Annotated in this window: 98 protein-coding genes and 2 pseudogenes (2 of these 100 only partly in view); 69 read left to right on the top strand and 31 right to left on the bottom strand. The window is 74.7% G+C overall.

Annotated features, from left to right (window positions below; translation table 11 throughout):
- Positions 1-902, bottom strand: the 5' portion of a protein-coding gene (locus tag ABZ783_RS07725; RefSeq protein WP_357435132.1) for a helix-turn-helix transcriptional regulator. 586 nt of this gene lie to the left of the window's left edge; 902 of the gene's 1,488 nt are visible here — the first part of the coding sequence; the start codon lies at positions 900-902; its stop codon lies off the left edge, out of view.
- 224 nt (positions 903-1,126) lie between these two features.
- Between ABZ783_RS07725 and metF the strand changes: the two genes are divergently transcribed.
- Both metF and ABZ783_RS07735 read left to right on the top strand, forming a co-directional pair.
- Positions 1,127-2,044, top strand: coding sequence for a methylenetetrahydrofolate reductase [NAD(P)H] (metF, locus tag ABZ783_RS07730; RefSeq protein WP_357435134.1), 918 nt, complete (start codon positions 1,127-1,129; stop codon positions 2,042-2,044).
- 45 nt (positions 2,045-2,089) lie between these two features.
- On the top strand, positions 2,090-2,815 hold the full coding sequence (locus ABZ783_RS07735; RefSeq protein ID WP_357435135.1) for a CDP-alcohol phosphatidyltransferase family protein: 726 nt from the start codon (positions 2,090-2,092) through the stop codon (positions 2,813-2,815).
- A 9-nt stretch (positions 2,816-2,824) separates the two neighbouring features.
- Here ABZ783_RS07735 and crtI read toward each other — a convergent pair whose 3' ends face one another.
- The 9 genes and pseudogenes from crtI to ABZ783_RS07780 all read right to left on the bottom strand — a co-directional run.
- Positions 2,825-4,315 (bottom strand): phytoene desaturase family protein, encoded by a 1,491-nt coding sequence (gene crtI, locus ABZ783_RS07740; RefSeq protein WP_357435137.1) that lies wholly within the window; start codon positions 4,313-4,315, stop codon positions 2,825-2,827.
- An 11-nt stretch (positions 4,316-4,326) separates the two neighbouring features.
- Positions 4,327-5,454: a glycosyltransferase family A protein gene (locus tag ABZ783_RS07745; RefSeq protein WP_357435139.1), complete on the bottom strand. Its 1,128-nt coding sequence runs from the start codon at positions 5,452-5,454 to the stop codon at positions 4,327-4,329.
- 70 nt (positions 5,455-5,524) lie between these two features.
- The gene (locus tag ABZ783_RS07750; protein WP_357435141.1) at positions 5,525-6,370 is read right to left on the bottom strand and encodes a carotenoid biosynthesis protein; all 846 of its coding nucleotides are present in this window, start codon (positions 6,368-6,370) and stop codon (positions 5,525-5,527) included.
- Entirely contained in the window at positions 6,367-6,945 is a 579-nt protein-coding gene (locus ABZ783_RS07755; RefSeq protein ID WP_357435143.1) for a GNAT family N-acetyltransferase, read from the bottom strand. The genes ABZ783_RS07750 and ABZ783_RS07755 overlap by 4 nt, the downstream gene beginning before the upstream one ends.
- On the bottom strand, positions 6,942-7,673 hold the full coding sequence (locus tag ABZ783_RS07760; protein WP_357435144.1) for a monooxygenase: 732 nt from the start codon (positions 7,671-7,673) through the stop codon (positions 6,942-6,944). Before ABZ783_RS07760 ends, ABZ783_RS07755 begins: the two co-directional genes overlap by 4 nt.
- A 67-nt stretch (positions 7,674-7,740) precedes the next feature.
- The gene (locus ABZ783_RS07765; RefSeq protein ID WP_357435145.1) at positions 7,741-8,229 is read right to left on the bottom strand and encodes a YbaK/EbsC family protein; all 489 of its coding nucleotides are present in this window, start codon (positions 8,227-8,229) and stop codon (positions 7,741-7,743) included.
- A 110-nt stretch (positions 8,230-8,339) separates the two neighbouring features.
- Positions 8,340-9,086, bottom strand: a complete 747-nt coding sequence (locus tag ABZ783_RS07770; protein WP_357435321.1) for a TetR/AcrR family transcriptional regulator — start codon at positions 9,084-9,086, stop codon at positions 8,340-8,342.
- Between the two features lie 104 nt (positions 9,087-9,190).
- On the bottom strand, positions 9,191-10,003 hold the full coding sequence (locus ABZ783_RS07775) for an FAD:protein FMN transferase (protein ID WP_357435147.1): 813 nt from the start codon (positions 10,001-10,003) through the stop codon (positions 9,191-9,193).
- A gap of 28 nt (positions 10,004-10,031) precedes the next feature.
- Positions 10,032-10,586: pseudogene (locus tag ABZ783_RS07780) on the bottom strand (ferric reductase-like transmembrane domain-containing protein); the annotation flags it as partial.
- Positions 10,587-10,961: 375 nt separating this feature from the next.
- On the opposite strand from ABZ783_RS07780, the gene ABZ783_RS07785 reads away from it, so the two are divergent.
- The 9 genes from ABZ783_RS07785 (at position 10,962) to ABZ783_RS07825 (ending at position 21,771) form a co-directional block, all read left to right on the top strand.
- Complete coding sequence (locus ABZ783_RS07785) at positions 10,962-11,459, top strand: SAV_6107 family HEPN domain-containing protein (protein WP_357435149.1); 498 nt, start codon at positions 10,962-10,964, stop codon at positions 11,457-11,459.
- A 143-nt stretch (positions 11,460-11,602) separates the two neighbouring features.
- Positions 11,603-12,367 (top strand): hypothetical protein, encoded by a 765-nt coding sequence (locus tag ABZ783_RS07790; RefSeq protein WP_357435151.1) that lies wholly within the window; start codon positions 11,603-11,605, stop codon positions 12,365-12,367.
- A gap of 76 nt (positions 12,368-12,443) precedes the next feature.
- The gene (locus tag ABZ783_RS07795; RefSeq protein WP_357435153.1) at positions 12,444-14,165 is read left to right on the top strand and encodes a DNA polymerase Y family protein; all 1,722 of its coding nucleotides are present in this window, start codon (positions 12,444-12,446) and stop codon (positions 14,163-14,165) included.
- 24 nt (positions 14,166-14,189) lie between these two features.
- Positions 14,190-17,570: an error-prone DNA polymerase gene (locus ABZ783_RS07800; protein WP_357435154.1), complete on the top strand. Its 3,381-nt coding sequence runs from the start codon at positions 14,190-14,192 to the stop codon at positions 17,568-17,570.
- 202 nt (positions 17,571-17,772) lie between these two features.
- Positions 17,773-17,949 carry a hypothetical protein gene (locus tag ABZ783_RS07805; protein ID WP_198940230.1) on the top strand — a complete coding sequence of 59 codons (177 nt, stop codon included), beginning with the start codon at positions 17,773-17,775 and terminating at the stop codon, positions 17,947-17,949.
- Between the two features lie 14 nt (positions 17,950-17,963).
- Positions 17,964-18,713: a methyltransferase domain-containing protein gene (locus tag ABZ783_RS07810; RefSeq protein ID WP_198940229.1), complete on the top strand. Its 750-nt coding sequence runs from the start codon at positions 17,964-17,966 to the stop codon at positions 18,711-18,713.
- Positions 18,710-19,873, top strand: a complete 1,164-nt coding sequence (locus ABZ783_RS07815) for a nucleotide pyrophosphatase/phosphodiesterase family protein (protein ID WP_357435155.1) — start codon at positions 18,710-18,712, stop codon at positions 19,871-19,873. The genes ABZ783_RS07810 and ABZ783_RS07815 overlap by 4 nt, the downstream gene beginning before the upstream one ends.
- Positions 19,874-20,003: 130 nt before the next feature.
- Entirely contained in the window at positions 20,004-21,263 is a 1,260-nt protein-coding gene (locus ABZ783_RS07820; RefSeq protein WP_357435156.1) for a DNA polymerase IV, read from the top strand.
- Positions 21,264-21,378: 115 nt separating this feature from the next.
- Positions 21,379-21,771 carry a DUF3040 domain-containing protein gene (locus tag ABZ783_RS07825; protein ID WP_357435159.1) on the top strand — a complete coding sequence of 131 codons (393 nt, stop codon included), beginning with the start codon at positions 21,379-21,381 and terminating at the stop codon, positions 21,769-21,771.
- A gap of 158 nt (positions 21,772-21,929) precedes the next feature.
- Here ABZ783_RS07825 and ABZ783_RS07830 read toward each other — a convergent pair whose 3' ends face one another.
- The 3 genes from ABZ783_RS07830 to ABZ783_RS07840 form a co-directional block, all read right to left on the bottom strand.
- A complete protein-coding gene (locus ABZ783_RS07830) occupies positions 21,930-24,392 on the bottom strand; it encodes a DUF3488 and transglutaminase-like domain-containing protein (protein ID WP_357435160.1) in 2,463 nt (820 codons plus the stop codon).
- 96 nt (positions 24,393-24,488) lie between these two features.
- Positions 24,489-25,787, bottom strand: coding sequence for a DUF58 domain-containing protein (locus ABZ783_RS07835; RefSeq protein ID WP_357435162.1), 1,299 nt, complete (start codon positions 25,785-25,787; stop codon positions 24,489-24,491).
- Between the two features lies 1 nt (position 25,788).
- Positions 25,789-26,838, bottom strand: coding sequence for a MoxR family ATPase (locus ABZ783_RS07840; RefSeq protein ID WP_073833913.1), 1,050 nt, complete (start codon positions 26,836-26,838; stop codon positions 25,789-25,791).
- Positions 26,839-27,232: 394 nt separating this feature from the next.
- Here ABZ783_RS07840 and leuS point away from each other — a divergent pair, with 394 nt between their 5' ends.
- On the top strand, positions 27,233-30,073 hold the full coding sequence (leuS, locus tag ABZ783_RS07845) for a leucine--tRNA ligase (protein ID WP_357435164.1): 2,841 nt from the start codon (positions 27,233-27,235) through the stop codon (positions 30,071-30,073).
- A 407-nt stretch (positions 30,074-30,480) separates the two neighbouring features.
- On the opposite strand, the gene ABZ783_RS07850 is transcribed toward leuS, so the two are convergent.
- Genes ABZ783_RS07850 through ABZ783_RS07865 form a run of 4 tightly spaced genes read right to left on the bottom strand, consistent with a single transcriptional unit; the run spans position 30,481 to position 33,917 of the window.
- Positions 30,481-31,242, bottom strand: a complete 762-nt coding sequence (locus ABZ783_RS07850) for a phosphotransferase (protein WP_357435166.1) — start codon at positions 31,240-31,242, stop codon at positions 30,481-30,483.
- On the bottom strand, positions 31,239-31,910 hold the full coding sequence (locus ABZ783_RS07855; RefSeq protein WP_357435168.1) for a VTT domain-containing protein: 672 nt from the start codon (positions 31,908-31,910) through the stop codon (positions 31,239-31,241). Before ABZ783_RS07855 ends, ABZ783_RS07850 begins: the two co-directional genes overlap by 4 nt.
- Positions 31,911-31,960: 50 nt before the next feature.
- Positions 31,961-32,680 carry a glutamine amidotransferase gene (locus ABZ783_RS07860; protein WP_357435170.1) on the bottom strand — a complete coding sequence of 240 codons (720 nt, stop codon included), beginning with the start codon at positions 32,678-32,680 and terminating at the stop codon, positions 31,961-31,963.
- The gene (locus ABZ783_RS07865; protein WP_357435322.1) at positions 32,670-33,917 is read right to left on the bottom strand and encodes a MurT ligase domain-containing protein; all 1,248 of its coding nucleotides are present in this window, start codon (positions 33,915-33,917) and stop codon (positions 32,670-32,672) included. Before ABZ783_RS07865 ends, ABZ783_RS07860 begins: the two co-directional genes overlap by 11 nt.
- Positions 33,918-34,272: 355 nt before the next feature.
- Here ABZ783_RS07865 and mraZ point away from each other — a divergent pair, with 355 nt between their 5' ends.
- The 25 genes from mraZ to ABZ783_RS07990 all read left to right on the top strand — a co-directional run bounded on the left by mraZ (position 34,273) and on the right by ABZ783_RS07990 (position 60,763).
- Positions 34,273-34,704: a division/cell wall cluster transcriptional repressor MraZ gene (gene mraZ, locus ABZ783_RS07870; RefSeq protein WP_357435173.1), complete on the top strand. Its 432-nt coding sequence runs from the start codon at positions 34,273-34,275 to the stop codon at positions 34,702-34,704.
- A 203-nt stretch (positions 34,705-34,907) separates the two neighbouring features.
- A complete protein-coding gene (gene rsmH, locus ABZ783_RS07875) occupies positions 34,908-36,014 on the top strand; it encodes a 16S rRNA (cytosine(1402)-N(4))-methyltransferase RsmH (RefSeq protein ID WP_357435324.1) in 1,107 nt (368 codons plus the stop codon).
- Positions 36,011-36,604 carry a hypothetical protein gene (locus tag ABZ783_RS07880; protein WP_073833907.1) on the top strand — a complete coding sequence of 198 codons (594 nt, stop codon included), beginning with the start codon at positions 36,011-36,013 and terminating at the stop codon, positions 36,602-36,604. The genes rsmH and ABZ783_RS07880 overlap by 4 nt, the downstream gene beginning before the upstream one ends.
- A gap of 3 nt (positions 36,605-36,607) precedes the next feature.
- Positions 36,608-38,830, top strand: coding sequence for a penicillin-binding protein 2 (locus ABZ783_RS07885; protein WP_357435175.1), 2,223 nt, complete (start codon positions 36,608-36,610; stop codon positions 38,828-38,830).
- A 52-nt stretch (positions 38,831-38,882) separates the two neighbouring features.
- Positions 38,883-40,496, top strand: coding sequence for a UDP-N-acetylmuramoyl-L-alanyl-D-glutamate--2,6-diaminopimelate ligase (locus tag ABZ783_RS07890; protein ID WP_357435177.1), 1,614 nt, complete (start codon positions 38,883-38,885; stop codon positions 40,494-40,496).
- Complete coding sequence (gene murF / locus ABZ783_RS07895; RefSeq protein WP_357435178.1) at positions 40,493-41,890, top strand: UDP-N-acetylmuramoyl-tripeptide--D-alanyl-D-alanine ligase; 1,398 nt, start codon at positions 40,493-40,495, stop codon at positions 41,888-41,890. Before ABZ783_RS07890 ends, murF begins: the two co-directional genes overlap by 4 nt.
- On the top strand, positions 41,887-43,011 hold the full coding sequence (gene mraY / locus ABZ783_RS07900) for a phospho-N-acetylmuramoyl-pentapeptide-transferase (RefSeq protein WP_357435180.1): 1,125 nt from the start codon (positions 41,887-41,889) through the stop codon (positions 43,009-43,011). Before murF ends, mraY begins: the two co-directional genes overlap by 4 nt.
- 275 nt (positions 43,012-43,286) lie before the next feature.
- On the top strand, positions 43,287-44,702 hold the full coding sequence (locus tag ABZ783_RS07905; protein WP_357435326.1) for a putative peptidoglycan glycosyltransferase FtsW: 1,416 nt from the start codon (positions 43,287-43,289) through the stop codon (positions 44,700-44,702).
- Positions 44,702-45,808 (top strand): undecaprenyldiphospho-muramoylpentapeptide beta-N-acetylglucosaminyltransferase, encoded by a 1,107-nt coding sequence (murG, locus tag ABZ783_RS07910; protein ID WP_357435181.1) that lies wholly within the window; start codon positions 44,702-44,704, stop codon positions 45,806-45,808. The genes ABZ783_RS07905 and murG overlap by 1 nt, the downstream gene beginning before the upstream one ends.
- Before the next feature lie 85 nt (positions 45,809-45,893).
- Entirely contained in the window at positions 45,894-47,384 is a 1,491-nt protein-coding gene (gene murC / locus ABZ783_RS07915; RefSeq protein WP_357435183.1) for a UDP-N-acetylmuramate--L-alanine ligase, read from the top strand.
- Positions 47,381-48,199: an FtsQ-type POTRA domain-containing protein gene (locus tag ABZ783_RS07920; protein ID WP_357435185.1), complete on the top strand. Its 819-nt coding sequence runs from the start codon at positions 47,381-47,383 to the stop codon at positions 48,197-48,199. The genes murC and ABZ783_RS07920 overlap by 4 nt, the downstream gene beginning before the upstream one ends.
- 272 nt (positions 48,200-48,471) lie before the next feature.
- Entirely contained in the window at positions 48,472-49,587 is a 1,116-nt protein-coding gene (gene ftsZ / locus ABZ783_RS07925; protein ID WP_357435187.1) for a cell division protein FtsZ, read from the top strand.
- A 9-nt stretch (positions 49,588-49,596) separates the two neighbouring features.
- Positions 49,597-50,343, top strand: coding sequence for a YggS family pyridoxal phosphate-dependent enzyme (locus ABZ783_RS07930; RefSeq protein ID WP_357435189.1), 747 nt, complete (start codon positions 49,597-49,599; stop codon positions 50,341-50,343).
- A gap of 197 nt (positions 50,344-50,540) precedes the next feature.
- Positions 50,541-51,236 carry a cell division protein SepF gene (gene sepF, locus ABZ783_RS07935; RefSeq protein ID WP_357435190.1) on the top strand — a complete coding sequence of 232 codons (696 nt, stop codon included), beginning with the start codon at positions 50,541-50,543 and terminating at the stop codon, positions 51,234-51,236.
- Positions 51,237-51,260: 24 nt separating this feature from the next.
- Entirely contained in the window at positions 51,261-51,566 is a 306-nt protein-coding gene (locus ABZ783_RS07940) for a YggT family protein (protein WP_357435191.1), read from the top strand.
- Between the two features lie 41 nt (positions 51,567-51,607).
- Positions 51,608-52,411 carry a DivIVA domain-containing protein gene (locus ABZ783_RS07945; protein ID WP_357435193.1) on the top strand — a complete coding sequence of 268 codons (804 nt, stop codon included), beginning with the start codon at positions 51,608-51,610 and terminating at the stop codon, positions 52,409-52,411.
- 72 nt (positions 52,412-52,483) lie between these two features.
- On the top strand, positions 52,484-53,176 hold the full coding sequence (locus ABZ783_RS07950; RefSeq protein ID WP_357435195.1) for a hypothetical protein: 693 nt from the start codon (positions 52,484-52,486) through the stop codon (positions 53,174-53,176).
- A complete protein-coding gene (locus ABZ783_RS07955) occupies positions 53,173-53,478 on the top strand; it encodes a DUF167 domain-containing protein (protein ID WP_357435197.1) in 306 nt (101 codons plus the stop codon). Before ABZ783_RS07950 ends, ABZ783_RS07955 begins: the two co-directional genes overlap by 4 nt.
- A gap of 22 nt (positions 53,479-53,500) precedes the next feature.
- Positions 53,501-55,003, top strand: coding sequence for a potassium/proton antiporter (locus ABZ783_RS07960; RefSeq protein ID WP_357435199.1), 1,503 nt, complete (start codon positions 53,501-53,503; stop codon positions 55,001-55,003).
- A gap of 224 nt (positions 55,004-55,227) precedes the next feature.
- Complete coding sequence (locus ABZ783_RS07965) at positions 55,228-55,647, top strand: TraR/DksA C4-type zinc finger protein (protein ID WP_018785248.1); 420 nt, start codon at positions 55,228-55,230, stop codon at positions 55,645-55,647.
- A gap of 63 nt (positions 55,648-55,710) precedes the next feature.
- On the top strand, positions 55,711-56,331 hold the full coding sequence (gene lspA, locus ABZ783_RS07970) for a signal peptidase II (RefSeq protein ID WP_357435200.1): 621 nt from the start codon (positions 55,711-55,713) through the stop codon (positions 56,329-56,331).
- Entirely contained in the window at positions 56,328-57,272 is a 945-nt protein-coding gene (locus ABZ783_RS07975) for an RluA family pseudouridine synthase (protein ID WP_357435201.1), read from the top strand. Before lspA ends, ABZ783_RS07975 begins: the two co-directional genes overlap by 4 nt.
- 9 nt (positions 57,273-57,281) lie before the next feature.
- The gene (locus ABZ783_RS07980) at positions 57,282-58,196 is read left to right on the top strand and encodes a hypothetical protein (protein WP_357435202.1); all 915 of its coding nucleotides are present in this window, start codon (positions 57,282-57,284) and stop codon (positions 58,194-58,196) included.
- 138 nt (positions 58,197-58,334) lie between these two features.
- Positions 58,335-59,858: an AAA family ATPase gene (locus tag ABZ783_RS07985; RefSeq protein WP_357435204.1), complete on the top strand. Its 1,524-nt coding sequence runs from the start codon at positions 58,335-58,337 to the stop codon at positions 59,856-59,858.
- A gap of 47 nt (positions 59,859-59,905) precedes the next feature.
- On the top strand, positions 59,906-60,763 hold the full coding sequence (locus ABZ783_RS07990) for a DUF2567 domain-containing protein (RefSeq protein WP_357435205.1): 858 nt from the start codon (positions 59,906-59,908) through the stop codon (positions 60,761-60,763).
- Here the strand turns inward: ABZ783_RS07990 and ABZ783_RS07995 are convergent.
- Positions 60,729-61,430 (bottom strand): LON peptidase substrate-binding domain-containing protein, encoded by a 702-nt coding sequence (locus tag ABZ783_RS07995; RefSeq protein ID WP_357435207.1) that lies wholly within the window; start codon positions 61,428-61,430, stop codon positions 60,729-60,731. The two genes, ABZ783_RS07990 and ABZ783_RS07995, sit on opposite strands and share 35 nt — an antisense overlap.
- 107 nt (positions 61,431-61,537) lie before the next feature.
- On the opposite strand from ABZ783_RS07995, the gene hisD reads away from it, so the two are divergent.
- From hisD to hisF, 11 genes are all read left to right on the top strand, one after another.
- Complete coding sequence (gene hisD, locus ABZ783_RS08000; protein ID WP_357435208.1) at positions 61,538-62,860, top strand: histidinol dehydrogenase; 1,323 nt, start codon at positions 61,538-61,540, stop codon at positions 62,858-62,860.
- A gap of 64 nt (positions 62,861-62,924) precedes the next feature.
- Positions 62,925-63,998, top strand: a complete 1,074-nt coding sequence (locus ABZ783_RS08005; protein WP_357435209.1) for a histidinol-phosphate transaminase — start codon at positions 62,925-62,927, stop codon at positions 63,996-63,998.
- A gap of 53 nt (positions 63,999-64,051) precedes the next feature.
- Complete coding sequence (gene hisB, locus ABZ783_RS08010; protein WP_357435210.1) at positions 64,052-64,663, top strand: imidazoleglycerol-phosphate dehydratase HisB; 612 nt, start codon at positions 64,052-64,054, stop codon at positions 64,661-64,663.
- Positions 64,663-64,836, top strand: coding sequence for a hypothetical protein (locus ABZ783_RS08015; protein ID WP_198940227.1), 174 nt, complete (start codon positions 64,663-64,665; stop codon positions 64,834-64,836). The genes hisB and ABZ783_RS08015 overlap by 1 nt, the downstream gene beginning before the upstream one ends.
- Positions 64,833-65,471, top strand: coding sequence for an imidazole glycerol phosphate synthase subunit HisH (gene hisH / locus ABZ783_RS08020; protein WP_357435212.1), 639 nt, complete (start codon positions 64,833-64,835; stop codon positions 65,469-65,471). Before ABZ783_RS08015 ends, hisH begins: the two co-directional genes overlap by 4 nt.
- A 55-nt stretch (positions 65,472-65,526) precedes the next feature.
- A complete protein-coding gene (locus tag ABZ783_RS08025; RefSeq protein WP_357435214.1) occupies positions 65,527-65,850 on the top strand; it encodes a hypothetical protein in 324 nt (107 codons plus the stop codon).
- Positions 65,851-65,866: 16 nt separating this feature from the next.
- Entirely contained in the window at positions 65,867-66,595 is a 729-nt protein-coding gene (gene priA, locus ABZ783_RS08030; RefSeq protein ID WP_357435216.1) for a bifunctional 1-(5-phosphoribosyl)-5-((5-phosphoribosylamino)methylideneamino)imidazole-4-carboxamide isomerase/phosphoribosylanthranilate isomerase PriA, read from the top strand.
- Positions 66,592-66,987, top strand: a complete 396-nt coding sequence (locus tag ABZ783_RS08035; RefSeq protein WP_357435218.1) for a RidA family protein — start codon at positions 66,592-66,594, stop codon at positions 66,985-66,987. Before priA ends, ABZ783_RS08035 begins: the two co-directional genes overlap by 4 nt.
- Complete coding sequence (locus ABZ783_RS08040) at positions 66,984-67,982, top strand: NADP-dependent oxidoreductase (RefSeq protein ID WP_357435219.1); 999 nt, start codon at positions 66,984-66,986, stop codon at positions 67,980-67,982. Before ABZ783_RS08035 ends, ABZ783_RS08040 begins: the two co-directional genes overlap by 4 nt.
- Positions 67,983-68,232: 250 nt before the next feature.
- Entirely contained in the window at positions 68,233-70,206 is a 1,974-nt protein-coding gene (locus tag ABZ783_RS08045) for a zinc ribbon domain-containing protein (protein ID WP_357435220.1), read from the top strand.
- Positions 70,207-70,254: 48 nt separating this feature from the next.
- Positions 70,255-71,022: an imidazole glycerol phosphate synthase subunit HisF gene (hisF, locus tag ABZ783_RS08050; protein ID WP_357435222.1), complete on the top strand. Its 768-nt coding sequence runs from the start codon at positions 70,255-70,257 to the stop codon at positions 71,020-71,022.
- A gap of 195 nt (positions 71,023-71,217) precedes the next feature.
- Here the strand turns inward: hisF and ABZ783_RS08055 are convergent, their stop codons facing one another.
- Complete coding sequence (locus tag ABZ783_RS08055; protein ID WP_357435224.1) at positions 71,218-71,679, bottom strand: hypothetical protein; 462 nt, start codon at positions 71,677-71,679, stop codon at positions 71,218-71,220.
- 140 nt (positions 71,680-71,819) lie between these two features.
- On the bottom strand, positions 71,820-72,497 hold the full coding sequence (locus ABZ783_RS08060) for a hypothetical protein (RefSeq protein WP_357435225.1): 678 nt from the start codon (positions 72,495-72,497) through the stop codon (positions 71,820-71,822).
- A gap of 58 nt (positions 72,498-72,555) precedes the next feature.
- Here ABZ783_RS08060 and ABZ783_RS08065 point away from each other — a divergent pair, with 58 nt between their 5' ends.
- The 3 genes from ABZ783_RS08065 to ABZ783_RS08075 all read left to right on the top strand — a co-directional run bounded on the left by ABZ783_RS08065 (position 72,556) and on the right by ABZ783_RS08075 (position 77,959).
- Positions 72,556-74,013 (top strand): PLP-dependent aminotransferase family protein, encoded by a 1,458-nt coding sequence (locus tag ABZ783_RS08065; RefSeq protein ID WP_357435226.1) that lies wholly within the window; start codon positions 72,556-72,558, stop codon positions 74,011-74,013.
- Between the two features lie 58 nt (positions 74,014-74,071).
- A complete protein-coding gene (locus ABZ783_RS08070) occupies positions 74,072-76,528 on the top strand; it encodes a low temperature requirement protein A (protein ID WP_357435227.1) in 2,457 nt (818 codons plus the stop codon).
- A 117-nt stretch (positions 76,529-76,645) separates the two neighbouring features.
- A complete protein-coding gene (locus tag ABZ783_RS08075; protein ID WP_357435228.1) occupies positions 76,646-77,959 on the top strand; it encodes a low temperature requirement protein A in 1,314 nt (437 codons plus the stop codon).
- 82 nt (positions 77,960-78,041) lie between these two features.
- Here ABZ783_RS08075 and ABZ783_RS08080 read toward each other — a convergent pair whose 3' ends face one another.
- The 3 genes from ABZ783_RS08080 to ABZ783_RS08090 all read right to left on the bottom strand — a co-directional run bounded on the left by ABZ783_RS08080 (position 78,042) and on the right by ABZ783_RS08090 (position 81,715).
- Complete coding sequence (locus ABZ783_RS08080; protein ID WP_357435230.1) at positions 78,042-79,868, bottom strand: long-chain fatty acid--CoA ligase; 1,827 nt, start codon at positions 79,866-79,868, stop codon at positions 78,042-78,044.
- A 140-nt stretch (positions 79,869-80,008) separates the two neighbouring features.
- Positions 80,009-80,959, bottom strand: a complete 951-nt coding sequence (locus ABZ783_RS08085) for a terpene synthase (protein ID WP_357435232.1) — start codon at positions 80,957-80,959, stop codon at positions 80,009-80,011.
- A gap of 126 nt (positions 80,960-81,085) precedes the next feature.
- Positions 81,086-81,715: a TIGR03085 family metal-binding protein gene (locus ABZ783_RS08090; protein WP_357435233.1), complete on the bottom strand. Its 630-nt coding sequence runs from the start codon at positions 81,713-81,715 to the stop codon at positions 81,086-81,088.
- Positions 81,716-81,930: 215 nt separating this feature from the next.
- Between ABZ783_RS08090 and ABZ783_RS08095 the strand changes: the two genes are divergently transcribed.
- Positions 81,931-83,805: an ABC transporter ATP-binding protein gene (locus ABZ783_RS08095; protein ID WP_357435235.1), complete on the top strand. Its 1,875-nt coding sequence runs from the start codon at positions 81,931-81,933 to the stop codon at positions 83,803-83,805.
- On the top strand, positions 83,802-85,586 hold the full coding sequence (locus ABZ783_RS08100) for an ABC transporter ATP-binding protein (RefSeq protein ID WP_357435236.1): 1,785 nt from the start codon (positions 83,802-83,804) through the stop codon (positions 85,584-85,586). The genes ABZ783_RS08095 and ABZ783_RS08100 overlap by 4 nt, the downstream gene beginning before the upstream one ends.
- Positions 85,587-85,668: 82 nt before the next feature.
- Here the strand turns inward: ABZ783_RS08100 and ABZ783_RS08105 are convergent, their stop codons facing one another.
- From ABZ783_RS08105 to ABZ783_RS08115, 3 genes are all read right to left on the bottom strand, one after another.
- The gene (locus tag ABZ783_RS08105) at positions 85,669-86,280 is read right to left on the bottom strand and encodes a TetR family transcriptional regulator (RefSeq protein ID WP_357435238.1); all 612 of its coding nucleotides are present in this window, start codon (positions 86,278-86,280) and stop codon (positions 85,669-85,671) included.
- Positions 86,281-86,351: 71 nt separating this feature from the next.
- Positions 86,352-87,107, bottom strand: a complete 756-nt coding sequence (locus tag ABZ783_RS08110; RefSeq protein WP_357435239.1) for an ABC transporter permease — start codon at positions 87,105-87,107, stop codon at positions 86,352-86,354.
- 58 nt (positions 87,108-87,165) lie between these two features.
- Positions 87,166-87,885 (bottom strand): ABC transporter ATP-binding protein, encoded by a 720-nt coding sequence (locus ABZ783_RS08115; RefSeq protein WP_357435240.1) that lies wholly within the window; start codon positions 87,883-87,885, stop codon positions 87,166-87,168.
- 105 nt (positions 87,886-87,990) lie between these two features.
- Between ABZ783_RS08115 and ABZ783_RS08120 the strand changes: the two genes are divergently transcribed.
- The 6 genes and pseudogenes from ABZ783_RS08120 (at position 87,991) to ABZ783_RS08145 (ending at position 92,935) form a co-directional block, all read left to right on the top strand.
- The gene (locus tag ABZ783_RS08120; RefSeq protein WP_357435242.1) at positions 87,991-88,380 is read left to right on the top strand and encodes a MerR family transcriptional regulator; all 390 of its coding nucleotides are present in this window, start codon (positions 87,991-87,993) and stop codon (positions 88,378-88,380) included.
- Entirely contained in the window at positions 88,377-89,381 is a 1,005-nt protein-coding gene (locus ABZ783_RS08125) for an aldo/keto reductase (RefSeq protein ID WP_357435244.1), read from the top strand. Before ABZ783_RS08120 ends, ABZ783_RS08125 begins: the two co-directional genes overlap by 4 nt.
- Positions 89,382-89,541: 160 nt before the next feature.
- Positions 89,542-90,192 (top strand): annotated as a pseudogene (locus ABZ783_RS08130) (phosphoribosyl-AMP cyclohydrolase); the annotation flags it as partial.
- A 180-nt stretch (positions 90,193-90,372) separates the two neighbouring features.
- Positions 90,373-90,807 (top strand): phosphoribosyl-AMP cyclohydrolase, encoded by a 435-nt coding sequence (gene hisI, locus ABZ783_RS08135; protein WP_073833941.1) that lies wholly within the window; start codon positions 90,373-90,375, stop codon positions 90,805-90,807.
- Positions 90,804-92,357 carry an anthranilate synthase component I gene (locus ABZ783_RS08140; RefSeq protein ID WP_357435246.1) on the top strand — a complete coding sequence of 518 codons (1,554 nt, stop codon included), beginning with the start codon at positions 90,804-90,806 and terminating at the stop codon, positions 92,355-92,357. The genes hisI and ABZ783_RS08140 overlap by 4 nt, the downstream gene beginning before the upstream one ends.
- The gene (locus ABZ783_RS08145; RefSeq protein ID WP_357435247.1) at positions 92,354-92,935 is read left to right on the top strand and encodes a Trp biosynthesis-associated membrane protein; all 582 of its coding nucleotides are present in this window, start codon (positions 92,354-92,356) and stop codon (positions 92,933-92,935) included. The genes ABZ783_RS08140 and ABZ783_RS08145 overlap by 4 nt, the downstream gene beginning before the upstream one ends.
- Here ABZ783_RS08145 and ABZ783_RS08150 read toward each other — a convergent pair.
- Positions 92,928-93,203 carry a hypothetical protein gene (locus tag ABZ783_RS08150; protein WP_357435249.1) on the bottom strand — a complete coding sequence of 92 codons (276 nt, stop codon included), beginning with the start codon at positions 93,201-93,203 and terminating at the stop codon, positions 92,928-92,930. The two genes, ABZ783_RS08145 and ABZ783_RS08150, sit on opposite strands and share 8 nt — an antisense overlap.
- Before the next feature lie 385 nt (positions 93,204-93,588).
- Here ABZ783_RS08150 and trpC point away from each other — a divergent pair, with 385 nt between their 5' ends.
- The 3 genes from trpC to trpA all read left to right on the top strand — a co-directional run bounded on the left by trpC (position 93,589) and on the right by trpA (position 96,549).
- Positions 93,589-94,392, top strand: coding sequence for an indole-3-glycerol phosphate synthase TrpC (trpC, locus tag ABZ783_RS08155; protein WP_357435327.1), 804 nt, complete (start codon positions 93,589-93,591; stop codon positions 94,390-94,392).
- 38 nt (positions 94,393-94,430) lie between these two features.
- A complete protein-coding gene (gene trpB / locus ABZ783_RS08160) occupies positions 94,431-95,669 on the top strand; it encodes a tryptophan synthase subunit beta (protein WP_357435251.1) in 1,239 nt (412 codons plus the stop codon).
- 76 nt (positions 95,670-95,745) lie between these two features.
- Positions 95,746-96,549: a tryptophan synthase subunit alpha gene (trpA, locus tag ABZ783_RS08165; protein WP_357435254.1), complete on the top strand. Its 804-nt coding sequence runs from the start codon at positions 95,746-95,748 to the stop codon at positions 96,547-96,549.
- 198 nt (positions 96,550-96,747) lie between these two features.
- Here the strand turns inward: trpA and ABZ783_RS08170 are convergent, their stop codons facing one another.
- Positions 96,748-97,272: an NUDIX domain-containing protein gene (locus ABZ783_RS08170; RefSeq protein ID WP_357435255.1), complete on the bottom strand. Its 525-nt coding sequence runs from the start codon at positions 97,270-97,272 to the stop codon at positions 96,748-96,750.
- A gap of 102 nt (positions 97,273-97,374) precedes the next feature.
- Between ABZ783_RS08170 and lgt the strand changes: the two genes are divergently transcribed.
- A complete protein-coding gene (gene lgt, locus ABZ783_RS08175) occupies positions 97,375-98,568 on the top strand; it encodes a prolipoprotein diacylglyceryl transferase (RefSeq protein WP_357435256.1) in 1,194 nt (397 codons plus the stop codon).
- 11 nt (positions 98,569-98,579) lie between these two features.
- Positions 98,580-99,767 (top strand): NAD(P)/FAD-dependent oxidoreductase, encoded by a 1,188-nt coding sequence (locus tag ABZ783_RS08180; protein ID WP_357435257.1) that lies wholly within the window; start codon positions 98,580-98,582, stop codon positions 99,765-99,767.
- A gap of 70 nt (positions 99,768-99,837) precedes the next feature.
- Here ABZ783_RS08180 and ABZ783_RS08185 read toward each other — a convergent pair whose 3' ends face one another.
- Complete coding sequence (locus ABZ783_RS08185; RefSeq protein WP_357435258.1) at positions 99,838-100,683, bottom strand: GNAT family N-acetyltransferase; 846 nt, start codon at positions 100,681-100,683, stop codon at positions 99,838-99,840.
- 148 nt (positions 100,684-100,831) lie between these two features.
- Between ABZ783_RS08185 and gltB the strand changes: the two genes are divergently transcribed.
- The 3 genes from gltB to ABZ783_RS08200 all read left to right on the top strand — a co-directional run bounded on the left by gltB (position 100,832) and on the right by ABZ783_RS08200 (position 108,883).
- Positions 100,832-105,559 carry a glutamate synthase large subunit gene (gltB, locus tag ABZ783_RS08190; RefSeq protein WP_357435259.1) on the top strand — a complete coding sequence of 1,576 codons (4,728 nt, stop codon included), beginning with the start codon at positions 100,832-100,834 and terminating at the stop codon, positions 105,557-105,559.
- Complete coding sequence (locus ABZ783_RS08195) at positions 105,552-107,060, top strand: glutamate synthase subunit beta (RefSeq protein ID WP_357435261.1); 1,509 nt, start codon at positions 105,552-105,554, stop codon at positions 107,058-107,060. The genes gltB and ABZ783_RS08195 overlap by 8 nt, the downstream gene beginning before the upstream one ends.
- Before the next feature lie 200 nt (positions 107,061-107,260).
- On the top strand, positions 107,261-108,883 hold the full coding sequence (locus tag ABZ783_RS08200) for an MFS transporter (protein WP_357435262.1): 1,623 nt from the start codon (positions 107,261-107,263) through the stop codon (positions 108,881-108,883).
- A 213-nt stretch (positions 108,884-109,096) separates the two neighbouring features.
- Here ABZ783_RS08200 and ABZ783_RS08205 read toward each other — a convergent pair whose 3' ends face one another.
- Positions 109,097-110,560 (bottom strand): MFS transporter, encoded by a 1,464-nt coding sequence (locus tag ABZ783_RS08205; RefSeq protein ID WP_357435264.1) that lies wholly within the window; start codon positions 110,558-110,560, stop codon positions 109,097-109,099.
- Positions 110,561-110,907: 347 nt separating this feature from the next.
- Between ABZ783_RS08205 and ABZ783_RS08210 the strand changes: the two genes are divergently transcribed.
- Positions 110,908-111,501 (top strand): helix-turn-helix domain-containing protein, encoded by a 594-nt coding sequence (locus ABZ783_RS08210; protein WP_357435266.1) that lies wholly within the window; start codon positions 110,908-110,910, stop codon positions 111,499-111,501.
- Between the two features lie 169 nt (positions 111,502-111,670).
- On the opposite strand, the gene ABZ783_RS08215 is transcribed toward ABZ783_RS08210, so the two are convergent.
- Positions 111,671-113,098 carry an alkaline phosphatase PhoX gene (locus ABZ783_RS08215; protein ID WP_357435268.1) on the bottom strand — a complete coding sequence of 476 codons (1,428 nt, stop codon included), beginning with the start codon at positions 113,096-113,098 and terminating at the stop codon, positions 111,671-111,673.
- Positions 113,099-113,290: 192 nt separating this feature from the next.
- Here ABZ783_RS08215 and ABZ783_RS08220 point away from each other — a divergent pair, with 192 nt between their 5' ends.
- Positions 113,291-115,343 carry the 5' portion of an FtsK/SpoIIIE domain-containing protein gene (locus ABZ783_RS08220; RefSeq protein WP_357435269.1) on the top strand. It continues 581 nt past the right edge of the window, so 2,053 of the gene's 2,634 nt are visible here — the first part of the coding sequence; it begins with the start codon at positions 113,291-113,293; its stop codon lies beyond the right edge, outside the window.

Consider the following 115,343-nt stretch of genomic DNA (forward strand, 5'->3'; position numbering starts at 1 on the left):
GCGGCGTCGCGGGCGCCGGCGTAGCCGATCCGGGCCAGGGTCAGCGCGCCCACCGGGTCCCCGGCGCCGGCCAGCAGGTGGCTGGCCGACCCGAGGACGTGCCCGGCGAACGCGGGGTCGCCGGCCGCCACCGCCGCCCGCAGCGCCAGCCGGTAGCCGTCCAGGCCGCCGGTCAGGTCCCCGGCGTCGGCCGCGAGCCAGCCCGCGAGCTGGGCCGACTCGGCCAGCCCGGGCAGCAGCCGGCGGCGGCCGGCGGGCCCGGCGACGGTGAACGCGCGGGCCGTGCGGCGCAGCCGCTGGGCGCCGTGGCCGGCCAGGTCCGCCCCGCCCAGCAGGTCGTCCCAGCGTCGCAGCTCGGCCAGGTCGCCGCCGGCGGGCGCCGCCGGCCGGCCCGGCACCGGGCCGGCCGGCCCGCCCGTCACCCCGGCCAGGGGCGGCTCGCCCGCCACCAGGTCCGGAGCAGCTCCGGCGGGCTCCCGGTCGGGGTGCGACCCCCCGCCGGCCGGCCCGGTCAGGGCGTGGCCGGCGAGCGGACCGCTCAGCGCCGCCCCGGTCGGGTCGGCCGCCCAGCGGTGCGCCAGGGTGAGCAGAGCCAACCGCGCCCGGGAACCGGCCCGGTCGACCGCCGCCGGCACGGCGCCGAGCCGTCGGCTGTGCGCAGCGGCCTCGGCGAGCAGCTCGCCCGGCACCCCGAGGACCACGGCGAGCCAGCCCAGCCAGAAGTCGCCGGGCAGCCGGCGCTGCCGTTCCCACCGGGAGACCTCGTGTCTCGTCAGGGTCGGCACGCCGGACGCGGCGCAGAGCTCGGCGGCGACCCGCTGCTGGCTCCAGCCGCGTGCTGACCGCAGCTCGGCCAGGAGCGGCCCGAACAGGCGCGGGCCGGGTGGCGGGACGGGGATCATCGGTCCTCCGAGGGCATCGGCGCGGTGCGACGCGGACGCCCGGCAGTGCCGGCCCGGCGCGCCGCCGGTCGTGCTGACCCCCGCGCGGGCCCCGGGGGACCGGCTACCGGCCGGCTCCCTCCGCGCTGCCCCTTTTTACTCCCAGGGTGCGACGCTTTGCCCGGCTCCGCTCGCGGGCTGGGAAGACCCTGGGTACGACGGGACGGGCCGGTTACAGTCGGGACGTGGCGCTCGGTCTTCCCTCGGTCCTCCCGAACCCTCAGCCGGCCATCGGGGAGCTGATCCGCGACGGCCAGCCGACCTTCTCGTTCGAGTTCTTCCCGCCCAAGACCCCGCAGGGGGAGCGCCTGCTCTGGCAGGCCATCCGTGAGCTGGAGTCGCTGCGCCCCTCGTTCGTCTCGATCACCTACGGCGCGGGCGGCTCGACCCGGGACACCACGGTCGCGGTGACCGAGCGGATCGCCACCGACACCACCCTGCTGCCGATGGCGCACCTGACCGCGGTGAACCACTCGGTCGCCGAGCTGCGGCACGTCATCGGCCGGCTGGCCTCCGTCGGCGTACGCAACGTGCTGGCCGTGCGGGGCGACCCGCCGGGCAACCCGGGCGGCGAGTGGGTCCGGCACCCGGAGGGCGTGCGGTACGCCGAGGAGCTGGTCCGGCTGGTCCGCGACGCCGGTGACTTCAGCGTCGGGGTGGCCGCCTTCCCGTACAAGCACCCGCGCTCACCCGACGTGGCCAGCGACACGAGGTACTTCGTCCGCAAGTGCCAGGCGGGGGCCGAGTTCGCCATCACCCAGATGTTCTTCGACGCCGACGACTACCTGCGGCTGCGGGACCGGGTGGCGGCCGCCGGCTGCGACACCCCGATCCTGGCGGGCGTGATGCCGGTGACCCAGCTGGGCACCATCGAGCGGTCCGTCCAGCTCTCCGGCGCGCCGTTCCCGCCGGCCCTGGCGGAGCGGTTCGCGCGGGTGGCCGACGACCCGGAGGCGGTCCGCCGGCTCGGCATCGAGCAGGCCAGCGAGATGTGCGCGAGGCTGCTGGACGAGGGCGTGCCGGGGATCCACTTCATCACCCTCAACCGGTCCACCGCCACCCGCGAGGTCTGGCAGCATCTCCAGACCGCCGCGCGGGTGTGACCAGCGGGCCCACGCCACCCGCACCGCCCTTCTACGGTTGATTCCGTGGTGGGCACACAGCTGAACTGGGACCAGTACGCGGCCGCGTGGGCGCGGCTGCACGGCGGGTTCGACCCCCGCGCCGCCGCGCCGGTGGTCCGCGCCTGGCTGCGGTTCTCCTACCACGTGGGTTACATCCTGGGCCGGCTGCGGGTCGGCCCGACCCCGGTGACCGTGGTCGGGGTGCTGCTCTGCGTCGGCGTGCCGCTGCTGGTCGGGCGGCCGGGCGACGGGCCGTTCCTCGGCGCACTGCTCGTGCTGCTCGCCGCGGTGGCGGACAGCGTCGACGGCGCGGTCGCGGTGGTCACCAACCGCAACACCCGGCTCGGCTACGTCTACGACTCGGTCGCCGACCGGCTCGGTGAGGCCGCCTGGCTGACCGCGTTCTGGCTGCTCGGTGCGCCGGGCGCGCTGGTCGCCGCGGCCGGCGGCCTGTCCTGGCTGCACGAGTACGTCCGGGCCCGGGCGATCGCCGCCGGGATGCGGGAGGTCGGCGTGGTGACCGTGGGGGAGCGCCCCACCCGGGTGTGCGTGGCCCTGGTCGGGCTGGTGGTCGCCGGGCTCACCGGGTTGCTCGACACCGACGTGACCGCCGGCACCAGCACCATGGTCACCACGGTCTGGGTGCTGCTGGCCGGCTACGGCCTCGGGCAGCTCCTCGCCGCCGTCCGTCGCGCGCTGATCGACGCCGACCGACCCGCCGAGCAGCCCACCCGAACCCCGGGCCGTTGACCGGGGTCCTCACGCCCAGGCCGGGCCGATCTCGTCGGCGACGATCTGGGCCGACAGGGTGACCATCGGGAGCCCGCCCCCGGGGTGGCTGGAGCCGCCGACCAGCCAGAGCCCGTGCGCCGGGCCCCGGTTGGCCGGGCGCAGCAGGCCACCCGCCGTGCCGTAGATCGCCCCGCCCGGTGCGCCGGTGGCCGCGTCCAGGTCGGCCGGCGTACGGATCTCGCGGAACACCAGCCGGTCCCGGACGTCCACGCCCCGCTCGGCGAGCACGTCGAGGATCCGGTCGGCGTACGCCTCGGCCAGCCCCGGTCGCCGCCAGTCGACCGCGCCCGCGGCGGTGCCGTGGCGCGCGGCGTTGACCAGCACGAACCACGCCTCGTGCCCGGCCGGGCGGACGGTGGGATCGTCGGCCACGGTGACGAAGACCGTCGGGTCGAGGGCCGGCCGGGCCCGCACCCCCCGCCCCGGGGCGCCGAAGACCGCGTCGAACTCGGCGTCAGTGTCGCGGGGGAAGAAGACGGTGTGGTGCGCCAGCCCGGAGTCGCCGCGGACGCCGAGCAGCAGGACGAAGCCGGCCAGGCTGCGGTCGGTGAGCCCGGCCAGCCGGCGCGGGGTGGGCAGCAGGTCCCGGTAGAGGGTGAGCGCGTCCACGTTGGCCACCACCACGTCGGCGGGGACTCCGGCGGTGCCGCCGGCGAGGCGTACCCCGTGCACCCGGCCACCGGCCGCGTCGATCCGGGTGACCGCGGTCCCGGTCCGCACCACCACCCCGAGGTCCAGGCAGCGCGACAGCAGCGCGTCGGCGAGGCTGCCCAGCCCACCGCGCAGGTACCAGCCGCCGTACGCCAGCTCGGCGTAGGGGACGGCGACCAGCGCGGCCGGGGCGCGGCGCGGGTCGGCGCCGGTGTAGGTGGCGTAGCGGTCGAGCAGCATCCGCAGCCGCGGGTCGGACAGGTGGCGGCGGCCGACGCCGCGCAGGGAGCGGCCGGGGCCGATCGCGGCCAGGTCGCCGAGCCGCCAGGCCAGCGCGGCCAGGTCCCGGGGGGAGTCGACGGTGCGGCGCAGGACGTCCCGGTGCGACGCCGTCCAGACCCGGGTGGCCCGCCGCCAGAGCCGCTGCCAGTCCGCGGCGGCCCGGTCCCCGAACGCCGCGCCGATCCGAGCGGCGAACTCGGCCGGGTCGGCGCACGAGTCCAGCGTGGGACCGCCGCCGGGGAAGACGTGCCGGACGATCGGGTCCAGCGGCACCAGGTCCAGGTACTCGTCGAGCTTCGCGCCGGTCGCCTCGAACAGGTCGTGGAAGACCTGCGGCAGGGTGACCAGGCTCGGCCCGGTGTCGAAGCGGTACGACCCCTCCGGGGCGTCGTGGACGTACCGGCCGAGCTTGCCGCCGACCGTGTCGGCGCGCTCGAAGACGGTGACCTCGTGCCCGGTGACCGCCAGCCGAGCGGCGGCGGCCAGCCCGCCGACCCCGGCGCCGATGACCACGATCCGCGCCATGCCGCGCCCCCCTAGCCGACCGGGCGACCCCGCCAGGTGAGCCGGCGTCGCTTCCGCAGATGGTACGACCGCAGGGTCAGCCAACCGAGGACCACGACCGACACGGGGTGTGTCAGCGCGTCGGGCCAGGCCCGCCCGCCGGTGGCCCGCGCCGTGACCACCCGCCCGGCGACGCCCAGCAGGTAGGCCAGGAACGCGAGCCCGGCGACCGCCGGCGCGCCGGCCGCCAGCGTGCCCACCGCGATCAGCGGGGGCGCGGTCCAGAGCAGGAGCAGCAGCGCCACCACCAGCACGGCGGCACCGGGGTGCCCGAAGGAGGCCCAGAGCGACTTGGTGTAGCCGTCGCGCAACTGCGGCCAGTTCTCGTACATCCGGCAGGCTGCCAGCCGGGAGCCGTCGGCCAGGGCGATCCGCCCGCCCGCTCGCTTCACCGCCCGGGCCAGCTCGATGTCCTCCAGGACCCGGTCGGCGACCGCCGCGTGCCCGCCGGCCCGCAGGTAGCCGGCCCGGTCCACCACCAGGAACTGGCCGCCCGCCGCGGCCAGCGACGGCCGCGGCGAGCGTTCCATCGCGCGCAGCGGCAGGAAGGTCAGCCACAACCACTGCAGCAGCGGCTGCACCAGCCGGTCGGCCGCCGTCCGCACCACGATCCGGGGGTACGCCGACAGCAGCGTCGCGCCCGCCTCGCGCAGCTCGGTCACCGCCGCCGCGACCGCGTACGGGGTGAGCACCACGTCGGCGTCGACGAAGGCCAGCACCGCCGGGGCCGGGCCGGCCCGGGTGGCGAGCTGCCAGCAGGCGTGCGGCTTGCCCAGCCAGCCCGGCGGCGGGGCGGCCCCGCTGAGCAGGGTGAGCCGCGGGTCGTCGCCGGCCACCGCGCGGACCACGTCGGCGGTGCCGTCGTCTGAGTTGTCGTCGAGCACCACGATGCGCAGGTCGGGCACCCCGCGCTGGGCGAGCAGCGCGCGCAGGCACGGCGCCACCCGGTCGGCCTCGTCGCGCAGCGGCAGCAGCACCGCCACCGCCTCGGTCACCTCGACCGGGCCGGCGGCGGGGCGGCGCAGCCAGCGGGTGGCGTTGACCCAGGTGTGCGCGGTGAGCGCGGCGACCGCGACGGCCAGGGCGACGACGACGCTCATGTCGTCCCCTCCCTACGGTCGGCGACGCCAGGACACACGCCGAGCTGACCGATTCGCTCCCTTCGCTCGCTCATGCCGGCGCGTCGACGCCGGGGCGGGCCGCCACGTCCACCTCCCGGCGCTCGGGGACGCGACGGCGGGCCCGCAGCAGCGCCACCGCCAGCGGTACGGCGGCCACTCCCATGCCGGCCGCGCCCCACACCGCCGAGGCCGGCAGGCGGAGGAAGACCGCGTGCGCCAGCACGCTGGCGGCGTACGTCCACAGGTAGAGCGCGAACATCGGCGCGTCCCGCCCGTCGGTGCGGTCGACGGCCGGCCCGGCGAGCGGCCGCAGCGCCGCCGCCAGCAGCAGCGCGAAGAGCAGCCAGCCGAGGTAGTTGCTGGCCGGGACGCCGGGCAGGCCGGGCAGGGCGGCGCCGACCTCCCGCCAGACCCAGTAGCCCTCGGCCACCATCTGCGGGTCGAGGAAGAGGTCCCAGGCGGCCAGCCCGACCGAGGCCAGCGCGATCCGGCCGGCGCGGCGGAAACGCGCCCCGCCCGCGGTGGCCGGCCGGGTCAGCCGGACCGCGGTGAGCCAGGCCGGCCAGGCCATCCAGGTCCAGGCCAGCGGGATGATCAGCGGCACTCCGGCCAGCTTCGGGCCCAGCTCGCCGGAGTAGTCGTAGCTGCCGAACGGGAAGCCGGTGGCCACCCCGAGCGCCTCCACGGCGAACCCGCCGCCGGTGGCCACCGCGACCAGCGCGACCGCGGTACGCGTACCGCGGGTGAGCAGCGCGTGCCCGACGGAGAGCAGGTATCCGAGCACGACGGTGGCCACGGTCAGCCCGGCCCGGGTGGCGCCGGCGGTGAGCGGGTAGCCGATCTGGGCGAGGACCAGGCCGGCCAGCAGCGCCCAGGGCAGCCGGCCCCGGATCACGGCCCGGCCGGGGCGGGGGCGCCGCCGGGGCCGGGCGGGGGCAGCGGCAGGTCCCGGCCGAGCACGCCGAACGGTCGCTCGTCCCCCGGGAAGTGGAAGTTGCGCAGGATGTCGACGAAGCCGAACCGCCGGTACAGCCGCCAGGCCCGGGACTTCTGCTCGTCGGCCTCCGGCGTGGACAGCAGGGTGGTCGTCCCCTCCGCCATGGTGAGCAGGGCGCGCAGCTGGCCGGCGCCGAGGCCGTGCCCCTGCGCGGGCGGGCGGACGTGCAGCTCGACCACCTCGAAGCAGTGGGGCAGCCAGCGCTGCCGCGCCTCGGTGTCCAGCGCCCGGTGCACCTGGTCGTGCCACCACTGGCCGGCGGCGCCGAGGTAGCCGTACCCGAAGCCGGCCAGGTGCCCCTCGCTGGTAAGGCTGGCGACGGCGCGGAAGCCGGGGCGGCGGACGTGGGTGGCGATGTAGCCGCGCCGGGCCTCCAGCAGGTCGGCGCGGTAGCCCATCGCCTCGCCGTAGACGGCCACCACGTCGTCCAGCCGCCGGACCAGATCGTCCGGCGTCCAGCGCACCAACCTCATGCGTGTCCTCTCGCCGTTTCCGGGTCGCCCTCGGCGACCCACCCCAGCACCGCGCGGTCGCCGACCACGTCGTCGACGGCGAATCGGGCGAACAGCTCCTCCGCGTACCAGCCCTCGGCAGGAGTACGCGTGATCGCGGCGCGATGCTCGGGCTGACGGTACGCGAACGCGACGAGGTCCGCCGGGGCGCGCCACACACTCACGGTGCCCTGCCAGCCCAGCGGGGCCTCGCCGACGCCGAACCGGGCGAGCAGCCCGGGCGCGGCGTGCAGGGCGGCGGCCACCGGCGGGACCGCCCGCCAGAAGGTGACCGCGCGGCGGGCCCGCAGCCGGGCCCGGGTCAGCGCCAGCACCGGCCCGGTGACCGGGCCGCCGGACGGCTCGCCGAACGGCCGGCGGCCGGACCACGCGCCCCGGCTGGTCAACGGGCGCAGCTCCAGGCGGGCCGAGGAGCGGGCGATCCGGGCCCAGGACCGGCCCACCGGGGAGGCGTCGAAGCCGGCCGCGGCGGCCGGGGAGTCCCAGGTCACCAGCGCGGCCCACCGGGTCGGGTCGGCGTCGCCGGGGCCGAAGCCGGTGCCGGTCCCGGTGCCGAGCAGCTTGGCGAACCGGACGCCGGGGGCCCGGCGCAGTCGCGGCGGGTGGACGGCCATCCGGAGCAGCGCACCGGGCACCGCGGCCGGGTGGATCCGCCACACGTGCAGCGTGACGAGTCCCGGCGGGCTCACGCCACCGCCCCGCTTCGCCCCGCGGCGGCGCGAACCGCCTCGCTGCTGAGCTTGATGGTTCGCTCGCTCACGCCACTTCGGCGGGGGCGCCGGAGGTGATCCGCAGCAGCTCCGCGTACGTGGTGGGGAAGACCGCCTGCGGCACGCCGCCGGCCGCCCACACCTCGTCGTACGCCCGCAGGGCGGTGTCGACCACGGTGCGCAGCGGCCGGGGGTGGCCGACCGGGGCGACCCCGCCGATCACCTGACCGGTGTGCCGCTTGACGAACTCCGGGCTGGCCCGGCGCAGCCGGGTTACCCCGAGGGACGCGGCCAGCCCGGCGGTGTCCACCCGGTGCGCGCCCGAGGTGAGCACCAGCAGCGGCGCGTCGTCCGCGTCGAAGACGAGCGAGTTGGCGATGGCGCCGACGCCGACGCCGAGCGCCTCGGCGGCCGCCGCGGCGGTGTGCACCGCTGCGGGCAGCAGGCGGACCCGGCTCGGCCCGCCGGAGCCGTCGCGGGCGTCCGCGTCGTCGAGCGTCCGCTGCACCGCCTGCACGTTCGGGTGTGGCTGCATGCCGTTCATTCTCCCGGTTCGGTTGCCGCCCGGTTCACCCGGCCACGCCACGTCCGTGACCGGCGCCGGTGATCACGGAGGTCGCCGTCCCGACGAACCGGACGGCCGGGTCATGACCGCGGTGGGATCCGTCCGGCGGCGCGGGCGGTGATCAGCGCCTCGATGCCGTCGAGGATGCGGGCGAGCCCGAAGTCGAGGGCCTGGTCGCCGTCGGCCTGGTGGGCGGCGGAGCGCACGGCGGCGTCGAGCGACGGGAAGCGGTCCGCACGGCCGCGCAGCAGCGCGACGAGTCCGGCCTCGCTGTGCTGGCTTGGCGTGTCGACGGTGGTCGACGCGTGCTGGGCCAGGTTGGCGGCGTACCCGGCCAGGAGCACCACGACGTCGAGCTGCTCGTCGCCGGTCAGCCCGGTGCCGGTGAGGGCGGCGACGGCGCGTTCCAGCCAGGCCAGCTCGTTCGGGCCGTGCAGCCGGGGGCCGCAGGTGGCCGCAGGGGCCCACGGGTGGCGGCGGAACCGGCAGAGCATCTGCCGGGTCCAGTCGTCGAGCCGGCCGCGCCAGTCGGCGCCCTCGGGCGGCAGGGGTGGCTCACCCACCGCCGCCTCCAGCATCAGGGCGACCAGCTCGGCCTTGCCGGGCACGTACCGGTAGAGCGCCATCTTGGTGACGCCCAACGCCTCGGCCACCCGATGCATGGTGAGTCCGTCCAACCCCTCGGCATCGGCGATGGCGATGCCGGCCTGGGCGATCACGGCGAGGGTGAGGGTGGGGCGGGGGCCGCGGCGCGGCGGGGTCCGCGGGCCCCACAGCAGTTCGTAGAGCTTTCGGTTGTCGACGGCCCCGCTGTTCATCCGGTCCATGATCCTCCTCCGGGCCGGTCTTGTCGCGGACCCAAAACTGTGTCTAGGGTACGCTGTGTCCGACGGATGCAGTTCAGCCGGGAGGGGGAGGCCGGCCTGCCCGACTACCCGGCGCGGGCCGGAGCCGCCGGTCGAGAGCCGGGCCAGTTCGGGGTGGCCCGGACCCGACCGGCGGCCTCCACCAGCAGGGCCTCGTAGCCGTCCAGGGTGGCCAGCCAGTCGAGTGCGTCCGTGCCCCGGGCGGCGGCCGCGGTGGCGTACACGTCGGCCCAGAGCAGCTCGGGACCGACCACGGTGACCGACCGGACGGTCGCGGCGGGCCGGCCGGCGCGCGGGTCCAGGATGTGCGCGCCGCGCCGCGCGGTGCCCGAAGTGGCGACGGCGCCGCCCGCCCGCTCGATCACGTCGAGCATCCGCTCGGGGTGGTCGGGGTCCTCCACCCCGACCCGCCAGGCCGGCCGGCCCGGCGCGGTACGCAGCAGCACGTCCCCGCCGGCGTTGAGGCAGAGGTCGTGCTCGGGCAGGTCGGCGAGGTGCCGGGCGGCGCGCTCCACTGCCCATCCCTTGACCAGCCCGGACGGGTCGAAGCCGGTGCCGCCGCCGGGCAGCGACAGGCGCCGGGCGTCGAACCAGCCGCCGGTGCGGGCGCGGGCCAGCTCGCAGAGCTCCACCACCTCGCGCACCACCGGCTCGGCGGTGGCCGGGTCGGGCAGCGCGCCGCCGAGCCGGCCCAGCACGCTCTCCGGCCGGTACGTGCTGAACACCGCGTCCACCTCGCCCAGCTCGGCGAAGACCCGCTCCACCCGCGCCGCCACCGCGTCGGTGTGCACCTCCGGCCCGCGCAGGTGCACGCTCACCGGCAGCCCCATCACCTGCACCACCCAGGCCCGCCGGTCCAGTTCCATCGTCAGGTTCATCGCGGTCCCAGGTCTCGGCCAGCACGCCCTGCCGGGCGGTGCCGGCGTACCCGATGATGGTCAGCGCCACGTGGGCGAGCAGCAGGTGGAACGAGGTGAAGCCGGCGAGCCGGTGCCAGCGGGCGATCCGGTCCTGGCCGAAGCGCCGCTCGATCAGCGGCACCCGGGCCATCAGCACCACCTGGACGAGCATCAGGTCGGCGCTGACCAGACCGGCGAGCCGGCCGAGCGAGGTGAGGCCGGTGGCGAGGCCCCCCAGCAGCTCCTGCACCCCGCGGTCGGCGGTCCAGAGGGCGGTGACGACCAGCAGGCTGAGCACCGCGGCCGTGCCGGCGACGTCGGCCCACCAGGCGGGGACCGCCGGCAGGGTACGCCGCCCGGTCCGCCGGTCGGCGACGGCGGCGGTCACCGGCGGGTTTCTTCGGTTCGGCTCACGTTCATGAAGCCCACTCTGGGCCGGGGAACTCGACGCGCCCTTTGCCGAAGCTGTGGGCCGGCTGAGAATCCGGCTCGCCTCTCGCGTGTCCCGGGCGACGCGCCGGGTCCGGGTGATCGGCACGCCCGGGCGCGTCACACGTTGCATTTTCGTCGGAGGGGAGGTGTACTGTCAGGGCAGTTAGAACGAGTGTTCGATTCGGTCGTACGCTCGTTCCAACGCCCGGGAGGGGTGTTTCGCGGCGCCGGCTCCCGGGGAGGTGCGGTTCCGCGGACCGCACCGGGCTCCGGACAGTCGCGAGTCCGGACCCGTCAGGCAGGATCGTCGCCCGCCGCCCACGACCCCCGGGCGGCGGGCGACGGACCCGCCGGTACGCCGGCCGGGTGTGGTGTGGGGAAGCGTCCACACCCGGCCGGCCCCCACCTGGTGCGTCTTCCTCCGCACCGCCCGCTCCGGGCGTCCCGCCGGCGGATCCGATCCGTCCCGCGGCCGCCCCGCCCCGGCCCACGCGGAGGAGAGACCATGCCGACCAGTCCGGCCCAGGCCCCGACGGTGCCCGCGCACGTGCTGCCGCACCGCACCCCCGCCCAGTTGCTCGCGGTGGCCCGCCACGGGCTGGCCGAGGCCGCCCGGACCCGCCCCGACGGCCTCCGGTACGCCGCCGCCCACCTCGCGGCGCTGCGCGCCGCCGCCGCGCTGCTCGCCGCCCGCGCCCGCCCCGCGCCCGGCCGGCGCAACCGGATCACCAGCGTCTGGGTCCTGCTCTCCACCGTCGCCCCCGAGCTCGACGAGTGGGCCGGCTACTTCGCCGCCGGGGCGAGCAAGCGGGCCGCCGCCGAGGCCGGCATCCCCCGGGTGGTCAGCGCCCGGGAGGCCGACGACCTGCTCCGCGCCGCCGAGGAGTTCGTGGCCGTGGTGGAGGCCGCGCTCGGCCGGCAACCGGCGCTCGACGGTCTGCACCGGCCGCTCCGGCTCGGCGGGGCCGACGCCACGCCGCGACCCGGAGCAGCCGCCGCCTGACCCGGCGACGTCCGGCCACCCGGCGGGGAGGCGGGTGGCCGGACGTCGTCGTACCCGGTCCGGCGACGTCCGCCGCACATGGAGATCCAGCAGCACCACCACGGGGCGTACCCGTGGGCGACACACGGCAGGGGGTAGGTCCGATGGCGGGCCGCATGGTGGTCGGTTCCGCCGCGCTGGCCGAGTTGGTGCGCCCGGCGAGCGCGCCCGACCCGGCGAGCGGCCACCGGGTGCTGCCCGTCCGGCCCGAGCTGACCGGGCTGCTGCCCAACCGCGGGCTGCGGCGCGGCAGCACCATCGCGGTCGGCGTCGGGCAGCCCCGGCGTAGCGGCGGGACGTCGCTGATCCTCGCCCTGCTCGCCGAGGCGTCCCGGGCCGGCTCCTGGTGCGCCGTGGTCGGCGTGCCCACCTTCGGGGCCGGCGCGGCGGCCGAGGCCGGGATCGCCCTGGACCGGCTCGCCCTGGTGCCGCACCCCGGGCCCGAGTGGCCCACCGTGGTCGCCGCGCTCATCGACGGGGTCGACGTGGTGGTCACCGCCGTGCCGGCCACGGTCTCCGCCTCCGTCGCCAACCGGCTGGCCGCCCGGGCCCGGCAACGCGGCAGCGTGCTCGTCCCCTACGGCCGGTGGGACGGCGCGGACGTCACGCTCCAGGTGGTCCGCGGGGTCTGGGAGGGGCTCGGCCCGGGCCGGGGGCGGCTGCGCCGCCGGGAGGTGACCGTCTCGGCCCGGGGGCGGGGCGCGGCCGCCCGCCCCAAGGAGATCAAGGTCTGGCTGCCCGGCGACGAGCTGACCCGGGTCATCCCCCGGGCGGCCGGTGCCGCCGCCCGCACCACCTCGCCCCGGCTCCGGGTGGTGGCGTCGCCCGCCCCGGCCGCCCGGCCCCGCACCGCGGTCGGGTCGGCATGAGCGAGCGCAGCGAGCGAATCATCAGGCACAGCCCAGTGGAGCCTCATGCGGCCGCCGAGCGGAGCGAGGTGGCCGCATGACCGGGGCGCCGGTGCGGACCCTGCTGCTCTGGTGCCCGGACTGGCCGGTCCTCGCCGCCGAGATCGTCGACGGGGTGCCCGCCACCGACCCGGTCGCGGTGCTGCACGCCAACCGGGTGGTCGCCTGCTCCGAGCGGGCCCGCGCCGAGGGCGTACGCCGGGGGCTGCGCAAGCGGGAGGCGCAGGGGCGCTGCCCGCAGCTCACCGTCGTCGACCACGATCCCGGCCGGGACGCCCGGGCGTTCGAGCCGGTGGTGGCCGCCGTCGAGGAGGTGGCCGCCGGGGTCGAGGTGATCCGCCCCGGCGCCTGCGCGCTGGCCGCCCGGGGGCCGAGCCGCTACCTCGGCGGGGAGGAGGCGGCGGCCGAGCGGATCGTCGAGCACGTCGCCCAGACCTGTGCGGTGGAGAGCCAGGTGGGTGTCGCCGACGGGGTCTTCGCCGCCGGGCTGGCCGCCCGGGACGGGCGCATCGTGCCGCCCGGCGGGACCGCGGAGTTCCTGGCCGCCCTGCCCGTCGAGGCGCTCGGCCGGCCGGCCCTGACCGACCTGCTGCGCCGGCTGGGGGTGCGTACCCTCGGGGACTTCGCCGCGCTGCCCGCCGGTGACGTGCTGGCCCGGTTCGGCTTCGACGGGGCGCTGGCCCACCGGCTCGCCGCCGGCCGGGACCACCGGCCGCTCGCGGTCCGGCAGCCGCCGGCCGACCTGACCGTCACCGCCGAGTACGACGAGCCGATCGACCGGGTCGACGCCGCGGCGTTCGCCGCCCGGACGCTGGCCGAGCAGCTGCACGAGCGGCTCGCCGCGTACGGGCTGGCCTGCACCCGGCTCGGCATCGAGGCGGTCACCGCGCACGGCCAGGAGCTGCACCGGGTCTGGCGGCACGACGGCCTGCTCACCGCCGCGGCCATCGCCGACCGGGTGCGCTGGCAGTTGGACGGCTGGCTCTCCGGCAGCAACGGCCGGGGCGGGGCCCGCCCGGCCCGCCCCACCGCCGGCATCATCCGGCTGCGGCTGGTGCCGGACGGGGTGCTCGCCCAGGCCGGCCTGCAACCCGGGCTGTGGGGGGAGACCGGCGAGGAGCGGGAGCGGGCGCACCGCGCGCTGAGCCGGGTGCAGGGCATCCTCGGCCCCGAGGCGGTGGTCACCCCGGTGCTCGGCGGCGGACGCTCCCCGGCCGACCAGGTACGCCTGGTCCCGTGGGGCGACGAACGACTGCCCGCCCGCCCCGGCGAGCCGCCCCTGCCGGCCGTACCGGCGAGCGAGCCGGCGTTTCCGGGCGGGCCGGGGCTTCCGGACGGGTCGGGGCTTCCTGGCGAGCCGACCCGCGCAGCGCGATCAGGTGGCGCGGCGCGAGCCGGTGGTGTCGCGCGGTCGGGTGGGAAGGCACCTGTCCCGCCGTGGCCGGGGCGGCTGCCGCCACCCGCGCCGGCCGTGGTGCTGCCGGCTCCGCTGCTGGCCACCGTGCACGACGCCGCCGGTGAGCCGGTCGTGGTCAGCGCCCGGCTGGCGGTGAGCGCCGCGCCCGCGCGGCTGGCCGTCGGCACCGGCCGCCCGGCCGAGATCGTCGGCTGGGCCGGCCCCTGGCCGGTGGACGAGCGCTGGTGGGCACCGGCCGAGGCCCGGCGCCGGGCCCGGTTCCAGGTCTGCCTGGCCGACGGCGCCGCCCTGCTGCTCGCGGTCGAGGGCGGCCAGTGGCTGGTGGAGGCGATCTATGACTGAGCGTCGAGCGGCCGGGGCGGGGCGGTGAGCTTCCACAACCCGAATCTGTCCTGGTCGGAGCTGGAACAGGTGCTCTCCGGCCGGCCCCGCGGTGGGCGGTCCGGCAAGGGGCGGTCCCGGGACGAGCGGCACCTGCACGTGGTGGACCCGCTCGCGGTCGACGCCGACGGCGGCGACTCCCCGGCGTGGAGCCGCAAGCGGCAGCAGTACGAGCCGCCCGAGCTGCCCCGCCCGGACGACCCGGTGCCCTACGCGGAGCTGCACGCGCACACCAACTTCAGCTTCCTCGACGGCGCGAGCCACCCCGAGGAGCTGGCCGAGGAGGCCGCCCGGCTGGGGCTCACCGCGCTCGCCGTCACCGACCACGACGGCTTCTACGGCGTGGTGCGGTTCGCCGAGGCGGCCCGCGCGCTGCACCTGCCGACGGTCTTCGGCGCGGAGCTCTCCCTCGGGCTGCCCGGCCCGCAGAACGGCGAGCCCGACCCGCACGGGTCGCACCTGCTGGTGCTCGCCCACGGCCACGAGGGGTACGCCCGGCTGGCCGCCACCATCTCCCGCGCCCAGCTCCGCGGCGGCGAGAAGGGCCGCCCGGTCTACGGCGAGCTGGAGGAGGTCGCGGCGGAGCTGCACGACCACGTGCTGGTGCTCACCGGCTGCCGCAAGGGGCACGTGCCCGGCGCCCTGCTCACCGAGGGCGTAGACGCCGCCGCCCGGGAGCTGGACCGGCTCACCGCGCTCTTCGGCGCCGAGACGGTGGCGGTGGAGCTGACCGACCACGGCCACCCGATCGACGCCGACCGCAACGACGCCCTGGTCGAGCTGGCCGACGCGGCGGGGCTGCCCACGGTCGCCACGAACAACGTGCACTACGCCACCCCGGGCCGGCGTCGACTGGCCACCACCGTGGCGGCGGTGCGCGCCCGGCGCAGCCTGGACGAGATCGACGGCTGGCTGCCCGCCGCCGGCACCGCCCACCTGCGCAGCGGCGCGGAGATGGCGGCGCGGTTCGCCGCGTACCCGGGCGCGGTGGCCCGGGCCGCCGAGTTCGGCGCGGAACTCGCCTTCGACCTGCAACTGGTCGCGCCGAAGCTGCCGGCGTACCCGGTGCCGCCCGGGCACACCGAGATGAGCTGGCTGCGCCGGCTGACCATGGACGGCGCCCGGGAACGCTACGGCCCGCCCGAGGCGCACCCGGAGGCGTACGCGCAGCTGGAGCACGAGCTGCGGATGATCTCCGACCTCGGCTTCCCCGGCTACTTCCTGGTGGTCTACGACATCGTCACGTTCTGCCGCGAGCAGGACATCTACTGCCAGGGCCGGGGCTCGGCGGCCAACTCGGCGGTCTGCTACGCGCTGCGGATCACCAACGTGGACGCGGTGCGGCACCGGCTGCTCTTCGAGCGTTTCCTCGCCCCGGAACGCGACGGCCCGCCCGACATCGACGTGGACATCGAGTCCGACCGCCGGGAGGAGGTGATCCAGCACGTCTACGCCCGGTACGGCCGGGAGTACACCGCTCAGGTCGCCAACGTCATCTCGTACCGGCCCCGGTCGGCGGTGCGGGACGTGGCCAAGGCGTTCGGCTTCTCGCCCGGGCAGCAGGACGCCTGGAGCAAGCAGATCGACCGGTGGGGCTCGGTGGCGACGGTGGACGTGGCGGACATCCCCGAGCAGGTGGTGGCGTACGCCAACGAGCTGCAGAGGTTCCCCCGGCACCTGGGCATCCACTCCGGCGGCATGGTGATCTGCGACCGGCCGGTGATCGAGGTCTGCCCGGTCGAGTGGGGGCGGATGCCCGGCCGCAGCGTCCTGCAGTGGGACAAGGACGACTGCGCCGCCGTCGGGCTGGTCAAGTTCGACCTGCTCGGCCTCGGCATGCTCTCCGCGCTGCACTACGGCTACGACATGATCGGGATGAGCCTGGACCTGGGCGACATGACCCTGGACGACCCCGAGGTCTACGACATGCTCTGCCGGGCCGACTCGGTCGGGGTGTTCCAGGTGGAGAGCCGCGCCCAGATGGCCACCCTGCCCCGGCTCAGGCCCCGCGTCTTCTACGACCTGGTGGTGGAGGTGGCGCTGATCCGGCCCGGCCCGATCCAGGGCGGCTCGGTGCACCCGTACATCCGGCGCAAGAACGGCCAGGAGCCGGTGACGTTCCCGCACCCGCTGATGCGCAACGCGCTGGAGAAGACCCTCGGCGTGCCACTGTTCCAGGAGCAGCTCATGCAGCTCGCCATCGACCTGGCCGGCTTCGACGCGGCCGGGGCCGACCAGCTGCGCCGGGCGATGGGGGCGAAGCGCTCGGTGGAGCGGATGGCGCAGATCGCCGACCGGCTCTACGCCGGGATGGCCGAGCGGGGCATCACCGGCGAACTGGCCGACGACGTCTACCGCAAGCTCACCGCCTTCGCCAGCTACGGCTTCCCGGAGAGCCACGCGATGAGCTTCGCCTACCTGGTGTACGCCAGTTCCTGGCTCAAGCGCTACCACCCGGGCCCGTTCCTGGCCGCCCTGCTCAACGCCCAGCCGATGGGCTTCTACTCGCCGCAGACCCTGGTCGACGACGCCCGCCGGCACGGCGTCGAGGTACGCCGGCCGGACATCAACGCCAGCGGCGCCAAGGCGGTGCTGGAGTCCACGCCGGAGACCCGGTGGGGGAGCCAGCCGGGGGAGCCGCCGCACGCCTGGGGGCTGGGCGGCCCGGCGGTCCGGCTCGGGTTGAGCAGCGTACGCACCCTCGGCGACGACGTGGCCGAGCGGATCGAGGCGGAGCGGACGGCCCACGGGCCGTACCGGGACATGCCGGACCTGGCCCGGCGGGTCGGGCTCACCGCCGCCCAGCTGGAGGCGCTGGCCACCGCGGACGCCTTCGCCTGTTTCGGGCTGACCCGGCGGCAGGCCCTCTGGGCCGCCGGCGCGGCGGCCCAGGACCGGCCGGGCCGGCTGCCCGGCACGGTGACCGGCGCGACGCCGCCCACCCTGCCCGGGATGGAGGCGGTGGACCGGCTGGTCGCCGACGTCTGGGCCACCGGCCTGTCCCCGGAGAGCCACCCGGCCCGGTTCATCCGGGACCGGCTGGACGCCCTGGGCGCGGTGCCGATCGCCCGGCTCGGCCGGGTGGAGCCCGGCCAGCGGATCCGGGTCGGCGGGATCGTCACCCACCGGCAGCGGCCGGCGACCGCGGGCGGGGTCACCTTCCTCAACCTCGAGGACGAGACCGGGATGCTCAACGTCACCTGCTCGCCGGGGCTCTGGCAGCGCTACCGGCGGGTCGCCCGCACCAGCGGGGCGCTGGTGGTGCGGGGCCGGTTGCAGCGGCACGAGGGCGTCACCAGCCTCACCGCGGACCGGCTGGACGCGATCGACCCGCCGGTCACGCCGGCCTCCCGCGACTTCCGCTGACCTCGCCTCAGCCGGCCGGCGGGGCGAGCCCGGTGCCGGCGTCGACGGCGGGCCGGCACCAGGCCCACGTCGTGGAGACCTTCGCCACACCGGCCCGGCAGCGGGCATGTCGTGGGCCACATTTCCGTTTCCTGGATCGGCGGGCCGGAGATACGGTCCGCCGGCGTGGGCAGAGCGGCCCACGCGGGAAAGGTGGAAAACGATGACGGGGAGCAACACCCACCGCGGCGTCGCCAACGCCCGACGGACCCGGCTCGGTGCGGACTGGGTCCCGGCGCACGACACCGAGGTGCACGAATACCCGGTGACGGACGGGCCGGTCGCCAACGCCCACCGCTCCCGCGCCGAGGAGGACCCGGCCGGCGGCGGCGAGTCCTGACCCCGCTGGCGCGGGTGACTAGGCTCGGCGGGGTGGAGCAGACCCGAACCCTGACCCCCCGTACCGCCGTGATCTGGGCGGTGCTCCGGGCCGAGCTGCAGCGCCGCGTGGGCGAGCGGCTCACGGTGCTCGACGTCGGCGGCGGGACCGGCGGCTTCGCCGTCCCGCTCGCCGAGGCGGGCCACCACGTCACCGTGGTCGATGCCAGTCCCGACGCGCTCGCCGCGCTGACCCGCCGCGCCGCCGAGGCCGGGGTCGCCGACCGGGTACGCGCGGTGCAGGGCGACGGTGACGCGCTCGCGGGGCTGGTCGAGCCGGCCAGCATGGACCTGGTGCTCTGCCACGCCGTCCTGGAGGTCGTCGACGACCCCGCGTCGGTGGTCTCGGCCCTGGTCGGCGCGCTGCGCCACGGGGGCGCGGCCAGCGTCCTGGTCGCCGGGCGGGCCGCCGCCGTACTCACCCGCGCGATGAACGGCCACCTCGACGTGGCCGCCGCGCTCGCCGCCGACCCGGACGGCAGCGCCGGCCCGCGGGACACCCTGCGCCGGCGGTACGACGCCGAGGGCGCCGCCGCCCTGCTCAGCGCCGCCGGGCTCACCGTCGAGGAGATCCACGGCGTACGCGTCCTGGCCGACCTGCTGCCCGCCGCCGTGGCGGACGGTCAGCCGGCCGCCCTGGTCGAGCTGGAACGGGCCCTGGCGGCCCGGCCGCCGTACCGGGACATCGCCGCCCAACTGCACCTGTTCGCCCGCCGCCCGGTATGACCGGCCCGGCGGTGGATCCGCTCGCCCCGGTCGCGCCCCGCTACGGTGGCGGCAGCCTCGCCGACGTCCTGCCCAGCGCGCTCGCGGTGCTCGGCGTGCCCGGCACGGCCGACCTGCTCGGTCTGGCGCCCCGGTTGGCCGGGGTACGCCGGATCGCGGTCCTGCTGGTTGACGGGCTCGGCTGGTACCAGATCCCCGCCGCCACCCCGTACGCCCCGACCCTGGCCGGGCTGGCCGCCACCGTCGGCACCCCGCTCACCTCCGGATTTCCCTCCACCACCCCGACCAGCCTGGTCACCCTCGGCACCGGCGTGGCCGCCGGCGCGCACGGGGTGCTCGGCTTCAAGGTCCGGGTCCCGGACACCGACCGGGTGCTCAGCCACATCGAGTGGGCCGGCGACCCGGAGCCGCTGCGCTGGCAGCCCGTCCCCACCCAGTACGAGCGGGCCCGCGCCGCCGGGGTCGCGGTGACCGTGGTCAGCCGCCCCGAGTACGGCGGCAGCGGCCTGACCCTGGCCGCGAACCGGGGCGGCGACTACCGGGGGGCGTCCGGGGTCGACGCGCTCGCCGGGCAGATGCTCGCCGCCCTCGCGGCCGGCACCGGGCCGACCCTGGTCTCCGGGTACCACCCGGACCTGGACCGGCACGGACACCTGAGCGGCGTCGACTCCGTGCCGTGGCGGCTGGCCGCCGCCGAGGTGGACCGGCTGCTCGTCCGGCTGGTCGACGGGCTGCCGCCGGACGCCGCGCTGCTGGTCACCGCCGACCACGGGCAGCTCAACGTGCCGGCGGGCCACCGGATCGACCTGGACACCGATCCCCGGCTGCGGGCCGGGGTCCGGGTGGTCGCCGGCGAGCCCCGGGTCCGCTACCTGCACGTCGAGCCGGGCGCCACCGCGGACGTGGTGGCCGCCTGGTCGGCGGTGCTGGACGGCGCCGCGTGGGTGACGACCCGGGACGAGGCGGTGGCCACCGGCTGGTTCGGGCCGGTGGCCGAGGAGCACCTGCAGCGGATCGGCGACGTGGTGGTGGTCTGCCGGGACACGTACGCCGTGGTCGCCACCCGCTCGGAGAAGCCGATGGAGTCGCGGCTGGTGGCGTACCACGGCGCCGACACCGCCGCCGAGATGACCATCCCACTGCTCACCATCCGCGGCTGACCCGCCCGCCCCTGCGCCCGCAAGATCCGCGCAGCTGCACGGTCGGCCGGGGCCTGGCGTCGCCGCCGGGGCGGCTCGTCTCGGGCGGGGCGGCGGGCGGGTTGTCGGACCGGGCGGTTAGCGTGCGGGAATGGGCCGCAGCCAGTCGTTGCCCCGGGGCGGTGATCCGCGCTTCGGGCCGGACGCCGACGACACCGGCTGCACCGTCCTGCACGTCGACATGGACGCGTTCTTCGCCTCCGTCGAGGTGCGCCGCCGGCCCGAGCTGCGCGGCCGGCCGGTCGTGGTGGGCGGGATTGGGCCGCGCGGGGTGGTCAGCTCGGCCAGCTACGAGGCCCGACGGTACGGCGTCCGCAGCGCCATGCCGACCGCGCGGGCCCGGGCGCTCTGCCCGGACGCGGTCTACCTGCCGCCCGACTTCACGCAATACTCGCCGGCCTCCCGGTCGGTTATGCAGATCTTCCGGGACGTCACCCCGCTGGTCGAGCCGCTCTCCCTGGACGAGGCGTTCCTCGACGTGGCCGGCGCCCGCCGGCTCTTCGGCTCCCCGGCCGGGATCGCCCAGCTGATCCGCCGCCGGGTCGCCGAGGAGCAGGGGCTGACCTGCTCGGTCGGGGTGGCGCCGAGCAAGTTCGTGGCGAAGCTGGGCTCCACCCGGGCCAAGCCGGACGGGATGCTCGTGGTGCCCGCCGCCCGGGTGCTCGACTTCCTGCACCCGCTGCCGGTGGGGGCGCTGTGGGGAGTGGGGGAACGGTCCGCCGAGACGCTGCGCCGGCTCGGCCTGAACACCGTGGGCGATCTGGCCGAGGCGCCGCTCGGCCTGCTCCGGCGGGCGGTCGGTGAGGCGGCCGCGACCCACCTGCACGAGCTGGCCTGGGGTCGGGACCCGCGCCGGGTCTCCCCGGAGCAGGTGGAGAAGTCGATCGGCGCGGAGGTCACCTTCGACGTCGACGTCACCGACCCGGTGGAGATCCGCCGCGCCCTGCTGGCCCTCGCCGAGAAGGTCGGGGCCCGGCTGCGCGCCGCCGGCCAGGTGGGTCGGACGGTGTCGCTCAAGGTCCGGCTGGCCGACTTCCGCACGGTCACCCGGTCCCGCACCCTCACCGTGCCCACCGACACCGCCCGGGAGATGTTCGACACGGCCTGGGCCCTCTGGACCGCCCTGGCCGCCGGCGAGCCGGTCCGCCTGGTCGGCGTACGCATGGAGGGGCTCGCCACCGCGGCGGAGACCCCGCGGCAGCTCACCCTTGGCGCGCCGGAGCGCGGCTGGCGGGAGGCGGAGGTGGCCGCCGACGCGGCGGCTGCCCGATTCGGGCGGTCCGTCATAGGTCCGGCCAGTCTTCTCGGGACGCGTGATCCGCGACGAGTCGAAAAACCGACCCGGCCGTAGGTCGTCCCGCTTTCCGACGCGCGAGCCCCCTCGTAGACTTGCGGGTAAGCAGCCGGTTGGCTGCCACGGTCTGTTGGCCCGACCGGGCCGACCAACGTGACCGGGGAGGAGTGCCGTGCCGCTCTCGGAGCACGAGCAGCGGCTGTTCGAGCAGATCGAGCGGTCGCTTGCCGAGGACCCCAAGTTCGCCTCGGCCGTGCGCGCCAGCGACCCGCGTTTCCACGCGCGGCGTCGCCTGCTCGTCGCTGCCGGCGTGGTAATCGCTGGTCTGGCCCTGTTGATCTACGGTGCCGTGATCAAGACGCCCCCGCTGGCCGTGGCGGGCTTCGTCGTCATGCTGGCCTCACTGGGCTACGCGGTGCAGTCGCACCGGCGCTCCCAGTCGCCCGACCTGCACGTGGTGGGCGGCACGACGAGCCGGCGTACCCGTGGCCGGACCGGCCGGCGGGGTTCGTTCCTCGACCGGATGGAGGACCGCTGGCGGCAGCGCCCGGAGGGGCACCGCTGACCGGCTCGGGCCGCTGACGGCGGGCCCACCGCGACGGCGTGTCGCCGTGGGCCCGTACACCGGCGAGCATCTCACGCTGCATCGCGGAAGTGGTGGCATCCGGTGGATCCGGACACCACCACTTCCAGGACGCAGCGCGGTCGTGCCGCCGTGCCGGTTCACCGGGCCGGACGGCCCGCCAGCAGCCGGCGCGGGCTCCACCGGAGCAGCCGCTGCCGCACCTCCCCGCCGGCGGTGACCAGCCGGGCGGACCGCTCCGACACCGTGGTCCGCCAGCGCAGCAGCACCGACGGCGGCAGCAGGGCCGCCATGATCCGGGTACGCCGGCCGGCCCGGGCGGCCAGTGCCCCGCGTACCGACCGCAGGGCCGGGTGCAGCTCCTCGCCGGTCAGCGGGTCGCGGGCGTAGCGGGCCCGCTCCTCGGCCCGGCCGAGCAGTCGCACCCCGGTCACCGCTCCGGCGTCCTCGGTGAGGGTCTCCTGGACCAGCCGCTCGGCGGTGGCCCGGGGAGTCTCCGTCCGGTCGACCCGGACCTGGAAGTCCACCAGGGTGTCGAGCAGTTCGTCCCAGGCGGCGTGGGCGTCCGCGCGGGCCCGGTCGGCGTCCACCCCGACCACGATGTCGCGTACCTCGCCGCGCTGGCCGGGGATGGTGGCGAGCGTGGTGGCCGCCGGCGCCGCAGCCCGGGCCCGCCGGCGCCGACGCAGCGCGGAGCGGCGCAGCGCCGGCAACGCGAGCAGCGCCAGCAGGGCGAGCGCCCCGGCGACCCACCACGGCCAGACCGGCGACTGCTGGGTGGGGCCGCCGTCGCCGACCGAGAGGCCCTGGTCGGCGTCCTTGTCAAGCCGGTCGGGACTGTTCGGGCCGGCCGAGGCGTCGACCCCGTCCGGGGCGGCGGCGCCCCCGGTCGACGGGGTGGCCTCCTCGGGTGCCTCGATGTTCGGGGCCCAGGCCGACCGGACCGACCCGGCGACGCTCGCCGCCGGGGTGGCGTCGAACGGCACCCAGCCGATACCGGCGAAGAAGACCTCGGTCCAGGCGTGCAGGTTCTGGTTGGTCAGCACGTACGTGCCGCCGCTGGACCTGGTGCCGTTGGTGAAGCCGAACGCCACCCGGGCCGGGATGCCGGCGGCCCGGACCAGCCACGCCATCGCGCCGGCGTACTGCTGGCAGAAGCCCGCCTTGGTGGACAGGAAGTCGGTGATGTCCTCCCCGCTGGTGCCGTCCCGGGTGGAGAGCGAGTAGGTGAACCCGTTCTCCACCGAGAAGTAGTCGTAGATCGCCCGGACCTTGTCGTAGTCGTTCTGCTTGCCCTTGACGAGCTGCCTGACCAACTGGTCGACCGCGGGCGCCCCCGGCGTGGTGGTCTGCTGGCGCCGCAACGGGTCGTCGGTCGACAGGGAGCGCGCCGCGCGCAGCGCCGACGGGCTGTAGGTCGAGCGGACGTAGTCGAACGAGTACTGCTTGCCCCGCGAGTTCTCCCGGTCGGAGAAGATGACCTGGAGGTTCGGGTCGTAGCGCCAGCCGCGGCCGAGGTCCTCGGTCTTGACCGGCTCGGCGTAGACCGGCAGCAGCGGCATGTTGAGGGTCTTCGACACCTCGACCGTGGCCCGGTAGCGCTGCCGCTCGACGCCGGCCCGCTCCGCCGGGTCGGTCAGGCCCTGGTTCACCCCCCGGCCGGTGGGAGTGCGATCCCGGAAGCCGTTCGGACGCAGGTCGTCGGCCACGCCGAAGCGCAGGTAGAACGGGGTGGGCTCGTTGGTGGTGACCTTGACCAGCTCGGTCACCTTGCTCTGTTTGAGCTGACCGCTGAGCGCGGCGAACAGGTCGATGCGGCCGGAGTTGCCGCCCTGGCCCGGGCGCCCGTTGCCGTCGCCCGTGCCGCTGCCGGCGGCGTTCAGCAGGCCGCTGGTCATCCCGGGCACGGCCAACGGCAGCGCCACCGCCAGGGCGACCCCGACCACGGCCAGCCGGCGACCCGCCGCGGCCAGCGGCGAGGCCTCCCAGACGTCGACGTCCCGGCCCTCCCCGGTGAACCGGCGGCCGAACCGGCGTACCCGGTCGACGTTGTCGGTGACCAGCAGCCACAGGAAGCCACAGGCACCCACCACGAACGGGGTGGCGGGCACGTCGTCCACGTAGACCGCCACCGGCACCGAGTAGATGGCCAGCATCGGCAGCCCGGCCAGCGCCGGCCGGCGCAGCCCCACGGAGAGCACGTCCACCAGCACTGCGACGCCGCCGACGCCGAGCACGGCGAGGAAGAGCAGCGAGTCGACGTCGTCGACCTGCACGCTGTAGGTGCGCATGTCCTGCATCGACGCGCCGAGCAGGTCGCCGAAGTGGGCGAAGGTGCCCGGGGTGGGCAGGAACGCCAGCAGCTCGGTGCCGCCCGGGAAGACCCAGGTCAGGCCCAGCGTGAGGCCGGCGAGCATGGCGATGAGCTGACCCCACAGGGGTGCCCGGGCCAGCCGGCTCAGCGCGGCCGCGCCGGCCACCACGGCGACCACGATGGCCGCCTCGATCAGCCACGTCCAGCGCAGGAAGATCGTCGACAGCGGGGCGGCCGCCAGCAGCGTCGCCGCGGCGGCGACGAAGCCCAGGTTGCGGTGCGCGGTCACGCCACCGCCTCGCTCCGCTCGCCGGCGGCGCGACGCGCCCCGGTGCTGAGCCAAATGGTTCGCTCGCTCCGCTCCCTCACGGGACCACCCTTCCGGTCATCGCACGCCTCCGGCCACCGTCTCGGCCAGCGCCGCCCGCAGCGCGAAGCCCTGCGAGCCGCGGGCCGCCTGCGGCCAGAGCACGGGCAGCCGGTTGCCGTGCTCCACGCCGATCACCCGCCACCCGCTCTGCAACAGGGCGAGCGCGGCGGTGCCGTGCGCGTGCTCCGCCTCGCTGCGGGCCTTCGCCGGCAGGTTGAGCCAGGTGGTGCTGTCTAGCAGGAAGCCGACGCAGGTCGCGCCGTTGCCGCGCAGCCCGGCCAGCAGCTCCGCCTCGGCGGTGCTCAGGGTGCCGAACAGTGCGATGATCAGGCCACCGTCGGCCCGCTGCCGGACCTGCTGCACCAGCGTGGTGAGCTCACCGCGCCTGTCGAGGCGTACCTCGGCGAGGTGGTCGAGGAGCAGGCCGTCGCCGGCCGCCTCGGTGGCGCCCACGTCCGCACCGGAGCCGGTGACCAGGCGCAGCTTGTAGCCGGCCTGGCGCAGGTGTACGGCGATGCTGGCGGCGGCGGAGACCGTCCACTCGAAGCTCGCCGTCGGGCCGTCGCCCCGGTGGCCGGCGGCACGGGTGTCCAGGACCACCGTGGCCCGGCTCTCCCAGGGCTGCTCCTCCCGGCGCACCATCAGCTCGCCGGTGCGCGCGGTGGACTTCCAGTGCACCCGGCGCAGGTCGTCGCCCACCCGGTACTCCCGGGTGGCCGCGTCGTCCTCGCCGTGCACCGCGACCGACCGGGCCCGGCTGTCGCCGCTGCCGGCGTACTCGCCGGGGAGGCGGACCGCGGGCAGCGGAGTGACCTGCGGGATCACGGTGAGGTGGTCGATGCTGGGGAAGGCCCGGCTGAGCTCGCAGAGCCCGAACGGGTCGGTCAGCCGGACCACCAGCGGGCCCACCTCGTACCGGCCGCGCACGTCGGCCCGGACGGTGTACGCCACCGAGCTGGCCTGGTGCGCGCCGAGCCGCTCCAGCACCACCCGGGGCCGGCTGCCCAGCGCGTACGGCAGCCGATCCTCCAGCAGCAGGGTGCCGGTCGGCAGGCGGGACAGGTTCTGCAGCCGCAGCACCACGCGGGAGCTGGCCCCGACCGGCACCCGGTGCGGTTCGAGGGACCGGCTGCAGGCGAGCTTGTACCGGCTGCGCCCCACGTACGCCGCCGCGAGCAGCGGCAGGACGGCGAGCAGGACGGCCACCCGGAGCAGGTCCTTCTCGCCCAGGATGCCGGCGGAGATCGCGGCGGCGACCGCGGCTGCCAGGAACGAGCGGCCGCGGGTGGTCAGTCCTCGCAGCCCGTCGCGCACCTCACGGCCTCCGTGGCTCGTACGGCCCGCGACCGGTGCCGCCGGGCCGGGTGTCGTACGGGGAGCGCTTGCGGTCGTTCGGCAGCGGCAGCCGGTGCACCAGCTCGGCGACGATCGCGTCGGTGGTGCGCCGGGCGAGCTGCGCGTCCGCGGTCGGGATGATCCGGTGCGCCAGCACCGGCACCGCGAGGGCCTGCAGGTCGTCGGGGAGGACGTAGTCCCGGCCCTCCAGGGCGGCCACCGCGCGGGCGGTGCGCAGCAGCTGCAGGGTGGCCCGCGGGGACGCGCCGAGCCGCAGGTCGGGCGCCTCGCGGGTGGCGGTGACCAGGTCGATCGCGTACTGCTTGACCGCGTCGGCGACGTGCACCTGCCGGACGTGGCCGATCAGCTGGCGGACGGTCGCCGCGTCGGAGACCGGGCGCAGCTCGGTCAGCGGGTCGGTGGCCCCGTGGCCGTCCAGCATGGCCAGTTCGGCGCCGGCGTCCGGGTAGCCCATCGCGATCCGGGCGGTGAACCGGTCGCGCTGCGCCTCCGGCAGCGGGTACGTGCCCTCCATCTCGATCGGGTTCTGCGTCGCGATCACCATGAACGGGGTCTGCAGCTGATAGGTGACCCCGTCGACGGTGACCTGCCGCTCCTCCATGCACTCCAGCAGAGCGGACTGGGTCTTCGGCGAGGCCCGGTTGATCTCGTCGCCGACGACCAGGTTGGCGAAGACCGCGCCCGGCCGGAACTCGAAGTCGTGCGTCTCCTGGTTGTAGACGCTGACCCCGGTGACGTCGCTGGGCAGCAGGTCGGGGGTGAACTGGATCCGCCGCACCGAGCAGTCGATCGAGCGGGCCAGGGCCTTGGCGAGCTTGGTCTTGCCGACGCCGGGCACGTCCTCGATCAGCAGGTGACCCTCGGCGAGCAGCACGGCCAGGGCGAGCCGGACCGTGGCGGTCTTGCCCTCGATCACCTGCTCGATGTTGGCCACGATGGCCTCGCTGGCGGCGCGGAACTCGTCGTGCGGCAGCAGACCGCCCACCTCGTCCCAGGTCTGTTGTGTCACGGGCCTCCTCCTCGTCGCCTGAACGGCAGCGCTGAATAGAGCACCTGGACCCGCCGTTTGGTTCGCGACGTCGAGCCACGTCTGCCGCAGAAATCTCACTGGCCTCTCAGGCTAACCATGTTTGTCGTTGTCGCCGACCCCCGCAGCCGGTCGGTCGGTTACGCCCGAAATATTCGCCGGACCGGGGGACGAGTCCCGCCCCGTGGATCGGGCGAGATAGTCGCTGGGCAGGCGGGGTACACTGCCGGACATGGCCGGAGTCTTCCTGCTTCTTACCCAGCCGTGCTGATGCGCTGAACGCGCGACAGCACGGCGGCCCCTCCTGCGCGAGGGGCTTTTTTGTGCCCGCAGGAGACCTCCCACTACCCGACTTGACCCGCGCCGAGGAGACGCCATGAGTGAGGCAGCCGCACCGGCGACCGACATCCCCCCGTTCCGCTACACCGCGGCCCTGGCCGACGAGATCGAGCACCGCTGGCAGGACACCTGGGAGCGGGACGGCACCTTCCACGCGCCGAACCCGACCGGCCCGCTGGCCGACCCCGGCCACCCGCGGGCGGGTGCGGAGAAGCTGTACGTGCTGGACATGTTCCCGTACCCGTCGGGCGCCGGCCTGCACGTCGGCCACCCGCTGGGCTACATCGGCACCGACTGCTTCGCCCGCTACCAGCGGATGGCCGGGCGCAACGTGCTGCACGCCATGGGCTTCGACGCGTTCGGCCTGCCCGCCGAGCAGTACGCGGTGCAGACCGGCACCCACCCGCGGACCACCACCGAGGCGAACATCGAGCGGTACAAGGCGCAGCTGCGCCGGCTGGGGCTGGCCCACGACGAGCGACGCTCGGTGGCCACCATCGACACCGACTTCTACCGCTGGACCCAGTGGATCTTCCTGCAGATCTTCAACTCCTGGTACGACCACCAGGCGCGGAAGGCCCGCCCGATCGCCGAGCTGATCGCCGAGTACGAGGGGGGCAACCGGCCCACTCCGGACGGCCGGCCGTGGGCCGAGCTGACCGTGGCCGAGCGGCGCAAGGCCGTCGACGACCACCGGCTGGCGTACGTCTCGGAGGCGCCGGTGAACTGGTGCCCGGGGCTGGGCACCGTGCTGGCCAACGAGGAGGTCACCGCCGACGGCCGTTCCGAGCGGGGCAACTTCCCCGTCTTCAAGCGGAACCTGAAGCAGTGGATGATGCGGATCACCGCGTACGGCGACCGGCTGCTGGACGACCTGGACAAGCTGGACTGGCCGGAGCCGATCAAGCTGATGCAGCGCAACTGGATCGGCCGCTCGCAGGGCGCGCACATCGACTTCCCCGCCGACCGGGAGTCCATCCGGGTGTTCACGACCCGGCCGGACACCGTCTTCGGGGCCACCTACCTGGTGCTGGCCCCCGAGCACGGGCTGGTCGACGGGCTGGTGCCGGCGGCCTGGCCGGAGGGGACGAAGGAGTCCTGGACCGGTGGGCACGCCAGCCCCCGGGCGGCCGTCGAGGCGTACCGGAAGGCCGCCGCGGCCAAGACGGACGTGGAGCGGCAGGCGGAGACCCGGGAGAAGACCGGCGTCTTCGTCGGCGGGTACGCGACCAACCCGGTGACCGGCGGGCGCATCCCGATCTTCATCGCCGACTACGTGCTGGCCGGCTACGGCACCGGCGCGATCATGGCGGTGCCCGCCCAGGACGAGCGGGACTGGGACTTCGCCGAGGTGTTCGACCTGCCGATCGTGCGTACCGTGCAGCCGCCGGAGGGCTTCGCCGGCAAGGCGTACACCGGGGACGGCCCGGCGATCAACAGCGCCGCGCCCGACCGCGGCGTGGACCTGAACGGCCTGGGGGTGGCCGACGCCAAGGCCCGGATCATCGACTGGCTGGAGGCGAACGGGCACGGCACCGGCGCGGTGACCTGGCGGCTGCGGGACTGGCTGTTCAGCCGGCAGCGCTACTGGGGCGAGCCGTTCCCGATCGTGTACGACTCCAGCGGCGCGCCGATCGCGCTGCCCGAGTCGATGCTGCCGGTCGAACTGCCCGAGGTGGATGACTTCTCGCCGAAGACGTTCGACCCGGACGACGCCGACTCGAACCCGGAGACGCCGCTGTCCCGTCGCCGCGACTGGGTGGAGGTGGAGCTGGACCTGGGTGACGGGCCGAAGCGCTACACCCGGGAGACCAACGTGATGCCGCAGTGGGCCGGCTCCTGCTGGTACGAGCTGCGCTACCTGGACCCGACGAACGGCGAGCGGTTCGTCGACGCGGAGAACGAGCGGTACTGGATGGGGCCGCGCGGCGCCGGCGACTGCGGCGGCACCGACCTGTACGTGGGCGGCGCCGAGCACGCCGTGCTGCACCTGCTGTACGCCCGGTTCTGGCACAAGGTCCTGTACGACCTGGGCCACGTCTCCAGCTTCGAGCCGTTCCGGAAGCTGTTCAACCAGGGCTACATCCAGGCGTACGCCTACACCGACGCCCGCGGCGCCTACGTGTCCGCCGCCGACGTGGTGGAGAGCGACGGCGGCTTCTTCCTGGGCGACGTCCAGGTCAACCGCGAGTACGGCAAGATGGGCAAGTCGCTGAGGAACGTGGTCACTCCGGACGAGATGTGTGCCGCGTACGGCGCGGACACCTTCCGGGTCTACGAGATGTCGATGGGCCCGCTGGAGGTGTCCCGGCCCTGGGAGACCCGGGCGGTGGTCGGCTCGTACCGGTTCCTGCAGCGGGTCTGGCGGGCGATCGTCGACGAGCAGACCGGCGCGGCGCGGGTCGTCGACGCACCGGCCGACGAGGAGACCCGCCGGCTGCTGCACCGGATCGTCGACGGCGTCCGCGGCGACATGGAGGGGATGCGGTTCAACACCGCGATCGCCAAGCTGATCGAGCTGACCAACGGGCTGACCCGGCTGTCCGCCACGCCGCGCGAGGTGGCCGAGCCGCTGGTGCTGATGCTGGCGCCGTTCGCCCCGCACGTCGCCGAGGAGCTGTGGCAGCGGCTGGGCCACGACACCTCCCTGGCGTACGCGGACTTCCCGACCGCCGACCCGGCGCTGCTGGTCGCCGCGACGGTGACCTACCCGGTGCAGGTCAACGGCAAGGTGCGGGGCCGGATCGAGGTCCCCGCCGACGCGTCGGAGGAGTCGGTCCGGGCGGCCGCGCTGGAGGCGGTGGCCGGCACGCTGGCCGGCAAGGAACCCCGCAAGGTCATCGTGGTCCAGGGCCGCATGGTCTCCGTCGTCGCCTGACCCGCCGCTGATCCGCCGCGCGCCTCGCGCGCTCGTCCGATGCGTCGCGCAGTTGCACGGAAAGAGTGGCCATTCCGCGGAGAATGACCACTCTTTCCGTGAACGAGGGCGATTGGGCTCGGGCACCGAGGCGGGGTGTCGGGGTTATCAGGGTTCGCGGTGGTGGACCGCGATCACCGCGACGAGGGCGGCGACGACCGGCCAAGCGGCGAGGACCCGTCCGGCTGAGTTCGGGTCGGGCCGTGCTCCTCGGACCCGGGGCACTGCTCTTCCGCGCCTTTCGAGCTGATGTCGTGAACGAATCACCCCTATCCGGTGATCGCGCGTGAGGGGTGAATCGTTTACGACGTCAGGTCCAAAGGTGTCCGCAGTACGTGCGCTCGGCCCGGGCCGCGGGGACGCGGGCGTCAGCGGACGCCGAACGCCACCTCGACCGCTGGACGGTGCCGAAGGAGCCACTGCTGCCAGTCGCGTATCGCCTCGACCGCGCCGGCCGCGCGGAGCCGCCGCATGCCGGGCTCGTCCCGGTCGGCCCCGGCATCGATCCCGCGCCAGGTGCCCTCGATCTGGTCGAGCATGCGATCGACCAGCTCGTGACGGGGGAGCGGCGGCCCCGGGGCGCCCGCCTCGTAGGCGTCGCAGAGCAGCCGGCAGCGGCGGCCCAGCTCCGCCGGGTCCGCGCCGTCGCCCAACTCGGCCCAGTGCCAGCCGGCGAAGGCGACGTCCTCGATCCGGCGGCCCGGCCCGGCCAGGTCCCAGTCCAGCAGGGCCACCGGCAGCAACCCGGCCGGGGTGTCCCGGTAGACGGTGTTCTTCGGCGACAGGTCCCGGTGGCAGACGGTCTCCGCGCCACCGGCCAGCTCCGTGCCGGCGCAGGCGTCGTGCAGGGTACGGATCAGCCCGCCGAGGCGGGTCAGCACAACGTCGGAGAAGAAGGCCGGATCCTCGCGTTCCCGCCAGGGCACCCGCCCGTCGAGGTGGGTCAGCACCTGCCGCCCGCGCTCGTCCAGGCCGAGATGCCGGGGCGCCAGTCCCGGGGCGGCGGTGGCCAGGTGCCCCAGCAGGGTCGCCACGTAGTCGAGGTTCGTCGGGGCGGTGCGGCGTACGGTGTCGCCGACCCGGCTCACCTCGGCGATGAAGCCGCCCGGCAGCCGCTCGTCGGTGGTCACGCCGGCTCAGCTCGGGACGCGCGGCGCCGCCGCTCGGCGCGCCACCAGCGGTGCACGATGACCACGCTGGCGATCAGGCCGAGGCTGGCCGGGGCGGCGGCGTACCAGTTGATCTCGCCGGGGGAGCTGACCGCCGCACCGATCGCCGCGTACCCGACGGCGGTGGGGACCGCGGCGATCACGCTGCCGGCCAGGAACGGCAGCACCCGCGCGCCGGTGGTGCCGTAGCCGTAGCTGACCAGCCCGAAGCCGGCGATCGGCAGTAGCCGGACGGTGACCACCCCGAGCACGCTCTGCCGGGCGAACCAGCCGTCCAGCCGGGCCAGCCGCCCCCGGACCCGCTCGGCCACGAACTCCCGGCCGAGCAGGCGGCCGACCGCGAAGCCGAGCGCCGCCGCGAGCAGCGCCGCGCCGAGGGCGTACGCGGCACCCGCCACCGGGCCGAAGATCGCGCCCGCGGCGAGCGTGACGAAGGTACGCGGAACCAGTGCCACCAGCAGCAGCGCGCCGCCGAGGACCGCCGCCACCGGGGCGTACCCGCCGAGGGAGTGGGCGAGCCGGGGCAGCTCGGCCGGGGCCGGCCGGGGCAGCACCAGCAGCGCCACGGCGAAACCGCCGAGCAGCAGGAGCAGCAGCCCGAACCGGCGGGCTGACGGCTGCCGGAGCATCCGCGCGAGCCGTGCGGATGACCGCCGGAGCAGCTCCCGGGCGGCCGGGATCATGCCCGGGCGGCGGCCACCGCGGCGCGGCGCTCGGACCGGAGCCGCTCGGCCCAGGTGTCGTCGAGCGCAGGCAGCTGGTGGGCGCCGGTGGCCCAGCGCAGCAGCAGGTCGGCCAGGGCCGGGTTGCGGGCCAGGGCCGGGCCGTGCGAGTAGGTGCCGAGCAGCTTGCCCCGCCAGGCGCCCTCGGTCGCCCCGTCGTTGCCGACGCCGGCGGTCACCCGGGCCACCGGCGACACCCCCGGACCCAGGTGGGTACGCCCGCCGTGGTTCTCGAAGCCGGTCAGGTACGGGATGCCCAGCCGCGCGTCGACCTCGCCGGCCAGCTCGCCGACCGCCCGGGTGGGACCCCGGTCGGAGGCGATGTCCAACAGCTCCAGCCCGGCGTACTTGGCGCCCTTGGCGAAGAAGGAGGTGCCGAGGAGTTGGTAGCCGGCGCAGACGCCGAACACCACCGAGCCCTGCGCCACCGCCCGGTGCAGGCCACCGTCGGCGATCAGCCGCTGCGCGCCCAGCGCCTGCGGGCCGTCCTCGCCGCCGCCGATCAGGTAGATGTCGGCGGTGGCGGGCAGCCGCTGGTCGGAGCGGACCTCCAGCACCTCGACCGGCATGCCGCGCAGCTGGGCCCGCCGGGCCAGGATCAGCGCGTTGCCCCGGTCCCCGTAGGTGGAGAGCAGGTCGGGGTAGATCCAGACGATGCGCAGGCTCTCAGTTGACACGGTCCAGCTCCGCTCGGATGTCCTGGAAGGCGGTGTAGTTGGCGATGACCTCCAGGCGGCCCGGCGGCACCGCCCGGACCGCCTCGTCGAAGCTGCGCACGTGCTGGAACGGCACGCCGTTGACGTCGAGCCGGACGGCGAGGTCGTACGCCCGGTCGCCGGTGATCAGCACCTGCCGGCCGCGCAGCGGGGCGAAGTCGACGTCGAAGAGCCAGGAGGTGTCCAGCCCGTCGGGGTCGCGCGCGTTGATGGAGAGCAGGGTCGGCGCCTCGTCGGCCATGTCGAACGCCTCCAGCCAGCTCGCCGGGTTCTTCGCCAGGAGCAGCCGGATGTTGCGCCCGTCCCGGTCGACCTGGGCGTAGCGGCCGGCGACCGAGGTGACCGTGCCGAGTCGGGAGACCGCGTCCACCGGCCGTACGCCGAACTCGGCGGCGACCGCCAGGGCGGTGGCCGCGTTGCCCAGGTTGACCCGGCCGGGGAGCTGGAGCTGGATCTTGTGCCAGGCGCCGGTGGGGTCGAGCACACCGTCGTCCTCGACGGTCCACTGCGGTGCGGGCCGGCGCAGCGGGCAGCCGGTGCACCACCACTGGTCACCTGTGCGCTGGATGGTGGCGCCGCACTCGGGGCAGACCCACGAGTCGTCGTGCCAGCGCTGGCCGGCGCTGAACCAGGTGACCTTGGGCGGGATGTGACCCTGGGCCGGGTCGGCCGGCGGCGTGGCGGCCCAGACCACCATCGGGTCGTCGGCGTTGGCGACCACCCGGACGTCGGGGTGCCGGACCAGCGCGGCGCGCCAGAGCTGCGCCATCATGGCGACCTCCTTGGCCCGGTCGAGCTGGTCGCGGGAGAGGTTCAGCAGCGCCACCACGTGCGGCTCGGTGGCCTCCAGCACCTGGGCGAGGTAGTGCTCGTCGACCTCGAGCACCGCGTACGGGGTGCTGCCGGCCTTGGCCAGTGCCGAGGTGTGGCCGGTGGGCATGTTGGCGCCGAAGGAGTTGGTGGCGACGCGGCCGAGCACGCCGACGGCGGCGGCGGTGAGCCGGGTGGTGGTGGTCTTGCCGTTGGTGCCGGACACCAGCGCGATGGCGCGACCCGCCGACAGGTGCGCGAGCAGGTCAGGGTCGATCTTGAGGCCGATCCAGCCGCCGATCACCGAGCCGTCGCCACGACCAGCGGCCCGCGACAGCGCCGCTGCGGTCCGCGACACCGAGCTGGCCACCTTCGCCCGTAGGGGCATCTTCGCGTCCGTCACCCGAGCGAGGTTACCGGACCCCGGGGCCCGCCAGATCGCCGCCGACGGCGATCCGTTCGGCCGGGGACACCCGGCGGACGGCCATCGGGCGTTCGGCCGGATGGAGTCGATCTATGTCGGGTAGCGGACCCGCCTCGCGAGCCGTCGCCGCCCTCCACTCCGCCCCACCCCATTTGACGTGCTCTTTTACGCGCGAGCGCGACGCGCCACGCGGGCGTTTCTGGTTGCAGGTGGAGGGAAGTGGAGTAGAGTGGGGCGCGATGGTGAGGCCGGGAGGGCCACACCGGCCCGGGGGGTCAGCGGCGCCGCGAACGCCGCTCAGGGCGAGGGGGTTGGGCCGATGTTCCTCGGCACCCACACCCCGCGCCTGGACGACAAAGGCCGGTTGATCCTGCCGGCGAAGTTCCGGGACGAACTGGCGGGGGGTGTCGTGATCACAAAAGGGCAGGAGCGCTGCCTCTACGTCTTCCCGATGCCCGAGTTCCAACGAATCGCCGACCAGTTGCGCGCGCAGCCGATGACGAGCAAGACGGCCCGGGCCTACAGCCGGGTCTTCTTCGCCAGCGCGCACGACGAGGTGCCGGACAAGCAGGGGCGGGTCACCATCCCCGCACACCTGAGGTCCTACGCCGCCCTCGACCGGGATCTGGTCGTGATCGGCGCGAGCACCCGGGTGGAGATCTGGGACAAGGCGGCCTGGGAGGCCTACCTCACGGAGAGCGAAGACGACTTCGCTGACATCGAGGAGGGGGTGCTGCCCGGCGGTCTGTAGGGCGTGACGACGCCCGACGTACTGCGAGATCTCCAGCCGCTTTCGAGTTCCTGGCACCCCTTCCCCGGTGCCAGGCGCACGATCCAACCGGAGGGCCGCGGCCTCCGGCGGGCGGGAGCGGATGGGGATCTGGCGGTATGACGAGGCGTCGTGGGGTCAACGGACGCGATAGGGACGGAAGGTTTCAACCAGTGGGGGTCGACATGGGGGAGCTACGCGGCACGCACGTGCCGGTGCTGCTCGAGCGGTGTCTCGAGCTGCTCGCCCCGGCGCTGGGCCGGAAGGGCCGGACCGTGCACGTCGACGCCACGCTGGGGCTGGCCGGGCACGCCGAGGCGGTGCTGGCGGCGCACCCGAACACGGTGCTGATCGGCCTGGACCGGGACACCGAGGCCCTCGCCCACGCGCGGGTCCGACTGGCCCGGTTCGCCGACCGGATCCACCTGGAGCACGCCGTCTACGACGAGCTGCCCGAGGTGCTCGACCGGCTCGGGTACCCGGCGATCGACGGGGTCCTGTTCGATCTCGGCGTCTCGTCCCTGCAACTCGACGCGCCCGACCGCGGGTTCGCGTACGCGCAGGACGCGCCGCTGGACATGCGGATGGACCAGACCCGGGGGGTGACCGCCGAGGAGGTGGTCAACACCTACTCGCACCCCGAGCTGGCCCGGCTGCTGCGGGTGTACGGCGAGGAGAAGTTCGCCGGCAAGATCGCCTCGGCGATCATCCGGGAGCGCGAGCGCGCCCGGATCACCTCGTCGGCCCGGTTGGCCGAGCTGGTCCGGGAGAGCATCCCGGCACCAGCCCGACGAACCGGCGGACACCCGGCAAAGAGAACGTTTCAGGCTTTACGGATCGAGGTAAACCGGGAACTGGCAGCGCTGGAAGCGGCGCTGCCGGCCGCGCTCGACAAGCTCACCGTGGGCGGCCGCATGGTGGTCCTGTCCTACCACTCGCTGGAGGACCGGCTCACCAAGCAGGCGCTCGCCGATCGGGTCCGCAGCAAGGGTCCGATCGACCTCCCGGTCGAACTGCCCGGGTCGGGCCCGACGTTCCGGCTGCTCAGCCGGGGCGCCGAGCTTCCCGGGGAGGCGGAGGTCGCCGCGAACCCGCGCGCCGCGTCGGTGCGGCTGCGGGCAGCGGAACGGCTCGACCCGGAGGCGGCCCGGCAGGGGCGTACCGACCGCGAACGGTACCGCCGCCGGGTGAAGGCGATGCACCAACCGGGGACGGGGTCACCGGGGTCCGTACCGGACCCGTCGGCCCCGGGGGACGGGAACGGGACGGACGACGAGGGGGAGGGGACATGAACGTCAACACGCGCGACGGCCGGGACGCCGTCGGGCAGCGTGCACCGCGGTCGGGGGGCCGGACCGCGGCGCAGCGCACCACGCGAACCGCGACGGCGGGGGCCGACCGACGCGACCGCCGGGAGGAGACTCGCGCCCGGGGGGCGCGCGAGTTCGCCACCGAGGGCACTGCCGCGCTGCGGCCGGCCGAGCGGACCCGGAACACCGGTGCGGCGTCGCCGCGGCTGCGGGTCGCCCCGCCACCGCCGGTGTCCGTGCCGCGGGCGCCGTTCGTCGGGCTGATCCTGGTGCTGGTGGTCGGTGGGGTGCTGGGCATCCTGGCGATCAACACGAAGATCAACGAGAACGCGTTCAAGCTGGAGAAGCTTCAGCAGGAGCAGGCCAAGCTCGACGTGGACCAGCAGCGGCTGAAGCAGGAGATCGCGGAGCAGGAGGCACCGGGCAACCTGACCGCCAACGCCCGCAAGCTCGGCCTGGTGGAGTCCGGCGATCCGGCGTACATCCGGCTGCCGGACGGGCAGATGATCGGCGTGCCGCACCCGGCGCAGGGTGCGCCCGCCGTCACCAGCCAGCAGGGCAACGGAGGCTGAGCCGTGCCGCCGAGATCGGAGGAACCGCGCCGGGACGCCACAGGCTCCCGGCGCGGTTCGTCCCATGGCCGGGGCGCCGACCCGCGCTCCGGGGAACCGGGCGTCGGCGGGATCTCCGACGCCCGGGCGTACACGCCCCGGGGGCGGACCATCCGGGAGGGCGGCGGTGCCGCCCGGACCGGCGGGGGTGCCGAGCAACGGCGTACCCCGCGCAGCAGCCGCTCCGGTGACCCGTTCCGGCCGGCGCTGCAGGTGCTCGACGGCGGCCGGGCCGGGGCGACCCGCGCCGGCCGCCGGGACACCGCGGGCGGCCGGAGCGGCGTGGTGCGGACCGTGTCGGCGCGTCCGGCCCGGGAGCCCTTCGACGACGACGAGGCGCCGGCCCCGCGCCGCCGCCCGGCCCCGCGCCGCCCGGCCCGGCCGGCCGCCGCCGCCCGCCGGCCGTCTCGCAAACCGCGCCGGCCGCCGAAGCTGGCCGACCCGCGCCGCCGGCTGCGGCTCGGCACGCTGCTCGCCCTCGCGCTCTTCGCGGCCATCGGCATCCGGCTGGTCTTCCTGCAGACCGTGGACACCCCGGCGTACGCCGACGGCGGGCTCGCGAGCCGGCTCACCGTGGTCGAGCTGCCGGCCCCGCGCGGGGCCATCTACGACTGGAAGGGCGAGCCGCTGGCGCACAGCGTCGAGGCGCGCTACGTCTTCGTGGACCCGACCAAGGTCAAGGACCCGTTGGCCACCGCGAAGCTGCTCTCCCCGCTGCTCGGGATGCGGGTCACCGAACTGGCCGACAAGATGAAGGAGCGCACCCTCCCCGGCACCACCATCAAGTCCCAGTTCGAGTACCTGGCCCGCGGGGTCGACATCGACAAGGCCAACCAGATCATGGCACTCGACCTGGCCGGCATCGGCACGCACCGGGACGAGAAGCGCGAGGTGCCCGGCGGCGATCTGGCCGCCAACCTGATCGGCTTCACCAGCCAGGACATGAACGGCCTGGAGGGACTGGAGGCGAAGTACGACGACCTGCTGCGGGGACAGCCCGGCCGGAAACGGTACGAGGCGGGGCAGGGTGCCCTGGCCGCGCCGATCCCCGGCGGCTACAGCGAGACCACGCCGGCGAAGCCCGGCAGCTCGCTGGGGACCACGATCGACCGTGACCTGCAGTTCCAGGCCCAGCGGATCCTGTCCACCCGGATGGCCCAGACCCGGGACAGCGTGGGCGCGGCGGTGATCATCGAGGTGCCCTCCGGCGAGGTGCGGGCCCAGGTGAGCTACCCCGGCTACAGCGCGACCGAGCCGACGAAGGTCAACTCGCCGAGCGACCGGGCGGACGCGGCCACCAGCTTCGTGGTCGACCCGGGCTCGATCCACAAGGCGATCACCTACGGCGCCGCCCTCCAGGAGGGCGTGATCACCAAGGACACGGTCTTTCCCGTCGCGAACACGATCACCAGGGGCGGGGTGAAATTCGAGGACACCCACCCGGCGAACGGGCGGCGAATGAGCATTCCCGGCATGCTGGCGTTCTCGTCCAACGTCGGGACCATCGAGATCGCCGAGAAGCTGGGCCGGGACCGGCTCATCGACTACCAGAAGCGGTTCGGGCTGGGGCAGCCCACCGGCGAGGGGATGCCCGGGGAGGCCTCCGGGCGGTTGCTCCCCGCCGACCAGTGGAGCGGTTCGGCGTACGGGTCGGTGCCGATCGGGCACAGCGTGGACGCCACGCCGTTGCAGATGGCCGCCGCGTACGCCGCCATCGCCAACGACGGGACGTACGTCCAGCCGCACCTGATCAAGGACGTGATCGGCCCGGACGGGAAGCGGACGCCGGGGCCCGCCCCGGAGACCCGCTCGGTGCTCAGCCCGCAGAACGCCGCCGCGCTGCGCACCATGCTGGAGGCGGTCACCACGGTCGACGAGGGCCCGGGCGAGCGGGCCACCGGCCTGGCCGCCGCGGTCCCCGGCTATCGGGTGGCCGGCAAGACCGGCACCGGCCTGCGGTACGTCGACGGAAAACGGCAGCCGGGCGAGGTCCACTCGTTCATCGGGATGGCCCCCGCGGAGAAGCCGCGGTACGTGGTGGCGGTCTTCGTCTGGAGCCCGGGCGGGGAGGTCGGCGGGGTGGCCGCACCGGCCTTCCGGGACATGATGGGCTTCACTCTCGCGCACTACCGGGTGCCGGCCTCGCCGACCAACAAGTCCCCCAAGTTCGAGGTCTTTCCGCGCTGAGCGGGCACCGGGAGACATCATCGGTGAGTGGCGACGAACCACCGGGGCGGCTGTGCGCTCGGGACCGGACGACCGGGTAGGGTCTGACGCCGTGCCCGGCAATCCACGTCCCCGTACCGTGCATCCCGTCCGGCTCGGCGACCTCGCCGCCCGGTTGCAGGCGAGCGCGCGGAGCGAGCTCGCGAGCCCCGCAGCCGCGAGCGAACGGCAGGGTCAGCTGCCTCCGGAGGCCGCCGACGTGGCCGTCACCGGGGTGACCCACGCCAGCCAGGAGGTCCGCCCCGGCGACCTGTACGCGGCCCTGCCCGGCGCCCGCCGGCACGGCGCGGAGTTCGCCGCCGCCGCGGCCGAGGCCGGCGCGGTGGCCGTGCTGACCGACCCGGCCGGGGTGGCGCTGGCCGCCGACACGGGCCTGCCCACGCTGGTGGTGGACGATCCCCGGGCGGTCCTCGGCGAGGTCGCCGCCACGGTGTACGGCGATCCGACCGCCGGCCTGACCGTGATCGGCGTCACCGGCACCGCCGGCAAGACCTCCACCAGCTACCTGATCGAGTCCGGGTTGCGCGCCGCCGGGCACACCACGGGCCTGATCGGCACCGTGGAGACCCGGCTCGGCGACCTGGTGATCGACAGCGTCCGGACCACCCCGGAGGCGACCGACCTGCACGCCATGCTCGCCGTGGCCCGGGAGCGGGGGGTCGACGCGGTGGTCATGGAGGTGTCCAGCCACGCGCTGGCCATGGGACGGGTCGGCGGGGTCCGGTTCACCGTCGGCGGCTACACCAACTTCGGCTCCGACCACCTGGACTTCCACGCCGACGAGGCGGACTACTTCGCCGCCAAGGCGAAGCTCTTCGACGGGCGCTGCCAGGTCGAGGTGCTCAACCACGACGACCCGGCGCTGCGCCCGCTGCTCAAGCCGGCGACCGTGACCTACTCGGCGGCCGGCGACCCGACCGCCACCTGGTGGGCCGACGGCGTGGACGGCGAGGGGTACGCCCAGCGCTTCACCGTGCACGGCCCGGACGGGCTGACCCTGCCCACCGGCGTCTCGCTGCCCGGGCGGCACAACGTGGCCAACGCCCTGCTCGCCATCGCCACCCTGGTGGCCGCCGGGGTCGACCCGGCCACGGCGGCCCGCGGGGTGGCCGCCTGCGGCGGGGTGCCCGGGCGGCTGGAACTGGTCAGCGGCGACGCCCCGGTGCTCGGGGTGGTCGACTACGCGCACAAGGCCAACGCCATCGAGGCGGTGCTGACCGCCCTGCGGGACCTGACCACCGGCCGGCTGATCTGCGTGCTGGGCGCCGGCGGCGACCGGGACCGGGGCAAGCGGCCGGTGATGGGGGCGGTCGCGGCGACCGGAGCCGACGTGGTGCTGGTGACCGACGACAACCCGCGCACCGAGGAGCCGGCCGCGATCCGGGCCGAGGTGCTGGCCGGGGCGTACGCGGCGAACACCGCCGCGCGGATCATCGAGGCGCCCGGCCGGCGGGCCGCGATCGAGGAGGCGGTCCGGTTGGCCGAACCGGGTGACATCGTGGCCCTGCTCGGCAAGGGGCAGGAACGCGGCCAGGAGATCAACGGCGAGGTGCTGCCGTTCGACGACCGGGTGGAGCTCGCCGAGGCGCTGCGGGTCCGGTTCGGCGACCTGGTGGGGCGGCCATGATCCCGCTGACCCTGGCCGAGGTGGCCGCGGCCGTCGACGGGCGGCTGGTCGCCGCCGACCCGGACGCCCGGGTCACCGGGTCGGTCGAGTTCGACTCCCGCAAGGTCGGCCCGGGCGGCCTCTTCGTCGCCTTCCCCGGCGAGCAGGTGGACGGGCACGACTACGCGGCCGCCGCGGTCGACGCCGGGGCGGTGGCCGTGCTCGGCACCCGCGAGGTGCCGGGCGTGCCGATGGTGCTGGTGGCCGACGCGCTCGACGCGATGGGGCGGTTGGCCCGCACGGTGGTCGACCGGCTGCCCGGACTGACCGTGATCGGGCTCACCGGGTCGTCCGGCAAGACCACCACCAAGGACCTGATCGCCCAGCTCGCGGTCCGGCTCGGCCCGACCGTGGCGCCGCCCGGCTCGTTCAACAACGAGCTGGGGCACCCGTACACGGCGCTGCAGGCCGGCCCGGAGACCCGATACCTGGTCATGGAGAAGGGCGCCCGCGGGGTGGGGCACGTGCGCTACCTGTGCGAGGTGGTGCCGCCGCGGATCTCCGTGGTGCTCAACGTCGGGGTCGCGCACATCGGCGAGTTCGGCTCGGTGGAGACCATCGCCCTCGCCAAGGGAGAGCTGGTCGAGGCGCTGCCCGCCGACGGGCTGGCCGTGTTGAACGCCGACGACCCGCTGGTCGATGCGATGGCGGCCCGCACCGAGGCCCGGGTGGTCCGGTACGGCGAGTCGGAGCGGGCCGACGTGCGGGCGGTGGACGTGACGCTGGACGGGCGGGGCCGGCCGTCGTACACGCTGGTGACCCCGGAGGGGAGCGTGCCGGTGCGGCTCGGGCTGACCGGGCGGCACCAGGTCTCCAACTCGCTGGCCGCCGCGGCGGTCGCCCGCGAGCTGGGGATGCCGCTGGCCGAGCTGGCCGCCGCCCTGGGTGAGCTGGGCCTGGTCTCCACCCGCCGGATGGACGTCTTCGAACGCGCCGACGGGGTCACGGTGATCGACGATTCGTACAACGCCAACCCGGCCTCGATGGGCGTGGCGCTCCGGGCGCTCGCCAGCCTGGGCGGGCGGGGGCGTACTGTCGCGGTGCTCGGCTACATGGCCGAGCTGGGGGACTTCGAACGGGAGGGACACCAGCAGGTCGGCCGGCTCGCGGCCGAGTTGGGCGTCGACCGGCTGCTCGTGGTGGGCGAGCCGGCGGCGCCGATCCACCACGGGGCGACAGCGGTAGGCAACTGGGGAGGAGAGTCGGTGCTGCTCACCGATCAGGCGGCGGCCGTCGAGGTGCTGCGGAGCGAGCTACGTCCGGGTGACGTGGTCCTGGTGAAGGGCTCCCGGTACCGCACGTGGGAGGTGGCCGACGCGCTGCGCGCGGACGCCACCGAGGGGGCCGCCTCATGAGGGCGGTCATCGTCGCCATCGGGGTCGCCTTCCTCATCTCGCTGTTCTGCACCCCGATCGCGATCAAGGTGTTCACCCGGCTCAAGGCCGGCCAGCCGATCCGGGCCGAGGGCCCGGCCATGCACCAGGGCAAGAAGGGCACGCCGACGATGGGCGGCGTGGTCTTCATCCTGGCCACGGTGATCGCGTACGTCGCCGGCCACCTGGCCCTGACCACCCTGCCGGACGCCCAGATCGCCCAGGTCGAGCCGACCATCACCGCGCTGGTGCTGCTGGGGCTGATGGTGTTCTCCGGCGCGGTCGGCTTCATCGACGACTTCCTCAAGGTGCGCAAGCGGCACAGCGGCGGCCTCAACAAGCGCGGCAAGCTGGCCGGCCAGATCCTGGTCGGGGCGATCTTCGGCGTCGTCGCGCTCTACTTCCCGAGCACCATGTACGACGTCAGCGGCAACCGGACCAACGCCGAGACGGTGGGCAGCACCACGCTGAGCTTCATCCGGGACATCCCGGCGCTGGAGATCGGCAAGATCGCCTCGGTGATCGTCATCATCCTGGTGGTGATGGCCGCGACCAACGGGGTGAACCTCACCGACGGTCTCGACGGCTTGGCCACCGGCGCCTCGGTGATGGTGCTCGCCGCGTACGGGCTGATCGCATTCTGGCAGTACCGGCACTGGTGCGCCGACCCGAACTACACCGAGGCGTACTGCTACACCGTCCGGGACCCGCTGGAGATCGCCCTGATCGCCGGGGCGGCGGCCGGCGCCTGTGTGGGCTTCCTGTGGTGGAACACCTCGCCGGCCCGGATCTTCATGGGCGACACCGGGGCGCTCGGCCTGGGCGGCCTGATCGCCGGCATGGCGATGTCCACCCGGACCATCCTGCTGCTGCCGATCATCGGCGCGCTCTTCGTGATCATCACGATGTCCGTGGTGATCCAGATCATCTCGTTCCGGACCACCGGCAAGCGGGTGTTCCGGATGTCGCCGCTGCAGCACCACTTCGAGCTGGCCGGCTGGAGCGAGGTCAACATCGTGGTCCGGTTCTGGATCATCGCCGGCATCGGCGTGGCCATCGCGCTGGGCCTGTTCTACAGCGAGTTCCTCGCCGCGGTCAGCTGAGCGCAGCCGTGGCAGGGCCCCGGCCGACGGCCGGGGCCCTTCCCCTTCGGCAGGTCCCGGTGGTGACCACCGGTCCGCTGGCAGGCCGTCTCCCGCCCCGACACGCCGACCGGGCGGTTGCGCCACGGGCGGGCGGGTCGAGCCGCGATGATGGGCGGGTGGGGGAGGGACGAGACACCGAGGGCACCACCGACACGCAGAGCAGACGGGCACCGGCCGCGACCCGGCCGGCCGAGCCGCCGGCCCCGTCGCTCGGGCTGGACGCCGCCGGCGGGCTGGCCGCGCTGCGCGGCCTGCTGGCCCGGCCGTTGGCCTCCTACTATCTGCTGCTCTCCAGCGCCGGCCTGCTGCTGCTGATCGGCCTCACCATGGTCTTCTCGGCGACCAGCGTGAAGGACTACGCCGAGGACGGCGACGCCTCGGCCTCGCTGGTCCGGCAGACCGTCTTCGCGGTGATCGGCATCGTGGCGTTCTGGGCCTGCCAGCGGCTGCCCGCCCGCACCTTCCGGGCGATCGCCCGGCCCTTCCTCGGCGTGGCCGTGGTGCTGTTGCTGATCCTCAACCTGCTGGTGGCGCTGCAGGCGCTGTTCCGGGTGAAGTCGGTCGGCCCGCTCGAGGCCAACCTGCTCTGGCTCTGGTTCGGCCCGGTCTCGGTGCAACCGGTCGAGGTGGCCAAGTTCGCGCTGGTGCTCTGGGGCGCGCACGTGCTGGCCCGCAAGGGCGCCGCGCTGGGCTGGTGGAAGGAGCTGGCCACCCCGCTGTTCCCGGTGGTCGGGCTGCTCTCCGTGCTGGTCGGCTACAACGACCTGGGCAGCATGCTCTGCCTGTTGGCCCTGGTGGTCGGCATGCTCTGGGCGGCCGGCGTACGGAGGCGGGTCTTCGCCGCCCTCTCCGCGGTCGGCCTGCTCGGCGTCGGCCTGCTGGTCGCCGCCGCGTCCCTGGGGGCCGGCTCGGGTTCGCGCGATGCCGACAACTACCGGCTGACCCGGCTCACCTCGTTTCTCGACCCGCCCGACCCGAAGACCTGCTTCGAGGAGCAGTTGGAGGGCTGCTACCAGCTCGTCCAGGCCCGCTACGCGCTCGGCCACGGCGGCTGGTTCGGTGTCGGGCTGGGCAAGAGCACCTTCAAGTGGGCCTGGCTGCCCGAGGCGCACAACGACTTCATCTTCGCGATCATCGCCGAGGAGTTGGGCGTGGTCGGCTGCACCGTGGTGCTGGTGCTGTTCGCCGTGCTGGCGTACACCGGGCTGCGGATCGCCCGGCGGGTGGAGGACCCGTTCCGCCGGCTCGCAGCGGCCGGCGTCACGGCCTGGCTGGTCGGCCAGGCGGTGATCAACATCGGCGGGGTCACCGGACTGCTGCCGCTGACCGGCGTGCCGCTGCCGTTCATCTCCGACGGCGGCAGCGCCCTGGTGGTCACCCTGGCGGCGGTCGGCATGCTCGCGTCCTTCGCCCGGGCCGAGCCGGACGCGGCCCGAGCCCTGCATGCCCGTCCGCCGGCCCGGTGGGTCCGACTACTCTGGGCCCCGTTGCCGCCGCTTCCCGGCCGGCGCCGCCGCCCGGCGACGCCACCGGCGGACCGTGGGTCCGTACCCCGGTCCCGGTCGCGGCGGGAGGACGACCAGGCCGCAGCCCGCGCCGCCCGGCGGGGCCGGACGCGCGCCGGGACGGCGAGCGAGAGGAGACGCTGATGGGTCCGCTGCGTTCGGTGGTGCTCTGCGGAGGAGGCACCGGCGGGCATATCTACCCGTTGCTCGCCTTCGCCGACTGCCTGCGCCGACACGACCCCAGTGTCCGGATCACCTGCCTCGGCACACCCAAGGGACTGGAGAACGAGCTGATCCCGCCGGCCGGCTACGACCTGCGGCAGATCCCCGCCTACCAGCTGCCCCGCTCGGTCAACATGAGCCTGGTCCGCACCCCGGACCGGATGTGGAAGGCGGCCCGCGCGGCGGGCAAGGTGATCGACGAGGTGCGGGCCGACGTCGTGGTCGGCTTCGGGGGGTACGTCTCGGTGCCCGGCTACCTGGCCGCGTGGCGCCGGGAACTGCCGATCGTCATCCACGAGGTGAACGTGCCGCCGGGTGTGGCCAACCGGCTCGGGATGAAGTTCACCAAGCACGTCGCGGCGGGCTTCCCGCACCAGCCGGCGCAGGCCGAGTCGCTGCGCAACGCCCGGGTGGTCGGGGTGCCGCTGCGCCGCGGCATCGCCGGCCTGGACCGGGCCGCCATGCGCAACGCCGCCCGCGCCCACTTCGGACTCCGTCCCAACCTGCCGGTGCTCTTCGTCGCCGGCGGCTCGCAGGGCGCCCGCTCGATCAACCTGGCGGTCTCCGGCGCGGCCAAGGAGCTGGCCCGCAACGGCGTGCAGGTGCTGCACGTGATCGGCGCCCGCAACGAGCCGGTCTCCGTCCCGACCGACCTGCCGGTGCCGTACGTGACCCTGCCCTACCTGTCCGAGATGGAGCTGGGCTACGCCGCCGCCGACCTGATGCTGGCCCGGGGCGGCGCGATGACCTGTGCCGAGGTGGCCGCCATCGGGCTGCCCACCATCTACGTGCCGTACCCGCACAGCAACCAGGAGCAGAAGCGCAACGCGCTGCCCGTGGTGGAGGCCGGTGGCGGGCTGCTCGTCGACGACGCCGAGCTGACCCCGGGCTGGCTGGAGCGGACGGTCATCCCGCTGGTCCGGGACCCGCAGCGGCTCGCCGCGATGGGTGCCGCCGCGGCCGCGTACGGCCGGCGCGACGGCGACGTCGCCCTGCTGAACTTCGTCTACGAGGCGGTGGCTCGGTGAGCGCGAGGAGTGAGCTTGCGAGCCCCGCAGCCGCGAACAACGACGGCATTGTGACGGTCGTCCCCGCGACGGGAAGGTACCTCTCATGAACACCGCGCAGTTCACGCCCGCCGGCACGATGACCGCGGAGGACCTGGGCCGGATCCACCTGATCGGGGTCGGCGGGGTCGGCATGAGCGGCCTGGCCCGGCTGTTCCTCACCCGGGGCCTGCCGGTCTCCGGCAGCGAGCTGCGGGAGTGGCCGTCCCTGGCCGGCCTGCGGGCGCTCGGCGGCACCATCCACATGAGCCACGAGGCGGCGAACCTCGACGGGGTGGACACCGTGGTCTACTCCTCGGCCATCCCGCAGGACCACCTGGAGATGGTTGAGGCGCGCCGGCGGGGGCTGCGGGTGCTGCATCGCTCCGAGGCCCTCGCGGCCGCGATGACCGGCCGCCGGACGGTGGCGGTCGCCGGCACCCACGGCAAGACCACCACCACCTCGATGGTCACCATGGTGCTCCAGCAGGCCGGCACCGACCCGTCCTTCGTGATCGGCGGGGAGATCTCCGAGGTGGGCTCCGGCGCGCACCACGGCACGGGTGAATACTTCGTGGTCGAGGCGGACGAGAGTGACCGCTCGTTCCTCATCTACCGCCCGTACGTCTCGATCATCACGAACATCGAGGCGGACCACCTCAACACGTATGGCGACCTGGCCAACCTGGAGGCGACGTTCGCCGACTTCGCCCGGCTCACCGACCCCGCGGGGTTCATCATCACCTGCGCCGACGACCCGGGCGGGCGGCGGCTGGCCGAGACGCTGCGCGCCGAGGGACGTCGGGTGTGGACGTACGGCGAGTCGCCCGACGCCGACCTGCGGCTGAGCGGGATGGCGTCCTCCGCTCAGGGGGTGCGCTACCTGGCCGAGATCGACGGCCGGTCGCTGGGCGAGATCCGGCTGCCGGTGCCGGGGCGGCACATGGGGCTGAACAGCGCCTCGGCGGTGCTCGCCGCCTACCTGCTCGAGCTGCCGATCGAGGCGGCCGAGGCGGCGCTGGGCGCGTTCCCCGGCGTCCGGCGGCGCTTCGAGCGCAAGGGCGTGGCGGACGACGTGCTGGTCTACGACGAGTACGCGTACCACCCGACGTCGATGACGCTGGCCCTGCAGACGCTGCGCGAGGTGGCCGGCGAGGGCCGACTGATCGTGGTCTTCCAGCCGTACCGGCTCTACCGCACGCGTGACCTCCAGGCGGAGATCGCCGCCGCCCTCGGCATCGCCGACGAGCTGGTGCTGCTGGAGGTGTTCGGCCCGGGCGAACTGCGCCAGCCGGGTGAGGGCTCGGTCGCGCTGCTCGCGGCGGTGCCGCTGCCGGCCGACCGGAAGGTCTTCGTCGAGGCCTGGGACGACGTGCCGGCCGAGGTGGCCCGGCGGGCCCGCCCCGGCGACGTCGTGGTGACCATGGGCGCGCCGCCGATCTCGCTGATGGGCGACCAGCTGCTCGACGCCCTGCTGGCCCGCACCGGCGTGGCGAGCGACGCGGCGACGATCGGCACCGGCGTCGGTCCGGACGGCGCGGCGGCCACGGCCGGATGAGCCCCGGCCCGGCGCGCGGCCGGACCCCGGGTCAGGACGGCGGGGCCGGGCGGCGCAGCCCGGTGCGCCGGTGGCAGTTGGTCCGGGCCGGTGCCGACGCCGTCCCGCCGTCGACCCGGCGGTTCATGGCCCGGGCCCGGCAGCGGCGGATGCGCGCGGCGCTGCCCTGGGCGGTCGCCGTCGGCGTGCTCGTGGCCGCCGGGCTGGTGGCCTGGGCCGTGCTGGGCACCGGCCTGTTCGGGGTCCGGCAGGTCCGGGTGATCGGCGCGAAGCTGGTCACCCCGGTCGAGGTGCGCGACGTCGTGGCGATCCCGGACGACACGCCGCTGGCCCGGGTGGACCTGGCGGCGGCGGCCCGGCGGGTGGGCACCCTCGCCCCGGTGGAGCGCGCCACGGTGGAACGGGACTGGCCGGGCACCCTGGTGGTCCGGGTGGTGGAGCGGACCCCGGTGGCGGTGGTGCCGCAGGGGGACCGGTACGCGGTGATCGACGGGGCCGGGGTGCCGTTCCAGGACCTGCCCCAGGCCCCGGACGGGCTGCCGGTGATCCGGGTCGGCCGGCCGGCGGCGGACGACCCGGGCACCCGGGCCGGGCTGGACGTGCTGGCCGCGCTCAGCCCGCGGCTGCGCGCCGAGCTGGTCTCGGTGGACGTGGCCGGGCTGGCCCGGATCACCCTGCGGCTGCATGAGGGCCGGACGGTGGTCTGGGGGGACGCGACCCGCGGCGCGGACAAGTCCAAGGTGGCCACCGCGCTGCTCGGTCGGAAGGCCGACACGATCGACGTCAGCGCCCCGGACGTGGTCACCTTCCGGTGATCCGCCGGTCAGCGAACGGGTCGCCGCGCGCTGATCGCCCCGTCGGCGAGTGTGTCGCCGCCCGCTCCGGTGGCGACACGCCGGAAAGGTCCTTGGCTCATCGCGCGGCGGCGCTTACGTTGCCCCGAAGAGATCAGTGGTTGACATAGCTCTAAGCCTCTAGTAGAGGGTGAGGGTTTCGGCCCTCCGCCGCGCCGGGCATTGCTCCGCCGCTGATCTGGCCAAGCCGTGTGGGGTCGGCCCATGCCAATCTCGAAGGGAAAGGACCGGAGATGACACCTCCGCACAACTACCTGGCGGTCATCAAGGTCGTCGGCATCGGGGGCGGCGGCGTCAACGCCGTCAACCGGATGATCGAGGTTGGGCTCAAGGGCGTCGAGTTCATCGCGATCAACACCGACGCGCAGGCGCTGCTGATGAGCGACGCCGACGTCAAGCTCGACGTCGGCCGGGAACTGACCCGAGGGCTGGGCGCCGGCGCCAACCCCGACGTCGGCAAGAACGCCGCCGAGGACCACCGCGACGAGATCGAGGAGGTGCTCAAGGGCGCCGACATGGTCTTCGTGACCTGCGGCGAGGGCGGTGGCACGGGCACCGGCGGTGCGCCGGTGGTGGCGAACATCGCCCGCAAGCTCGGTGCGCTCACCATCGGTGTGGTGACCCGGCCGTTCTCGTTCGAGGGCAAGCGCCGCCAGGTGCAGGCCGAGGCCGGCATCGAGGAGCTGCGCAACCAGTGCGACACGCTCATCGTCATCCCGAACGACCGGCTGCTCGCGCTCGGCGACCGCAACATTTCCATGATGGACGCCTTCCGCACCGCCGACCAGGTGCTGCTCTCCGGTGTCCAGGGCATCACCGACCTGATCACCACGCCGGGTCTGATCAACCTGGACTTCGCCGACGTGAAGAGCGTGATGAGCGGCGCCGGCAGCGCGTTGATGGGCATCGGCAGCGCCCGCGGCGAGAACCGCGCGGTCGAGGCGGCCGAGGCGGCCATCTCCAGCCCGTTGCTGGAGCAGAGCATGGACGGCGCGCGGGGCGTGCTGCTCTCCATCGCCGGCGGTTCCGACCTGGGCCTGTTCGAGATCAACGACGCGGCCCAGCTGGTCACCGACGCGGCCCACCCGGACGCCAACATCATCTTCGGTGCGGTCATCGACGACGCGCTCGGCGACGAGGTGCGGGTGACCGTGATCGCGGCGGGCTTCGACGGCGGTGCGCCCGCGTACAAGGCGGTCGATCAGGGCCGCAAGACCAACCAGAACCAGCCGACCCAGCCCACCGCGCCGGTGACCCCGCCGGCCACCATGCCGGCCCCGCAGCAGTCGCCCCGCCGGGTGCTGTTCGACGACGTCGACGTGCCGGACTTCCTCAAGAACGGGTCCTGAGCGGCGCCGATGACCGACACACCAGCCACGGTGCGACCCGAGCGGCGCGCCGAGCTCGCGGCCGGGCTCGCCCGGGTCCGGGCCCGTATCGCCGACGCCTGCGCGGCCGCCGGCCGGGACCGCGGCGAGGTCACCCTGGTCGCGGTGACCAAGACCTACCCGGCCGGCGACGTGGTGGCGCTGGCCGGGCTCGGCGTGACCGACGTGGGGGAGAACCGCGACCAGGAGGCGGCCCCGAAGGCCGCCGAGGTGGCCGCAACCGGGGTGACCCCGCGGTGGCACTTCATCGGCCAGCTGCAGCGCAACAAGTGCCGTTCGGTGGCCCGGTACGCCGACGTCGTCCAGTCGGTCGACAGCGTGCGGCTGGCCGCGGCCCTCGACGCCGCCGCAGCGGCCGGCCGGGACCGGCCGCTGGACGTGCTGGTGCAGGTGAGCATCGACGGCGACCCGACCCGGGGCGGGGCGCTGCCCGACTCGGCGGACCCCGACCGGGGGCTCGGCCCGGTGGCCGAGGCGGTGGCCGGCGCCGGGGCGCTGCGGCTGAGCGGGCTGATGGCGGTGGCCCCGCTGGGCTGGGAGCCGGACCGGGCGTTCGCCCGGCTGGCCGAGGTGGCGCAGCGGTTCCGCGTCCGGCATCCGGAGGCGACCGCGCTGTCGGCGGGCATGAGCGGCGATCTGGAAACCGCGATCGGGTACGGCGCGACACATGTCCGCGTCGGCAGCGCGTTACTCGGAATGCGCCCCACGCTGCGGTAGCCTGACCGCGAAAGAAGCAAATTACATCAGTGTTGTTCAGGAACGGCGTTCCCGTAGCCGGGGGCCGTGACGGGCGGACCGCGAACCGCTCGTCCGGGGATTGCCGATCCGGTCCGGTGGGCACTGTGGTGTCCCACTCGTGATCAAGCGACACGGCACGGGGGTGCGTGCCGCACGGCAGACGGAAGGGCGCGGGGATGGGTGCACTGCGCAAGGCGGGGGTCTGGCTCGGGCTCGTCGAGGAGGACGATGACCGGGCCTACGAGGACGGTGGCTACGACAAGGGTGGCTACCGGGACTCGCGCTACCGGTCGAGCCGGTACTCCGAGGAGTTCGCCGACGAGGACGACGAGGAGCCCGAGGAGCCGCCGGCGGCCCGTACCCGGCTGGGCGACCGCGGGAGGCTGACCGAGCGCGCCTCGAGCCGGGCCGGCGACGCCGACCGGGCCGACGTCGAGCGCCCGGAGCGCACCGACCGGTCCAGCGTCCGGTCGATCACCCGCTCGGGCGCCGGGGAGAGCTCCGGCGCGCTGACCTACCACACCCGGGACAACCTGGCCCTGGCCCCGCAGGTGCAGCCCCGCGAGCGGGCGGTGGCGGCCGAGGAGGAGCAGCGCTACCAGATCACCACCCTGCACCCGACCACCTACCGTGAGGCGCGGACCATCGGCGAGCATTTCCGCGACGGGGTGCCGGTGATCATCAACCTCACCGAGATGGACGAGGCGGACGCGCGCCGGCTGGTCGACTTCGCCGCCGGGCTCGCGTTCGGGCTCCGGGGTACGATCGAGCGCGTGACCAACCGGGTGTTCCTGCTCTCACCGGCCAATGTCCAGGTCACCGCGGAGGACAAGGCCAAGATCGCTGAGGGCGGCTTTTTCAGCCTGAGCTAGCCCGACCGAGGGACGTCGCCTGCCGTGTTGTCGATTCTGTTCCAGGTGCTGTATCTGCTCCTTTTTCTGTTCCTGCTTGTACTGTTGGCCCGATTTGTCCTTGGCGCCGTTCTGGCGTACGGTCGCCGCTGGCAACCAGGCCGGGGAGCGTCGGCGGGACTCGAATCGGTGTGGAGCGTCACTGATCCGCCTCTGCGGGCGTTGAGGCGTGTGATCCCTCCGCTGCGAATTGGTACCGTGAGCATCGACCTGGCCTCCCTTGTGCTCCTGGTTATCCTGTTCGTGCTGATGGAGTTCGTGTTAGATCCGCTGATCAGGTCTTTCGCCTGACCAGCGCGCTTTCGCGGCCGCAACTGACCCGAGGAGTTTCGATGCCGCTGACCCCGGCCGACGTCCATAACGTCGCCTTCAAAAAGCCGCCGATCGGCAAGCGGGGCTATGACGAGGAGGAGGTCGACGCCTTCCTGGACGAGGTCGAGCGCGAGCTCGCCCGTCTGATCGAGGAGAACAACGAGCTGCGCGCCCAGGTGGAGCGCGGCGGTCGCGGTGGCGCCCCCGCCGGCCCCGGCGGTGACGCCCGGCTCGCAGCCGAGCTCAACGACGTCAAGGCACAGCTCGACCGGGTGCAGCGCGACAAGGCGGCCGCCGAGCAGGCCGCGCGCGCCATGCAGGCCGAGCTGGAGCAGGTCCGTGCCCAGGGTGGCCCGGCCGCCGGCGGTGACGGCGAGCAGCAGGCGCTGCGGGTGCTGATGATGGCCCAGCGGACCGCCGACGACCACGTCTCGGACGCCCGGCGCGAGGCGGACCAGCTGCTCACCGAGGCCCGCACCAAGGCCGAGGAGGTCACCCGCGAGGCCCGCGCCAAGGCCGACGCCCTCGAGCGGGACGCCCGCCAGCGGCACCAGGAGGCCATGGGCGGCCTGGACGCCAAGCGCACCGCGCTGCAGAAGCACATCGAGGAGCTCAAGCAGTTCGAGCGCGAGTACCGCACCCGCCTCAAGGCGTACCTGGAGAGCCAGCTCCGCGACCTCGACGGCCGCGGCCAGGGCCTGGAGGCCGAGATGAACCGCACCGAGAGCGTCCGCTCCGGCGGGGGTAGCAACGGCCTCGCCGCCGCCGGCCTCGCCGGCTCCTACGGCGGCAGCCGCGCGGGCTCCATCGAGTCCGGCCGCTGATCCCGTCGCCGGCGGCCGTCCGTACGACGGCCGCCGGCCGCGCAGACCGACACGACGCGGCGGGGGTGAGCCGTGATAGTCGCCAGCATCCTGCTCATCCTCGTCGCGGTCGTGCTCCTGGTGGCCGGGCTGGCCAACGGGTCCAGCCCGCTGCTGATCACCTCCATCGCGGTCAGCCTGCTGGCCGCCGTCGCCCTCGTCGCGGGCGCCCGCCAGGCGGTCGCCACCCGGGCCACGGCGGACCGGGTGGCCGGGCCGCGCAACCGCACCCGGACCGGCCCGCCGTTCGGCGCCCGGGTCGGGGAGCCGGAGATTCCGGTCCAGCACATCCCGTCGACGGTCGGCACCGGTGGACCCGGGTGGCGGCAACCACCCGAGTCGCCGGTGACCGATCCGGACGAGGTGCCGCCGACGGCATACTCGCCGCGCGACCCCTACGCCCCGCCCGTCCCCCGCGAGCCGTCGGCCGACGAGGCCGGTGTCGTGCCGGACGCCCCGGTGCCCACCTCGCCGGCCGCCGACGGTGACCCGCCCGCGCAGGACCTGCCGGCGGCGGACGTGGCCCGGCTGGCCCGGCTCGACGCCGAGGTTCGGGTGGTCGACGGCCACCCCCGCTTCCACCTGCCCGGCTGCCCCCATCTGGTCGGCCGGGACGACGAACCGCTGCCCGTCGCCGAGGCGGTCGGGCTCGGCTTCACCCCGTGCGCCCGCTGCGCGCCGGCCACCGTCCTGCTCGCCGACGCCCGGCCGGGCCGACCGGGATGACCATGGAGGCCCCGCTCACCGTCGCCGTCCGGGTGAAGCCTGGCGCTGCCCGGGCCCGGGTCGGCGGACGCTTCGACGGCCCGCACGGGCCGGCCCTGGTCATCGCCGTGCACGCCCCCGCCGTGGACGGGCGCGCGACCGAGGCCGCCCGCCGAGCCCTGGCCGACGCCCTCGGCGTCCGGCCGGCGGCGGTCTCCCTGCGCGCCGGCGCGGCCAGCCGGGACAAGCTCTTCCTGGTCGAGCGCCCGGCTGCCGGGCTGCCCGACGTGCTGCGTCGGCTGCGCGACGGATCGGCCGAGTGAGGACCGTCCGGGCCGGCCGCGGATGACCCCCGGGCTCGATCTCGCGCTGCTGCTCGGCGCGGCCGTCCTGCTGGTGGCCGTGGGCGCGGTGCGCGTCTCCACCCGGCTCGGCGTGCCGAGTCTGCTGGTCTACCTCGCGCTGGGCGTGGCGATCGGCGAGGCCGGGCTGGGCATCCGGTTCCACGACGTCGAGCTGACCCGGGTGCTCGGGTTCAGTGCCCTCATCGTGATCATCGCCGAGGGCGGGTTGAGCGCCCGGTGGAGCACACTGCGTCCGGTGCTCGGGATGGCCGCCGCGCTCTCCACGGTCGGCGTGCTGGTCAGCATCCTGGTGGTCGGGCTCGTGGTGCACCTCCTGCTGGGGCTGGACTGGCGGCTGGCCCTGCTCTACGGGGCGGTGCTCTCCTCGACCGACGCGGCGGCGGTCTTCGCCACCCTGCGCCGGTTGCGCCTGCCGCCCCGCCTGGTGGCCACGCTGGAGGCCGAATCGGGCATGAACGACGCCCCCGTGGTGATCGTGGTGCTGCTGCTCTCCCGGGGGGCGACGGCCGCTCACCCGTGGTGGTACGAGGTGCTCCTGGTCGGGTACGAGCTGGGCGTCGGCGCCGCGGTCGGGGTGGCCGCCGGGATCGCCGGCCGGTACGCGCTGCGCCGGGCGGCGCTCCCGTCGGCCGGCCTCTACCCGATCGCGGTGGTCGGCTTCACGGTGCTGGCCTACGCGGCCGGCGCGGTGCTGCACGCCTCCGGTTTCCTCGCCGTCTACGTGGCCGGCGTGCTGCTCGGCAACGCCCGGCTGCCGCACCGGCAGGCCATCCTCGGCTTCGCCGACGGGCTGGCCTGGCTGGCGCAGATCGGCCTGTTCGTCCTGCTGGGCCTGCTGGTCTCGCCGAGCCGGCTGGACGCGGCGGTGCTGCCGGCCGTGGTCACCGGGCTGGCCCTGCTGCTCCTGGCCCGCCCGCTGTCGGTGGCGGTCTCCGCGCTGCCGTTCCGGCTCCGCCCGCGCGAGCAGCTCTTCCTGTCCTGGGCCGGGCTGCGCGGCGCGGTGCCCATCGTGCTGGCCACCATCCCGCTGTCGGCCCGGGTGCCGGGGGCGGAAAGGCTCTTCGACGCGGTCTTCGTGCTGGTGGTGATCTTCACCTTGCTCCAGGCCGGGACCCTCGCCCCGGCGGCCCGCCGGCTCGGGGTGACCGCGCCGGCCGAGGCGGCCGAGATCCGCGTGGAGACCGCGCCGCTGGAACGGATGCGAGCCGACCTGCTCCAGGTCGAGGTGCCCCCGGGGTCCCGGCTGGGCGGGGTGCACGTGGACGAGCTGCGGCTGCCGGTGGGCGCCTCGGTGACCCTGGTGCTGCGCGACGGGGCGGGCTTCGTGCCCGGCCTGGACACCCGGCTGAAGGTTGGGGACAGCCTGCTGATCGTCGCCACGGCCGAGGTCCGCGACGAGGTGGAGCGACGGCTGCGTGCGGTGAGCCGCCGCGGGAGACTGGCCCGCTGGTTTGGCGAGTACGGCGAGGACCGGGACGGATGATCTGCTAGCGTTCCTTTTGCCCCGATTGGTGGCTGTTCGGGGCTGAATCGCGGTGCGACGGTGCGGCACGTTGTCGGACGCCTGTACGTTCCGTATTCTTGCCACCCTCCGGAGTGCACGGCGCGCGTCGCCGTGCGCCCGTTTTGCACATGGGGGACACCCACGCCGGTCTCCCCTGCCCAGGCACCGCCGACCGCCGCGGCACGCGGCCAAGGGAGCTGACGATGGCGAAGCCAGCCGATACCAGGACCGCCGGCCGCAAGCCGGTGGCGAAGGCCACCCGCAGCGCGGCGGAGACCGAGAAGATCCGGGCCGCGCTGGCGGCGCGGCGGGACGAGCTCAACGCCGAGTACGATCAGACGCTGAGCGAGATCACCGAGCTGCAGCGCGATCGGCTGACCGACTCGGCCGGGGACGACCAGGCCGACACCGGCACCAAGACGTTCGAGCGGGAGCAGGAGATCTCCCTCGCCAACAGCATCAAGGAGCGGATCACGCAGGTCGAGCGCGCCCTGGAGCGTCTCGACGAGGGTGGGTACGGCTGGTGCGAGCGGTGCGGCAACCCGATCCCGGTGGAGCGGCTCGCCGCGTTCCCGTCGGCCACCCTCTGCGTGACCTGCAAGCAGCTGGAGGAGCGGCGCTGAGGTCCGCTCCCCGGCGGAACGGAGACGGTGAGGGTCACCGTCGAAAGCGTCGATGGGGAGCAGATGACCGCAGCACCGCCCGCCGGGTCCGGCACCGCTGAGTCACGCGCCGGGGTGTCCCGCCGCAGGGCGATCGGGATCCTCCTCGGCGTCGCCCTGTTCGCGCTGCTCGCCGACCTGGCCACCAAGCAGCTCGCCCTCTCGGAGCTGACCGGCCGGGGGCCGGTGTCCCTGCTCGGCGGCGCCGTCTACCTCACCCTCACCCGCAACAGCGGCGCGGCCTGGAGCATCGGCTCCGACCACACCTGGGTCTTCCCGCTGATCACCATCGGCGTGATCGCCTGGATCGGCTGGATGGCGCTGCGACTGCGCTCGCTGCCCTGGGCCGTCTCGCTCGGGCTGGTGCTCGGTGGGGCGCTCGGCAACCTGACCGACCGGATCTTCCGGGCCCCCGGCCACTTCGTCGGCCACGTGGTCGACATGATCAGCCTGTTCGACCCGTACGGGCAGGTCTGGCCGGTGTTCAACCTGGCCGACAGTTCCCTGGTCTGCGGGGTGATCCTGGCCGTGCTGCTGGAGCTGACCGGCCGGCAGCGGGACGGCAGCCGGGCCGGCGCCCGGTCGGCGCAGCCGGCGGACGCCGCCGGGACGGCCACCGGCGGCGAGCAGCGGGAGCGGGCGTGACCTCCGTCTTCGCCACCGGTGGCGACCACCGGTCGCTGCCCGTCCCGGACGGTCTCGAGGGCCTGCGGCTGGACCAGGCCGTGTCCCGGCTGTTCGGGCTCTCCCGGACCGCCGCCGCGGCCCTGGTCGACGCCGGGGACGCGCTGGTCGACGGCGTCGTACGGCCCAACTCGCACAAGGTCAAGGCGGGCTCCTGGCTGGAGGTGACCCTGCCCGCGCCGGCCGCCCCGCCCACCGTCGTGCCGCAGGCCGTGCCGGGCCTGACCGTGGTCCACGCCGACGACGACATCGTGGTGGTGGACAAGCCGGTCGGCGTGGCCGCCCACCCGAGCCCCGGCTGGACCGGGCCGACGGTCATCGGCGCGCTGGCCGCGATCGGCCACCGGATCTCCACCAGCGGCGCCGCCGAGCGGCAGGGCGTGGTGCACCGGCTCGACGTGGGCACCACCGGGGTGATGGTGGTGGCCAAGAGCGAGCCGGCGTACACCGCGTTGAAGCGGGCCTTCAAGTACCGCGAGGTGGAGAAGCGCTACCACGCCGTGGTGCAGGGCCACCCGGACCCGCTGCGCGGCACCATCGACGCCCCGATCGACCGGCACCCGCACCACGACTACCGCTGGGCGGTGGTCTCCGGCGGCAAGCCGAGCGTCACCCACTACGACACCCTGGAGGCGTTTCCGGCCGCCAGCCTGCTCGACGTCAAGCTGGAGACCGGGCGTACCCACCAGATCCGGGTGCACTTCTCCACCCTCCGGCACCCCTGCGTGGGCGACCTCACCTACGGCGCCGACCCCACCCTGGCGGCCCGCCTCGGGCTGACCCGGCAGTGGCTGCACGCCCGCTCGCTGAGCTTCCTGCACCCACGGACGGCCGAGGAGGTCACCTTCGTCAGTGACTACCCGGACGACCTGGCCCGGGCGCTGGAGACCCTCCGCGACTGACCCGCCGCCATGGACCGCCCGACGAGCAGCCCGCCCGCCGACGTACCGCCGCCGCATCCGCCCCGGCGCGGTCCGGCGCGGTCCGGCCTGCTCACCTGGATCGCGCTGGCCTGCGCGCTGGCGGTGCTGGTCGCCGCCGTCTGGGACCGTCGCCGCGAGCCGGTGGGCGACCGCACGGTCGGCGAGGTCACCCGGGTCGGGGTGGCGGAGGGCGACGCCATCCCGGCCTATCTGCGCGCCGCCTCCGCCGAACTGGCCGCGCTCGGGCCGGCCGACCCCGGGCCGGGCGACTACGCCCTGGTCTCGTTCGCGGCGTACCTGACGCCGGCGCAGCTGGCCACCGCGCTCGGCGCGACGCCGGTCTCGGCGGTGGTCGCCCGGGTGCCGTTGCCCGGGCGGCAGACCGAGATCGTCCGGATCGCCGCGCTGCGAGTACCGGACGACGTGGTCGCCGGGATGGCCGAGGTGGCCGCCCGCAAGGACCGGGAGGCCGCCGACTACCGGGCGCGCGCCGCCGCCCCGGCCGCCTCCGCCGATCCCGAGCTGCGTCGGGTGTACGACACGGGGGCGGCGGTCTCGGCCGAGGAGGCGGCCGGCTACCGGTCGGGCTGCGCCTGCGTGTACGCCGCGGTGGTGCGGGACGCCCCGGCGGCGCTGCGGGCCCTGGCCACCCGCCCCGGCGTACGGGTGGTCGACCCGGCGCCCGAGGTGCGCCGGCTGGACCGCACGGTGTTCACCCCACCGCTGCCCGAGCAGCGGGACGTGGCCCGGCCGCCGGTCGACACCGGGCTGGCCGAGCCGACCCCCGGCGCCGGCGCGGTGGGCGATTCGTCGGAAGCCGCACCGACGGTCCGCGGGTCCGCACCGTCCTCCGGCGGCCCGGCCGCCGGTCCGGGATCCCCGAACCCCGCTCCCACCTCCTGAGACGTGATCGCCGGCGGCCGTCGCCAGGCACGACGGTGAGGAGGGCCACCGGGGGGATGTGCGCGCGGGGGTGTGGTTTGAATAGGGTTTCGTTCGTAGCCTGTCAGGCGGAGATCGACGGCTGGGGAGGACGAAGCCTTGGACGGCAGCGAAACCGGCTGGGGTCGGCAGGCTGAGCCGGCACCGCGGTGGCGGGCGCTGCTCGACCGGGCCCGACACGGCGGCCGTGGCGCGGAGCAGATCGACGCCGACCACCGCCCCGCGGAGCCCCCACCCGCCGCCGAACCGCTGCCGCGCCGCAGCGCCGGCGCCGGCTGGACCGGCCGGGCGCCGGCCGTCGGTCGTCCCGCCGAGCCGCCGTACGGCGCCGAGCAGCCGCCCTACCGGGTGGAGGCGACCTACCGGGTGGAGCCGGCCCACCGCGTCGAACCGGGGTACGGCGGCGAGCCGCCGTACCGCGCCGAGCCGGACCACCGTCCCGGGCCGTCCTGGCGGGCTGAGCCGGCGTACCGCGCCGAGCCGGAGCCGGGCCGCCCGGACGGTCCCGAGCCGTCCTGGCGGGCTGAGCCGGCGTACCGCGCCGAGCCGGAGCCGGGCCATCCGGACCCGGAGCCGCGCGGCCGGGGCACCGCCTCCGTCGAGCCCCGGTACGGGTTGCCGGAGCCCGGCTACCGGCCCGACCCGCCGCCGGTGGAGTCCCGGTACGCGTTGCTGGACCGGGGCCGCTACCGGCCGGAGAGCCACCAGCCGCCGGCGCCGCTCCCGCCGGTTCCCGCGCCGCAGCCGCCCGTCGAGGGCTACCCGGCCCGGGTCGAGCCGGCCCGGGTCGAGTGGCGGGCCCCGAAGCCGGAGGACGAGGTGGAGCGGGCCGTCGGTGTGCTCCGCCGCGAGCTGGGCCGCCCCCGGGTGCTCGCCTTCGCCAACCCCAAGGGCGGGGTGCACAAGACCACCGCGACCGTGCTCGCCGCGGCCACCGTGGGCAGCGTCCGTGGCCGCGGCGTCCTCGCCTGGGACGACAACGAGCTGCGCGGCACGCTCGGCCTGCGGGCCGGCAGCGCCCGACACGCCCGCACCATCCGACACCTGATCCACGATCTCGCCCAGATCGAGATCCTGGAGGGCGCCACCCTGCTGGAGCACCTCGACGACTACCTGCGGCACGCCTCCGACGGCTCGTACGACGTGCTGGCCGGGGAGGAGAGCCCCCGGTTCGCCCAGCGGCTGGACCAGTTCACCGTCAAGCGGGTGTTGGAGCTGCTGCGGCGTACCCACGAGGTGGTCTGCGTGGACACCGGCAACAACGTGGAGAGCCCGAACTGGCGTACCGTCATGCAGGCCGCCGACCAGCTCGTGGTGACCACCGTCCCCCGCGAGGACGCCGCGTTCAGCGCGGACTGGATGCTCGACCTGCTGCACGAGGTGGGGATGGGCGAGCTGGCCGACAACGCGGTGACCCTGATCTCCTGCCCGACGCCGCGGCGTACCTCGATCCAGGACGACCTGGAGCGGCACTTCGCCACCCGGACCCGGGCGGTCACCGTGGTGCCCTACGACCCGGCGCTGGAGACCGGCTCCTCGATCGACTACCACCAGCTCCAGGCGGAGACCCGGCAGGCGTGGCTCAAGGCCGTCGCGGTGATGCTGGAGCCGTTCGCCCGCTGACCGCCACCGCCGCCCCGCGCCGGCCCGCCGCCTGAGAGGATCACCGGGTGAGTCCGGACACCCCTGATCCTGAGCGGGCCGCCGACCATGCCGGCGCGCCCGACGCCGCCGCACGTCCGTCCGGCGGACCGGAGCCTTCCTCCCGACCCGAGCCGGCCACCGACCAGCCGGCGGACACGTCCGACGGGGCCCGGCCGGCCGACGCCGTGACCGCGCCCGGCGCGGACCCGCTCGCCGGGCATCCGGGCGTGGTCGGTGCCGAGCCCCGGGAGACCCCGGTGGCCGCCGGCGGCGGTGGCCGGCTCAACGTGGTCCGGACCACCCTCGCCGCCGCGGTCCTGCTGGCCGTGCTGGGCGCGCCCCTCGGGCTGCTCTGGGCAGGGGTGGCGCCCGGCACCCCGGTGCAGAAGACCGCCGGCGGCGCCATCTACGCCACCCCGCAGCCGGAGCAGCCGATCGCCGCCGACGGCTGGTTCAGCCTGCTCGGGCTCGGCTTCGGGGTGCTCGCCGCGATCGCGCTGTGGCTCCTGCTGCGCGGCCGGCGCGGCCCGGTCGGCCTGCTCGCCGGGACCCTCGGCGGCCTCGGCGCCGCACTGGCGGCCTGGCAGGTCGGCCGCCGGATCGGGCTCGGCACCTACCACCGGCTGCTGGCCACCGCGCCGGACGGGACGGTCTTCACCAAGCCCGCCGACCTGCGGGCCGGCGGGATCGACTGGTTGCTCGGGCTGCTGCCCGTGCCGTACGGCAACCTGCTGCTGCCCGCGTTCGGCGCGGCCGTGACGTACACCCTGCTGGCCGGCTGGTCGCGCTGGCCGTCGCTGCGCCCGGAGCCGGAGCTGGACGGCGACTGGCCGCCGGGCGGCCCGGAGCTCAGTTCGGCACCGGGGGACCCGCCAGCTCGCTGAGCGGCACCGGCACCGCCCGGACCTCGCGCAGCAGCGCCGTCTCCCGGTGGAGCAGTTGAAGCTCGGCCCGGAGCCGGGCGGCGGTGTCGTCGATGGCGAGCAGCCGCTGCCGGTCGGCGACGGTCAGCGCGGCGGTCGCGGCGACCAGGTGCGACAGCACGGTGGGATCCTCCGGCAGTTGCTCGGAGATCTCCTGCGGGTCCGGCCGGATCAGCCCGAGATACTGCCGGAAGACCGAGATCACCCGGGCGGCCAGCAGGTCGGCTACCTCGTCGGTGCCGGCCGGCTCGGGCAGCCACTCCACCTCGGCGGTCAGGTACGGCGTGGCGCCCGCGTCGACGCCGGCGATGCGGAACCGCCGCCGGCCCACGGTGACGATGTCGAATCCGCCGTCGGCCAGCTCGGTGACCTGCCGCAGCTCTGCGGTGCAGCCCACCTCGTGCAGCGTGACCTGCCCGCCGCCGAGGGTCGGCCGGCCCGGCGGCCCGGCGGCGACCTCCCAGCCGGCCTGGATCGCCACCACCCCGAACTCCCGGGGCGCGCCCTCCGGCAGCCCGACCAGGTGGCGCACCAGCGCCCGGTAGCGCTCCTCGAAGATGTGCAGCGGCAGGACCAGCCCAGGGAACAGGACCGTCCCGAGCGGGAACACCGGCAGCCGTGCGGTCACGCGTCCGAGGGTAGTCGGACCGGGCACCATCCCGCGTGTCCCGGCTCACCGTCCCGGCCTGCGGGCGGCGCGGGTCGGCTCCGGGGCGGCGGCCTAGACTCGCAAGGGTGCTGAACCGGATCGACCTGCGTGGCGTCGTGCGCGACCCGCGCCGGCTGCTGCCCCGTGCCCAGCTCGACGTCTCGGTGGCCGTCGAGAGGATCCGCCCCCTGGTGGAGGCGGTCCGGGAGCATGGGTACCCGGCGATCCGGGAGGCAAGTGTTCGGTTCGACGGCATCTCCCCCGAGCGCCTGCGGGTGCCGGTGGAGACGATCCGCACGGCGGAGGCCGGCCTCGACCCCCAGGTGCGCGCCGCCCTGCTGGAGTCCATCACCCGGGCCCGCAAGGTCCACGCCGACCAGCGCCGCGCCGACCACACCACCCAGGTGGTGCCGGGCGGCACGGTGACCGAGCGCTGGGTGCCGGTCGACCGGGTCGGCCTGTACGTCCCGGGCGGCCTGGCCATGTATCCGTCGACCGTGGTGATGAACGTCGTCCCCGCCCAGGCGGCCGGGGTCCGCTCGCTGGTGGTGGTGAGCCCGCCGCAGAAGGACAACGGCGGCCTGCCCGACCAGCGGGTCCTCGCGGCCTGCGCGCTGCTCGGCGTCGACGAGGTCTACGCGGTCGGTGGCGCCCAGGCGGTGGCCATGCTCGCGTACGGCGCGACCGTCGACCCGGACGGCGCCGAGCGCTGCGGGCCGGTTGACATGATCACCGGCCCGGGCAACATCTGGGTCACCGCCGCGAAGCGGCTGCTGCGCGGCGTGGTCGGCATCGACGCCGAGGCCGGCCCGACCGAGATCGCCATCCTGGCCGACGACACCGCCGACCCGGTGCACGTCGCCGCCGACCTGATCAGCCAGGCCGAGCACGACCCCCTGGCGGCGAGCGTGCTGGTCACGCCGTCGGTGGCGCTCGCCGACGCGGTCGACGCGGAGCTGGCCCGGCAGGTGCCGGCGGCCAAGCACGCCGAGCGGATCGGCACCGCGCTGCGCGGGGAGCAGAGCGGGGTGGTCCTGGTCGACGACCTCGAGGCGGGGCTGCGGGTGGTCGACGCGTACGCGGCCGAGCACCTGGAGATCCAGACCGCGCAGGCCCGCGAGTGGGCGATGCGGGTGCGCAACGCCGGGGCGATCTTCGTCGGCGCCTGGTCGCCGGTGTCGCTCGGCGACTACTGCGCCGGTTCCAACCACGTGCTGCCCACCGGCGGCTGCGCGCGGCACTCGTCCGGCCTGTCCGTGCAGTCCTTCCTGCGCGGCATCCACCTCGTGGAATACAGCCAGGAGGCGCTGCGCGAGGTGGCTCCGCACGTGGTCACCCTGGCCACCGTCGAGGACCTGCCGGCCCACGGCCAGGCGGTCAGCGCGCGCTTCCCGGGGGACGACTCGTGAGCGAGCGCAGCGAGCTCAGCCCGCACCGGCCGCCGGCCGGCCCCGAGCGAAGCGAGGCAGCGGCATGAGTGGGCTTGACGATCTGCCGATCCGTGACGACCTGCGGGGCCTGCGGCCGTACGGCGCGCCGCAGCTCGACGTGCCGGTCCGGCTGAACACCAACGAGAACTCCTACCCGGTGCCCGAGCCGGTGGTGGACGCCATCGCCAAGGCCCTCGCGGCCGAGCTGCGCGACCTCAACCGCTACCCGGACCGGGACGCGGTCGCGCTCCGCGCCGACCTGGCGGCGTACCTGGGCCACGGGCTCACCGTCGACCAGGTGTGGGCGGCCAACGGCTCCAACGAGGTCCAGCAGCAGCTGCTCCAGGCGTTCGGCGGCCCGGGGCGCAGCGCGCTCGGCTTCACCCCGGCGTACTCGATGCATCCGCTGCTCGCGCTCGGCACCGGCACCGGTTGGATCCCGGCCGCCCGCGGCGTCGACTTCGGCCTCACCGCCGACGAGGCGGTCGCCCAGGTCCGGGCGCACCGGCCCGACGTGGTCTTCCTCTGCTCGCCGAACAACCCGACCGGCACCGCGCTGGACCCGGCCGTGGTCGCCGCGGTGCTCGACGAGGCGCCCGGCATGGTGATCGTGGACGAGGCGTACGCCGAGTTCGCCCGGCCCGGCACGGTGAGCGCGCTGGCCGTGCTGCCCGACCACCCGCGGCTGGTGGTCACCCGGACCATGAGCAAGGCGTTCGGGTTCGCCGGCGGGCGGCTCGGCTACCTGGCCGCCGACCCGGCCGTGGTGCAGGCGGTGCAGCTCGTCCGGCTGCCGTACCACCTCTCCGCGCTCACCCAGGCCGCCGCCCGCGCGGCCCTGGCGCATCGCGACGCCCTGCTCGGCACGGTCGCCGCGATCATGGAGCAGCGCGACCGGATCGTCGCCGAGCTGCGGGCCCGCGACCACCGGGTCGCCGACAGCGACGCCAACTTCGTGCTCTTCGAGGTGGGCGGTGACCAGGCGGCCGCCTGGCGCACCCTGCTCGACGCCGGTGTGCTGGTCCGCGACGTCGGCCTGCCCGGCTGGCTGCGGGTCACCGCCGGCACCCCCGCCGAGACCGACGCCTTCCTCGCCGCGATGGAGAAGCTCTCGTGAGCGCGCGGGAAGTGCGGCGCAAGAGCCCCGCAGTCGCGACCGAGAGGCAGGCAATGAGGCGCACCGCCCGGGTGGAGCGGATCACCAAGGAGACGAAGGTCCTCGTCGAGATCGACCTCGACGGCACCGGCAAGGCCGACATCGAGACGGGTGTCGGCTTCTACGACCACATGCTCCACCAGATCGCCCGGCACGGCGGCTTCGACCTGACCGTGCACACCGTTGGCGATCTGGAGATCGACGCCCACCACACCATGGAGGACACCGCGCTCGCCCTGGGCGCCGCGGTCGACCAGGCGTTGGGGGACAAGGCCGGCATCCGGCGGTACGGCTCGGCCACCGTGCCGATGGACGAGGTCCTGGTCCGGGCCGCGGTCGACCTCTCCGGCCGGCCGTACGTGGTGCACGACGAGCCGCCGCTCGCCCCGTACATCGGCCCGGTCTACCCGACCAGCATGACCCGGCACATCTGGGAGTCGTTCGGCCAGGCGGCCCGGATCACCCTGCACGTGGACGTGCTGCGGGCGGCCCGTCCCGGCGGCCACCCGGACGCCCACCACGTGGTCGAGGCCCAGTTCAAGGCGGTGTCCCGGGCGTTGCGCGAGGCCACCGCGATCGACCCGCGCAACGCCGGGGCGATCCCGAGCACGAAGGGCGCACTCTGATGGGGGCGGCGTTGCCGACGCTGCTGCTGATCCTGGCCGGGGTGCTGGTCGGCGGGACGTGGTCGCTCTACCGTCAGGGCGCGCCGCGCGGCGCCGTGGTGATCACCGGGCTGCTCGCCGCCCTCGCCACCGCCGGCGGGCTGCTCTGGCTGCTACCCGGGGACGGCGCATGAGCGAGCGACAGCGAGCGAAGCGGATCGTGGTGCTCGACTACGGCTCGGGCAACCTGCGGTCGGCCGAGCGCGCCCTGGAGCGGGCCGGTGCGGACGTCACCGTGACCGACGACCTGACCGCCGCCGCCGAGGCGGACGGCCTGGTGGTGCCGGGTGTCGGCGCGTACGCCGCCTGTATGGCCGGGATCGAGGCGCTCAGCGCCGGCCCGGTCATCGCCGAGCGGGTGGCAGCCGGCCGCCCGGTGCTGGGCATCTGCGTAGGGATGCAGGTGCTCTTCGAGCACGGCGACGAGCACGGCGTGGTGACCAAGGGGCTCGGGCTGCTGCCCGGCGGGGTGACCCGGCTGCCCGCCGAGCGGTTGCCGCACATGGGCTGGAACACCGTCCGCCCGCCGGCGGGCTCGGTGCTCTTCGCCGGCCTGCCGGCCGACGCCCGGTTCTACTTCGTCCACTCGTACGGGGTGACGGACACCGCCGGGCTGGCCGCGGCCGGGGCGACGGTGACCATCGCCGAGCACGGGACCGAGTTCGTCGCGGCTGTGGAGCGGGGTCCGCTGGCGGCGGCCCAGTTCCACCCGGAGAAGTCGGCCGACACCGGCGCCACCCTGCTGCGCAACTGGCTCGCGACCCTGTGAGCGCGAGGAGTGGGCCGGGTTTGCGAGCCCCGCGGTCGCGAGCGGCGGTGGACCGGTGAGCAAGGAGCGGGCCCGCCGCCGGGAAGCCCGCGAGGCGCAACTGGAGGCCGAGCGTGCCGTCCGCCGCCGCCGGGTGGCCCGCCGGGAGCGGCGGCGCGCCCTGGTCCGCCGGTTGACGCCGCAGCTGCGGCGCGGCCGGACCGGCCGGCTGAGGCGGCACACCCGGGGCGAGCGGGCGGCGATCGTGCTGCTCACCGGGGTTGCGCTGGCCGGCATCTGGGCTTTCGTGGACGACCTGGCGCTGCGGCTGGCGTTGGTCGTGTTGTTGCTGCTGGTGCTGCCGGCGATCGTGGTGATCGCCCTGGACCGTCGTACCTGATGCGAGGAGAAGTGCTGTGAGCCTCACCCTGTTGCCCGCTGTGGACGTCGCCGACGGTCGGGCCGTCCGGCTCGTGCAGGGCGCCGCCGGCAGCGAGACCGCGTACGGCGACCCGCTGGAGGCGGCCCTCGCCTGGCAGTCCGACGGTGCGGAGTGGATCCACCTGGTCGACCTGGACGCCGCGTTCGGCCGGGGCACCAACGCGCACCTGCTCGCCGAGGTGGTCCGGCAGCTCGATGTGAAGGTCGAGCTCTCCGGCGGGATCCGGGACGACGAGTCGCTGCAGGCGGCGCTGGGCACCGGGGCGGCCCGGGTCAACATCGGCACCGCCGCGCTGGAGGACCCGCAGTGGTGCGACCGGATCTGCGGCGAGTACGGCGACCGGGTGGCGATCGGGCTGGACGTGCGCGGCCGTACGCTCTCCGCGCGGGGCTGGACCCGCGACGGCGGTGACCTGTGGGAGGTGCTGGAGCGGCTGGACAAGGCCGGCGCCTCCCGGTACGTGGTCACCGACATCACCAAGGACGGCACCATGCGCGGGCCGAACCTGGACCTGCTGCGCGAGGTCTGCTCCCGCACCGACGCGCCGGTGATCGCCTCCGGCGGCGTCTCCACCCTGGACGACCTGCGCGCCCTGGCCGCCCTGGAGCCGGTGGGCGTGGAGGGCGTGATCGCCGGCAAGGCGCTCTACGCCGGGGCGTTCACCGTCGCCGAGGCGCTGGCCACGCTGCGGACAGCGGCGTGACCTCCCCGGTCGTCACCCGCCTCGGCTCGGGTGGGCCGTGGGAGGCCCGGTTCGGCTATTCGCGGGTGGTCCGGGTCGGGAACCTGGCCATCACCGCCGGCTGCACGTCGATGGTCGACGGGCAGGTGGCGCACGTGGGGGACGCCGCGGCCCAGACCGCGCAGGCGCTGCGGATCGGCCTGGACGCACTCGCCGAGGTGGGCGCCGAGCCGGCCGACGTGATCCGGACCCGGATGTACGTGACCGACCGGCGCCACGCCGACGAGGTCGGCCGGGCCCACAACGCGGTGTTCGGGGCGGTCCGCCCGGTGGCGACGATGGTCGTGGTGGCCGGGCTGATCGACCCGGAGCAGCTGGTCGAGGTGGAGCTGGAGGCGTACCTCTCCTCATGAGCACCAACCGCGAGATCCACCTGGCCTCCCGCCCGCAGGGCTGGCCGACCGCCGACAACTTCCGCCTCGTGGAGACCGAGGTGCCCACCCCGGGCCCTGGGCAGCTGGTGGTCCGCAACCGGTTCATCTCGGTCGACCCGTACATGCGCGGCCGGATGAACGACGTCAAGTCGTACGTGCCGCCGTTCGCCCTCGACGCCCCGCTCGACGGCGGCGCCGTCGGCGAGGTGGTGGCCAGCGAGGCCGACGGGTTCGCCCCCGGCGACACCGTGCTGCACGGCCTCGGTTGGCGCGAGTACGCGCTGGTCGACGCGAAGGCCGCCCGCCAGGTCGACCCGAACCTCGCCCCGCTGAGCGCCTACCTGGGCGTGCTCGGCATGACCGGGCTGACCGCGTACGCCGGCCTGCTCGACGTGGCCGCCATGAAGCCCGGCGAGACCGTCTTCGTCTCCGGCGCGGCCGGTGCGGTGGGCAGCATGGTCGGCCAGATCGCCAAGCTGCGCGGCGCGGCCCGGGTGGTCGGCAGCGCCGGCTCGCCGGCCAAGGTCGAGCGGCTCAGGTCGCTCGGCTTCGACGCCGCCTTCGACTACCACGACGGCCCGGTCCGGGACGCCCTGCGGGCCGCCGCGCCCGACGGTGTCGACGTGTACTTCGACAACGTCGGCGGCGAGCACCTGGAGGCCGCGATCGGGGCGATGAACCTGCACGGCCGGGCCGCGATCTGCGGCATGATCGCCCAGTACAACGCCACCGAGCCGCCCGCCGCGCCGCGCAACCTGGCGCTGTTGATCGGCAAGCGGCTCACCCTGCGCGGCTTCCTGGTCGGCGACCACGGTCACCTGCGCGAGCAGTTCGTCCAGGAGACGGCCGGCTGGCTGCGCGCCGGGAAGATCGCGTACGACGAGACGGTGGTCGACGGCATCGAGCACGCCCCGGCGGCGTTCCTCGGCATGCTGCGCGGCGAGAACCTGGGCAAGATGCTGGTCCGGCTGTGAGGCAGGACGGGGCCCCCGCACAAGGGCTCCGGTAGTGGAGGGTCCCGGCCGTGGCCGGCCTCACAGGCTAACCGTTTGATATCGATGATCAGTGATCATAGGTTGGCCTGTGTGGAACGTTTCGGCTTTCCGAGGCCGGGAAGCGTGTCGGTGTTCACCCCGTGGCGTATCACGTTTGGGTTGGCTCGGGGAGGGTTCCGGTGGTGTGGGTCGGCGGTAGGGCCGGTTTTTGTGGATCGGTGTTGAGTCGGTGAGCGGGAAGCTGCGGCTGGCCGAGGGTGAGGCGGCCCGGACCGCGTGTGCCCGTGCTGTGCTGCGCGCGGGGGTGGACGAGGCAACCGGCGAGGTCCTGTCTCCGGCGGTGTTGGCGCAACGTATTGGTTGGTGTGCTGATCTGGTGGCGGGCATGGTGGCCGCGCTGGTCGGTGAGCATTGGAACCGCGTGGATGTGGGGGTGTTGGCCGGCGGGGTGGATGCGGGTGGGCGGCGGTTGCCGTCGAACGCGTGGATGGCGTTACGGCGGCTGGGGTGGGCGGTCGCCCCGCCTGGGGGTGTGAGGGTCAATGATCGGGTCGTGCGGATGGCGCAGGAGCAGGCGGGGCGTGCGCTGCGTTCGGCGGCGTGGCGTGCCGAGGTGACGGCCGGGGTCCTGTCGACGTGGCCGGCCGATCCGTGCAAGCGCACCCCCGCCGAGTGGGATCAGGTTCGGGCCTCGATCCCCGGCGGAGAGCATCTGCCGTCCAGCGTCATCAAGTCCCGTACCCGGCAGGCTGCCACGTTCGTCAAGGTCAACGGTCGGCTGCCGGTGGACGTGTTCGAGCTCGAAGGCGTCCCGAGGATCGGGCGGATGTTGCTGTTGGCCGCGTGTGATCGGCAGCAGGCCACCATCGAGCGCTGCGACACCGACCCGGCCAGGGCGCTGCTGCGGCTGCAGTTGCCCTCACGACCGGATCCGCAGACGTACCGGGACTGGACGTGGGTCGAGTGTCCGATCCGGCTGCCGTCCACGGTTGCTGCCTTGGCGGTGCTGCACCTGCCCACCCTCCGCGTCACCGACGGCAAGGTCCGCGCCGACCTGGCATACACGCACCCGGTGCCGAAAGCCGCCCGAGTCGGTCACACGATGGCGGTCGGTGTGGATTGGGGCCTCAACACGCTCCTCAGCGCGGGTGCCCTGCGACTGGGAAAGGATGGGCGGATCACGGCGTTGGGGGCTGGCGGCCAGTTCCGGGCCGCTGGGGTCCTGGCCAAGCAGCACCGCCTGCGGCGCCACAGTGAGCGGCTGCACGCGAAGGCCGACCACTACGCGCGGCTGCTCGGCGGCCGCCCGGACGAGCATCTGGGAGCGAAACACGAGGTGCTGGCCGGCGAGATCCGCCAGGTGTCCGCCCGCCGCCAAAACTTGAACGACGCGCTCGCGTGGGCTGCCGCCCGCTGGACGGTGGACCAGGCGATCGCCGCCGCGGCGTCCGTCATCTACCTGGAAGACCTGCGGTCGATGGAAGCGCGGGGCATGGGCGCCACCCGCAACACCCGCCTGTCCCAGCAGGTCCGCGGAAAGATCAGCGACCGGATGCGGCACCTCGCCGCCGAGCACGGGATCGCCGTCGTCACCGTCCCCGCCCGCAACACGTCCAAGCACTGCCCGCAATGTTTGACCCCGCTGCAGCACCGCAAAGCCCCCGACCGGCCCACCACACCCGGGTGGAAGTGGGCCATCTGCCCCAACCAGTCCTGCCGCTGGCAGGGCGACCGCGACCACGGCGCCTGGCGGCGCATCGCCGCCCGCGGCCTCACCCACCAGGCCAAAACCATCACCGACAAGACCACCGGCGCCATGGTGATCCGCACGGTTGTCGACGAGCTCGAGGCCAGCGCCGTCGTCACCCCGAGCTCCCATGCCAGCCGGGGGGACCGGTCGAAGGCCGGCCCCACCCGGCCCCGCACCCCACGCCCCGCGCCCAGGCGACGCAGGGCACCCTCCCCCACCCGGCCCCACAGCCGGGCGGGAAAGCGTCCGGAGGGACACGCACCAACGGACCGGAGGCTGCCCCGCGCAGCCCACCGACACCAGGGCGTGAACACGATCAGCACACCCACCACCACCGGCCACCGGCCACGCGGAGCCGCACTGGGCGCGGGATTCCATCTCCACGTCCATGCATCTCCACCACGGTGGGAAACGATCCCGGAAACTCAATCCGGCTCAGGATCGCTAAGCTGATCAGGGACGCTGGCCGCTGGCGGAAACGGGGAAGGATAGGCTCGCGACATGACGGTGGCGGTACGGGTGATCCCCTGTCTGGACGTGGATGCCGGACGGGTGGTCAAGGGGGTCAACTTCGCCGACCTCCGGGATGCCGGCGACCCGGTCGAGCTGGCGGCCGCGTACGACCGGGCCGGCGCGGACGAGCTGACCTTCCTCGACGTCACCGCGTCCGTCAGCGACCGGGGGACCATGCTCGACGTGGTCCGGCGCACCGCCGAGTCGGTCTTCATCCCGCTCACCGTCGGCGGCGGCGTACGCACGGTCGCCGACGTCGACACGCTGCTGCGGGCGGGCGCGGACAAGGTCGGCGTGAACACCGCCGCGATCGCCCGGCCGGAGCTGATCGCCGAGATCGCCGACCGGTTCGGCCGGCAGGTGCTGGTGCTCTCCCTCGACGTGCGGCGGGCGCCGGACGGCGCCACGCCGAGCGGCTTCGAGGTGACCACCCACGGCGGCCGCCGGGGCACCGGCCTCGACGCGGTCGAGTGGGCCCGGCGCGGCGCCGAGCTGGGTGCGGGGGAGATCCTGCTCAACTCGATGGACGCCGACGGGACCAAGGCCGGCTTCGACCTGCCGCTGATCCAGGCCGTCCGGGCGGCCGTCGACGTGCCGGTGATCGCGAGCGGCGGGGCCGGCGCGGTGGCGCACTTCCCGCCGGCGATCGGCGCGGGCGCCGACGCGGTGCTCGCGGCCAGCGTCTTCCACTTCGGCGAGCTGACCGTCGGCGAGGTCAAGGACGCCCTGCGCACCGCCGGCCACCCGGTCCGCTGATCCACCCACCGGCCCGCCCTGACCGGACCCGGGTCGCCGCGCTGGCGGTGTCGTGCCGGCCCGGACACCGCCAGGTCGCCGAGCTGGCGGTGTCGTGCCGGTCCGGATGCCGCCAGGTCGCCTAGCTGGCGGTGTCGTGCGGGTCCGGATGCCGCCCGGGTCGCCGAGCTGGCGCGGCCAGACGGGGCGGCGTGCTCAGGGGCGGCCGGAGTGGCCCTCGGGGGAACGGCGCGGCATCGGGATCGACCGGACCACGTACTCCTGGACGGCGGCGGCGTGGTCGTCCTCGGCGAGGCTCCAGTCGGACGTGCCCGGCGTGTGTCGGCGGGTCAGCACGCCTTGCACGGTGTCGACGGTGGTCCCCAGCCCGGCGCTCGGCCGGGTGCGCCACAGCCGCTCGCCGTCCGGGGTGATCCGGAACCAGCCGTCGGATACGGTGACCAGGCCCGCGCCGAGGAGCCGGCGGACGGCGCCCTCGACCTCGTCCCGCTCTGGGATGGACCGGTTGAGGTGGTCGGCGGTGGAGAGGACGTCAGCCAGGCGGACACCCTCCGGGCGCCGGGTGGTGGCCGCCCGGCGATGCCGTCCGGCACCGCTCGCGATCACCAGCGAGACGAAGATCCAGGCGTCGGTCCAGCGCCATCCGTTCTCCCCCATGAACGAATGATGCCCGGCGTTGCCGGCGGAGAAAACACCTGGTTTCGACGCCGGCCGTCGGCGCAGCTCAGCCGGGGTGCGGTCCGGCCCATCCGGTGGCCGTCGGCGTGGCCGGGGTGGCACCGCGTGGTGACCCCGGCTCAGGCCGCCTCGCCGGCCGGGCGCGGCGTGGGGCCCACCGCCGGCTCCACGGCGGGGCCCTCCGACTGCTGCGGGGGCACCGCGAAGAGCGGGATGAACAACTGGGCGAGCGGCCCGATGGCGAGCGCGTACGCGACCGTGCCGACGCCGACCGTGCCGCCGAGCAGCCAGCCCAGCGCCAGCACGGTCACCTCGATGACGGTCCGGACCAGCCGGATGGAGCGGCCGGGGCGGCGGGCGACGTACCCGGTCATCAGGCCGTCGCGCGGGCCGGGGCCGAAGGCCGCCCCGAGGTAGAGCCCGGTGGCCGCGCCGTTGGCGACGATCCCGACGACCAGCAGGCAGATCCGCAGCGGCAGGCCGCCGCCGGCCGGCACCAGGGCCAGGGTGGCGTCCACCACCAGCCCGATCACCACCACGTTGCTGACCGTGCCGAGGCCGGGGCGTTGCCGCAGCGGGATCCACAGCAGCAGCACCAGGGCGCCGACCGCGATGGTGACCGTGCCGAAGGAGAGCCCGGTCTGCCGGGCGAGGCCCTGGTGGAACACGTCCCACGGGTCGAGGCCGAGGCCGGACCGGATCATCAGGGCCATGCTGACGCCGTAGAGCGTGAGCCCGGCGTAGAGCTGGGTCAGTCGCCGGGCGGGCCGGTACCGGAAATTGCCAATCGGTGCCATGCATGCCACCCTAGGGTCCAATCTCGCCCGCGACAGAGCCAATTCCGGAGGGGTGGCCATGACGAGTCAGGTGCGCGGTGTCCAATTGGCTCGGCTCCTCGGCCAGTGGCATGCGCTGCCCGGCCGCCGACGCAGCCCCGACTACGCCGCACTCGCCGCCGCGGTCCGCGGCCTGCTCGCCGACGGCCGGCTCCCCCTGGGGGTACGCCTGCCCGCCGAGCGGGAGCTGGCGGAGGCGCTGCGGATCAGCCGTACCACGGTCACCGCCGCCTACCGGGAGCTGCGCGAGAGCGGCCACCTGGCCAGCCGGCGCGGGGCCGGCAGCTGGACCATGCTGCCCGGTACCCACCGGGTGGCCAGCACCGGGCTGTGGACCCCGCTGGACGACCGGGACATGATCGACCTCGGGGTGGCCGCGCTCGCCGCCCCGCCGCAGCTCGTCCCGGCCGCCCGGGCGGCCACCGAGGACCTGCCCCACTACCTGGGCGGGGCCGGCTACCACCCGACCGGCATCATCGAGCTGCGCGAGGCGGTGGCTCGGGCGTACACCGAGCGGGGGCTGCCGACCAGCCCGGAGCAGATCATGGTCACCAGCGGCACCCAGCACGCGCTGGACCTGGTGCTGCGGCTGGCCCTGTCGCCCGGGGGCGGGGTGCTGGTGGAGTCCCCGACCTACCCCAACGCGCTCGCCGCGCTGTCGGCCCGCCGGGCCCGGATCAGCACCCACGGCCTCGCCATGGACGACCTCGGCTGGGACGCCGACCTGCTGCTGGGCAGCATCCGGCAGGCCCGGCCGAAGCTGGCGTACCTGATCCCCGAGTTCCAGAACCCGACCGGCCACCTGATGGCGACCGAGTTGCGCGAGCGGCTGGTCGCCGCCGCCCACGCCGCCGGGACCGACCTGGTGATCGACGAGTCCTTCGTGGACCTGCCGCTGGACGGCACCCCGCTGCCGCCACCGGTCGCCACCTTCGACCGGCACTCCCGGGTGATCAGCATCGGCGGGATGAGCAAGCCGTACTGGGGTGGCCTGCGGATCGGCTGGGTCCGGGCGTCCGCGCCGCAGGTGCAGCGGCTGGCCGCCGCCCGGGTCGGCGTCGACATGGCCAGCCCGGTCCTCGACCAGCTCGTCGCGGTGCACCTGCTCGCCGAAGCGGCGACCATCGTGGCCGCGCGGCGGGCGCAGCTCGCCGCCCAACGGGACGCGCTGGTCGGCGCGCTGGCCGAGCGGCTGCCCGACTGGCGGGTCAGCGTGCCGCGCGGCGGCGTGACGCTCTGGGTCGAGCTGGACGGCCCGGTCTCCAGCGCCCTGGCCCGGGCCGCCGAGGAGGTCGGCGTACGCCTGGCGCCCGGACCCCGGTTCGGCCTGGACGGCACCCTCGAGCGGTTCCTGCGGCTGCCGTTCACGCTGCCCGCCGCCGACCTGGTGGAGGCCGTCGGCCGGCTCGCCGCGGTCCGCTACGACCTCGACCGGACCGGCCGCCCGCAGTGGCGGGAGCCGTCCGTCATCGCCTGAGCCGGGCGGGCTTGCCGGATGCCCCGCGCGGGGCACCGCCGCCGGGCAGACTCAAGCGATGGCCAGCGGTAGGTCGAGGGGACTGTCCGATCGGTTCCAGATGGTCGCCGAGAGCGGCGGGGTGACCCGGCTGGAACTCTTCCTCGACCTGGTTTTCGTCTACGCCTTCCTCAACGTGACCAGCGTGGCCGCTGCCCATCCCGACCTCTTCGGGATCGTGCGCGGTCTGCTGCTGCTCGCGCTGCTGTGGTGGTGCTGGGTCTCCTACGCCTGGCTCAGCAACTCCATCCGGTTGGACCGGGGGATCATGCCGATGGTCGCCTTCGGCCTCATCGCGATCATCTTCGTGGTGGGCGTGGCGATTCAGGAGGCATTCGTCGACCGGCCCGGTGGGCTGCCCGGCCCGCTCATCTTCGTGCTGGGCTACCTCGCCGCGCGGGCCGGCGCCCTGGCGGTCGCGATGATCTGCGCCCGGTCCGACCCGGTCTCCCGGCAGCGGGTCCGGCGCGGCTGGCTGCCCCTGTTCGGTGCCGCCCCGCTGCTGCTGCTCGCGGCGCTGCTGGCCAGCCGGTTGATCGATGTCGAGATCCATCCGTGGGCCCGCCTGGGGCTGGTGCTCCTGGCGATCCTCATCGAGTACCGCGGTGGGATCCTCACCGGCGCGGTCGGTGGGCGCGACATCCCGGTACGACACTGGGTCGAGCGGCATTCCCTGATCGTCATGGTGGCGTTCGGCGAGACCATCATCTCCGTCGGGGTCAGCCGGGGCATCGGCTCCACCGCACCGATCACCTGGCCGCTGGTCGCCGCCATCCTGCTCAGCATGAGCGTCGTGGGCGTGCTCTGGTGGACCTACTTCGACCTCGCCCGGTTCGCCGCCGAACTCGCCCTTGAGCGGGTGTCCGGGGCGGCCCGGATACGGCTGGCGCGGAACGCGTACAGCTTCCTGCACCTGCCGATGATCGGCGGTCTGATCCTGCTCTCGCTCGGCCTCGAGAAGGCGGTGGGGGCCGTCGGCGAACCGGCGCCGCTGCCCGCGCTGTCCCTGCTCGCACTGTATGGCGGCGTGATCCTCTACCTGGTCGGGCTGCTCGCCTTCGAAGGGCGCACGATGCACATCGTGGGCCGGGGGCCGCTACTCGGCCTCGTCCTGCTCGCCCTCGGCATACCGGTGGCGGCCCAGGTGCCGGCGCTGGCCGCGCTCGCGATTCTCGCCGGCCTGGTGGCCGTGCTCGTGCTCGCCGACCGTACCGTCTTCCGGGACCGGCACCAGGTCCTGCACCGCGCGATCCAGCCCGCCGTCCAGCGGGCCGTCGGTGTCGCCCCGAAGGAACTCTTCTTCGATCTGGTCTTCGTCTACGCGTTCATCCAGGTCACCAGCCTGATGGCCGCCGATCCGACCTGGCACGGGCTGGTCCGCGGGCTGGCGGTGCTGGCCGTACTCTGGTGGGCCTGGAACGTGTTCGCGTGGCTGTCCACCGCGCTGCGCACCGACGAGCCGGGAGCTCGCCTGGTTTACGTCGCCGTCGCGGCGAACATCCTCATCATCGCGATCGCGATCCCGGTGGCGTTCTACGACCCGTCGCCGATCGGGCTGTATGGGCCGCTGATTTTCGCGACCTGCTACGGCGTCGTCCGGCTGCTGCACCTGGGCTCGTTCTGGGTGGTCGCGCGCGGCAATCCCGGCTTACGCCGCCAACTGCTGCTGCTCGCCCTCGCGGCCGGGCTGGCGACGCTCCTGCTGCTGAGCGCCGCGCTGCTGCCCGAACTGGTCGGCGCGCGGGGACCCTACAGCCCGCTGCGGATCGCCCTGTGGCTGGCCGCCATCGCCGTCGACTACGGCAGTCGGTACCTGGTGAAGGTCAGTCAGTGGCGGATCAGTTCGGCCAGTCACTGGGCGGAGCGCTACGGCCTGATCGTCATCGTCGCGCTCGGCGAGGCGATCATCGCCACCGGACGTGCGGTCGCCGACCAACCGATTTCCGGGCTGGTGGTCATCGGGGCGATCCTCGGCACGGCGCTGGTAGGGACGCTGTGGTGGACGTACTTCGACATCGACGCCATCGCCGGGGAACGCGCCGTGGAGACCGCCGCGGGGGGTGACCGCAGCCGGCTGGCCGCCGACGCGTACACCTTTCTGCACCTGATCATGGTGGCCGGCATCGTGCTGGTCGCGCTCGGTCTGGGCCAGACGCTCGCGCTGGCGCACCGCAGGCCCGGGCTGGCCGCGGGGTTGCCCACCCTGGCCCACCTCGCCCTCTACGGCGGGGTGATCCTCTATCTGATCGGCGATCAGGCCTTCTGGTGGCGGACGCAGCACCGCATCCGGTGGATCCGCGGCATCACGACCCTGGTGTTCGTCGCGCTGGTCCCGCTGGCCGCTCCGTGGGCCGGGCTGGTGGGCCTCGCGGTCCTGGTCGCCGTCGCCATCATCTTCTTGATCGTCGAAGCGGTGCGTACGGCGCAGCTCAGACGGGTGCTGCGCGAACCGCTGGTCCCCGAGGCAGGCCCGTAGCGGGTGCCGCTGACCGCCCCGCATCCGGTCAGGACGGCGGGCGCAGGATCGCCGCCGGCACCGGCCAGCCTGCCCGGATCGCGCTCGGTGGGCCGCATCGGCTGCGACACTGCGCGAGTGAGGAACAGCGGCGGCACCCGGCGGGCGAGCGTGGTCCGGCTCGGCGCGCCGGGGTCCCGGGTGACGCGGCTGGAGCTCTTCTTCGACCTCGTCTTCGTCTTCGCGTTCCTCACCGTCACCGGCCTGACCGCGAGCCAGCCCAGCTGGGTCAACCTGTTCCATGCCCTGCTCGTGCTGGCGCTGCTCTGGTGGTGCTGGCAAGGTTTCGCCGGCCTCGGCAACCTGGTCCGGGCCGACCAGGGCGTGCTGCCGGTGGTCGGCTTCGTCATCGGGGCCGCCACCTTCCTGCTGGTGCTGAGCATTCCGGGCGCGTTCGTGGACCAGCCCGGCGGACTCAACGGCCCGCTCGTCTTCGCGGTCTGCTACTTCCTGGTCCGCGGCCCGCAGCTCGCGGTCTTCGGCTGGGTGGCCCGGTCCGATCCGGCCCAGTTCCGGCTCTGGCTGCGGCTCGCCGCCCTGCCGGTGGCCGCCACGGTGCTGCTGGTCGCCGCCGGGCAGGTGCCGCCCCGGGTCACCTCCGGAGCCCTGGCGGCCGCCATCCAGCTCAGCCTGTGGACGGCAGCGGTGCTGGTGGAGTACGTGGCGGGCATCATCCTCGGCGGCTCGTACTGGGTGGTGACCTCGGCCGGGCACTGGGCGGAGCGGCACGCCCTGATGGTCCTGCTCGCGCTCGGCGAGTCGATCATCGCGCTCGGGCTAGGTCCGAAGGCGATCAGCGCGCTGCCGCTGACCGGGCCGGTGATGACCGCCGCGGTGCTCGGCGTCGCGATCGCCGCGGTGCTCTGGTGGGCGTACTTCGACACCCTCGCCCCCGGGGTCGAGCAGCGGCTGCACGCGGCCCGGGAGCCGGCCGCCCGGGCCCGGCTGGCCCGCAACGCGTACACCTACCTGCACCTGCCGATGGTCGCCGGGATCATCTTCTTCGCCCTCGGGCTCAAGGACCTGCTCGCCGAGTCGGCCTCGTCCAGCACACCGTCCTGGGGGGAGCCGCTCGGCGCCTTCTGGGTGACGGTCCTCTACGGCGGGGTCGCCGTCTACCTGCTCAGCCTCGCGGCCTGCGCGTTGCTGGTGCTGCACGCCGTGCGCTGGCCGTTGCTGGGTGCCGCGGTGGTGATCGTGGCGGTGGCCCCGGCGGCGGCCGGGCTGCCGGAACTGGTGGCGGTGGTGCTGCTGGCGGTGCTCTGCGTGGCCGCCATCGTCGCCGAGACGCTGCGCGAGGACGGTCGGCGGCGCCAGATCCGGCAGCTCGCGCTGGAGGAGCAGATCGCCGTCGAGATGGAGCAGACCCGGTGGCGCCAGCACCACCTGTGACCGCGGTCGACGACCGCCGGAAGGACCGGCGGCCGTGCCCCGGGACGGTGGGGCACGGCCGCCGGACGGTACGGATCCGCCGCTACAGCTCGGCGAGGGTGCCCGCGTACATCTTCTCGATCTCGGCGGCGAAGTTGCTCTCCACGCCCCGGCGCTTGATCTTCAGCGACGGGGTGACCTCACCGTCCTCGATGGTGAGGTCACGGGGGAGGATGGTCACCTTCTTGATCGTCTCCCAGCGGTTCAGCTTGGCGTTCAGCTCCGCCACGTAGCCGTCGACCATCGCCTGGGCCTCTGGCGAGGTGACTATCCCGGTGTAGTCGCGACCCTCCAGCGGGCCGCCGGCCGCCCAGCCCTTGATCGCGTCCGGGTCGAGGGTGACCAGCATGGTGCAGTAGTTGCGCGCCTGCCCGATCACCACGGCCTGCGAGGTGTACGGGCAGATGGCCTTGAACATGCCCTCGATGTGCGACGGTGCGATGTACTTCCCGCCCGAGGTCTTGACCAGGTCCTTCTTCCGGTCGGTGATCCGCAGGTAGCCGTCGTCGTCCAGGCTGCCGATGTCCCCCGTGCGGAAGAAGCCGTCCTCGGTGAACGCGGCGGCGGTCTCTTCGGGCAGGTTGTGGTAGCCGCGCATCACCGGCCGGCCGCGGACCAGGATCTCGCCGTCGCTGTCGATCCGGCACTCCAGGTCGCCCATCGCCTTGCCGACGGTGCCGATACGCAGCCCGCCCGGCGGGTTGACGAAGTTGCCGGCGCTGGTCTCGGTGAGGCCGTACCCCTCGGATATGGGCAGGTTGGCGGCGGCGAAGAAGGTGCCGATCTCCTTGCTCAGTGGGGCCGCGCCGGAGACGAGCACCCGGATCCGGCCGCCGAGCCGGGCCTGGAGCTTGCTGAAGACCAGTTTCTCGGCCACCGCGTACCTCAGCTTCAGGCCGAGGGGGAGCGGCTTGCCGGCCTGCTCCAGTGCGACCTTCTCCTTGCCCACCGCGACGCCCCAGGCGAAGATCTTCGCCTTCGCGCCCCCGGCGTCCTGGGCCGTGGTGACCACCTTGTTGTAGACCTTCTCGAAGACCCGGGGCGCGCCGCACATCAGCGTCGGCCGGACCACCCCGAGCAGCTCGACCAGCTTCTCCACCCGCCCGTCGACGTACGTGGGCAGGCCGACGTGGGTGACGCCGCAGAGCAGCGTCTTGCCGAAGGAGTGCGACAGCGGCAGCCAGAGGTACTGGAGGTCGTCGAAGTGCAGCAGCCCCAGCTCGGCCTGCGCGACTCCCTCCCAGCACCAGCCCCCGTGCAGCAGCTCGACGCCCTTGGGCCGGCCGGTGGTGCCGGAGGTGTAGATGAGGGTGGCCAGGTGGTCCGGGCCGATGCCGGCGACCAGCATGTCGATCAGGTCCGGCTCGTTCTCCAGTGCCCGGGCTCCCCGCGCCTCCAGTTCGGCCAGGGTGAGTTGCGGGACCGCCGCGGCCGGGTCGGGCTCGCCGTCGAAGAGCACCACGTGGGTCAGCGCCGGCAACTCCGCGCCGGCGACCTTCGCGGCCTGGGTCGGGTTCTCGGCGAAGAGGATCCGCGACCCGGAGTCGGAGATGATGTAGGTGGCGTCCTCCGGCTCGGTGGTCGGGTAGACGGTGGTGGTGGCCCCGCCCGCGCACATGATGCCGAAGTCGGCGATCACCCATTCGAGCCGGGTGTTCGCCAGGATCGCCACCGGGTCCTCCAGGCCGACGCCGAGCCCGTGCAGCCCGGCCGCGACCGCCTTGGCGCGCCGCCCGACCTGCTCCCAGCTCAGCCACACCGGCCCCGAGTCGTCGGCGGCGGGGTGGGCGAACGCGGGACTGGCCGGGGTGGCCGCCACGCGTTTGAGGAACATGTCGGGGATGGAACGGTACGGTACATCGAGAGCCATCGCTGAAGCCGCCTTCAGGGTGGAGGGACGTGACGGAGGTCACGCCATTCTGCGGTTACCGAAGAGTATTGCCTCCACCGGGGCGGCGGCTAGCCCTGGTGCCAGCGGCGAGCGGCGTCCCCGGGCGGGGACCGGCCCGGTCAGGCGTACCGGGACACGGCGAGCGACCAGTCGTAGGTGGCCCGGATCCAGTTCCGCCGGGTGGTCAGGAAGGCCAGGACCGCCTCGTCGCCCCCCGTGGCCAGCGCCGACTCCCGTTCCCCGTACGCCGCCAGCGCCGCGTTGAACCGGGCGGCCGCCGCGCGCAGCGCCGACTCCTCGTCCTGCTCGGTCTCGCCGGCGATCGTGGTGACCAGGTTGTGGCCGTCCGGCGCGCTGCTGCGCTCCTTGCCGTAGGAGAAGAGGTCGTTGCACCAGCAGACCAGATCGGCGGCGAGGTCGTCCACGGCGGCCAGCGCCGGATCCGCCCGCCGCCCCGGCTCCGGCACCGCGTCGTACGCCAGGTCGGTGAGGGTGAAGCTGGGCCGGGCCCCGCCGGTGTGCCGGCGCATCTGCACGTACTCGGCCACCCCGGGCACCCGCCGGTGCTCCCGGTTGGCCGCCTCCCAGAGCAGCGCCAGCAGGTACTCCCGCAACTGGCTGACCAGCCGCAGCAGCAGGGCCGGCCGCTGCCGGGCGCGCGCCCGCCGGCACAGGTCGTGCAGCGCGACGCCGAGCGGCCCGGCCCCGACCGGCGCCGGCGCGTCCGGGTCGCCCTGCCGGTCGAGCACCTCCAGCAGGCCCGCCACGGTGGGCGCGAGCCGGGTCGGGCTGGCGCCCAGGCCGTCCTCGTCGCAGGCGTCGTCCATCACGAACAGCCAGGAGATCAGGTCGGTGAGCAGGCGCAGCCGGTCCAGCGGCCCACCCGGGTAGGCCCGGCCGGCCAGTTCCGCCGGGTTGGCACCGGCCAGCCGGCGCAGCCCGGCCGGATCGTCGATCAGGCCCAGCTCGCGTACCCAGCAGGCGCTCTCCCCGGCGGCCAGTTCGACAGCGGGGTGCCGGCGCGCCGGGAAGGGGGGTTCGCGCAGTGCCGAGACCGCGAAGCTCCGCATCCGTCCCCCTGTCCCGCCGCCCTCGGTAGTGGGGCGGTGGCCGAGAGCGTACGACAGGAATGATCAGCCGTGGTGGTCGGGTCGTGGGCGGTTTCACCTCTCGTGGTGACCGTTTCCGCCCATCCGTCAGAAGCCCAGGCTGGCCGCCCGCAACCGTTCGGCCGGCGCGGACGGGCCGTCCACCTGCACCCGCGCCACCCGCTGCCGGCCGGAGAGGAAGAGCACCAGCTCGCCGGGCGCGCCCACCACCCGCAGCCGGTCGCCGCCCCGGCCGACGGTGCGCTCGCCGAACCCCGGCGCCTGGACCAGCAGGTCCGCCGGGAAGCGGCGCAGCGCCAACCGGGCCATCCCCGCGGCCCGCTTCCAGAGCACCGCCTGGAACCCCGCCGGCAGGTCCCGCGGCAGCCACCCCGGCTGCGCCCGGCGGACGTCCTCGTGGTGGATGAAGAACTCCAGGGTGTTGACCAACTCGTCGGTGAGCGGGTTGCTGACCGGGCTCCACACCGGCGGGCGGCGCACCCGCGCCACCAGCTCCGCGTACGGCCCCGCGGCCGTGCGCCGGCGGACCGCCTCACCGTACCGGCGCAGCGGCCGCAGCAGGATGCCGGCGGCGGCGTCCGGCCGGCGCTCGCGCACCGTCAGGTGCGCCGCGAGGTCGCGGGTGCGCCACCCCTCGTCGATCGTCGGCGCGTCCGGTCCCAGGTCCAGCAGCAGATCGGCGAGCGCCTCGCGCTCCGATCGGGCGTACCGCGGCATGGCCCGATCGTAGGCCGGTGGCGGCCCGGCCACCGGGACGGCACGGCCGGCGGCGCCGCGCCGGCGGCCACCCGTCGGGCGCGGCGCCACGAATCGCCCTGGTCAGGGTGGCCGGTGCGGGAAGGTGACGTCGGACATACGCCCTCCGGGTCGGCGGATCTGGCACCGAGCGGTAAGGATGAGGGAGAAAATTGCGGCTTACGGCGGGGGAGAGCGTGGCGAGCGGGACAAGTCGGGACGTGCTCGGCAGGGGACTGCGGGTACTCGGCCGGGCCATCCGGGAACAACCCCGGATCTTCGCGGTCGCGGTGGCCGGCAGCGTGCTCTTCGGCCTCATGGTGATCGCCAGCGCGTACGTCGTCGGCGGGGTGGTCGGCAAGGTGGTGGTCCCGGCCGTCGCCCGCGGCTCGGTGGCCGGTGGCGTCCTCGCGCTGGCCGCGGCCGCGCTGTTCGGGATCAGCGTACTGCGGGTGGTCGGCATCTTCGGCCGCCGGCTCGGCGCCGGCTACATGCAGTACCGGCTCCAGGCCGCCTACCGCCGCCGGGTCACCCGCCGCTACCTCGACCTGCCGCTGGCCTGGCACCACCGTAACGCCACCGGCACCCTGCTCTCCAACGCCAACTCCGACGTCGAGGCGGCCTGGTATCCGATCGCGCCGCTGCCGTTCGCGGTCGGCACCCTGGTGATGCTGGTCGGCGCCGTGGTCTCGCTGTTCCTCACCGACTGGGCGCTCGCCCTGGTCGGCCTCGCCGTCTTCCCGGCGCTGTTCGCCCTCAACGTGGTCTACTCCCGCCGGATGGCCCCCCGCCAGGCCCGCGCCCAGCGGCTGCGCGCCGAGGTCAGCGGCATCGCGCACGAGAGCTTCGACGGCGCGCTGGTGGTCAAGACGATGGGTCGCGAGGCGCAGGAGACGGACCGGTTCGCCGCCCGCGCCGGGGAGCTGCGTGACGCGCTGATCTCCGTCGGCAAGCTGCGTGGCGTCTTCGACCCGATGCTGGAGACCCTGCCCAGCCTCGGCACCCTGGCCGTACTGGTGGTCGGCGCGGTCCGGCTCCGGCAGGGCGCGATCGACGTGACTGAGCTGGTGAGCGTCGCCTTCCTGTTCACCGTGCTGGCCTTCCCGGTCCGGGCCATCGGCTGGGTGTTGGCCGAGCTGCCGCGCAGCGTCGCCGGCTGGGACCGGGTGCGCCGGGTCCTCGACGCCACCGGCGAGATGCCGTACGGCGAGGCGACGCTCGACCCGGCCACGCCCACGCCGGCCACCCTCGCCTTCCGTGACGTCCACTTCGGCTACGAGCCGGCCGAGGCGCACCTGCCCGGCGCGGAGGTGCTCGGCGCGGTCTCCTTCACCGTGCCGGCGGGGAAGACCGTCGCCCTGGTCGGGCCCACCGGGGCCGGCAAGTCCACCATCGCCTCGCTCGCCGTCCGGCTGGTCGACCCGGGCACCGGCACGGTCACCCTGGACGGCGTCGACGTCCGCGACCTCACGGCGGCCTCGCTCGCCGCGAACGTGGCCCTGGTCGCCCAGGTCCCGTTCGTCTTCGACGACACCGTCCGGGCCAACATCGCCCTGGACCGGCCTGGCGTCGGTGACGAGGAGGTCTGGGCGGCGCTGCGGCTCGCCGAGGCGGACGGCTTCGTCGCCGCGCTCCCCGACGGGCTGGACACCATGGTCGGCGAGCGGGGCACCTCGCTCTCTGGCGGCCAGCGGCAGCGCCTCACCCTGGCCCGGGCACTCGCCGGCCGGCCGCGGCTGCTGGTGCTCGACGACGCCACCAGCGCCGTCGACCCCCGGGTGGAGGCGGCCATCCTGGCCGGGCTGCGCACCCCGGCCGACGGCGGGGCACCCGCGTCGATCCTGGTGGTCGCGTACCGCCGGGCCACCATCGCGCTCGCGGACGAGGTGATCTACGTCGAGCACGGGCGGGTGCTCGCCCGCGGCACGCACACCGAGCTGCTCGCCACCGTGCCCGGCTACGCCGACCTGGTCACCGCGTACGAGCAGGCCGAGCAGGAACGCGAGCAGCCCCGCCCGTACGACGAGGTCACCCCGCTGACCTCCGGCCTGGAAGTCGAGGTTGACCGGTGAGCACGACTGTGGAGGCGGATCGGCCGGCCGAGGCGCCCGAGTCGACCTGGCGGACGCTGCGGCGCGGACTCGCGCTCTCCCCGGAGCTGAAGACTGGGTTGGCCGGCACGCTCGGGCTGGCGCTGGTCTACATGATCGGCCGGGTCGCCGTGCCGGTGGCCGTGCAGCGCGGCATCGACCACGGCATCGTCGGTGGCCTCGACCTGGACGTGGTCACGCTGACCGTGGTCGCCACCGCCGCCGTGCTGGTGGTCACCACCGCCTGCGGCTACCTGATGATGCGCCGGCTCTTCACGGTGAGCGAGACCGCCCTCGCCGGGGTGCGTACCCGGGCCTTCCGGCACGTGCACGACCTGTCCATGCTGCACCAGCAGTCCGAGCGGCGGGGCTCGCTGGTCTCGCGGGTCACCAGCGACGTGGACCAGATCACCCAGTTCCTCCAGTGGGGCGGCGTGATCCTGATCGTCAACCTGGGCCAGCTGGCGGTGACCACGGCCGTGATGCTGGCGTACTCCTGGCAGCTCACCCTGGTGGTGCTCGGCGCGTTCGCCCCGGCGGTGCTGGTGATCCGGCTGCTCCAGCGCCGGCTGGCCGCCGCGTACGGCCTGGTCCGCCAGCGGATGGGCACGCTGCTCGGCACCATCGGCGAGAGCGTGGTGGGCGCCCCGGTGATCCGGGCGTACGGGATCGCCGGGCGGACCGCCCGGCGGCTGGACGCGGCGATCGAGGGGCAGCGGCAGGCCCAGCAGCGGGCCATCCGGATCAGCATCATGGGCAGCTCGGTGGGGGAGCTGGCCGCCGGCCTGGCGCTGGCCGGCGTGGTGGTGGTCGGGGTCAACCTCGGGGTGGACCGCACGTTGTCGATCGGCCAGCTCACCGCGTTCCTGTTCCTGGTGACGCTCTTCATCCAGCCGGTGCAGATCGCCACCGAGGTGCTCAACGAGGCGCAGAACGCGATCGCCGGCTGGCGCCGGGTGCTCGACGTGCTGGACGTCGCGCCGGACGTGGCCGACCCCGAGCAGGGGCGGGAGCTGCCGCCCGGCCCGCTGGACATCCGTTTCGCCGGGGTGACGTTCGCCTACCCGGGCGGGCCGCCGGTGTTGCACGGCGTGACCCTGGAGATCCCGGCGAAGAGCCGGGTGGCCGTGGTCGGCGAGACCGGCAGCGGCAAGACCACCTTCGCCAAGCTGCTCACCCGGCTGATGGACCCCACCGAGGGGGAGGTGCTGCTCTCCGGCGTGTCGCTGCGTCAGGTGCGCTTCGACTCGCTGCGCTCCCGGGTGGTGATGGTGCCGCAGGACGGTTTCCTGTTCGACACGACGGTGGGGGAGAACGTCCGCTTCGCCCGCCCCGAGCTGACCGACGCGCAGCTCACCGCCGCCTTCACCGAGCTGGGTCTGGCCGACTGGCTGGACGGGCTGCCGGCCGGGCTGGACACCCCGGTGGGGGAGCGCGGGGAGGCGCTCAGCGTCGGCGAGCGGCAGCTGGTCGCGCTGGCCCGGGCGTACGTCGCCGACCCCGACCTGCTGGTGCTGGACGAGGCGACCAGCGCGGTCGACCCGGCCACCGAGGTGCGCCTCCAGCGCACCCTGGACGCGGTCACCCGGGGCCGGACCACGCTCGCCATCGCGCACCGGCTCTCCACCGCCCAGGCCGCCGACGAGGTGATCGTGGTGGACCGGGGCCGCATCGTCCAACGCGGCCCCCACGACGAACTGGTCAAGGACCCCGATTCCGTCTACGCCCTGCTCTACGCCTCCTGGCTGGAACAAACCCGCTGACCCCGGCCGCTGCCCGCCCTGCCCCGTGTGGATCAAGGAGTTCGCGTCCGGGTCACGCCGTCCGGAGACGCGAACTTCTTGATCAACTTTCCGTGGCTGGGGTGGGCAGCGGGCCGGTGAGGTAGCGCTGGACGGTGGGGCCGATCGTGGCGACCAGGGCCTCCGGGGTGGCGGAGGCGACCGGTTCGAGCCGGATGACGTATCGCATCATGGCCAGGCCGATCATCTGGGTGCCGACCAGCCCGCCGCGCAGCGGCAGCTCGGCCGGGTCGACGTCGAGCTGGTCGAGCACCCGGCGCAGCACCTGGGTGACCAGGAACTCGCGCAGCAGCCGCGCGGTCCACTCGTTGCCGACCGCCGAGCGGAGCAGGGCCACCGCCGCCCCGCCGACCGGGGAGTCCCAGACCGCCAGGAAGGTGCGGACCAGCCGCTCGCCCACGCCGTCCGGGCCGCCGGCCAGCACGGCCGGGAGCAGGTCAGCCGGGTCGATCGGGATCGCCACGGTGGCCCGGAACAGCTCCTCCTTGGTGCCGAAGTAGTGGTGCACCAGGGCCGGGTCCACCTGAGCGGCGGCGGCGATGGCCCGGATGGACGCGCCGTCGAAGCCGCGCTCGGCGAACGCGGTCCGGGCCGCGTCGAGGATCGCCTCCCGCGTGCCCGGGTTGCCCGGTCGCCGTCCGGTACGCCGTGCCATTGCCGCCCTTCGCTCGTTCCGTCATCCCCGTTCGTGGCCCGGTCCCGGCCGGGACCGGGCCACGAACGGCGTCAGCCGCTGCGCCGGCGCAGCGTCGCCGCGGCGAGCACCAGCGCCAGCAGCGCCGCCCCCGCGACGATCGCCACGTCCCGCCACATCGTCGTGGTCGGCTCGGCGTGCGCGCCGACCTCCTGCAACGCCTCGACGGCGTACGACAGGGGCAGCGCGTCGCTGATCGCCTGCAGCCAGCCGGACATCTGCCCCCGGGGCACGAAGAGCCCGCAGAGCAGCAGCTGCGGGGCCACCACCACCGGCATGAACTGCACGGCCTGGAACTCGGTCCGGGCGAAGGCGGAACAGAGCAGCCCGAGCGCGACCGCGAGCACCGCGTTGATCGCGGCGATCATGATCACGAGTGCGCTGCTGCCGGCGGTGCTAAGCCCGAACACCCAGTACGCCACGGCCGAGGCGATGGTGGCCTGCACCACGCCGGCCAGGCCGAACGCGATGCCGTAGCCGAAGAGCAGGTCGAGCTTGCCCAGCGGGGTGGTGAGCAGCCGCTCCAGGGTGCCGGTGGTGCGCTCCCGCAGCATGGCGATGCTGGTCACCAGGAACATGATGATGAACGGGAAGAAGCCCAGCATGATCAGCGCCACCCGGTCGAAGACCGTGGGCTGCCCCGGCGGGTGGGGCTGGTCGACGTACATGAAGTAGACCAGGGTGAGCAGCACGGCCGGCACCACCACGAGCAGCGCGACGGTGCGCCGGTCGTGCCGCAGCTGACGCAGGATGCGCCCGATGGTGGCGGTCAGGATGCGGGGGTTCACGACCGGGCCTCCCTCGTTCGCGACTGCGGGGCTCGCCGCCCCGGTTCCCTCCGCGCCCTCACCGGTCCTCCTCGCGAGATCTGATCAGCCGGAGGAACGCCTCCTCCAGGTCCTGCACACCGGTGGCGGCGCGGACCGCGTCCGGGGTGTCGTCGGCGATCAGCTGACCGTCCCGGATCAGCAGCAGCCGGTCGCAGCGGGCCGCCTCGTCCATCACATGGCTGGACACCAGCAGCGTGGTCCCGGTGGCGGCCATGGCGTGGAACCGGGCCCACAGGTCGGCCCGGAGCACCGGGTCCTGGCCGACGGTGGGCTCGTCGAGGATGACCAGCTCCGGCTCACCGACCAGGGCGCAGGCCAGCGAGGCGCGGCTGCGCTGGCCGCCGGAGAGCGTGCCGACCAGCTGGTCGGCGGCCTCGGCCAGGCCCACGTCGGCCACCGCGCCGTCCGCCTCGGCCCGGCCGCGCCCCTGCAGCGCCGCGAAGTAGCGCGCGTTCTCCCGGACGGTCAGGTCGGCGTAGACGCTGGGCGCCTGGGTGAGGTAGCCGACCCGGTGGCGCAGCTCCGCCGTGCCGGCCGGTCGGCCGAGCACGGTGACCGCGCCCGAGTTGACGGTCTGCACCCCGACGATCGCGCGCATCAGGGTGGTCTTGCCGCTGCCGCTGGGCCCGAGCAGCCCGGTGACCGCGCCGCGCGGCACCGCGCAGGAGATGCCCTGGAGCACCCGCCGCCGGCCCCGGTCGACCACCAGGTCACGGACCACGACCGCGTCGTCCATGCCCGCCTCCAAAACTCATCAGGTGTTGAACTCAACGCTAGTTGAGTTATGCCGCCCGGCGCAACGGTTGACTTCGAGTGCGCTCGAACTGGAAGCCTGGGGTGCGTGGACATCAGCACGCGGGAGATGAGCCTCACCGTGGGTGAGGCGGCGGAGCGGGTCGGCCTGACCACCTACACGCTGCGCTGGTACGAGCAGGAGGGCCTGGTCGCCCCGGTCGGGCGGGACTCCGCAGGCCGTCGGCGCTACACCGAGTCCGACGTCAACTGGCTGCTCCTGCTCACCCGGCTGCGGCGGACCGGGATGCCGGTGCGGGACATGCGCCGCTACGCCGAGCTGGCCCGGCAGGGCGATCGGACGCTCGGCGCCCGGCGGGCGCTGTTCGAGGCGCACCGCGCCCGGGTGCTGGCCCGGATGGCCGAGCTGGAGGAGGACCTCAGGGTGCTCGACTACAAGATCGACGCGTATCGCAGGGCGGAGGAGGAACTGGCATGAGCCGGCGACGAGTGGGCGCGAGCGGACCCGAGGTCTCGGCGATCGGCCTGGGCTGCATGGGCATGAGCTTCGCGTACGGGGGCGCCGACGACGCCGAGTCGACGCGTACTCTGCACCGAGCCGTCGACCTGGGCGTCAACCACCTGGACACCGCCGACATGTACGGCTTCGGGGCGAACGAGCAGCTGCTCGCCCCGGTGGTGCGGGCCCGCCGGGATGAGGTGTTCCTGGCCACCAAGTTCGGCAACCGCACCACCGGCGACAGCTTCGGCGGCACCGGCACGCCCGGCGCGTACGTGGACAGCAGCGCGGCCTGGGCGAAGCAGGCCTGCGACGCCTCGCTGGGCCGGCTCGGGGTGGACACCATCGACCTGTACTACCTGCACCGGCGCGACCCGGCGACGCCGATCGAGGAGACCGTCGGCGCGATGGCGGACCTCGTCCGGGCCGGCAAGGTGCGGCTGATCGGCCTGTCCGAGGTCAGCGAGGCCACCCTGCGCGCCGCCCACGCGGTGCACCCGATCGCCGCCGTGCAGATGGAGTACTCCCTGTTCAGCCGGGACGTCGAGGGGGAGATGCGGGCCACCTGCCGGGAACTGGGCGTGTCCCTGGTGGCGTACTCGCCGGTCGGGCGGGGGCTGCTCACCGGCACGATCACCAGCCGGGAGCAGCTCACCGGCGGCGACTGGCGGGCCGGGGCGCCCCGGTTCGCCGAGGGCAACCTGGACGCCAACCTCAAGCTGGTCGACCAGGTGCGGGCGGTCGCCGACGAGGTCGACGCCACGCCGGCCCAGGTGGCGCTGGCCTGGCTGCTCGCCCAGGGTGACGACATCCTGACCATCCCCGGCACCAAGCGGGTCCGCTACCTCGAGGAGAACGCGGCGGCGGCTGACCTCCGGCTCAGCCCGGAGCAGTTGGCCCGACTCGACGAGGCGGTGCCCCCCGGCGCGGCCGCCGGAGAAAGGTACCCCGAGGCAGCAATGAGATTCATCGGTCGATAGCTATCGCATCGGACATCAAGCCAGCCAGCGGTCATTGCGCCGAAGATCGGACGTCCGGCACCATGTCGCCGTGGGACCCGCTCCGCTGCCCGAGTCCGGATTCCTCGACGACTGGGCCGTCCGCCTTCGGCAGGCCGCCGACCGGCCGGTCGTCGGCATCATGCTGCGCGGCAGTCACGCCCGCCGGGCCGCCACCGAGCACAGCGACGTGGACGTGGACGTGCTGGTCGTGGCCGACGAGGAGTACTCCGGCGACGACCCGGAGCAGCCCACGGCGGGCGCCGCCCTCGTCCCGTACGCGGCACACCAGGCGTATCTGGCCGAGTTCGGCGGTCGCCTCGTGCACGTCTCGGTGGCTGCCCGGGACGTCCGGTCCTGGGTCCGCCGGCTCGGCCAGCCGGCGGACTGGGCGTTCGGGCTGCCGGTCACCGCGCCGGCCCGGCTGATCTGGGCGGTGCCGGAGTGGCGCCGCCGGATCGATCTGCCGGTGCTCTGCCAGCCCGCCGAGGAGCCGCGGCTGGAGGAGTTGATCGCCACCCTCGGCAAGGTCGCCGCCGCCCGGCGGGCCGACGACCCGTTGGGCGTCCGGCTCGCCGCCGCCGACCTGGCCCGGCTCTGCCCGTCCGTGCTGCGGCTGGTCAACCCGTCGGTCCGGGTGGTCTCCCGCCGGGACGCGCTCGCCGCCGCGCTGGACCTGCCGGTCGCCCCGCCCGGCTACCGCGACGACATGCTGCTCTGCCTGGGGCTGCGCCCGGGCGCCGTCGGCGAGCTCAGCGCCGCCGCCGGCCGGTTGGTCAGCGGCATCGTCCCGCTGGTCCGCCCGTACGCCGAGGAGATCGCCGTGACGGCCGGCGCGGACCTGGCGGAGGCCCTGCTGGACGGCCGGCTGGACCGTTATCTGGGGCAACTGACCGGCGCGCTCGACGGTCCCGCGCCCGCCTCCCGGGACACGTCGACGGTGCCGGCGCCGCGTGCGGGAGAATGGCTCACTGTGCCCGCCTCTGACGCGCCGGTGACCGGCGCCCCCGCCAGCTCCGGCGGCGCCGCGGCCCCCGGCCCGGCCCGACCGTCCCGGCTCGACCCGGCGATCGCCGCCCGGCTGCGCCGGACCCCCGACGGCCTGGTGGCCGCGGTGGTCCGGCAGTACGACTCGGGCGAGGTGCTGATGGTCGCCTGGATGGACGACGAGGCGCTGCACCGCACGCTGACCACCGGCCGGGCCACCTACTGGTCGCGCAGCCGGCAGGAGTACTGGGTCAAGGGCGCCACCTCCGGCCACCACCAGTACGTCCGCTCCGTGGCGCTGGACTGCGACGGGGACGCCCTGCTGGTCAGCGTCGACCAGGTCGGCGTCGCCTGTCACACCGGCCAGCGGACCTGCTTCTTCACCGAGCTGCCGGTCAGCTCCCCGGAGGCGACCTCATGACGGACGGCACGGTCAGCCCCGACCCCGCCACCTTCGCCGACCTGGCGGCCCGCTGGCGGGTCGTGCCGGTCACCCGCCGACTGCTCGCCGACGCGGAGACCCCGGTGGGCGTCTACCGCAAGCTGGCCGGCGGCCCGGGCACGTTCCTGCTGGAGTCGGCCGAGCAGGGCGTCGGCTCGGCCGGGATGGCCTGGTCCCGCTACTCGTTCATCGGCGTCCGCAGCAGCGCCACGCTGACCGAGCGGGACGGCGCGGCGGTCTGGGCCGGCGCGCCGCCGGCCGGCGTACCGGCCTCCGGCGACCCGGTGGCGGTGCTCCGCGAGACCGTGGCCGCCCTGGCCGGCCCCGCCTGGGACCCGGCCAGCGGCATGCCGCCGCTCACCGGCGGCATGGTCGGCTACCTCGGGTACGACCTCGTCCGCCGCTTCGAGCGGCTGCCGGAGCTGACCGAGGACGACCTCGACGTGCCCGAGCTGGGCCTGATGCTCGCCACCGACCTGGTGGTGCTTGACCACTACGACGGCTCGGCGATCCTGGTCGCCAACGCGGTCCTGCCCCCGCTCGACGCGCCCGACCGGGAGGCCCTGGTCACGGCCGCATACCACCACGCGGTGGGGCGGCTGGACGCGATGACCGGCGCGCTGTCCCGACCGATTCCGCCCATGATCTCGACGGTCGCCCGGCCCCCGCTCGGCGACGTGGTCAGCCGTACGCCCGACGGCGGCTACCCGAAGGCGGTGGCGGCGGCCCAGGAGGCGATCCGGGCCGGCGAGTGCTTCCAGATCGTGCTCAGCCAGCGCTTCGAGCGGCCGACCCACGCCGATCCGCTCGACGTCTACCGGGTGCTGCGCACCACCAACCCCAGCCCGTACATGTATCTGCTGCGCTTCGACGGCTTCGACATCGTCGGCTCCTCGCCGGAGGCGCACCTCAAGGTGAGCACCGGCGCGGACGGGCGGCGGCGGGCGCTGCTGCACCCGATCGCCGGTACCCGACCGCGCGGCGGTTCCCCCGAGGCGGACGCCCGGCTCGCCGCCGAGCTGCTCGCCGACCCGAAGGAGCGCTCCGAGCACGTCATGCTGGTCGACCTGGGCCGCAACGACCTGGGCCGGGTCTGCCGCCCGGGCACCGTCGAGGTGCCCGAGTTCGCCACCATCGAGCGGTACAGCCACGTCATGCACATCGTCTCCACCGTGGTGGGCGAGCTGCGCGCGGATCGCACCGCTTTCGACGCGCTCGCCGCGACCTTTCCCGCCGGCACCCTCTCCGGGGCGCCGAAGGTGCGGGCCATGGAGATCATCGAGGAGCTGGAGCCGGTCCGTCGGGCCCTGTACGGCGGCACCGTCGGCTACTTCGGCTTCGGCGGCGACCTGGACATGGCCATCGCCATCCGTACCGCGCTGATCCGGGAGGGCCGGGCGTACGTGCAGGCCGGCGCGGGGGTGGTGGCCGATTCCGATCCGGCCGCCGAGGAGCAGGAGACCCGGAACAAGGCCGCCGCGGTGCTCGCCGCGATCGCCGCCGCCGAGACCCTCCGGCCGGCCCGATGACCGCACCGACCACCGGCTCGCCCGCCACCGGTTCGCCCGCCGCCCGGGGCCGGCGCGAGCTGGCGTACGCGGTGCTGCTCTGCCTGGTCGGGGCCGGCCTGGCCCTCTGGGCGGTGACCCGGACGTGGTCGGTCGAGCTGACCGCCCGGGGTTCGCTGCCGCCCACCCGGCACACCCGCACCGGCACGGACCTGCTGCCGTGGGTCTCGGCGCTGGCCCTGGTCGGGCTGGCCGGCGGCGGCGCGGTGCTGGCCACCCGGGGCCGGGTCCGACGGCTGCTGGGCGGCCTGCTGACGCTGGTCGGGCTGGCCGTGGCGGCCGGCGGCGGCTACGGCCTGACCGCCCTCGCCGGGGTGAGCCGGCAGTGGCCGGCGCTGGTGCTGGTCGGCGGGCTGGTCGCGGCCGTCGGCGGCGTGCTCACCGCGCTGCGGGGCGCGGGTTGGCCGGCGATGGGTGCCCGCTACGAGCGGCCGGTCCGCTCGGCGGCCCCGTCCGGCCCGGACCGGCCGGCGGTCGAGCGGGGCACCCGGGACGCGTGGGAGGCGCTGGACCGGGGCGAGGATCCGACGGTCAGCTGACCGGCTGGGCGTCCCGCGCGCCGCGCCGCTCGGTGGCCACGGCGCGGGCGGCGGCCAGTTCGGCCACCAGGCGGTCCAGGTCCCGGCGCTGCGCGGCCCGGGCCCGGTCGGCGCAGACCGCCTCCCAGGCGTTGCCCCGGGCGGTCCGCATCCGGGCGTCGCCGATCACGGCGCGCTCCAGGGTGTGCACCACGCCGACGGCGAGCGAGGCGACGGTCCGGGAGATGGTGGTGAACCCGATGGTCTGGTTCGGCCCGTTGGCGCTCATGGTCACCTCGTACGAGATCGTTGGCGACGATTGGCAGCCGCCTCATCGAGTCTGCCCGAGGACGATGCTGCCGGGCGCACGTTTCGCCGCCGTGACGCCCTGGTCAACTGTCGGGGAGCCGGGGCGACCAGCGCAGGGTCGTTCGTCCTTGAGCTTGGTCACAGCATCGAGGAACGTCGCGGGGTGGCGCTGCGTGACATCGCGTTCACGGAAGTCGGCCATCATGCCACAGCCCATTTCGTGAGGAGCGCCATACCCCCGGGACTTGTCGCCAGGTGGCGCCCCCTAGCATCGGCCCATGACACCCGGAGAGGGGAGTCCGTTGGTGACTGCTGAGCATGCGCACGCGGAGGGGGACGAGGCCGGTCCGGCGGCGTCCGCAAATGTGCTCGACGAGATCCTGGCCGGCGTCCGCGAGGACGTGGCGCGGCGACAGGAGCAGGTTCCGCTGGAGCGGATCCGCGAGCTGGCCGCCGCCGCGCCGCCGCCGCTGGACGCGTACGCGGCCCTGCGCCGGCCCGGCGTGGCCGTCATCGCCGAGGTGAAGCGCTCCTCGCCGTCCAAGGGGCGGCTGGCGGAGATCGCCGACCCCGCCGACCTGGCCGGCGACTACGCGGCCGGCGGCGCCCGGGCGATCAGCGTGCTCACCGAGGGCCGCTGGTTCGGCGGGTCGCTGGACGACCTGGCCGCCGTGCGGGCCGCGGTGAACATCCCGGTGCTCCGCAAGGACTTCGTGGTCTCCAGCTACCAGGTGCACGAGGCACGCGCGCACGGCGCCGACCTGGTGCTGCTGATCGTCGCCGCGCTGGAGCAGAACGCCCTCGTCGGGCTGCTGGAGCGGATCGAGTCGCTCGGCATGTGCGCGCTGGTCGAGGTGCACAACGAGGAGGAGGCCGACCGGGCCCTGGAGGCCGGCGCGCAGGTGATCGGGGTCAACGCCCGTGACCTGCGTACCCTGGAGGTCGACCGTTCGGTCTTCGAGCGGATCGCGCCGGGCCTGCCGAGCAGCGTCGTCAAGATCGCCGAGTCCGGCGTACGCGGCCCGCACGACCTCATCCGGTACGCCTCGGCGGGCGCCGACGCGGTCCTGGTCGGCGAGGGCCTGGTCACCCAGAAGAGCCCCCGCGAGGCGGTGGCCGAGCTGGTCAACGCCGGCAACCACCCGGCCACGCCCCGCCCGGTGCGCTGATCCGCCCGGCACCCGACACGCAGCGAGAGGACACGCCGATGAGCGCCGACCCGGCAGCCCCGGCCGCCCAGGTTCCCGACGCCGCCGGTCACTTCGGCCGGTTCGGCGGCCGGTTCGTCCCGGAGGCGCTGGTCGCGGCGCTCGACGAGCTGGACGCGGCGTACCGGAAGGCGATGACCGACGAGACCTTCCGGGCCGAGTTCGACGGCCTGCTGCGCGGCTACGCCGGCACCCCGTCGCTGCTCTACCCGGCCACCCGGCTCTCCGCCCGGGCCGGGGCGCGGATCCTGCTCAAGCGGGAGGACCTCAACCACACGGGCGCGCACAAGGTACGCAACGTGCTCGGCCAGGCGCTGCTCACCAAGCGGATGGGCAAGGCGCGGGTGATCGCTGAGACCGGCGCCGGGCAGCACGGCGTGGCCACCGCCACCGCCGCCGCGCTGTTCGACCTGGAGTGCGTGGTCTACATGGGCGAGGTCGACACCCAGCGCCAAGCGCTCAACGTGGCCCGGATGCGGATGCTCGGGGCCACCGTCGTGCCGGTCACCACCGGCTCGCGGACGCTGAAGGACGCGATGAACGAGGCGATGCGGGACTGGGTCGCCAACGTCGACACCACCCACTACCTGATCGGCACCGCCGCCGGCCCGCACCCGTTCCCGGAGATGGTCCGGGACTTCGTGCGCGGCATCGGCGAGGAGGCCCGCCAGCAGTGCCTCGACCTGACCGGCGCGCTGCCGGACGCGGTCGCCGCCTGCGTCGGCGGCGGCTCCAACGCGCTCGGCATCTTCCACGCCTTCGTGCCCGACAGCGGAGTGCGGTTGTACGGCTTCGAGGCCGGCGGCGCGGGCGTGGCGACCGGCCGGCACGCGGCCAGCATCACCGGCGGCTCCTCCGGGGTGCTGCACGGCACCCGGACCTACGTGCTGCAGGACGCCGACGGGCAGACGATCGAGTCGCACTCGATCTCGGCCGGCCTGGACTACCCGGGCGTCGGGCCGGAGCACGCCTGGCTGCACGACCAGGGCCGGGCGACCTACCTGCCGGTCGACGACGACGAGGCGATGGCCGCGTTCGAGCTGCTCTGCCGCACCGAGGGGATCATCCCGGCGATCGAGAGCTCGCACGCGCTGGCCGGCGCCCTGAAGATCGCCCCGCAGCTCGCCGCCGAGCTCGGCCGGGAGCCGGTCATCATCGTCAACCTCTCCGGCCGGGGCGACAAGGACGTGCACACCGCCGGCCAGTACTTCGGCATCCTTGACAGGGAGACAGCGTGAGCGAGCGGAGCGAGCGAACCATTCAGCTCAGCAGCGCGGCGGCTCGCGCCGCCGCGGAGCGAAGCGAGGCGGTGGCGTGAGCCGCATCGGGGTCGCCTTCGACAAGGCCCGCGCCGACGGGCGGGCTGTGCTGGTCGGCTGCATGCCGGCCGGGTTCCCGACCGTCGACGGCAGCATCGCCGCGATGAAGACCATGGTCGAGGCGGGCGTCGACGTCATCGAGGTGGAGATCCCGTACTCCGACCCGGTGATGGACGGCCCGGTCATCCAGCGGGCCAGCGACCTGGCCCTCGCCGGCGGGGTGCGGATCACCGACACCCTGCGGATCGTCGAGGCCGTCGCGGCGACCGGCGCGCAGGTGGTCATCATGACCTACTGGAACCCGATCGAGCAGTACGGGGTCGACGCGTTCGCCCGGGACCTGGCCGCCGCGGGCGGCACCGGCCTGATCACCCCGGACCTCATCCCCGAGGAGGCCGGCGAGTGGCTGGCCGCCTCCGACGCGTACGGCCTGGACCGGACGTTCCTGGTCTCCCCGTCGTCCACCGACGCGCGGTTGCGGATGACCGCCGAGCACTGCCGCGGCTTCGTCTACGCCACCGCGCTGATGGGCGTCACCGGTGCCCGGTCGCAGACCTCCGAGGCGGCGCCGATCCTGGTCTCCCGGCTGCGCGAGGTCACCGATCTGCCGGTCGGTGTCGGGCTGGGCGTGGGGACCGGGGCGCAGGCCGGCACCGTCGCCGGGTACGCCGACGGCGTCATCGTCGGCAGCGCGCTGATCCGCTGCCTGCTCGACGCCCCGGACCAGGCCACCGGGCTGGCCGCGCTGCGGGCGCTCAGCGCCGAACTCGCCGAGGGCGTCCGCAACCCGGTCCGCTGAGTCGCCCGGCTGGAATCGCCGGCCGACAGGCCGGCTCCGGTCCGGCGAGTGGCGCCGGGGTGCGTCGGTGGCTGCAGAGCGAAGGCGCCACGGATCCCCCGTCCGGGTGACGGGAGCGTCACAGTGTGTCATGCGACACGAGCGGCCATGGTAGACCCCGGCTGGCACCGCGCCGCGCCGGGGAGGGTGCAGGGCCCGTCAGCGCGGGACGGCGTTCTCGCCGTCGACCGGCGCGCCGCGCGGTTCACCTCGGGGCCCGGGCGGGACCGGGTCCGGTCGCGGCTCCCGCAGCACCCCCGACCGGCCCGCCAGGGCGTCGGCCACGGCGGCCCGGGTGGTCGGGGTCAGCGCCTCGGGAAGCCCCTCGGGCGGGTACCAGCGCAGGTCACAGCCGCCGACCGGGGTGGCGGCCGGGGCGTCGCCCCGCACCCGGGCGCGGAACACGTGCACCAGGACGTCCGGCCGGGCGCCGGAGCGGCCGGCCGGGGGCCGGGGCATGCCGGGCTCACCGAGCCGGTAGAGGCCCACCAGGTCGACCAGGTCGACCGCCCAGCCGGTCTCCGCGCGGATCTCGCGTACCGCGGCGGTGAGCGGGCTCTCGTCGCGTCGCGGCCGGCCACCGGGCAGCGCCCACCGCCGGCCGGGCCCGGACCGGCGGCAGAGCAGCACCTGTCCGGCCTGGTCGGTGACGACCGCGGCGACCGCCCAGGTGAGCGAGCTCATGGACAAAGAGCCTACGGCCGGGCAAAGCACAAGTCATCCGAGGCGTCAAGCCGGCGAACCGGGGTGCCGGGAGTGCGGTCCGCAGCGGTACCGTGTTCACCCGTGACCCTCGCCCCGATGACCCCACTGGCGGCCCTGCCCAGCCCCAGCACCGCCGTCTGGCAGCTCGGACCCGTTCCGGTCCGGGCCTACGCGCTCTGCATCATTGTCGGCATCGTGGTGGCCTGCGTGGTGACCGAGTACCGGCTGCGCCGGCGCGGCGTCGCCCCCGGCGCCGTGCTCGACATCGCCGTCTGGGCGGTGCCCACCGGCATCGTCGGCGCCCGGCTCTACCACGTGATCACCTCGCCCGAGAAATACTTCGGCGCCGGCGGTGAGCCGCTCAAGGCGTTCGCCATCTGGGAGGGCGGCCTCGGCATCTGGGGCGCCGTCGCCGGCGGCGCGCTCGGTGCCTGGATCGCGGCCCGGCAGCTCGGCATCCCGTTGACGGTGGTGGCCGACGCGTTGGCGCCGGGCCTGCCGCTGGCCCAGGCCGTCGGCCGGCTCGGCAACTGGTTCAACAACGAGCTCTACGGCGGCCGGACCAGCCTGCCCTGGGGGCTGGAGGTCCACGTGATGGACCCGGACCACCCCGGGCACGCGCTGCGCGACGACGCGGGCAACCCGGTCCTGCTGCCGGGGCTCTACCAGCCGACCTTCCTGTACGAGGCGCTCTGGAACATCGGCGTCGCCGCTCTGGTCTTCCTCCTCGACCGGAAGCTGCGGTTCGGCCGGGGCCGGGCCTTCGCGCTCTACGTGATGGGCTACACGGCCGGCCGGTTCTGGATCGAGCTGATGCGCACCGACGAGGCCAACCACATCCTCGGCCTGCGGCTCAACGTCTGGACCGCGGCGCTGGTCTTCCTCGGCGCGCTGGTCTACTTCGTGCGCGTCCGCGGGCCCCGCGAGTACCTGGTCCCGGTCGGTGTCCCCGCCGCCCCGGTGCCGCCCGCGGGCGGCGACGTGTCGCAGGTCGACCTCTCCGCGCGGGAGGCCGGGCCGCGGCCGGTCGCCCCGGAGGGCTACCGGGTGGTCAGCGAGGAGCAGTTCCACGCGTACCGGGAGACCGGCGTCGTACCGGAGGAGGAGCCGGCCGCGGAACCGGCGGCCGGCACGGAGTCCGGGCACGCGGCCGACGAGACCGTCGAGTCGACCGTAGCCGGGTCTGCCGACGCCGCCGGGGAGCGGCCGGCGGCCGGCGGCGCCGTGGACCGGGCCGACGCCACCGCCGCCAGCCCCGCCGACCGGGACAGCTGAGCGGGGAAGTCATGCGTACCGCGGTGGTGGTCGGCGCCGGCCTCGGCGGGCTGGCGGTGGCCGGCGTGCTGGCCCGCTCCGGGTGGCAGGTCACCCTCCTCGAACGGTCCGACCGGGTCCGCCCGGAGCCGACCGCCGTCGTGCTCTGGCCCAACGGGGTACGCGCGCTGCGCGCCCTCGGGCTCGGCGCCGGGCTGGACGCCATCGCCACCCCGCTGCCCGACGGCGGGATACGCCGCCCCGACGGGCAGTGGCTGGTGCAGCCCCGCCCCACCCCGGCCGAGCGGATGCCGGTCGTGGTGCACCGGGAGGACCTGCACGACGCGCTCATCGCCGGCCTCGGTGACCAGGTGGAGCTGCGGACCGGGGTGACCGTGCGGACCGTGCGGGCGGTTTCCGGGGAGCGCCCGGCGGTGGGCGACGGCCGGCAGACCGTGACCGCGGACCTGGTGGTGGCCGCCGACGGCACCGACAGCGAAATCCGCCGGCAACTCGCCCCGGAGTCGGCGGTGGTGAGTTCCGGCTGCGCCGCGTGGCGGGCGGTGATCCCCTGGTACCGGGCCCCGAAGCTGCCCGACGACCAGCCGGTGCCCGGGGAGACGCTGGGCGCGGGTTACCGCTTCGTGGCCGCCTCGCTCGGCGACCGGGGCGCCGCGGGCGCCGCCCGCCGGGGCGGCATCTACTGGGTGGCCACCGCCGCCGGCGCGCCCCGCCCGGAGCCCGCGGAGACCCAGCTCGCCCTGCTCAAGCGCTGGTACGCGGGCTGGCCCGCGCCGATCGCCGAGCTGCTCGACGCCACCGGGCCGGCCGACCTGGTGCAGCAGGAGATCCGCGAGCTGCGGCCGCTGCCCAGGGCGTACGGCTTCCCGGCCGGGCCGGGCGGGGTGGTACTGCTCGGCGACGCCGCGCACGCCATGCCCCCGCACCTCGGGCAGGGCGCCTGCCTCGCCTTCGAGGACGCGGCCACCCTCTCCGTGCTGCTGCGCGAGTCGCGGCTGCCCGACGCGGTGGCCGCGTACGACCGGCTGCGCCGGCCCCGCGCGGCGACCATGGTGCGGCAGACCCGCCGGATGTCGGCGGTCCTGCAGACCCGGGGTCGCCTGGCGCTGCGCGCCCGCGACGCGGCCCTCGGCACGATCAGCCCCCGGCTGCGTAACACGGCCGCCTCCGCGGCCGCCGCCTGGCACCCACCGACCTGACCCGCCCCGGGGGACGGGCGGAGTCACGCCTGGCACCCACCGGCCTGACCCGCCCGGGGGACGGACGGGGTCAGCCGATGAGGGCGGCCGGCTCGGCGATGCAGGCGGTGCCGATGCGGCGGAAGCCGACCCGCAGGTAGACCCGGGCGATGTCCTCGCTGCCGGCGGAAAGGAAGATCAGGTCGGTGCCGGCGGCGCGCAACTCGTGGGCGAGCGTCGCGGTCACCGCCGCACCGAGGCCGCGCCGGCGGGCCGCCGGCAGGGAAGCCACCCCGGCGATCTCCGCCACGTCGCCGACCCGCATGGCCATGCCGCTGGCCAGCGCCCCCTGCTCGGGGGTCTCGGCGAGCACCGAGATCCGCCGGCCGTCGGCGATCCGGGTGGCGTCCTCCTCCAGCGTGGCCACGTCCAGCCGGGACACCGCGGCGTCCCGCTCGGCCGGGCCGGCGTCGCCGCGGGCGGTGCCGCCGTTGGCGAAGCCGATCGCGGCGACGGCCCGCCGCACCGCCACGTCCGCCGCGAAGCCCGGGTCCGCCGGGTCGAGGACCCGCACCGGTACGTCGCTGAGCGCGGCCGGGTCGGGCAGGCGCGCCGGGTCGAGCACCATCAGCGGTGCCTCCAGCACGCTCAGCCCCGCCGAGCGGGCGACGGCGAGCAGGTCCGGAGTGATCTCGTGCACCCACTCGAACGCCTCCGGCAGGCCCAGCTCCCGTTGCCGGGCCCGGACGGCGGTCACGTCGGCGAGCGAGGGCGGTGCGGTGGCGTCGAGCCGCGGGCGGGCGTAGAACGGCCACCCGGCGCCGTCCCGGACGAAGAGCACCAGTGCGCCGAATTCCTCGGTACGCGCCCCGTCGCGGGGCACCGCGTCGTAGAACCGCTCCAACCGGTCGAGCACGTCAGTGCGTACGACATCCACCGCGCGAGACTACATGTCCCACGTTGTGGAAGGTGTGATCAATCTGAACTGGCCTTGCGCCGGAAGCCCTAACGTAGACTCAATAAGACCCACGTAGGGCCGACGTCGTCCCGACCATGATCCAACCTGAGTGACGACAGGAGGCCCGGTGGCCTTTCCGTACCCTCTCAGCCCGCAGCCGGCCCCCCGCGCGACGGGGCTCTACGACCCCGCGCAGGAACACGACGCGTGCGGCGTGGCCTTCGTGGCCGACCTGCACGGACGCCGGTCGCACGAGGTCGTCGCGAACGGTCTCGGGGCGCTCTGCCGGCTGGACCACCGGGGCGCCCGGGGCGCGGAGCCCAACACCGGCGACGGCGCCGGGGTCATGATCCAGGTGCCGGACGCGTTCCTGCGCGCGGTCGTCGACTTCCCGCTGCCGTCCGCCGGCCAGTACGCCACCGGCCTGGTATTCCTCCCCGACGACGACGCGGCCGAGGCCCGGGCCCGCCAGGTGGTGGAGAAGTACGCCCTGGTCGAGGGGGCCGTCATCCTCGGCTGGCGGGACGTCCCCACCGACCCGAGCGGCCTCGGCGAGACGGCCCTCGCCGCGATGCCCCGGGTCCGGCAGGTCTTCCTCGCCGCGCACCGGCTCACCGACTCGCCCGCCGGCCCGGCCGGTTCCCCGTTGACCGGGCTCGACCTGGACCGGGTGGCGTTCTGCGTGCGCAAGCAGGCCGAGCGGGAGAGCGCCGAGCGGGGCGTGCCGGCATACTTCCCGTCGCTGTCCGGGCGGACCATGGTCTGGAAGGGCATGCTCACCCCCGACCAGCTGCCCGCGTTCTACCCGGAGCTGACCGACGAGCGGGTGGTCAGCGCGATCGCCCTGGTGCACTCGCGGTTCTCCACCAACACCTTCCCGTCCTGGCCGCTGGCCCACCCGTACCGGTTCATCGCGCACAACGGCGAGATCAACACGATCCGCGGCAACCGGAACTGGATGCAGGCCCGGGAGGCGCTGCTGCGCACCGCCGACATCCCCGGCAACATCCGCCGGGTCTTCCCGGTCTGCACCCCCGGCGCCTCCGACTCGGCCAACTTCGACGAGGTGCTCGAGCTGCTGCACCTGGCCGGGCGGAGCCTGCCGCACGCGGTGCTGATGATGATCCCGGAGGCGTGGGAGAACGACCCGGACATGCGCGCCGACAAGCGCGCCTTCTACCGGTTCCACGCCAGCCTGATGGAGCCGTGGGACGGTCCGGCCTCGGTCGCCTTCACGGACGGCGAGATCGTCGGCGCGGTGCTGGACCGCAACGGGCTGCGCCCCGGCCGCTGGTGGCGCACCGCCGACGGGCTGGTCGTGCTGGGCAGCGAGGCGGGCGTGCTCGACCTCGACCAGGCCACCGTGGTGGCCAAGGGCCGCCTCCAGCCGGGGAAGATGTTCCTGGTCGACACGGTCAACGGCCGGATCGTCCAGGACGACGAGATCAAGACCGAGCTGGCCGCCGCCCGGCCGTACGACGAGTGGCTGCACGCCGGCCTGATCGAGCTGGACGAACTGCCGCCGCGCGAGCACATCGTCTACACCCACGACTCGGTGCGCCGCCGGCAGCAGACCTTCGGCTACACCGAGGAGGAGCTGAAGATCCTGCTCGCCCCGATGGCCCGCAGCGGTGCGGAGCCGATCGGCTCGATGGGCACGGACACCCCGATCTCGCCGCTGTCCACCCGGCCGCGGCTGCTCTACGACTACTTCCACCAGCTCTTCGCCCAGGTCACCAACCCGCCGCTGGACGCCATCCGGGAGGAGCTGGTGACCAGCCTGGCGTCCACCATCGGGCCGGAGGGCAACCTGCTCGACCCGGGCCCGGCGAGCTGCCGGCAGATCGTGCTGCCGTACCCGGTGATCGACAACGACGAGCTGGCCAAGATCCTCTCCATCGACGAGGACGGCGACCTGCCCGGGTTCAAGGCGGTCCGGGTCTCCGGGCTCTACCGGGTCCGGGACGGCGGGGCCGGCATCAAGGCCCGGCTGACCGAGATCTGCCGGCACGTCTCCGAGGCGATCGAGGACGGGGTCCGGATCCTGGTGCTCTCCGACCGGGACTCCAACGCCGACCTGGCCCCGATCCCGTCGCTGCTGCTCACCGCGGCGGTGCACCAGCACCTGGTCCGCGAGCAGACGCGTACCCAGGTGGCGCTGATCGTGGAGTCGGGCGACTGCCGCGAGGTGCACCACGCGGCGGTGCTGATCGGCTACGGCGCGGCGGCGGTCAACCCGTACCTGGCCTTCGAATCGGTGGAGGACATGATCTCCACGGGCGCGCTGGTCGGCGTCGACCCGGAGAAGGCGGTCCGCAACTACGTGAAGGCGCTCGGCAAGGGCGTCCTGAAGATCATGTCCAAGATGGGCATCTCGACGGTGTCGTCGTACTGCGGCGCCCAGGTGTTCGAGGCCGTCGGCCTGGACACCCGCCTGGTCGAGCGCTACTTCCGGGGCACCCCGAGCACGATCAGCGGGATCGGGCTGCACGAGATCCATGCCGAGGTGGCCGCCCGGCACGCCCTGGCCTGGCCGGCCGCCGGGGCCCAGCCGTCCGACCGGCTGGAGGTCGGCGGCGAGTACCAGTGGCGCCGCGAGGGCGAGCTGCACCTGTTCAACCCGGAGACGGTCTTCCTGCTCCAGCACGCCACCCGCAGCCGCCAGTACGACATCTTCCGCCGGTACACCGCCAAGGTCGACGAGCTGGCCGCGCAGGCCGGCTCGCTGCGCGGCCTGTTCACCCTGCGCACCGGCGTACGCCCGGCGGTGCCGGTGGACGAGGTGGAGCCGGCCCGCGAGATCGTCAAGCGGTTCGCCACCGGCGCCATGTCGTACGGGTCGATCTCGGCCGAGGCACACGAGACCCTCGCCATCGCGATGAACCGGCTCGGCGGCAAGTCCAACACCGGCGAGGGCGGCGAGGACGTCGACCGGCTGCACGACCCCGAGCGCCGCTCGGCGGTCAAGCAGATCGCCAGCGGCCGCTTCGGCGTGACCAGCGAATACCTGGTCAACGCCGACGACCTCCAGATCAAGATGGCCCAGGGGGCGAAGCCCGGCGAGGGTGGCCAGCTTCCCGGCAACAAGGTCTGGCCGTGGATCGCGCGTACCCGGCACGCCACGCCGGGCGTCGGCCTGATCTCCCCGCCGCCGCACCACGACATCTACTCCATCGAGGACCTGGCCCAGCTCGTCCACGACCTCAAGTCCGTCAACCCGCGCGCCCGGGTGCACGTCAAGCTGGTCAGCGAGGTCGGGGTGGGCACGGTGGCGGCCGGCGTCGCCAAGCTCAAGGCCGACGTCATCCTGATCTCCGGCCATGACGGCGGTACCGGCGCGTCCCCGCTCAACTCGCTCAAGCACGCGGGCACCCCGTGGGAGCTGGGACTGGCCGAGGCGCAGCAGACGCTGCTGCTCAACAAGCTCCGCGACCGGGTCACCGTGCAGGTCGACGGCCAGCTCAAGACCGGCCGGGACGTGCTGATCGCGGCGCTGCTCGGCGCGGAGGAGTTCGGCTTCGCCACCGCCCCGCTGATCGTCGAGGGCTGCGTGATGATGCGGGTCTGCCACCTGGACACCTGCCCCGTCGGCATCGCCACCCAGAACCCGGTGCTGCGCGAGCGTTTCACCGGCAAGCCGGAGTTCGTGGAGAACTTCTTCCTCTTCCTCGCCGAGGAGGTCCGTGGATACCTGGCCGAGCTGGGCTTCCGCAGCATCGACGAGGCGATCGGGCACACCGAGCTGCTCGACGTCACCCCGGCTGTCGACCACTGGAAGGGCCACGGCCTCGACCTCAGCCGGGTCCTGCACCTGCCCGAGCTGCCCGAGGGCGCGGCCCGCCGCGGCATCCGGGCCCAGGACCACGGCCTGGAACTGGCCCTGGACAACCAGCTCATCGCCCTGGCCGCGCCGGCCCTGCGGGATGCGGGGTCCCGGGCGGCCGGCGCCGAGGCGCGGGACGCCGCACCGGTCACGCCGGTCCGGGCCGAGCTGGCGATTCGCAACGAGCACCGCAGCGTCGGCGCGATGCTCGGCGGCGAGGTCACCCGCCGGTTCGGCGGCGCCGGCCTGCCCACCGACACCATCGAGTTCCTGCTGCACGGCACCGCCGGCCAGTCGTTCGGCGCGTTCCTGCCGCACGGGGTCACCCTGCGCCTGCACGGCGACGCCAACGACTACGTCGGTAAGGGCCTCTCCGGCGGGCGGATCATCGTCCGACCGGACCCGACGGCGCCGTTCGCCGACGCCGCGGCCGGGCCGGGGGAGCGGGCCGAGGACCAGATCATCGCCGGCAACACCCTGCTGTACGGGGCCACCGACGGCGAGATGTTCCTGCGCGGCCGGGTCGGCGAGCGGTTCGCGGTGCGCAACTCGGGCGCGGCGGCGGTCGTCGAGGGCGTCGGCGACCACGGCTGCGAGTACATGACCGGCGGCACGGTGGTGGTGCTCGGCCCGACCGGCCGCAACTTCGCCGCCGGCATGTCCGGCGGCACCGCCTTCGTGCACCGGCTCGACCGGCGGCTGGTCAACCCGGAGCTGGTCGACCTGTCGCCGCTGCGCGACGAGGAGCGGGACCTGCTGCACGACCTCGTCCAGCGGCACTTCGCCGAGACCGACTCGGCGGTCGCGGAGGAGTTGCTCAAGCGCTGGTCGGAGGCGGTGGAGGAGTTCACCGCGGTGGTGCCCCGGGACTACCGCCGGGTGGTGGAGATCATGCGGGCCGCCGAAGCCGCCGGCCGTGACGTCGACGACGCGGTCATGAAAGAACTGACGGCGCCGGCTGAGCCGGCCCAACCGGCGCTGCCGGTGCCGCCCGCCCCGCGGGCGGTCGCCCAGGAGGTGGCTCGTGCCTGACCCGAACGGTTTCCTGCGCTACGACCGGCGGCTGCCCGCCCGCCGGCCGGTGCCGGTGCGGATCATGGACTGGCGGGAGGTGTATCCGCCGGCCGGCGAGGAGCTGATCCGCGAGCAGGCCACCCGGTGCATGGACTGCGGCATTCCGTTCTGCCACGACGGCTGCCCGCTCGGTAACCGCATCCCGGACTGGAACGACCTGGTCCGGACCGGCAACTGGGACGCCGCCGTGGAGTCGCTGCACGCCACCAACAATTTCCCCGAGTTCACCGGCCGGCTCTGCCCGGCCCCGTGCGAGGCGGCGTGCGTGCTCGGCCTCGGCGGCCAGCTGCCGGTCACCATCAAGCAGGTCGAGGTGGAGATCGCCGACGCCGCGGTGGCCCGCGGCGGGCTGCGCCCCCGCCCGGTGTCCGCGCCGACCGGGAAGTCGGTCGCCGTGGTCGGCTCCGGGCCCGCCGGGCTCGCCGCCGCGCAGCAGCTCGCCCGCGCCGGGCACGCCGTCACCGTGTACGAGCGGGACGACGCGCTCGGCGGCCTGCTCCGGTACGGCATCCCCGACTTCAAGCTGGAGAAGCAGCACATCGACCGGCGGCTGGCCCAGCTCGCCGCCGAGGGGGTGCGCTTCCGCGCCGGGGTGAACGTCGGAGTCGACGTGACCGCCGAGCAGTTGCGCGCCGAGCACGACGCGGTGCTGCTCGCCTGCGGCGCGCTGCAGGGCCGGGACGTCCCCGAGACGCCGGGCCGGCAGCTGCGCGGCGTACACCAGGCGATGGCGCACCTGGTGGCGGCCAATCGGGTCGTCGCGGCGGCCGGGGAGGGCAAGCCCGCCCTGGCCACCCTGCCGGACGGGACCCCGATCGACGCGGCCGGCAAGCACGTGGTGATCATCGGCGGTGGCGACACCGCCGCGGACTGCCTCGGCGTGGCGCACCGGCAGGGCGCGGCCGGCGTCCACCAGCTCGACCTCTACCCGGAGCCGCCGGCCGGCCGGGACGCCGCCCGGGACCCGTGGCCCACCTGGCCGTGGATCCTGCGCGACTACCCGGCCCACGAGGAGGGCGGCGAGCGGGTCTTCGCCGTGGCGGTGCAGGAGTTCGTCGACGACGGCACCGGCCAGGTCAGGGCGGTCCGGATCGCCGAGGTGAGCGTGGAGAAGCGGGACGGCCGGCGGATCGTCACCGCGCTGCCCGGCTCCGAGCGGGAACTGCCCGCCGACCTGGTGCTGCTGGCCATCGGCTTCGAGGGGACCGAGGAACAGCCGTTGCTGGCCCAGCTCGGGGTGACCCGCAACACCCGGGGCGCGGTCGACGCCCGCTCCGACTGGCAGACCGACGTCGACGGGGTGTTCGTCGCCGGGGACATGCACCGGGGCGCCTCGCTGATCGTCTGGGCGATCGCCGAGGGGCGGGCCGCGGCCGCGGCCGTCCACGCGTACCTCGGTGGGGTGGGCGAGCTGCCCGCGCCGGTGGATCCCGCCCGGCAGCCGCTCGCCGCGCGCTGAGCCGGCGCGGACACCGACCCCGCGGTCCGGGCCGAGCCGGCCCGGACCGGGGTGCTCACGTTGGTCGCCCGGTTCCCGCCCGGCCCGTGAAACGCCTCACGAACAGCGGCAATGAGGTTTGCGGGCGGTCAGACTTGGCGGCTGGCCGGACCTGCGGGGTCCGGCTTTCGTCGTGTCACCCACTGGACGGGGAAATCCTCATGGCCCTCGGCGCCACGTTCGCCGCGCTGCGCCACCGCAACTACCGGATCTGGGCCGCCGCCGGGTTCGTGTCGGTCATCGGGACCTGGATGCAGGTTCTCGGCGTCAACTGGTACGTGCTGGCGCAGACCGGGTCCGCCACCTCGATGGGGCTCACCGTCCTGTTGCAGGCGCTGCCCAGCCTGGTGCTCAGCGTCTGGGGCGGCGCGCTGGCCGACCGGCTGCCCGCCAAGCCGCTGCTGATCGGCGCCCAGGCCGCCCACGCGCTGCTCGCCGCCGGGCTGGCCATGGTCGCCGTCACCGGCACCGGCGGCCTGCCGGCCATCTACGCGATCTCCCTGGTCACCGGCGCGGTGTCGGCGATCGAGGGCCCGGTGATGGGCCGCTGGTGCTCGACCCTGGTGGACCGGGAGAGCCTCGGCAACGCGCTCGCCCTCGGCTCGCTCACCAACTCGGCCGGCCGCATCCTGGGCATGAGCGTCGGCGCCGTCGTGGTGGCCGCCGTCGGCCCCGCGCTGCTTTTCGCGATCAACGCCGCCAGCTTCGTCGCGGTGGTGGCGGCCCTGTTCGCCGTACGCGAGGAGGAGCGGCACGGCGCACCGGACGACGGCTTGCGGTCGCGGCGCGGCGCAAGACGGGCCGAGCTGGAGTTGTCGGAGGCCGAGGCGGCGCCGGCGGACCGCAGCATCCGGGCCGGCTTCCGGTACCTGCTGCGGCAGCCGGTGGTGCTGGTGGCCCTGGCGCTGTCCTTCGTGCTCGGCAGCCTGGGCCGCAACTACCAGGTGACCATGGCCGCGATGAGCGACGGTCCGCTGCGCGGCGGCGCGTCCGGGTACGGCTTCCTCTCCACCGTCTTCGCGGTCGGTACGGTGCTCGGCGCACTGGTCGCGGCCCGCCGCCGGGAGCTCGGCTACCGGGTGCTGGTGGGGGCCGGCCTGCTGGCCAGCGCCCTGCAGATCGTCGCCGGGCTGGCCCCCGGCACGCTGAGCTTCGCCGCGGTGATGCTGCCGGTGGCGGCGGCGGCCGTGATCATCGACACCACGGTCGGCGCCCGCGCCCAGCTCGACACCGACTACGCCATGCGGGGGCGGGTGCTGGCCGCCCTGGCGGTCACCGGCTCGGTCTCCGCGGCCGTCGGCGCGCCCCTGCTCGGCTGGCTCGCCGAGCACGCCGGACCCCGGCAGACCCTGGTGCTGGCCGGCACGCTCACCACCGTCGCCACCGTGGCGGCTGGGGTGGCCCTCGACCGGCTCCGGGAGCGGCGGCTGCGGCGCCGGCTCAGCCTGGTGCTCGCCGCGCCCGCCGTGCGCCGCCGCGCCGCCGCCACCGCCCGCGTCGTCCGGCCGGCGAGCGTCCCGGCGGTCGCCCGCCCGGTGGCCGCGGCCGGCCCCGTCGCCCCGATGGCCGCCGAGGGCCCGCGCCCGGTCTCGGCGTCCCGCCCGGTGGGGCTGCGCCTGCCCGGCACGCGGTTCGCCGGGCTGCGCCCGCGGGCTGGGCGGTTCGCGGCCGGCCCGTCCGCCCGCACGGCCCACGAGTGCGCCGCCTGTGCGTCGCACCGGTCGCGCCGCCGGTCCCGGGCCACGGCATTGGTTCACGCGGCCGACTGCGCCCTCGCCGGCTGACCCGGCCGGACCCGCTACCGACCTGACGGCATCGGGCCCTTCAAGATCCCGCTCGATCCAGGAAGTAGTGGCGCCCCGCGTCCCGGGAGGCCACTACTTCCACGTTCGAGCGCGACCTGCGGGCCGGTGCGGCTACTCCGGCGGAACGCGCTGACCGGCGCGTGGGTGGCGGCGCGCGGGTGAGTCGCCCGCGCTGTCAGCCCCGGAGTCGGATCAGCGTCCCGCCGTCGCGAGTTCGCCGGTCAGCTCCGGCCCGGCGCTTCCCGGCGACAGCTCCGCGCGCCGTTCACGCGTCGCCGGCCGGCCGGCCGGAACGATCAGCGCGGCCATCGCGGCGGCCAGCGCGATCCCGGTGAGCACCAGGAACCCCAGGGTGAACCCGGCCTCGCGCGGCAGCCCGCTCGCCTGCGGGTGGGCGGTGATCACGCCGCTCACCACCGCGGCACCGATCGCGCCGCCGATGGTGCGGATGTTGGCGTTCATGCCGGTGGCCACCCCGGTCTGCCCGGGCGGCACGCTGGCCACGATCAGGTTGGCCATCGAGGCGAACGCCAGCCCGATGCCCAGGCCGACCAGTCCCCCGGCCACACCGATCTCCCAGCGGGTGTCGTGGGCGACGGTCAGCATCGCCGAGGCGAGCACGTTGCACACCGCGCCGGTCGCCAACTGTGCCTTGGCGCTGAACCGGCCCTGCAGCCGGCCGGCGGCGAGGCCGGCGACGAACATGGCGACCAGCATCGGCAGCATCAGCAGCCCGGCCTGGGTGACGCTGGCGCCGAAGCCGTATCCGGCGCTGGTCGGGATCTGCACGAACTGCGGCAGGAAGGCGTAGACGGCGAACATCGAGGCGCCGTAGAGCAGGGCGACCAGGTTGGTCGTCCAGACCCCGGGCAGGCGCATCATCCGCAGGTCGATCAGCGGGTTCGCCGAGCGGGCCTCGGCCACCAGCCAGGCGACCAGGAGCAGGCCGGCGAGCACCAGCAGGCCGGTCACCCGACCGGAGGTCCAGCCCCAGGCGGCGCCCTTGCTGATCGGCAGCAGCAGCGCCACCAGCCAGCCGGAGAGCAGCAGGGTGGCCGCCCAGTTGATTCGGCCGGGCGTACGGAGCGGTGACTCCGGCACGAACCGGTGCGCGGCGAGCGCGGTGAGCCCGACGACGACCAGCGGGATCCAGAACAGCCACCGGTACCCCAGGGCGGCGACGATCGGACCGGCCAGGACGACGCCGAGGCCGCCACCGGCGGCGACGATCGCCGAGATCGCCGCGACGGCGGAGCCGACCCGCGCGGCGGGGAACTCGTCGCGGATGATGCCGAACGACAGCGGGAAGACCGCGCCTCCGACGCCCTGGACCACCCGGGCGACGATGAGCACGCCGATGCTGGGCGCGACGGCCGCCAGCAGGCAGCCGAGCGCGAGCGCGGCGAGGGAGACGACCAGCATCCGCTCCTTGCCGACCATGTCGCCGACCCGGCCGAGGACCGGGGTGAAGATCGATGCGGAGAGCAGGTAGGCGGTCAGCACCCAGGTCACGGTGTTCTGGGAGGTGTGCAGGTCGTGCTGGATGGTGGGCAGCACCGGGGTGATCAGCGACTGGAGCATCGCGAAGAAGCCGGTGCCGGCCGCGAGGACGAGGAAGGTCAACCGACGCGAGCCGCGTCGGATGGTTTCGGTCACGGAGGGAACTCCCGTTCGCGTACGAAAGAAAGGTCTGCCGGGGGCGACGGTCGGTCGCCCGGGTGTGCGGTCGACGTGACCGCGGGGCCGCTCGCGCGGATCGGGGGACGGCTCGCGCACGGGCGCGGCCGGGGCGATCTGCCGCGGTGGCGGCCGGGACTGCCGGTGTTCAGCCGAATGCGGGCATGGTGGGACCTCCTGGGTCCGGTGTCTGGATGGCCGATCGCGCAGGTGGGGATCGGCCCGAAATCCGGAGTAAGCTATCCGGAGGCATGGCTCCGGTCATTTCCGGAGGGGTGCCTCCACTAACCTAGCGGAGGGGTGCCTCCGGTTGCAAGGCAGGAGAGGTGACGCCCGTCATGGCCAGCGGCGACCAGCTGGGGGAGGTCCTTGCGCGCCGCCCGAAACGAGCGGATGCCCGGCGCAACTACGACGCGTTGATCGCCGCCGCGCGGGAGGTCTTCGGGGAGTGCGGTGCGGGCGCCTCGCTGGAGGAGATCGCCCGGCGGGCCGGGGTCGGCATCGGGACGCTCTACCGGAACTTCCCCAACCGGCGTGACCTGTTCGAGGCGGTCTACGTCGAGGAGGTGGGAGCGCTCAGCCGGTCCGCCGCCGACCTGGCGGACCTCCCGCCGTGGGATGCCCTGGTCGCCTGGCTCAACCGGTTCGTCGCCTACGTCGGCACCAAGCGAGCCCTCGCCGAGGAGCTGGTGCACGACTCCGAGGTGTTCCGCAGCTGCCGCACCGAGATCTACGCCGCGGGCGAGCCGTTGCTGCGCCGCGCTCAGGAGGCCGGGGTGGCCCGGCCGGACGCCAGCTTCGACGACGTGGTGCGGCTGATCAGCGGGATCACGGCGTACCAGTTCCCCGAGCCGGCCCAGCGCGACCGGGTGCTGGCCATCGCCCTGGACGGCCTGCGCCACCCGGCTGCGCGCCCCTGACGCCCGGGAAGGTCCGCGCGCCGGGTCCGGTCGCGTCGAGCGCAGCCGGGCCGTGGGCCGGGTCGGCGGTGCCAGGCCGGCAGCCGCCGAGGCCACCCGGATGGCTGGGGTGGTCCTGCCAAGGCGGCGGCCGGCGGCTCCCAGGGAACCCGCCGGCCGCCGCCGGTACTCAGGAGTGGTCAGCCGCCAGGTCGGCGTTGCTCGGCCGGCCCCACGGGCCGGTGATCGCGAAGACGTAGCCGGGGGACTGGATGTTGGCGAACAGAATCTTCCCGTCGGCGCTGAACGCCGGCCCGGTGAACTCGCTCTCGTTCAGCTCGTTGCGGGCCAGCGGGTACGCCTTGCCCTGCTCGGTCACCCCGACCAGGTGCGACAGGCCCTCGCCGTCCTCGGCCAGGATCACCCCGCCGTACGGCGACACGGTGATGTTGTCCGGGCCGTCGTAGTTGCCGGTCTCCTCGTCCGGGTTCTGGTTCACCCCGAAGATGGTCTTCAGCGTGACGGTCTCGGTCCGCGCGTCGTAGAACCACACCTGGCCGTCGTGCTCGTTGACGCTGCCGTCGGAGTGCCGGGCGAAGCTGGCCACGAAGTACGCGCCGCCGTCGGCCCACCAGGCGCCCTCCAGCTTGCGGCTGCGGGTCACCTGCTCGTCGGTGAACTGCTTACGCACCGAGACGGTCTTCGCGTCCCGGTCCGGCACGTCCACCCACTCCACCTTGTAGCGGGTGCCCGGCGTGGTCGCCTCGGACAGGTCGGCGACGTGCTGGCTGCCCCGGAAGCACTTCATCGCCTGGAGGCTGCCGGCAGTGTCCCCGTCGGGACGCTGCGCCAGCGCGCGCAGCGCGCCCTTGCCGCCGCGGAAGCCGGCCGGCGGCGTCCAGCGGAAGTAGAGCCCGTTCGGCCCGCCGGCGTCCTCGGTCAGGTAGATCGCGTGGGTGTACGGGTCGACGGCCACCGCCTCGTGCGCGTACCGGCCGAGGAACTTCAGCGGCACCGGGTCCAGGTTGGCGGACCGGTCGTGCGGGTCGACCTCGAAGGTGTAGCCGTGGTCCTTCAGGTACCGCCCGCCGGCCTTCTGCTCGGTCTCCTCGCAGGTCAGCCAGGTGCCCCACGGGGTGATGCCGCCGGCGCAGTTGTTGTGCGTCCCGGCCACGCTGACGTACTCGCGCAGCCGCCGGCCCTGGGCGTCCACCTCGATGGTGGTGGTGCCGCCGCGGGCACCGGGGTCGTAGGTGAGGCCGGCCAGCGCGGGCACCGGGAAGGGCTCGCTGCCGCCGATCTCGTGGTTGTTGACCAGCACCGAGCCCTCACGGCCGAGGAAGCAGCCGGTGCCGTCGGCGTCGCTCGGGGTCGGCTGCCCGGACTCCAGCAGGGTCACGCCGGCCTGCGCCACGATGGTGTACGAGAAGCCGGGCGGCAGGGCCAGCAGGCCGGCCGGGTCCGGAACGAGTTCGCCGTAGCCGACCGCCGGGCGGGCCGCGGCCCGCGCCGCCGCCGGTCCCGCGATGACGTCCAGGTTACCGGCCACCACGATGCCGAGGGCGCCAGCGGCACCGCCGCGCAGCATGGACCGGCGGGAAATGGGGGAGGAGCTCACGTCGTCGCCTTCCTGTTCACGATGCTTCCGTCAGCAGGCAAACGGCGGCCGGGGAACGCCGCCGACGCGGCCGGGGTCCGCGAGGTGAACAGTAGACAAATCCTGAAAACGCGTCACGTACTGTGCCGGCTCGGCGGGCTTCCGTTAGGGTTCCCTCGATCGGGACCGCGACGGCGTCGGAGGGACGGGACGGTGGGCAGGCTCGCGACGGCGTACGGGCAGGCGGTCGCCTTCCACCGGCAGGCCGTACGGCGCTGGGAGGCCGCGCGGCGGGCGCTCGCCGCCGCCGGGCCGGTCGCCCCCGGCAGCCCCGAGCTGGTCGCCCGGCTGGCCCGGCTCGGCGCCGAACTGGCCGCCGCCGCACCAGGCGCCGCCCGCCCGGTCACGACCCCGGTGCCGGTCCGCATCGGCGAAGCGACCACCCTGGACGGTCGCTTCCCGGTGCTGGTGCCGCTGGCCGGCGGCACGCACCTCGCGGTCGACACCGACGCCCGCGATCCGCGGGTCGGTGAGCTGCTGCGGGCCGTGGTGGTGCGGCTGCTCGCCGCCGCGCCGGCCGGCACGGTCCGGGTCGCCGGCATCGACCCCGCCGCGTTCGGCGCCGCGTTCCTGCCGCTGCGCCCGCTGCTGGACGCCGGGGTGCTCGGCCCCGCCGCGATCACCGCCGCCGAGGTGGCCGCCCTGCTCGACGAGGCGGAACGGCACGCCCGCAGCGCCCAGCAGGCGGCCCGGGACGACCAGGAGTTGCTGCTGGTGGTCGCCGCCTCCGCCCCGCCGCCCCGCGAGCTGGCCCGGCTCGCCGCGCTCACCCACGCCGGTCCGGCCGCGGCGGTCTGCGTGCTGCTCGCCGGCTACCCCGCCGCCGGTCCCGGCGACCCGCCACCGCCGCTCGGCGCCACCACCCAGCTACGGCGGGGCGACCGGTACGCGCTGGTCGGCGACCCACCCGGCCAGCCGTTCAGCGCCGACGGCAGCGGCCTGCCCGCCCCGGTGGTGCTCGACGGCGACCCGGCGCACGCCACCGTCACCGGGCTGGCCCGGCAGCTCGCCGCGGCCGCCCGCCGGGCCGAGGCGGTGACCTTCGCCGACCTGCTCCCGGCCAGCCGCTGGGCCGAGTCGTCCGCCACCGGGCTGCGTACCGTGCTCGGCCGGTCGGTTCGCCAACTCCAGCTCGGCGCGTCCGACGCCGCGCCACGATCTGCAGCCGGCGCTGGAGTCGTCGGCCAGCCGGTCACGGTCGCCTTCGACGACGCCACCCCGCACTGGCTGGTCGGCGGGCGGACCGGCGCGGGCAAGACGGTGTTCCTGCTCGACGTGCTCTACGGCCTGGCCGCCCGGTACGCCCCGACCGAGCTCCAGCTCCTCCTGCTCGACTTCAAGGAGGGCGTCAGCTTCACCGAGTTCGTCCCCACCGAGCGCGACCCGTCCTGGCTGCCGCACGCCCGCGCGGTCGGCATCGAGTCCGACCGCGAGTACGGCGTCGCCGTGCTGCGCGAGCTGCGCGAGGAGCTGACCCGCCGGGCCGACCTGCTCAAGCACCACGGCGTCACCAAGCTCGCCGACCTGCCGGCCGAGCACCGGCCACCCCGGATCGTCACCGTGGTCGACGAGTTCCACGTGCTGTTCGCGGGCAACGACGCCCTCGCCCGGCAGGCCGTCGACCTGCTGGAGGAGTTGGCCCGCAAGGCTCGCTCGTACGGCCTGCACCTGGTGCTGGCCAGCCAGAGCACCACCGGCATCGAGGCCCTGTACGGCCGGGCCGAGGCCATCTTCGGCCAGTTCCCGCTGCGGGTGGCGCTCGCCGGCGGGAGCGGGGTGCTCGACCCGCTCAACGACGCCGCGCAGGCGCTGCGGGTGGGGACGGCCGTGGTCAACACCGCCGGGGGCGCGGCCGGCGCGAACACCGAGGTCCGCTTCCCCGACGCGCACGCCGCCGGCGCCGACCTGGCCACCCTCCGGCACGAGCTGTTCCAGGCCCGGCCGGCGGGCACCCGCCCGCCCATCGTCTTCCGCGGGTACGAGACGCCGCGACTGGCCGCCGACCCCACCTGGGCCGCGCTGCGGCCGGGCACCGAGCCGCCGCTCGCGCTGGTCGGCCGGACGGTGGACGTGGCCGGCAGCACGGCAGCCTTCCGCCTGGACGCCAACCCCGGCCGGCACCTCGCCGTGGTCGGCACCGCCTCGGCCGGGGTGGACGTGCTCCGCTCGGCCACCCTCAGCCTGGCCCGGCAGCAGGCCCCCGGCA

The organism is Micromonospora sp. NPDC047738, assembly GCF_040642675.1.
GTDB lineage: Bacteria > Actinomycetota > Actinomycetes > Mycobacteriales > Micromonosporaceae > Micromonospora.

What these genes read in the sequence shown, in the direction of transcription:
- crtI (WP_357435137.1), bottom strand. Translation starts at nt 4,315, where the DNA reads ATGGCGCGGATCGTGGTCATCGGCGCCGGGGTCGGCGGGCTGGCCGCC.
- ABZ783_RS07745 (WP_357435139.1), bottom strand. Translation starts at nt 5,454, where the DNA reads ATGAGCGTCGTCGTCGCCCTGGCCGTCGCGGTCGCCGCGCTCACCGCG.
- ABZ783_RS07755 (WP_357435143.1), bottom strand. Translation starts at nt 6,945, where the DNA reads ATGAGGTTGGTGCGCTGGACGCCGGACGATCTGGTCCGGCGGCTGGAC.
- ABZ783_RS07765 (WP_357435145.1), bottom strand. Translation starts at nt 8,229, where the DNA reads ATGCAGCCACACCCGAACGTGCAGGCGGTGCAGCGGACGCTCGACGAC.
- ABZ783_RS07770 (WP_357435321.1), bottom strand. Translation starts at nt 9,086, where the DNA reads ATGGACCGGATGAACAGCGGGGCCGTCGACAACCGAAAGCTCTACGAA.
- ABZ783_RS07775 (WP_357435147.1), bottom strand. Translation starts at nt 10,003, where the DNA reads ATGAACCTGACGATGGAACTGGACCGGCGGGCCTGGGTGGTGCAGGTG.
- ABZ783_RS07785 (WP_357435149.1), top strand. Translation starts at nt 10,962, where the DNA reads ATGCCGACCAGTCCGGCCCAGGCCCCGACGGTGCCCGCGCACGTGCTG.
- ABZ783_RS07790 (WP_357435151.1), top strand. Translation starts at nt 11,603, where the DNA reads ATGGCGGGCCGCATGGTGGTCGGTTCCGCCGCGCTGGCCGAGTTGGTG.
- ABZ783_RS07795 (WP_357435153.1), top strand. Translation starts at nt 12,444, where the DNA reads ATGACCGGGGCGCCGGTGCGGACCCTGCTGCTCTGGTGCCCGGACTGG.
- ABZ783_RS07805 (WP_198940230.1), top strand. Translation starts at nt 17,773, where the DNA reads ATGACGGGGAGCAACACCCACCGCGGCGTCGCCAACGCCCGACGGACC.
- ABZ783_RS07815 (WP_357435155.1), top strand. Translation starts at nt 18,710, where the DNA reads ATGACCGGCCCGGCGGTGGATCCGCTCGCCCCGGTCGCGCCCCGCTAC.
- ABZ783_RS07820 (WP_357435156.1), top strand. Translation starts at nt 20,004, where the DNA reads ATGGGCCGCAGCCAGTCGTTGCCCCGGGGCGGTGATCCGCGCTTCGGG.
- leuS (WP_357435164.1), top strand. Translation starts at nt 27,233, where the DNA reads ATGAGTGAGGCAGCCGCACCGGCGACCGACATCCCCCCGTTCCGCTAC.
- ABZ783_RS07855 (WP_357435168.1), bottom strand. Translation starts at nt 31,910, where the DNA reads ATGCTCCGGCAGCCGTCAGCCCGCCGGTTCGGGCTGCTGCTCCTGCTG.
- ABZ783_RS07865 (WP_357435322.1), bottom strand. Translation starts at nt 33,917, where the DNA reads ATGCCCCTACGGGCGAAGGTGGCCAGCTCGGTGTCGCGGACCGCAGCG.
- mraZ (WP_357435173.1), top strand. Translation starts at nt 34,273, where the DNA reads ATGTTCCTCGGCACCCACACCCCGCGCCTGGACGACAAAGGCCGGTTG.
- rsmH (WP_357435324.1), top strand. Translation starts at nt 34,908, where the DNA reads ATGGGGGAGCTACGCGGCACGCACGTGCCGGTGCTGCTCGAGCGGTGT.
- ABZ783_RS07880 (WP_073833907.1), top strand. Translation starts at nt 36,011, where the DNA reads ATGAACGTCAACACGCGCGACGGCCGGGACGCCGTCGGGCAGCGTGCA.
- murF (WP_357435178.1), top strand. Translation starts at nt 40,493, where the DNA reads ATGATCCCGCTGACCCTGGCCGAGGTGGCCGCGGCCGTCGACGGGCGG.
- mraY (WP_357435180.1), top strand. Translation starts at nt 41,887, where the DNA reads ATGAGGGCGGTCATCGTCGCCATCGGGGTCGCCTTCCTCATCTCGCTG.
- murG (WP_357435181.1), top strand. Translation starts at nt 44,702, where the DNA reads ATGGGTCCGCTGCGTTCGGTGGTGCTCTGCGGAGGAGGCACCGGCGGG.
- murC (WP_357435183.1), top strand. Translation starts at nt 45,894, where the DNA reads ATGAACACCGCGCAGTTCACGCCCGCCGGCACGATGACCGCGGAGGAC.
- ABZ783_RS07920 (WP_357435185.1), top strand. Translation starts at nt 47,381, where the DNA reads ATGAGCCCCGGCCCGGCGCGCGGCCGGACCCCGGGTCAGGACGGCGGG.
- ftsZ (WP_357435187.1), top strand. Translation starts at nt 48,472, where the DNA reads ATGACACCTCCGCACAACTACCTGGCGGTCATCAAGGTCGTCGGCATC.
- ABZ783_RS07930 (WP_357435189.1), top strand. Translation starts at nt 49,597, where the DNA reads ATGACCGACACACCAGCCACGGTGCGACCCGAGCGGCGCGCCGAGCTC.
- sepF (WP_357435190.1), top strand. Translation starts at nt 50,541, where the DNA reads ATGGGTGCACTGCGCAAGGCGGGGGTCTGGCTCGGGCTCGTCGAGGAG.
- ABZ783_RS07945 (WP_357435193.1), top strand. Translation starts at nt 51,608, where the DNA reads ATGCCGCTGACCCCGGCCGACGTCCATAACGTCGCCTTCAAAAAGCCG.
- ABZ783_RS07955 (WP_357435197.1), top strand. Translation starts at nt 53,173, where the DNA reads ATGACCATGGAGGCCCCGCTCACCGTCGCCGTCCGGGTGAAGCCTGGC.
- ABZ783_RS07960 (WP_357435199.1), top strand. Translation starts at nt 53,501, where the DNA reads ATGACCCCCGGGCTCGATCTCGCGCTGCTGCTCGGCGCGGCCGTCCTG.
- ABZ783_RS07965 (WP_018785248.1), top strand. Translation starts at nt 55,228, where the DNA reads ATGGCGAAGCCAGCCGATACCAGGACCGCCGGCCGCAAGCCGGTGGCG.
- lspA (WP_357435200.1), top strand. Translation starts at nt 55,711, where the DNA reads ATGACCGCAGCACCGCCCGCCGGGTCCGGCACCGCTGAGTCACGCGCC.
- ABZ783_RS07980 (WP_357435202.1), top strand. Translation starts at nt 57,282, where the DNA reads ATGGACCGCCCGACGAGCAGCCCGCCCGCCGACGTACCGCCGCCGCAT.
- ABZ783_RS08005 (WP_357435209.1), top strand. Translation starts at nt 62,925, where the DNA reads ATGAGTGGGCTTGACGATCTGCCGATCCGTGACGACCTGCGGGGCCTG.
- hisB (WP_357435210.1), top strand. Translation starts at nt 64,052, where the DNA reads ATGAGGCGCACCGCCCGGGTGGAGCGGATCACCAAGGAGACGAAGGTC.
- ABZ783_RS08015 (WP_198940227.1), top strand. Translation starts at nt 64,663, where the DNA reads ATGGGGGCGGCGTTGCCGACGCTGCTGCTGATCCTGGCCGGGGTGCTG.
- hisH (WP_357435212.1), top strand. Translation starts at nt 64,833, where the DNA reads ATGAGCGAGCGACAGCGAGCGAAGCGGATCGTGGTGCTCGACTACGGC.
- ABZ783_RS08040 (WP_357435219.1), top strand. Translation starts at nt 66,984, where the DNA reads ATGAGCACCAACCGCGAGATCCACCTGGCCTCCCGCCCGCAGGGCTGG.
- hisF (WP_357435222.1), top strand. Translation starts at nt 70,255, where the DNA reads ATGACGGTGGCGGTACGGGTGATCCCCTGTCTGGACGTGGATGCCGGA.
- ABZ783_RS08055 (WP_357435224.1), bottom strand. Translation starts at nt 71,679, where the DNA reads ATGGGGGAGAACGGATGGCGCTGGACCGACGCCTGGATCTTCGTCTCG.
- ABZ783_RS08060 (WP_357435225.1), bottom strand. Translation starts at nt 72,497, where the DNA reads ATGGCACCGATTGGCAATTTCCGGTACCGGCCCGCCCGGCGACTGACC.
- ABZ783_RS08065 (WP_357435226.1), top strand. Translation starts at nt 72,556, where the DNA reads ATGACGAGTCAGGTGCGCGGTGTCCAATTGGCTCGGCTCCTCGGCCAG.
- ABZ783_RS08070 (WP_357435227.1), top strand. Translation starts at nt 74,072, where the DNA reads ATGGCCAGCGGTAGGTCGAGGGGACTGTCCGATCGGTTCCAGATGGTC.
- ABZ783_RS08080 (WP_357435230.1), bottom strand. Translation starts at nt 79,868, where the DNA reads ATGGCTCTCGATGTACCGTACCGTTCCATCCCCGACATGTTCCTCAAA.
- ABZ783_RS08085 (WP_357435232.1), bottom strand. Translation starts at nt 80,959, where the DNA reads ATGCGGAGCTTCGCGGTCTCGGCACTGCGCGAACCCCCCTTCCCGGCG.
- ABZ783_RS08090 (WP_357435233.1), bottom strand. Translation starts at nt 81,715, where the DNA reads ATGCCGCGGTACGCCCGATCGGAGCGCGAGGCGCTCGCCGATCTGCTG.
- ABZ783_RS08105 (WP_357435238.1), bottom strand. Translation starts at nt 86,280, where the DNA reads ATGGCACGGCGTACCGGACGGCGACCGGGCAACCCGGGCACGCGGGAG.
- ABZ783_RS08115 (WP_357435240.1), bottom strand. Translation starts at nt 87,885, where the DNA reads ATGGACGACGCGGTCGTGGTCCGTGACCTGGTGGTCGACCGGGGCCGG.
- ABZ783_RS08125 (WP_357435244.1), top strand. Translation starts at nt 88,377, where the DNA reads ATGAGCCGGCGACGAGTGGGCGCGAGCGGACCCGAGGTCTCGGCGATC.
- ABZ783_RS08140 (WP_357435246.1), top strand. Translation starts at nt 90,804, where the DNA reads ATGACGGACGGCACGGTCAGCCCCGACCCCGCCACCTTCGCCGACCTG.
- ABZ783_RS08145 (WP_357435247.1), top strand. Translation starts at nt 92,354, where the DNA reads ATGACCGCACCGACCACCGGCTCGCCCGCCACCGGTTCGCCCGCCGCC.
- ABZ783_RS08150 (WP_357435249.1), bottom strand. Translation starts at nt 93,203, where the DNA reads ATGAGCGCCAACGGGCCGAACCAGACCATCGGGTTCACCACCATCTCC.
- trpB (WP_357435251.1), top strand. Translation starts at nt 94,431, where the DNA reads ATGAGCGCCGACCCGGCAGCCCCGGCCGCCCAGGTTCCCGACGCCGCC.
- ABZ783_RS08170 (WP_357435255.1), bottom strand. Translation starts at nt 97,272, where the DNA reads ATGAGCTCGCTCACCTGGGCGGTCGCCGCGGTCGTCACCGACCAGGCC.
- ABZ783_RS08180 (WP_357435257.1), top strand. Translation starts at nt 98,580, where the DNA reads ATGCGTACCGCGGTGGTGGTCGGCGCCGGCCTCGGCGGGCTGGCGGTG.
- ABZ783_RS08200 (WP_357435262.1), top strand. Translation starts at nt 107,261, where the DNA reads ATGGCCCTCGGCGCCACGTTCGCCGCGCTGCGCCACCGCAACTACCGG.